Annotated in this window: 100 protein-coding genes and 4 tRNA genes (2 of these 104 cut by a window edge); 46 read left to right on the forward strand and 58 right to left on the reverse strand. The window is 41.4% G+C overall.

Annotated elements, in window-relative coordinates; translation table 11 throughout:
- The 4 genes from RT138_RS11120 to RT138_RS11135 form a co-directional block, all read left to right on the forward strand.
- Positions 1–33, forward strand: the 3' portion of a protein-coding gene (locus RT138_RS11120; RefSeq protein WP_308214526.1) for a TerC family protein. It extends 1,002 nt beyond the left edge of the window; the window shows 33 of its 1,035 coding nt (coding positions 1,003–1,035); its start codon lies off the left edge, out of view; the stop codon is at positions 31–33.
- A 163-nt stretch (positions 34–196) separates the two neighbouring features.
- Entirely contained in the window at positions 197–1,378 is a 1,182-nt protein-coding gene (locus tag RT138_RS11125; protein WP_185211366.1) for an aminopeptidase C, read from the forward strand.
- Positions 1,379–1,479: 101 nt separating this feature from the next.
- Positions 1,480–2,715, forward strand: coding sequence for a thioredoxin fold domain-containing protein (locus RT138_RS11130; RefSeq protein ID WP_313190739.1), 1,236 nt, complete (start codon positions 1,480–1,482; stop codon positions 2,713–2,715).
- A gap of 213 nt (positions 2,716–2,928) precedes the next feature.
- Complete coding sequence (locus RT138_RS11135) at positions 2,929–3,570, forward strand: hypothetical protein (protein WP_313190740.1); 642 nt, start codon at positions 2,929–2,931, stop codon at positions 3,568–3,570.
- Between the two features lie 53 nt (positions 3,571–3,623).
- Here the strand turns inward: RT138_RS11135 and RT138_RS11140 are convergent, their stop codons facing one another.
- Positions 3,624–5,771: a prolyl oligopeptidase family serine peptidase gene (locus tag RT138_RS11140; protein WP_313190741.1), complete on the reverse strand. Its 2,148-nt coding sequence runs from the start codon at positions 5,769–5,771 to the stop codon at positions 3,624–3,626.
- Positions 5,772–6,044: 273 nt separating this feature from the next.
- Between RT138_RS11140 and RT138_RS11145 the strand changes: the two genes are divergently transcribed.
- From RT138_RS11145 to RT138_RS11170, 6 genes are all read left to right on the forward strand, one after another.
- Positions 6,045–6,800 (forward strand): UDP-2,3-diacylglucosamine diphosphatase, encoded by a 756-nt coding sequence (locus tag RT138_RS11145; RefSeq protein WP_313190742.1) that lies wholly within the window; start codon positions 6,045–6,047, stop codon positions 6,798–6,800.
- Complete coding sequence (locus tag RT138_RS11150; protein ID WP_313190743.1) at positions 6,782–7,345, forward strand: Crp/Fnr family transcriptional regulator; 564 nt, start codon at positions 6,782–6,784, stop codon at positions 7,343–7,345. The genes RT138_RS11145 and RT138_RS11150 overlap by 19 nt, the downstream gene beginning before the upstream one ends.
- Positions 7,346–7,414: 69 nt before the next feature.
- Positions 7,415–7,744, forward strand: coding sequence for a DMT family transporter (locus RT138_RS11155; RefSeq protein WP_185211371.1), 330 nt, complete (start codon positions 7,415–7,417; stop codon positions 7,742–7,744).
- A gap of 91 nt (positions 7,745–7,835) precedes the next feature.
- A complete protein-coding gene (prfA, locus tag RT138_RS11160; protein ID WP_093100683.1) occupies positions 7,836–8,909 on the forward strand; it encodes a peptide chain release factor 1 in 1,074 nt (357 codons plus the stop codon).
- 73 nt (positions 8,910–8,982) lie between these two features.
- Positions 8,983–9,056, forward strand: a tRNA-Asp gene (locus RT138_RS11165).
- Positions 9,057–9,114: 58 nt separating this feature from the next.
- Positions 9,115–9,191: transfer RNA gene (locus RT138_RS11170), tRNA-Asp, on the forward strand.
- A gap of 61 nt (positions 9,192–9,252) precedes the next feature.
- On the opposite strand, the gene RT138_RS11175 is transcribed toward RT138_RS11170, so the two are convergent.
- The gene (locus RT138_RS11175) at positions 9,253–9,480 is read right to left on the reverse strand and encodes a (4Fe-4S)-binding protein (RefSeq protein WP_313190744.1); all 228 of its coding nucleotides are present in this window, start codon (positions 9,478–9,480) and stop codon (positions 9,253–9,255) included.
- Between the two features lie 186 nt (positions 9,481–9,666).
- On the opposite strand from RT138_RS11175, the gene RT138_RS11180 reads away from it, so the two are divergent.
- The 3 genes from RT138_RS11180 (at position 9,667) to RT138_RS11190 (ending at position 11,901) form a co-directional block, all read left to right on the forward strand.
- Entirely contained in the window at positions 9,667–10,026 is a 360-nt protein-coding gene (locus RT138_RS11180) for a DUF4870 domain-containing protein (protein ID WP_313190745.1), read from the forward strand.
- Positions 10,027–10,231: 205 nt separating this feature from the next.
- Entirely contained in the window at positions 10,232–10,816 is a 585-nt protein-coding gene (locus RT138_RS11185; RefSeq protein ID WP_185211374.1) for an RNA polymerase sigma factor, read from the forward strand.
- 11 nt (positions 10,817–10,827) lie between these two features.
- On the forward strand, positions 10,828–11,901 hold the full coding sequence (locus tag RT138_RS11190; RefSeq protein WP_313190746.1) for a serine protease: 1,074 nt from the start codon (positions 10,828–10,830) through the stop codon (positions 11,899–11,901).
- Between the two features lie 399 nt (positions 11,902–12,300).
- On the opposite strand, the gene RT138_RS11195 is transcribed toward RT138_RS11190, so the two are convergent.
- A complete protein-coding gene (locus RT138_RS11195; protein ID WP_313190747.1) occupies positions 12,301–12,936 on the reverse strand; it encodes a peroxiredoxin in 636 nt (211 codons plus the stop codon).
- A gap of 260 nt (positions 12,937–13,196) precedes the next feature.
- On the opposite strand from RT138_RS11195, the gene RT138_RS11200 reads away from it, so the two are divergent.
- On the forward strand, positions 13,197–14,333 hold the full coding sequence (locus RT138_RS11200) for an acyl-CoA dehydrogenase (RefSeq protein WP_313190748.1): 1,137 nt from the start codon (positions 13,197–13,199) through the stop codon (positions 14,331–14,333).
- A 96-nt stretch (positions 14,334–14,429) separates the two neighbouring features.
- Here RT138_RS11200 and RT138_RS11205 read toward each other — a convergent pair whose 3' ends face one another.
- From RT138_RS11205 to RT138_RS11250, 10 genes are all read right to left on the reverse strand, one after another.
- Positions 14,430–15,926 (reverse strand): RagB/SusD family nutrient uptake outer membrane protein, encoded by a 1,497-nt coding sequence (locus RT138_RS11205; RefSeq protein ID WP_313190749.1) that lies wholly within the window; start codon positions 15,924–15,926, stop codon positions 14,430–14,432.
- A 4-nt stretch (positions 15,927–15,930) separates the two neighbouring features.
- Entirely contained in the window at positions 15,931–19,173 is a 3,243-nt protein-coding gene (locus RT138_RS11210; protein WP_313190750.1) for a SusC/RagA family TonB-linked outer membrane protein, read from the reverse strand.
- A gap of 347 nt (positions 19,174–19,520) precedes the next feature.
- Entirely contained in the window at positions 19,521–19,904 is a 384-nt protein-coding gene (locus tag RT138_RS11215) for a hypothetical protein (RefSeq protein WP_313190751.1), read from the reverse strand.
- 2 nt (positions 19,905–19,906) lie between these two features.
- Positions 19,907–21,157, reverse strand: coding sequence for a glutamate-5-semialdehyde dehydrogenase (locus tag RT138_RS11220; RefSeq protein ID WP_313190752.1), 1,251 nt, complete (start codon positions 21,155–21,157; stop codon positions 19,907–19,909).
- 11 nt (positions 21,158–21,168) lie between these two features.
- Positions 21,169–22,200, reverse strand: coding sequence for a glutamate 5-kinase (gene proB / locus RT138_RS11225; protein ID WP_313190753.1), 1,032 nt, complete (start codon positions 22,198–22,200; stop codon positions 21,169–21,171).
- A gap of 776 nt (positions 22,201–22,976) precedes the next feature.
- On the reverse strand, positions 22,977–23,741 hold the full coding sequence (locus RT138_RS11230) for an exodeoxyribonuclease III (protein WP_313190754.1): 765 nt from the start codon (positions 23,739–23,741) through the stop codon (positions 22,977–22,979).
- Position 23,742: 1 nt separating this feature from the next.
- On the reverse strand, positions 23,743–24,504 hold the full coding sequence (locus tag RT138_RS11235; RefSeq protein ID WP_313190755.1) for a peptidylprolyl isomerase: 762 nt from the start codon (positions 24,502–24,504) through the stop codon (positions 23,743–23,745).
- Between the two features lie 3 nt (positions 24,505–24,507).
- Positions 24,508–24,855, reverse strand: coding sequence for a hypothetical protein (locus tag RT138_RS11240; RefSeq protein WP_313190756.1), 348 nt, complete (start codon positions 24,853–24,855; stop codon positions 24,508–24,510).
- 4 nt (positions 24,856–24,859) lie between these two features.
- Entirely contained in the window at positions 24,860–25,300 is a 441-nt protein-coding gene (locus tag RT138_RS11245; protein WP_185211387.1) for a low molecular weight protein-tyrosine-phosphatase, read from the reverse strand.
- Between the two features lie 376 nt (positions 25,301–25,676).
- The gene (locus tag RT138_RS11250; RefSeq protein WP_313190757.1) at positions 25,677–27,215 is read right to left on the reverse strand and encodes a Do family serine endopeptidase; all 1,539 of its coding nucleotides are present in this window, start codon (positions 27,213–27,215) and stop codon (positions 25,677–25,679) included.
- Between the two features lie 191 nt (positions 27,216–27,406).
- Here RT138_RS11250 and dapF point away from each other — a divergent pair, with 191 nt between their 5' ends.
- From dapF to RT138_RS11265, 3 genes are all read left to right on the forward strand, one after another.
- Entirely contained in the window at positions 27,407–28,195 is a 789-nt protein-coding gene (gene dapF / locus RT138_RS11255) for a diaminopimelate epimerase (RefSeq protein WP_313190758.1), read from the forward strand.
- Between the two features lie 76 nt (positions 28,196–28,271).
- Entirely contained in the window at positions 28,272–31,151 is a 2,880-nt protein-coding gene (locus RT138_RS11260) for a DEAD/DEAH box helicase (protein ID WP_313190759.1), read from the forward strand.
- Positions 31,152–31,645: 494 nt separating this feature from the next.
- Positions 31,646–32,122 carry a hypothetical protein gene (locus RT138_RS11265; RefSeq protein ID WP_313190760.1) on the forward strand — a complete coding sequence of 159 codons (477 nt, stop codon included), beginning with the start codon at positions 31,646–31,648 and terminating at the stop codon, positions 32,120–32,122.
- Between the two features lie 337 nt (positions 32,123–32,459).
- Here the strand turns inward: RT138_RS11265 and RT138_RS11270 are convergent, their stop codons facing one another.
- Entirely contained in the window at positions 32,460–33,335 is an 876-nt protein-coding gene (locus tag RT138_RS11270) for a sugar phosphate isomerase/epimerase (RefSeq protein ID WP_313190761.1), read from the reverse strand.
- Between the two features lie 23 nt (positions 33,336–33,358).
- On the reverse strand, positions 33,359–34,888 hold the full coding sequence (gene gltX, locus RT138_RS11275) for a glutamate--tRNA ligase (RefSeq protein WP_313190762.1): 1,530 nt from the start codon (positions 34,886–34,888) through the stop codon (positions 33,359–33,361).
- A 78-nt stretch (positions 34,889–34,966) separates the two neighbouring features.
- On the opposite strand from gltX, the gene RT138_RS11280 reads away from it, so the two are divergent.
- From RT138_RS11280 to RT138_RS11300, 5 genes are all read left to right on the forward strand, one after another.
- Complete coding sequence (locus tag RT138_RS11280; RefSeq protein WP_254526590.1) at positions 34,967–36,199, forward strand: sensor histidine kinase; 1,233 nt, start codon at positions 34,967–34,969, stop codon at positions 36,197–36,199.
- A complete protein-coding gene (locus RT138_RS11285; protein WP_185215846.1) occupies positions 36,180–36,716 on the forward strand; it encodes a DinB family protein in 537 nt (178 codons plus the stop codon). The genes RT138_RS11280 and RT138_RS11285 overlap by 20 nt, the downstream gene beginning before the upstream one ends.
- The gene (locus tag RT138_RS11290) at positions 36,706–37,131 is read left to right on the forward strand and encodes a hotdog fold thioesterase (protein WP_313190763.1); all 426 of its coding nucleotides are present in this window, start codon (positions 36,706–36,708) and stop codon (positions 37,129–37,131) included. Before RT138_RS11285 ends, RT138_RS11290 begins: the two co-directional genes overlap by 11 nt.
- 269 nt (positions 37,132–37,400) lie before the next feature.
- On the forward strand, positions 37,401–38,675 hold the full coding sequence (locus tag RT138_RS11295; RefSeq protein WP_313190764.1) for a sugar MFS transporter: 1,275 nt from the start codon (positions 37,401–37,403) through the stop codon (positions 38,673–38,675).
- 86 nt (positions 38,676–38,761) lie between these two features.
- A complete protein-coding gene (locus RT138_RS11300; RefSeq protein ID WP_313190765.1) occupies positions 38,762–39,607 on the forward strand; it encodes a DUF2911 domain-containing protein in 846 nt (281 codons plus the stop codon).
- Between the two features lie 77 nt (positions 39,608–39,684).
- On the opposite strand, the gene RT138_RS11305 is transcribed toward RT138_RS11300, so the two are convergent.
- From RT138_RS11305 to cdaA, 3 genes are all read right to left on the reverse strand, one after another.
- Positions 39,685–42,606, reverse strand: coding sequence for an FAD-linked oxidase C-terminal domain-containing protein (locus RT138_RS11305; RefSeq protein ID WP_313190766.1), 2,922 nt, complete (start codon positions 42,604–42,606; stop codon positions 39,685–39,687).
- 3 nt (positions 42,607–42,609) lie between these two features.
- Positions 42,610–43,518, reverse strand: a complete 909-nt coding sequence (locus RT138_RS11310; protein ID WP_185215843.1) for a DUF1338 domain-containing protein — start codon at positions 43,516–43,518, stop codon at positions 42,610–42,612.
- A 105-nt stretch (positions 43,519–43,623) separates the two neighbouring features.
- Positions 43,624–44,418, reverse strand: a complete 795-nt coding sequence (gene cdaA / locus RT138_RS11315) for a diadenylate cyclase CdaA (RefSeq protein WP_169918969.1) — start codon at positions 44,416–44,418, stop codon at positions 43,624–43,626.
- Positions 44,419–44,526: 108 nt separating this feature from the next.
- On the opposite strand from cdaA, the gene RT138_RS11320 reads away from it, so the two are divergent.
- The gene (locus tag RT138_RS11320; RefSeq protein ID WP_313190767.1) at positions 44,527–45,243 is read left to right on the forward strand and encodes a pyridoxine 5'-phosphate synthase; all 717 of its coding nucleotides are present in this window, start codon (positions 44,527–44,529) and stop codon (positions 45,241–45,243) included.
- Between the two features lie 71 nt (positions 45,244–45,314).
- Here the strand turns inward: RT138_RS11320 and lepB are convergent, their stop codons facing one another.
- Genes lepB through RT138_RS11345 form a run of 5 tightly spaced genes read right to left on the reverse strand, consistent with a single transcriptional unit; the run spans position 45,315 to position 49,985 of the window.
- The gene (gene lepB / locus RT138_RS11325) at positions 45,315–46,757 is read right to left on the reverse strand and encodes a signal peptidase I (protein WP_313190768.1); all 1,443 of its coding nucleotides are present in this window, start codon (positions 46,755–46,757) and stop codon (positions 45,315–45,317) included.
- Between the two features lie 3 nt (positions 46,758–46,760).
- Complete coding sequence (gene dapB / locus RT138_RS11330; protein ID WP_185211405.1) at positions 46,761–47,504, reverse strand: 4-hydroxy-tetrahydrodipicolinate reductase; 744 nt, start codon at positions 47,502–47,504, stop codon at positions 46,761–46,763.
- A gap of 15 nt (positions 47,505–47,519) precedes the next feature.
- On the reverse strand, positions 47,520–48,266 hold the full coding sequence (locus RT138_RS11335) for a DUF5683 domain-containing protein (RefSeq protein WP_185211406.1): 747 nt from the start codon (positions 48,264–48,266) through the stop codon (positions 47,520–47,522).
- The gene (locus tag RT138_RS11340; RefSeq protein ID WP_313190769.1) at positions 48,266–49,186 is read right to left on the reverse strand and encodes a ParB/RepB/Spo0J family partition protein; all 921 of its coding nucleotides are present in this window, start codon (positions 49,184–49,186) and stop codon (positions 48,266–48,268) included. Before RT138_RS11340 ends, RT138_RS11335 begins: the two co-directional genes overlap by 1 nt.
- A gap of 1 nt (position 49,187) precedes the next feature.
- Positions 49,188–49,985, reverse strand: coding sequence for an AAA family ATPase (locus tag RT138_RS11345; RefSeq protein WP_313190770.1), 798 nt, complete (start codon positions 49,983–49,985; stop codon positions 49,188–49,190).
- Between the two features lie 214 nt (positions 49,986–50,199).
- Here RT138_RS11345 and RT138_RS11350 point away from each other — a divergent pair, with 214 nt between their 5' ends.
- The 6 genes from RT138_RS11350 to RT138_RS11375 all read left to right on the forward strand — a co-directional run bounded on the left by RT138_RS11350 (position 50,200) and on the right by RT138_RS11375 (position 53,050).
- Positions 50,200–50,721, forward strand: a complete 522-nt coding sequence (locus RT138_RS11350) for an NAD(P)H-dependent oxidoreductase (protein WP_313190771.1) — start codon at positions 50,200–50,202, stop codon at positions 50,719–50,721.
- A gap of 128 nt (positions 50,722–50,849) precedes the next feature.
- Complete coding sequence (locus tag RT138_RS11355; RefSeq protein ID WP_313190772.1) at positions 50,850–51,566, forward strand: DUF1080 domain-containing protein; 717 nt, start codon at positions 50,850–50,852, stop codon at positions 51,564–51,566.
- A gap of 219 nt (positions 51,567–51,785) precedes the next feature.
- Positions 51,786–52,109: a DUF6686 family protein gene (locus RT138_RS11360; protein ID WP_185215839.1), complete on the forward strand. Its 324-nt coding sequence runs from the start codon at positions 51,786–51,788 to the stop codon at positions 52,107–52,109.
- A 179-nt stretch (positions 52,110–52,288) separates the two neighbouring features.
- Positions 52,289–52,366, forward strand: a tRNA-Val gene (locus tag RT138_RS11365).
- A 62-nt stretch (positions 52,367–52,428) separates the two neighbouring features.
- Positions 52,429–52,503 (forward strand) — tRNA-Val (locus RT138_RS11370).
- Between the two features lie 214 nt (positions 52,504–52,717).
- Positions 52,718–53,050 (forward strand): GIY-YIG nuclease family protein, encoded by a 333-nt coding sequence (locus tag RT138_RS11375; RefSeq protein WP_313190773.1) that lies wholly within the window; start codon positions 52,718–52,720, stop codon positions 53,048–53,050.
- A gap of 718 nt (positions 53,051–53,768) precedes the next feature.
- Here RT138_RS11375 and RT138_RS11380 read toward each other — a convergent pair.
- From RT138_RS11380 to nagA, 12 genes are all read right to left on the reverse strand, one after another.
- The gene (locus RT138_RS11380; protein WP_313190774.1) at positions 53,769–55,751 is read right to left on the reverse strand and encodes a putative porin; all 1,983 of its coding nucleotides are present in this window, start codon (positions 55,749–55,751) and stop codon (positions 53,769–53,771) included.
- 58 nt (positions 55,752–55,809) lie between these two features.
- A complete protein-coding gene (locus tag RT138_RS11385; protein WP_185212984.1) occupies positions 55,810–56,625 on the reverse strand; it encodes a purine-nucleoside phosphorylase in 816 nt (271 codons plus the stop codon).
- A 68-nt stretch (positions 56,626–56,693) separates the two neighbouring features.
- Positions 56,694–58,205, reverse strand: a complete 1,512-nt coding sequence (locus RT138_RS11390) for a sodium:solute symporter (RefSeq protein ID WP_185212983.1) — start codon at positions 58,203–58,205, stop codon at positions 56,694–56,696.
- A gap of 15 nt (positions 58,206–58,220) precedes the next feature.
- Positions 58,221–59,033, reverse strand: coding sequence for an N-acetylmuramic acid 6-phosphate etherase (gene murQ / locus RT138_RS11395; RefSeq protein WP_313190881.1), 813 nt, complete (start codon positions 59,031–59,033; stop codon positions 58,221–58,223).
- 85 nt (positions 59,034–59,118) lie between these two features.
- A complete protein-coding gene (locus tag RT138_RS11400; RefSeq protein ID WP_313190775.1) occupies positions 59,119–59,745 on the reverse strand; it encodes a polysaccharide deacetylase family protein in 627 nt (208 codons plus the stop codon).
- 53 nt (positions 59,746–59,798) lie between these two features.
- Positions 59,799–61,586 carry a glycoside hydrolase family 9 protein gene (locus tag RT138_RS11405; RefSeq protein WP_313190776.1) on the reverse strand — a complete coding sequence of 596 codons (1,788 nt, stop codon included), beginning with the start codon at positions 61,584–61,586 and terminating at the stop codon, positions 59,799–59,801.
- Positions 61,587–61,596: 10 nt separating this feature from the next.
- Positions 61,597–63,426, reverse strand: a complete 1,830-nt coding sequence (locus RT138_RS11410) for a PQQ-binding-like beta-propeller repeat protein (protein WP_313190777.1) — start codon at positions 63,424–63,426, stop codon at positions 61,597–61,599.
- Between the two features lie 55 nt (positions 63,427–63,481).
- Entirely contained in the window at positions 63,482–65,344 is a 1,863-nt protein-coding gene (locus RT138_RS11415; protein WP_313190778.1) for a RagB/SusD family nutrient uptake outer membrane protein, read from the reverse strand.
- An 11-nt stretch (positions 65,345–65,355) separates the two neighbouring features.
- Positions 65,356–68,826 (reverse strand): SusC/RagA family TonB-linked outer membrane protein, encoded by a 3,471-nt coding sequence (locus RT138_RS11420; protein WP_313190779.1) that lies wholly within the window; start codon positions 68,824–68,826, stop codon positions 65,356–65,358.
- A 162-nt stretch (positions 68,827–68,988) separates the two neighbouring features.
- Positions 68,989–70,221, reverse strand: a complete 1,233-nt coding sequence (locus RT138_RS11425; protein ID WP_313190780.1) for a DUF1343 domain-containing protein — start codon at positions 70,219–70,221, stop codon at positions 68,989–68,991.
- A gap of 349 nt (positions 70,222–70,570) precedes the next feature.
- The gene (locus RT138_RS11430; protein WP_313190781.1) at positions 70,571–72,217 is read right to left on the reverse strand and encodes a family 10 glycosylhydrolase; all 1,647 of its coding nucleotides are present in this window, start codon (positions 72,215–72,217) and stop codon (positions 70,571–70,573) included.
- A gap of 72 nt (positions 72,218–72,289) precedes the next feature.
- The gene (gene nagA, locus RT138_RS11435; RefSeq protein WP_313190782.1) at positions 72,290–73,402 is read right to left on the reverse strand and encodes an N-acetylglucosamine-6-phosphate deacetylase; all 1,113 of its coding nucleotides are present in this window, start codon (positions 73,400–73,402) and stop codon (positions 72,290–72,292) included.
- Between the two features lie 133 nt (positions 73,403–73,535).
- Between nagA and RT138_RS11440 the strand changes: the two genes are divergently transcribed.
- The 5 genes from RT138_RS11440 (at position 73,536) to lipB (ending at position 79,122) form a co-directional block, all read left to right on the forward strand.
- Entirely contained in the window at positions 73,536–73,922 is a 387-nt protein-coding gene (locus RT138_RS11440; protein ID WP_313190783.1) for a RidA family protein, read from the forward strand.
- Between the two features lie 237 nt (positions 73,923–74,159).
- The gene (locus tag RT138_RS11445) at positions 74,160–74,909 is read left to right on the forward strand and encodes an SDR family oxidoreductase (protein ID WP_313190784.1); all 750 of its coding nucleotides are present in this window, start codon (positions 74,160–74,162) and stop codon (positions 74,907–74,909) included.
- Positions 74,910–75,021: 112 nt separating this feature from the next.
- Complete coding sequence (gene recG, locus RT138_RS11450) at positions 75,022–77,127, forward strand: ATP-dependent DNA helicase RecG (RefSeq protein ID WP_313190785.1); 2,106 nt, start codon at positions 75,022–75,024, stop codon at positions 77,125–77,127.
- Between the two features lie 96 nt (positions 77,128–77,223).
- A complete protein-coding gene (hflX, locus tag RT138_RS11455) occupies positions 77,224–78,414 on the forward strand; it encodes a GTPase HflX (protein ID WP_313190786.1) in 1,191 nt (396 codons plus the stop codon).
- A gap of 9 nt (positions 78,415–78,423) precedes the next feature.
- A complete protein-coding gene (gene lipB, locus RT138_RS11460) occupies positions 78,424–79,122 on the forward strand; it encodes a lipoyl(octanoyl) transferase LipB (RefSeq protein WP_313190787.1) in 699 nt (232 codons plus the stop codon).
- 72 nt (positions 79,123–79,194) lie between these two features.
- On the opposite strand, the gene RT138_RS11465 is transcribed toward lipB, so the two are convergent.
- The 4 genes from RT138_RS11465 to RT138_RS11480 all read right to left on the reverse strand — a co-directional run bounded on the left by RT138_RS11465 (position 79,195) and on the right by RT138_RS11480 (position 83,965).
- Positions 79,195–80,022: an MBL fold metallo-hydrolase gene (locus RT138_RS11465; protein WP_313190788.1), complete on the reverse strand. Its 828-nt coding sequence runs from the start codon at positions 80,020–80,022 to the stop codon at positions 79,195–79,197.
- 82 nt (positions 80,023–80,104) lie between these two features.
- The gene (locus RT138_RS11470) at positions 80,105–81,532 is read right to left on the reverse strand and encodes an L-serine ammonia-lyase (RefSeq protein ID WP_313190789.1); all 1,428 of its coding nucleotides are present in this window, start codon (positions 81,530–81,532) and stop codon (positions 80,105–80,107) included.
- A gap of 96 nt (positions 81,533–81,628) precedes the next feature.
- Positions 81,629–83,335, reverse strand: coding sequence for a glycoside hydrolase family 3 N-terminal domain-containing protein (locus RT138_RS11475; protein WP_313190790.1), 1,707 nt, complete (start codon positions 83,333–83,335; stop codon positions 81,629–81,631).
- 90 nt (positions 83,336–83,425) lie between these two features.
- A complete protein-coding gene (locus RT138_RS11480; RefSeq protein ID WP_313190791.1) occupies positions 83,426–83,965 on the reverse strand; it encodes a TetR/AcrR family transcriptional regulator in 540 nt (179 codons plus the stop codon).
- 249 nt (positions 83,966–84,214) lie between these two features.
- Between RT138_RS11480 and RT138_RS11485 the strand changes: the two genes are divergently transcribed.
- Positions 84,215–86,947, forward strand: a complete 2,733-nt coding sequence (locus RT138_RS11485) for a TonB-dependent receptor (RefSeq protein ID WP_313190792.1) — start codon at positions 84,215–84,217, stop codon at positions 86,945–86,947.
- Here RT138_RS11485 and RT138_RS11490 read toward each other — a convergent pair.
- From RT138_RS11490 to RT138_RS11520, 7 genes are all read right to left on the reverse strand, one after another.
- Complete coding sequence (locus RT138_RS11490; RefSeq protein WP_313190793.1) at positions 86,944–87,738, reverse strand: M48 family metallopeptidase; 795 nt, start codon at positions 87,736–87,738, stop codon at positions 86,944–86,946. The two genes, RT138_RS11485 and RT138_RS11490, sit on opposite strands and share 4 nt — an antisense overlap.
- On the reverse strand, positions 87,735–88,178 hold the full coding sequence (locus RT138_RS11495; protein WP_313190794.1) for a DUF4870 domain-containing protein: 444 nt from the start codon (positions 88,176–88,178) through the stop codon (positions 87,735–87,737). Before RT138_RS11495 ends, RT138_RS11490 begins: the two co-directional genes overlap by 4 nt.
- The gene (locus tag RT138_RS11500; RefSeq protein WP_313190795.1) at positions 88,154–88,561 is read right to left on the reverse strand and encodes a DUF2752 domain-containing protein; all 408 of its coding nucleotides are present in this window, start codon (positions 88,559–88,561) and stop codon (positions 88,154–88,156) included. The genes RT138_RS11495 and RT138_RS11500 overlap by 25 nt, the downstream gene beginning before the upstream one ends.
- A 4-nt stretch (positions 88,562–88,565) precedes the next feature.
- Positions 88,566–88,877, reverse strand: coding sequence for a TM2 domain-containing protein (locus RT138_RS11505; RefSeq protein WP_236736578.1), 312 nt, complete (start codon positions 88,875–88,877; stop codon positions 88,566–88,568).
- A 115-nt stretch (positions 88,878–88,992) separates the two neighbouring features.
- Positions 88,993–89,964, reverse strand: coding sequence for a rhodanese-related sulfurtransferase (locus RT138_RS11510; RefSeq protein WP_313190796.1), 972 nt, complete (start codon positions 89,962–89,964; stop codon positions 88,993–88,995).
- 89 nt (positions 89,965–90,053) lie between these two features.
- On the reverse strand, positions 90,054–90,290 hold the full coding sequence (locus RT138_RS11515; protein ID WP_313190797.1) for a DUF3820 family protein: 237 nt from the start codon (positions 90,288–90,290) through the stop codon (positions 90,054–90,056).
- A complete protein-coding gene (locus tag RT138_RS11520) occupies positions 90,271–91,023 on the reverse strand; it encodes a glycosyltransferase family 2 protein (protein WP_185212963.1) in 753 nt (250 codons plus the stop codon). Before RT138_RS11520 ends, RT138_RS11515 begins: the two co-directional genes overlap by 20 nt.
- A gap of 511 nt (positions 91,024–91,534) precedes the next feature.
- On the opposite strand from RT138_RS11520, the gene RT138_RS11525 reads away from it, so the two are divergent.
- Positions 91,535–91,759 carry a hypothetical protein gene (locus RT138_RS11525; RefSeq protein ID WP_313190798.1) on the forward strand — a complete coding sequence of 75 codons (225 nt, stop codon included), beginning with the start codon at positions 91,535–91,537 and terminating at the stop codon, positions 91,757–91,759.
- A gap of 1,070 nt (positions 91,760–92,829) precedes the next feature.
- The gene (locus tag RT138_RS11530; protein ID WP_313190799.1) at positions 92,830–93,522 is read left to right on the forward strand and encodes an FkbM family methyltransferase; all 693 of its coding nucleotides are present in this window, start codon (positions 92,830–92,832) and stop codon (positions 93,520–93,522) included.
- Between the two features lie 2 nt (positions 93,523–93,524).
- Here RT138_RS11530 and RT138_RS11535 read toward each other — a convergent pair whose 3' ends face one another.
- Complete coding sequence (locus RT138_RS11535) at positions 93,525–94,442, reverse strand: sugar transferase (protein ID WP_313190800.1); 918 nt, start codon at positions 94,440–94,442, stop codon at positions 93,525–93,527.
- 124 nt (positions 94,443–94,566) lie between these two features.
- Here RT138_RS11535 and RT138_RS11540 point away from each other — a divergent pair, with 124 nt between their 5' ends.
- Genes RT138_RS11540 through RT138_RS11550 form a run of 3 tightly spaced genes read left to right on the forward strand, consistent with a single transcriptional unit; the run spans position 94,567 to position 98,493 of the window.
- Positions 94,567–96,021: a lipopolysaccharide biosynthesis protein gene (locus tag RT138_RS11540; RefSeq protein ID WP_313190801.1), complete on the forward strand. Its 1,455-nt coding sequence runs from the start codon at positions 94,567–94,569 to the stop codon at positions 96,019–96,021.
- Positions 96,021–97,394, forward strand: coding sequence for a hypothetical protein (locus RT138_RS11545; protein ID WP_313190802.1), 1,374 nt, complete (start codon positions 96,021–96,023; stop codon positions 97,392–97,394). The genes RT138_RS11540 and RT138_RS11545 overlap by 1 nt, the downstream gene beginning before the upstream one ends.
- Entirely contained in the window at positions 97,372–98,493 is a 1,122-nt protein-coding gene (locus tag RT138_RS11550) for a CapA family protein (RefSeq protein WP_313190803.1), read from the forward strand. The genes RT138_RS11545 and RT138_RS11550 overlap by 23 nt, the downstream gene beginning before the upstream one ends.
- On the opposite strand, the gene RT138_RS11555 is transcribed toward RT138_RS11550, so the two are convergent.
- The 4 genes from RT138_RS11555 to RT138_RS11570 all read right to left on the reverse strand — a co-directional run bounded on the left by RT138_RS11555 (position 98,490) and on the right by RT138_RS11570 (position 102,345).
- Positions 98,490–99,233: a DeoR/GlpR family DNA-binding transcription regulator gene (locus RT138_RS11555; protein ID WP_185212958.1), complete on the reverse strand. Its 744-nt coding sequence runs from the start codon at positions 99,231–99,233 to the stop codon at positions 98,490–98,492. The two genes, RT138_RS11550 and RT138_RS11555, sit on opposite strands and share 4 nt — an antisense overlap.
- 59 nt (positions 99,234–99,292) lie before the next feature.
- The gene (locus RT138_RS11560; protein ID WP_313190804.1) at positions 99,293–100,546 is read right to left on the reverse strand and encodes a hypothetical protein; all 1,254 of its coding nucleotides are present in this window, start codon (positions 100,544–100,546) and stop codon (positions 99,293–99,295) included.
- A 121-nt stretch (positions 100,547–100,667) separates the two neighbouring features.
- The gene (locus tag RT138_RS11565; protein ID WP_093101186.1) at positions 100,668–101,393 is read right to left on the reverse strand and encodes a YebC/PmpR family DNA-binding transcriptional regulator; all 726 of its coding nucleotides are present in this window, start codon (positions 101,391–101,393) and stop codon (positions 100,668–100,670) included.
- 1 nt (position 101,394) lies between these two features.
- A complete protein-coding gene (locus RT138_RS11570) occupies positions 101,395–102,345 on the reverse strand; it encodes an NAD-dependent epimerase/dehydratase family protein (RefSeq protein ID WP_313190805.1) in 951 nt (316 codons plus the stop codon).
- A gap of 371 nt (positions 102,346–102,716) precedes the next feature.
- Here RT138_RS11570 and RT138_RS11575 point away from each other — a divergent pair, with 371 nt between their 5' ends.
- The gene (locus tag RT138_RS11575; protein ID WP_185212955.1) at positions 102,717–103,706 is read left to right on the forward strand and encodes an aspartate-semialdehyde dehydrogenase; all 990 of its coding nucleotides are present in this window, start codon (positions 102,717–102,719) and stop codon (positions 103,704–103,706) included.
- Between the two features lie 351 nt (positions 103,707–104,057).
- Here RT138_RS11575 and RT138_RS11580 read toward each other — a convergent pair whose 3' ends face one another.
- Both RT138_RS11580 and RT138_RS11585 read right to left on the reverse strand, forming a co-directional pair.
- The gene (locus RT138_RS11580; RefSeq protein WP_313190806.1) at positions 104,058–105,023 is read right to left on the reverse strand and encodes a kelch repeat-containing protein; all 966 of its coding nucleotides are present in this window, start codon (positions 105,021–105,023) and stop codon (positions 104,058–104,060) included.
- Positions 105,024–105,056: 33 nt separating this feature from the next.
- Positions 105,057–106,415, reverse strand: a complete 1,359-nt coding sequence (locus RT138_RS11585; protein ID WP_313190807.1) for a DUF4270 family protein — start codon at positions 106,413–106,415, stop codon at positions 105,057–105,059.
- A gap of 272 nt (positions 106,416–106,687) precedes the next feature.
- Here RT138_RS11585 and RT138_RS11590 point away from each other — a divergent pair, with 272 nt between their 5' ends.
- From RT138_RS11590 to pncA, 3 genes are read left to right on the forward strand one after another with little or no spacing between them, the layout of a single operon-like run.
- Positions 106,688–108,115, forward strand: coding sequence for a HAMP domain-containing sensor histidine kinase (locus RT138_RS11590; RefSeq protein ID WP_313190808.1), 1,428 nt, complete (start codon positions 106,688–106,690; stop codon positions 108,113–108,115).
- Between the two features lie 51 nt (positions 108,116–108,166).
- The gene (locus RT138_RS11595; protein ID WP_185215809.1) at positions 108,167–108,841 is read left to right on the forward strand and encodes a response regulator transcription factor; all 675 of its coding nucleotides are present in this window, start codon (positions 108,167–108,169) and stop codon (positions 108,839–108,841) included.
- Positions 108,842–108,860: 19 nt separating this feature from the next.
- Positions 108,861–109,451 carry a bifunctional nicotinamidase/pyrazinamidase gene (gene pncA / locus RT138_RS11600; protein ID WP_313190809.1) on the forward strand — a complete coding sequence of 197 codons (591 nt, stop codon included), beginning with the start codon at positions 108,861–108,863 and terminating at the stop codon, positions 109,449–109,451.
- Here pncA and RT138_RS11605 read toward each other — a convergent pair whose 3' ends face one another.
- Together RT138_RS11605 and trmB are read right to left on the reverse strand one after the other, a co-directional pair.
- Positions 109,452–110,888, reverse strand: coding sequence for a M28 family peptidase (locus tag RT138_RS11605; protein ID WP_313190810.1), 1,437 nt, complete (start codon positions 110,886–110,888; stop codon positions 109,452–109,454). It lies immediately after the preceding gene.
- 36 nt (positions 110,889–110,924) lie between these two features.
- Positions 110,925–111,578, reverse strand: coding sequence for a tRNA (guanosine(46)-N7)-methyltransferase TrmB (trmB, locus tag RT138_RS11610; RefSeq protein WP_313190811.1), 654 nt, complete (start codon positions 111,576–111,578; stop codon positions 110,925–110,927).
- A gap of 54 nt (positions 111,579–111,632) precedes the next feature.
- On the opposite strand from trmB, the gene RT138_RS11615 reads away from it, so the two are divergent.
- Positions 111,633–112,565: a GDP-L-fucose synthase gene (locus RT138_RS11615; protein WP_313190812.1), complete on the forward strand. Its 933-nt coding sequence runs from the start codon at positions 111,633–111,635 to the stop codon at positions 112,563–112,565.
- Positions 112,566–112,571: 6 nt separating this feature from the next.
- Here the strand turns inward: RT138_RS11615 and RT138_RS11620 are convergent, their stop codons facing one another.
- From RT138_RS11620 to RT138_RS11630, 3 genes are all read right to left on the reverse strand, one after another.
- Positions 112,572–113,132 carry a hypothetical protein gene (locus tag RT138_RS11620; protein WP_313190813.1) on the reverse strand — a complete coding sequence of 187 codons (561 nt, stop codon included), beginning with the start codon at positions 113,130–113,132 and terminating at the stop codon, positions 112,572–112,574.
- 7 nt (positions 113,133–113,139) lie between these two features.
- Positions 113,140–113,586 (reverse strand): hypothetical protein, encoded by a 447-nt coding sequence (locus tag RT138_RS11625; protein ID WP_313190814.1) that lies wholly within the window; start codon positions 113,584–113,586, stop codon positions 113,140–113,142.
- Positions 113,587–113,683: 97 nt separating this feature from the next.
- Positions 113,684–113,953: a YtxH domain-containing protein gene (locus RT138_RS11630; protein ID WP_313190815.1), complete on the reverse strand. Its 270-nt coding sequence runs from the start codon at positions 113,951–113,953 to the stop codon at positions 113,684–113,686.
- A 229-nt stretch (positions 113,954–114,182) separates the two neighbouring features.
- Here RT138_RS11630 and RT138_RS11635 point away from each other — a divergent pair, with 229 nt between their 5' ends.
- Positions 114,183–115,343, forward strand: partial view of a YifB family Mg chelatase-like AAA ATPase gene (locus tag RT138_RS11635; protein WP_313190816.1) — the 5' portion only. Its footprint extends 378 nt past the window's final position; the window shows 1,161 of its 1,539 coding nt (coding positions 1–1,161); the start codon lies at positions 114,183–114,185; the stop codon falls past the right edge of the window.

The raw sequence follows: 115,343 nt of genomic DNA on the forward strand, positions 1-115,343 counted from the left end.
TTTCCGAAGAAGCAAGATTTTGATAAAGCATAAAGATTTTAGAAACGGGCTGATGATAACACCAGCCCGTTTCTTTTTATAGCAGGCTAATCTTAATCGTATTGAAATATTTGTGCTAATATTTTTACAAAATCTACCCTTGTTCGCGGTTAATAATTAATAAATTCGTGCACAATTAAAAAAACACACAAATCATATGAATTGGAGTAAATCTATTCTAATTGCAGCAGCGTTCTTTGCTGCTACACAAGTACAAGCTCAAGACAATCTAATAAATGCCCTAAAAGGAAATGCAAGCGACAATAGCAAGGAAGGGTTTAAATTCACAGAAGTTATCAACTTAGGAAGGACTTCTATTAAAGATCAGGGATCATCAGGCACCTGTTGGTCATACTCAGGAAACTCATTCCTGGAGTCAGAAATGATCCGTATGGGCAAAGATCCTGTTGAAATCTCCCAATTGTATACAGCGCGCAATACTTATGTTGAAAAAGCGAAGAACTTCGTCCGTTTACATGGAGAGCAAGCACAAGGAGATGGTGGACAATTGCATGATGTATTGACGATCTTCAGAAAATATGGTGCTGTACCTTATGATGTATATACAGGATTGCCAGAAGGACAATCAAGAAATAACTTCAGTGAAATGAGTCCGATCTTGCAATCCATCACGGAGACAGTTGCAAAAAGCAAGAAACCTTCAAAAAACTGGATGAGCGCATTTACCGGTGCCATGGACTCTTACTTAGGGGAAGTGCCTGAATCATTCCAATACAAAGGAAAAACATATACGCCAAGAACATTTGCTGACCAAGTAATCGGCATCAATCCTGACGACTATGTAGGGATCTCTTCATTTGAAGAACATGCCTACTATAAACCATTTGTCCTATTGATTCCAGACAACTGGTCATTTGAGAGTTTTTACAATGTTAAGATCAATGATCTAACTGATATCATCGACAAAGCTTTAGAAAAAGGATTCACTGTAGCTTGGGCTACCGATGTTTCTGAGAAAACATTCAGCTGGAAGAACGGTGTAGCTTTCGTACCGGAGAAACCGATTGAGAAGATGAGCAAAGAAGAAGTAGATCAATTGTTCAATGGACCTAAAGCAGAACCAGCTATCACTGCAGACCAAAGACAAGAGGCTTTTGACAACTACGAAACGACTGATGACCACGGTATGCATATCGTAGGAAAAGTGAAGGATCAAAACGGAAAAGAATATTATATCGTGAAGAACTCATGGGGAGTTTCCAATGATTACCAAGGATACCTTTACGCAACAAAAGAATTTGTTCGCTACAAAACAATTTCTTTATTGGTTCATAAGAAAGCATTGGATAAAAACATGCAGAAACAATTAGGTATTTAATCCTAAATAAAATATCAAAAGTCCCGATAAAAATCGGGACTTTTTCATTTAAATAATTAACTTAGTTTTTACAATTCCACAATATGTAATAAACACTGATTATGAAAAAGTTAATATTATTGTTATTCACTCTCCCATTTTTGGCAATCGGCCAAGAGAAAGGGATTTCCTTTGAGCACAATACGACTTGGGCCAAAGTGAAAGAAAAAGCCAAAGCAGAGAACAAGCATATATTTGTTGATGCCTTTACGACATGGTGTGGACCATGTAAATGGATGGCTGCCAATATTTTTCCTCAAGAAAAGGTAGGCACCTTCTTTAATGAGAATTTTGTGAACCTGAAAATCCAAATGGATGAAACTCCAGCGGACAATGAGGATGTTAAATCATGGCGCGAAGAAGCTAAACGCTTTGCAAAGGATTATAAAGTGGCGGCATACCCTACCTTCCTGATCTTCAGTCCGGATGGGGAATTGGTACACCGCATCGTTGGTGGTGGTGAAGCTGACCAATTCATTGCAGCGGCAAAAGAAGGTCTAGATCCAAACACGCAATACGAAACATTGGTTAAGAAATTCAATGAAAAGCCCAATGATAAAGCTACCGCTAAATCAATGGCTGCAGCAGCAGTAAAGGCTTATGACCGAGAATTGACCGCCAAAGCTGTTGAAAGTGTTATCAACAACTCTACTGCAGCGGAATTGATGGAAGATGACGTTTTGAAATTGATCAGCAAAAACGTGGGTAAACCAGGATCTAAAGCATTCAATACCCTTTTGGAAAACAAAGAGAAAGTTGATGCTAAATTAGGCGCTGGAAAAACAGACCAAATCCTTTCGGTTTCCATTATCAATTCAGAGATAGCTCCAGTGGTGATGAAATCTGAAACCGATATCTTTGACAAAACGGTAGAGGAAGTGAGCAAAAAGTATCCAACGATTTCTTTAACGAATTCGATTGCCAGCTTCAAACCTAACTACTATGCCAGAAAGCAAAATTGGCCAGCATTCAGGGATGCTGTTCAAGCCTATATCAACCTTGACCCTTCTAAAGTAAATGCATCACAATTGAATTCATTTGCTTGGGCCATATTTGAGAACTGTGATGATCCTTCCTGTGTAGAATCGGCTTTAGCATGGAGCAAGAAATCCCTTGAAGAAGCAAATGATCCAGCATTAATGGATACTTATGCCAACCTATTGCACAAAGTAGGAAAAACAAAAGAAGCTATCGAATGGCAGGAGAAAGCTATTGCTGCAGTGGATGAAGGCAGCAAGGCTGAATACCAAGCCACTTTGGAGAAAATGAAAAAAGGTGAACCTACTTGGGTGAAATAAATCTGTTAAGAACACAGACCTTATGCCCCCTATCCAACTCATTATGAGGCGGAAGATATTTTAATTTAGGAAAAGAAGCTATCTAAAACAGATAGCTTCTTTTTTTGATATACGCATTTTTTAAGCATCATAACGAAATTCAAATAGCAAATATTTCCCTTTGCTAAATAATCTTTCTACATTTGTTGCATATCCCATTATTACCAAGATGCTATGAAATTTACACTTAACTTTAAGAATTCCCTGCTAATTATTCTCCCGTTATTATTTAGCTATTCCTGTACCAAGGATCCCATTGAACCAGAAGACAAGGAGGATCCCGATAAGCCCATGGTTTATAAGTTTGATCGATTGGAACTAGTGAATGCCAAATTGTATGTCGGTTCCAAGGAAGGGGCTGTAGATAAATCTGAAGGCTTCGATCCAAACACTTATTTTACGACCTCTTTTGGGAAAGAAAGCAAACTTTCCTATTTCAAATATGATTCATTGATGGTACGAAGAGATACATTGACTGAATTTCCAAATGAATATGAGAGTAATGTCTTTGGATTCAAAGTCGGTGAAAAGGACTCCTTGTTCCGATGGAATATTTATGCTGATTTTTGGCAATACTATGGTACTTACCCAAGTACCAAGGAAGAAATCATTTATGAAAGCAATTATAGTCGCTTGATTAAAAAACGAAAAGATTTCTCTTTCAATCTGGATAATCGGAGTGAAGGACTTGTTTCTGACAAGGATTTCTTTTGGGGAAATACCTATCATTTCCCGAGCAAGGATGATATGACCGAATCCTCGGATACCCTTGCCTATGCCAACGTGAAGTACTATTATAAATTGATTAAAAAGTAGGGCATCATCGCCTAATAAAAAGAGGCTCGGAAACAATTCCGAGCCTCTTTCATTTATTTAACTTCTTTATAGCCCTGCTTCATGTTCTGGAACATAAAGGACCATTTATCGGTCTGTTCAGCAATGACCATCGCAGTTGACTTTCCTGCTCCATGGCCAGCTTTTGTATCAATCCTGATCAATACCGGATTGGTTCCTTTGTTATATTCCTGTAGCCTTGCTGCAAACTTGAAGGAATGCGCTGGTACAACACGGTCATCATGATCGGCTGTGGTGACCATCGTTGCTGGATAGTCTGTCCCTGCCTTTAAAGCGTGATATGGAGAATATTTCAACAGGTAATTGAACATTTCAGCATTATCATCAGCCGTTCCATAATCAAATGCCCATCCTGCACCAGCTGTAAATTTATGATAACGCAACATATCCAAGACGCCTACCGCTGGAAATGCCACTTTGTAAAGCTCTGGTCTTTGTGTCATACATGCACCAACCAAAAGACCACCGTTGGAGCCGCCTGAAATTGCCAGTTTCTCCGATGAGGTGTATTTTTCGCTGATCAGGTATTCTGCAGCGGCAATAAAATCATCAAAAACATTCTGCTTTTTGAGCTTCGTCCCTGCAAGGTGCCAATTCTCGCCATATTCGCCACCACCACGAAGGTTAGCAACTGCATAGACGCCGCCTTGTTCCAATAGGATGACATTGCTCACACTGAAGGAAGGTGTCAAGGAGATATTAAAGCCTCCATAACCATATAACATGGTCGGATTAGTCCCATCCAATTTAATTCCCTTTTTATAGGTGATGATCATTGGGACTTTGGTTCCGTCTTTGGACGTGTAGAACACCTGCTTGGATTCGTATTTGGTTGGGTCAAATTGAACCTCAGGTTTCTTGTAAATCTCTGATTTCCCTGATGCAATCTCGTATTTATAGATCGTACCGGGGTTAACATAGTTCGTGAAAGAATAATAAAGATCATTCTCTTCTTTCTTTGCACTAAATCCACCTGCAGAACCTACTCCTGGCAATTCTATATCGTGTTCAAATTTACCTGCTCTATCGTATTGCTTCACCTGGGTCGTCGCATCCTTTAGATAGCTGGCAAATATTTTACCCCCTCCAATTGATGGACTCAAGACTTGATCCGTTTCAGCAATCAGGTCTTTCCAAGCATCTGGGGTTGGAGTAGCGATATCTGTTTGCACAATGCGGCCATTCGGTGCATTTAATTCGGTATAGATCAAGAGACGATCGCCATCATTGTCCAGGACATAGTGGTTTTTCTCCATATTGTTTACTACGGTGACAAATGGAGACTCAGGTTTTGAAAGGTCTTTGATATAAAGTTCGTTTCCTGAAGTTGAGTTGGCAGCCGTAACGACCAGGAAGCGTTCATCTTCCGTCAGCCCAGCACCAATATACCTTCTCGGTGTTTTCGGTCCGCCAAAGACAAGCTCATCCGTATTTTGAGGAGTATTTAATTTATGGAAGAACAATTTATGTTGGTCTGTCATGGCAGATAATGCAGAGCCTTCCTTTGGTTTGTCATAAGAGCTATAGTAGATCCCTTCATTACCTTTCCAGGCCATTCCACTGAACTTTACATTCATCAGGGTATCACCAACAATGGATTTATCTTCCGCATTAAGGATAATGACCTTGGTCCAATCGGAACCTCCTTCAGAGATCTGATAAGAAACCAAGGACCCATCTTTACTAAAGGACAGTCCCGCTAATGAGGTTGTGCCATCTGAGGAAAGTTTATTAGGATCCAAGAAGATTTCTTCCTTACCATCATCACCTTTTTTGCGATATAGCACACTTTGATTTTGCAATCCATCATTTTTGAAAAAATAGATATAGTCACCGGATCTGAAAGGTGCAGATACCTTTTCATAGTCCCATAGATGCTCTAAACGTTTTCTGATCTGTTCACGGAAAGGGATTTGGCTTAAGTAGTCTTCAGTTACTTCATTTTCTTCTTTCACCCAGTTTTTGGTTTCTTGGGAAAGATCATCTTCCAACCAACGGTATGGGTCTTCGACTTCAGTTCCAAAGAAAATGTCTTTTTGTTCTATCTTTTGGGTTTTGGGGTAGGGTTTCACGCTAATGTCTGCTTTTGATTCAATTACTTTTTCTTGTTGGCAAGCTGTCAGTCCAACAGCAAGGATGCCAATACTTAAATATTTCATCATATTGATCGTACAATTAGTTCAGCACAAAACTAATGAAATAATTTGCAAGTCAAATCCCCTGCAACTTGTAAACTATGCGTAACGAGAGTTTCAATGATAAAATGGTTAATAAAATGATTTTGGATAGCAAGGAAATCAGGGCACCTGTTGTTCAAACTTTTTTCATTTCTCTCCCATCCTGCCTATTCCCTTCATAATATTGGTTTTAATTCCATTAAACCAAATATTACCCTGTCTTGATAATCCGTAATTATTATGCTAGTTTTGACCTGAATGAGTCCAGGCAACAAAATATATTTTGCATCAGATTTCCACTTAGGTTCCTATCCGATGGATCAGTCCAAGGTTAGGGAACAGCATATTATTTCATGGCTGGACTTCATCAAGACCGATGCTGCAGAGCTCTATTTAGTTGGGGACATCTTTGACTTTTGGTTCGAATACAGCACGGTTGTACCAAAAGGCTATATCCGTTTCTTGGGCAAACTGGCTGAATTAGCCGATCTAGGCATCAAAATCACGCTATTTAAGGGCAACCACGATATGTGGATGTTCGGATACCTGAAAGATGAACTGAAAGCGGAAATCATATCCAATGAGAAAGTCATCAACCTCAATGGAAAGTCCGTTTATATCCACCACGGCGACGGATTGGGCCCTGGTGACGCGAAATACAAATTCCTCAAGAAAATATTCCGAAGCTCACTCTGCCAATGGCTGTTTGCCAGACTACATCCTAATCTCGGAATCGGGATTGCACAGCGCTGGTCCAAACATAGCCGTATTTCCAATAATGCCGAAGAAAAATTCCTTGGAGAAGAGAATGAGTGGCTGATTGTTTATGCCAAGGAAATCCTCGAGAAACAGCATTATGACTTATTCATCTTTGGACATCGTCATCTACCCTATGATATTCAATTGAAAAACAGCAGCCGAATCATTAACCTAGGCGAATGGATCAACTACCATACCTATGCTGTTTGGGACGGGCAAGAAATTAAACTTGAAAAATGGAATTCAGAGAAATAGCAAACTCGATCTACCCGATGAATGATGAACAGTTTTCCTTATTGGAAAGCATCTGTGAACTGATTGAAGTCCCCAAGAACAGCACCGTAATCTATGCTGATAAAACCAGCCCCTTTCTCTATTTCCAGAAAGAAGGGATCTGTAGGATCTATTATCATAAAATAGAAAAGGAAATCATCCTTGGTTTTACCTTTCCCGGTGAGGTCCTGATGTCCCTGAATAGCTATATCCATCAGCAACCCGGCTATGAGACCATCCAAACATTAGAAAAATCTCAATTATACCGTCTCTCCATTCAAAAGCTACAGGAGCTTTACCAAAACCATACCTCCATCAGCAATTGGGGCCGCCGCTTAGCCGAACTTGAAGCCTTAAAAATTGAAGAAAGGTTGATGCTACGCCTTTTCAGGTCTTCTTATGAGAGTTACGAGGAACTCTTAAAAAAGGCTCCAAACATCACCAACCGGATTAAATTAGGCTATATTGCCTCCTATCTAGGGATCTCCCAAGTTACATTGAGCCGTATACGCGGCATAAAAAGATAAATTTTTAACAATTGTAAAAAGAAATGGTTAAATTAAAATAGACCTTTGCGCCATTAAAAAAACACAGCAATGAATTGGATAATATTAATAATTGGTGGTTTATTTGAAGTCGCCTTCACCTATTGTATCGGCCGCGCCAAAGATGCCACTGGAACCGAAATGTACCTTTGGTACCTGGGCTTTCTGATCAGTGTGACCATCAGTATGGGTTTGTTGATCAAAGCTACCAGTACCCTACCTTTAGGAACTGCCTATGCGGTTTGGTCCGGAATCGGTGCTGTAGGTACCGTTTTAATGGGTATTTTCTTCTTTAAAGAACCTACCGATTTCTGGCGCATCTTCTTTATTATCACTTTAATTGGGTCAATTGTTGGGCTAAAAGCAGTTTCTTCGCATTAGTATCTTTAAAAGCGCATAAAAATCTTTATTTTTGTCGATTAATTACCGTGTATGGTCTTCAAACGCCCTGCGGTAAAGCAAGATGTAATTTATGTTAGAGAAACTACAAGCCATAAAAGAGCGCTGGGAAGAAGTTGAAAGAGAGTTAAGCAATCCCGATACCATCAGCGACATGAAGCGCTTTGCAAAGTTGAACAAGGAATACAAAGACTTGGGCAAAATTGTTGAGCAATACCATATTTACAAAAATATGGTCAGCAATATCGACACCAACAAGGATATCCTAGCCAACGAGAAAGATCAGGAACTGAGAGAGATGGCCAAGGAGGAACTGGATATCTTATATACGGAGAAAGAGGAAAAAGAAGAGGAAATCCGCTTAATGTTGATCCCTAAGGATCCAGAAGATGCTAAAAACGCCATCATCGAGATCCGTGGCGGTACAGGCGGTGATGAGGCAGCATTGTTTGCAGGAGATCTTTACCGTATGTACACTCGTTTCTTTGAAACCAAAGGCTGGAGAAACGAAGTAATGGACGTGACGGAAGGAACTTCAGGCGGTTACAAAGAGGTAATCTTGAAAGTAATCGGTGAGGATGTCTACGGACAATTGAAATATGAATCAGGCGTTCACCGTGTTCAACGTGTTCCAGACACAGAAACACAGGGTCGTGTGCATACTTCTGCAGCTTCGGTAGCCGTTTTACCAGAAGCAGAAGAGGTCGATGTGGAATTGAATCCAGGCGATATCGAGATGCAGACATCAAGATCAGGTGGTGCTGGTGGACAGAACGTGAACAAGGTAGAAACCAAAGTTCAGTTAACCCACAAACCATCGGGTATCGTAGTTGTTTGTCAGGTAGAGCGTTCGCAGTTAGCGAACCGTGAATTAGCCATGGAGATGCTACGAAACAAGCTTTATGAACTAGAAGTACAGAAGAAACACGGAGATATTGCGGCAAAACGTAAAACCATGGTATCCACTGGTGACCGTTCGGCAAAGATCCGTACCTACAACTATCCACAAGGCCGTGTAACGGAACACCGCATCGGATTGACGATGTACAACCTGCCGGCAATTATGGACGGTGATATTCAAGACATTATAGATGCATTGCAGTTTGCCGAGAATGCAGAAAAGATGAAAGAAGGCGCCGTAGAGTAAGATTTTTCAAAAATTTATTAGCAGATATAGAAATAAACACTATATTTGCACACCTTCTGAAAAGAAGGAAAAAGGTCTGGTAGTTCAGCTGGTTAGAATACATGCCTGTCACGCATGGGGTCGCGGGTTCGAGTCCCGTCCAGACCGCAAACAAAAAGAGAAGCGAAGCTTCAAGGAGTTCTTTTTTTAATTTTAAGAGATTTTAGGTCTGGTAGTTCAGCTGGTTAGAATACATGCCTGTCACGCATGGGGTCGCGGGTTCGAGTCCCGTCCAGACCGCCAAAAAAATCAAAAGGTATCATGAAATCCATGATACCTTTTTTGTTTTGTGCCAATTCCTTCCTTAACCTCCATGTAATTCATACTGCAAAGCTCCCGAAGGGCAACGATCAATCTGCTTGATCAACTCCTGCGTACTTGCATGTTCAGGCTTAACCCAAGGACGGTCCCCAGGATCATACACCCTTGGCAAGGCATTGATACATACCGCCGAATGAATACATTTCTTAGGCCGCCATAACACCGTTATCTCTCCATTAGGATGCTTATAGCGAATAATTTTTTCTTCCATGATCTTCTTTCTCCTATTTTAATGAGAAACAAGCTACTCATGCTTTTGTTTATAAAAACCATCCTGGAAGAAGGCCAGAAATTACCTCATTCGATTTCATCGTGCGCAAATTGAACCTTAAAGTATGTGAATAGAAACTTATTGAAATATTTGTTTATTTTTAATCTAAATTATAACCTTAATCTTATGGAAAATCCACAAACTCCGATTGAAAGTGGCGGTAACAACACCATCAATGATGGTAAAAACATTGCCATAATTGCCTATTTAACAATCATTGGTCTTATAATTGCCTTTGTATTGAACAATGAAAAACGGAATGATTTCGCAACATACCATATCCGTCAATCATTGGGCATATTTTTGACATTATTCGTTTCCGGTGTAATGAGCTATATTCCATTTATAGGATGGATCATATCAGCCGTAACGGCGTTATTGATGATTATCTTATGGATTATCGGGATCATCAATGCAGCCAATGGCAACAAGAAACCGGTTCCTTTGTTGGGTGAGTATTACAACAATCTATTTGCGGGGATTTAAGCCCCATGAACCAAATAAATGAAAGACACCCCCGACAGGCAGGTGTCTTTTAGTTTGTCATTCCTTCAAATTTTTAAAAAATGTCAATAGATTATAAATTGGATTGATATTCCATAAAAATTCTCTTACGTTTGGAAACGAAATCACAAATAATAAAATTTTTAACAAATCTTGGGTTACTATTTGAAAATTAGGGTATTAATAAGTGAGTAAAATAAGACAAATATTACCAAAGACCCGTGAGGACAAGGAATTGCTGGAAGGTTTACGAAAAGGAGACAACTCAGTGATTTCAGAAATCTATAAAACCTGCTATCCTTCCGTATCCCACCTTATTACCGGAAACAAAGGAACGGAGGATGAAGCCAAAGATATTTTTCAGGAAGCGGTCATGGTATTGTACGATAAAGTTACTCATGAGAATTTCGAGCTCAGCAGTAAGTTAAGTACGTTCCTATATGCAGTATGTAGGAGATTGTGGTTAAAGCAACTGAACAAAAGGGAAAACAGCATGGGCACTTCTGACTCCGACGGATTAGAAATTGCCGATGTGGAAAGCGACATCCAGAGCCATATCGAGAAAGAAAATGACTTCTCTAAAATGGACAGCGCAATGAGCCAACTGGGTGAACCCTGCCAAACGATCTTAAAAGATTTCTACATCAGGAACAAGTCGATGAACGAAATCTGCGAAAAGTTTGGATACACTAATACTGACAACGCGAAAACTCAGAAATATAAATGTTTACAACGATTGAAGAAGCTTTTCTTTGATCAAAAATCTGATTAGTAAAAGTTGAAATGAGACAGCAAGAATTTTTAGAATTGGCAGACCGCTACCTCAACGGCCAGATGGATCCTAAAGAAAAGGAATCATTTGAACTGTTGTGCGATCAAGACCCAGATTTGAATGCGCTTTTTCTATCGCATGCAGAATTCGTGCAGACCATGAAGCGCCATGAAGCGCGTGCAGAGTTTAAAAGTCAATTGGAAAAAACCATCCAAGAACAGCCTACCGAAACTATTGTGGTTCGTTTGTGGAAGAAATTAAAGATCAATGCCGTGGCAGCTGCTGCTGTCGCCGTTCTTTCTTCTTTAGCTACGCTGTATTCCACTGGATATTTCTCAACGCTCCGTAGAGCCAACTCGGACTACAGCGCCCTTAAAAGAGAGATAAATAGCGTTAAACGAAACGTCAATGCTCACCACAATGCCATCAGGAACATCAACAAGGAAAGCAATGCTCCGCAGGATGCCCTTCAATATGGTGCAACTGGTTTTATGCTGACCAAAGATGGCTACGTAGTAACGAATTTTCACGTCGTGAGTGGAGCTGACTCCATCCACCTACAAAACAATAAAGGCGATTCCTATAAGGCTTCCATTATCTTCGTGGATTCTGAGAAGGACTTAGCTATCCTGCATATTTCAGACTCAAACTTTATCGCTCAATCGGCAAATATCCCATATACGTTCAGAAGACAGAACACCGAACTTGGTGAAGGTATCTACACTATCGGTTATCCAAGGGATGAAGCTGTATATGGCGAGGGCTACTTGAGTTCCTCAACAGGTTACAGCGGTGATACCACAGCTTATCAAATCTCTGTACCCGTAAACCCGGGTAACAGTGGGGGCCCAGTCCTAGATAAGAACGGAAATATCATCGGTATTATCTCCGGTAAACAGAAAGGACTCGATGGAGCAGCTTTTGCGATCAAAACCAAGGCTCTGATCGAAACATTGAACCGTATCCCAGAAGAATCCCTGAAAGGGAACATCGTTCTGAACAATAAAAATAGCCTATCAAATTTACCTCGTACCGAGCAGATCAAAAAGTTGCAAGACTTTATCTACATGGTCAAGGTCTATTAAAAATAAATTGGACTTTTGTATGAAGCAAGGTGTTACAATCATGTAGCACCTTGTCTGTTTTTATACCTACCCACCCCAACAAAAATTATATCCCTTTGATTTTAAATATCTTATTCATTATATTTAATAAAAAAACAAAGTGAATATGCGGACCTTTTGGACCTATTTTTTCATCTTTCTAGCATTGGCAATCTTTGTACAGGTTTTTCAATTCTTGTCATCACACAGCGCTTTTGAGCTCGACTATGGAGCTATCTTAAAGCAACTATGCCTCGTGACCCTTATTGCTCTGATCACTTCGTATATCGTACCTAGAAAAAAGAAAAATCCATTTAAAGAAAAAGCCAACTAACTAGAGTTGGCCTTATACATGATCCTATCCAGATAAACCGGATGGGCTTATTTGTTTGGTTGCGGAGTCGTCCTCAAGTAAGGTTTGATCTCCTTATATCCTTTCGGGAACTTCGCTGGAATATCCTCAGTCTTGATCGCTGGAACAACGATTACATCCTCACCATCTTTCCAATCCGCTGGAGTTGCTACCTGATAGTCAGCAGTAAGCTGCAAGGAATCAATCACGCGCAAGATCTCATCAAAATTCCTTCCTGTTGAAGCTGGGTAAGTCAAGGTAAGTTTCACCTTCTTATCTGGTCCGATCACAAATACCGAACGCACTGTAGCTGTCGCAGAAGCATTTGGATGGATCATATCGTACAGCTCGGCCACATGTCTGTCCTCATCTGCAATGATAGGAAAATTTACCTGTGTATTCTGTGTCTCATTGATATCCTTTACCCAATCATTATGGTCCTCAACGGAGTCAACGCTCAATGCCAACACCTTTACATTACGTTTGTCGAACTCGGATTTCAATTTTGCCGTACGACCTAATTCAGTGGTACATACCGGTGTATAATCTGAAGGGTGTGAATACAGGACAGCCCATTTGCCGTCTATATAATCATAGAAATTTATATCACCCTCTGTTGTTTTGGCTTGAAAGTTTGGTGCATCATCACCTAATCTTAAACTCATATCTATTAATGTTTATAATGAACGAAATTGTTTACTCTATCAATATAGTAGATTTTATTGTAAATCGCAATACAGCTCTCTAATTTCAGACGTTTCTTACAATCATTTTACTTTTATGCTACACAACTAGATAACACTCAAGGCAGAACAAAGGTTTATCAGGAAAAAATATTTTCCATCCTCACTGATAATATTTTGGTTTTTATTATGCTTGCATAATAAAATATAATTATATTTGAGATAACCTTATAAGCAAAGAGATGAATTTCGAACTATCAGAAGAACATAAAATGATCCGCGAAGCTGCCCGAGAATTTGCTCAGGAGCTTAAACCCGGTGTAATTGAAAGGGATGAACTGGCCAAGTTCCCGACCGAGTTTGTCAAAAAAATGGGCGAACTGGGTTTCATGGGCATCATGACGCCAGAACAATATGGCGGTGCAGGAATGGACACGCTCGCTTATGTTTTGGCTCTCGAAGAGATAGCCAAGATAGATGCCTCTGCGGCAGTGATCATGTCGGCCCACAATTCCCTGGTCCTATTCGGACTGAACGAGTTCGGAACCGAGGAACAAAAGCAGAAATACCTCAAGCCCTTGGCTTCCGGAGAAAAACTAGGCGCTTTTGCCCTATCCGAACCAGAGGCAGGCTCTGATGCCTCCTCTCAGCATACCATGGCAGAAGACAAAGGTGACCATTACTTACTGAACGGTACAAAAAACTGGATTACCAATGGTGGTAATGCAGATATCTATATTGTTATTGCCCAAACCCACCCTGAATTAGGACACCGCGGAATCAATGCACTCATTGTCGAAAAAGGCACTCCAGGTTTTACCATTGGCCCAAAAGAAAATAAGTTGGGAATCCGCAGCTCGGATACCCATTCCCTCATGTTCTCCGATGTCAAGGTTCCAAAAGAGAACCGCATCGGTGAGGATGGATTCGGATTCAAGTTTGCCATGAAAACCTTGGATGGAGGACGGATCGGTATTGCTGCACAGGCTTTAGGCATTGCTGCTGGGGCATATGACCTTGCATTGGCCTATTCTAAGGAAAGAAAGACCTTCGGCAAGCCTATTTCAGACCATCAGGCTATTCAGTTCAAATTAGCAGATATGGAAGTGGATATTGAAGCAGCAAGGTTACTGACCTATAAAGCTGCCTGGACCAAGGATCAAGGTCTTCCTTATGGAAAGATCGCCGCCATGGCCAAATTGAACACTTCCGAAGTAGCGATGAAGCATACCGTGGAAGCTGTACAGATCCATGGTGGTTATGGCTATGTGAAAGAGTACCATGTAGAGCGACTGATGCGTGATGCCAAGATTACGCAGATCTATGAAGGAACCTCTGAAATCCAGCGCTTGGTCATTGCAAGAGAAGTATTGAGATAAGAAACGGGTATAATTATTAATAAATCAAAGTGTAACTAAGAAAAGAAAGCCAGGCAAATTGCCTGGCTTCTTTTATGAATAGGAATTCATTTAGCACTACAATGGGTTTTGAACCACTACGCCTAAGGTTCTATCAATTTCACCTTGAGGGATCAAGAACTCCCAACGTTTATCACCTGCAGGAATTGAAAACTCCACGGCAAGGGAAGCAATGTGATTTGCACCATTTCTGTCCAAAGGAAGGTTCAATCTCTTCAAATCGTAGAATCTGAAGCCTTCACCCCATAATTCAACTCTTCTCTGGGTCAAGATCTCTTCGATCAGACTTGCTCCTGTATTGGTAGAAAGAACATAATCAGGGTCCCTGTTTTCAGCAAGTTCCATCAACACATCTTTCGCAGCAGCCTCTGAACCTGATCTTGCCAATGCTTCAGCTTCGATCAAGTACATTTCCGCAGCACGCATAAACATCAAGTCACCATTACTATTACCAGGGTTAGACAAAGTGAATTTTCTGGTCATATATGGCATACGAACACCACTTGCTGCCACTGGGAATGTTTTATCCGCTCCAGTTGGATCCCAAACACGCTTGCGAACGTCAGTATCTGAAATCTTATCATACAACAACGAGTTAATCGCCTTAGGGTTACCACGGGTGTTGGTAGAACTGAAGTTACCTACATAAGCATAGTACGAATAAAAATAGGTTGGTTGGTCTTCTCTATGACGGATACCCCAAATCCACTCTGGATTGGCAGCTGTTGTAAACGAGCCAATATATTGAGCGTTGGTCATCAGGTCATAATCAGCACGTGCTTCTTTGGCAAATTTTGCTGCAGTTACATAATCTTGTTGAGTCAATGCAACACGAGCTTTCAACCCTTTTGCAACATCGATATTCAAATGTGATACATCTGGTCTGCCTGACGCATTTGCAAATAATGCAATCGCATCATCAAGGTCTTTATTGATCTGTGTATAAACTTCCTCAACAGTATTGCGTTCAACAGCCGTAGTAGATTTATCCAAGATAAGGGAAACACCTAAACCTGAGTTATTCCCACCTTTTACATAGCGTTTACCAAATAGTTGAACCATTTGATAATAACCCCATGCCCTGTATGACAAGGCCTGCCCTTTGATGAAGTTTTTATCTTCTTCAGGACCTGTTGCGCCATCAATATTATTGATGATCTGGTTCGCGTTTCCAATCAATGCATAGTAAAAACCATAGTTATACTGGTTGATCGATGAGTTCGCATCTCTATGGCTGATCCATTTGTATTCACTATTGAACCAACCATTGGCCGCGCCGGTCATGACAAAGTCGTCACCAAGCACTTCCATATAGATCATGTTACCGCTCTGTCCACCCGCAGCTTGGTTACTGTACCACTGCGAGTACATTAGACGGTGCATACCGTTGATCGCTGAATACGCATTCTCTGTCGATGCAAATACGACCTCTGTATTGATTTTATCACTAGGGTCTTTTTGCAGAGCCTCCTTTTTACATCCCGAAAGGAAGAGTACAGCAGTCAATACTGTTCCTAGAATAGGGTATTGTAATTTTCTATTAAATATTTTCATTGTCTTAAAGTCCGAAGTTAATACCAAAGTTAAATGTTCTCGCGTGGTTGTATGAGCTATTTCCAGTAGGACCAGTCAGACCACCCACAGGGTTAAATCCTTTTTTCGCAGACCAGAAGTATAGGTTTTCAGCACTCGCATAGATACGCGCTCTCTTGATACCGATTCTGCCTGAGAATGATTCCGGAATTCTATAACCCACATTGATCGCACTGATATTTAAGTAAGATGCTTTAGTTAACCATCTTGATGAAGCAGCACCATGTTGTGAAGTTCTACCAACGTCCATGCGTGGGATATCAGTTACATCACCTGGGTTTTTCCATGCTCCAAATAGATCTGAATGCAAGTTAGCACCATTTGAAGGTCCTGAACTCATCAAACCTGCATAGTATCCATCGTAGAAATATCCACCAACACTATAGGTCAAAACAAATCTGAAGTCAAAATTCTTGTAAGTAAAGTCATTCACAACACTACCATAAACTGGAGGAATTGCTGATTTATCTAACCAAGATTGACGAGCCGAGTTATGGTTTGAAGTAACAGTGTCTACACGGCCGTTATTCTCGATCAATTTATGCTCTGGGTTTGAAGCATCGTATGTTACTCCATCAGCAAGACCTAGGTACAATGCGTTTCCATTTTCAGGATCTACACCGTAATAAGTTCTTGTATAATAATCATACAATGATCTTCCAACAGCGCGCTTGTATGGGCTACTCACCAACTCTGGAGTTTCCTTAGGCATCGCTGTGATCTCATTCTTCACAGTAGTTACGTTAAAAGTTAGGTTCCAGTTGAAGTTTTCCTTTCTGATCAAACCTCCTGTTACACTTGCTTCGATACCCTTGTTGGTCATTGCTCCAACGTTTTGGTTGATGGCATATGATCCAGCAGTTGTACCACCATTATGGTATGGCTGATTCACACTGAACAATAAACCATCTGAATTTCTATAATAATACTCTAGGGAACCCGATATTCTTCCGTTCAAGAAACTGAAATCTACACCCACGTCCAATGGCTTTTGTGTCTCCCAAGTCAAACGATCACTACCTAATGAAGCATAGATAGATCCAGGTGTTGAAGCATTGTTATAACCAATTTCATATCCTGGCTGATAAGGATAATAAGAACTCAAATCAGAGTTACCTAATTGTCCATAAGAGAATCTAAGTTTTAATAGATCTGTGTAATCATTCTTGAAGAAGTCTTCTTGATCCAATCTCCATGCAGCACCTACTGACCAGAAATTCTCCCATCTTAAGTTTGCAGGGAACCTAGAGTTACCATCAGCTCTCAACATCGCACTTAAGTAGTATCTGCTGTTGTAGTTATAGTTTACACGTCCAAAATAACTCTCAATGGAATTTTCACGAAGACCTGATGTCAATGAGCTGATATCAGTAAAGTTCTCCATTACATTTACCCCTTGGAAACCTTGACCGGTTCTCATACCGCTTAAGTCTTCAATCTTGTACGAGTAGAACTCATGTCCCAATACAGTCTCCAAGTTATGAAGTCCAAATGTGTTATTTGCTCTTAATAATTGGTTGAACGTATAAGACAATTGTCTGTACCAACTTTGGTTGTAGCGTCCAGCTGGAGCACCATCACCTACAATTGTATTTTCATATCCTTCTGAACGGTTATTTTCTAAATCCGGACTGAAGTTCATCGTAAATGTCAACCAAGGCAATACATTTACGTCCATATATGCTCTCGCACCAATAAAGTCGCGGTTAGATTTACTTGTGTTGTACATGGTTTCTGCAATCGCGTGACGACCGCTATTGAAAGGTCTAGATAGACCAAACTCTGATACCAAGTTACCATAGTCGTAACGTTTTACACCAAATTCATCATAAACGATTTTTCCAGTTTCTGGATCATGTACATATACAGGATAAATTGGAGCAATTCCTCTAGAGAAATAGAACGGGTTGTTGATACCACCACCATCATAAGCGAAATCAGCTTTTCTAGAAGCAGCGTTCAAGTTCACACCTGTCTTTAACCAATCAGTAACTTTTGTATTTACGTTAACTCTCCCTTGGAATCTTTCATTCATCGAACGTAATCCCCATCCATTATCCTTTAAATAGTTTAATGAGGTATAGATGTCAGTAGAATTAAAACCACCTGAATAGTTCAAGTTATATTCATTACGCTTTCCTGCTCTTGCAGCTTCGTCCTCCCATGAAGTAAATCCTTCATAACGGAACTTCGCATTCGGGTTTAATTTACCATCTACGCCAACTAAAGCTTCCTTAGGTACATCAAAAGCATTGTAGTTACCTAGGTACTGTACAATATCTTGGTATGTTTTACCATTGTAAATCTGTAAATCCTTAGCATTTCTTGGCAATAAACCAGAACCTAATTGTCTCGCAACATCCATTGGGATCTTTGCCGAACCAAAAGCTAGGTTGTTGGTGTAAGCCTGCCACATCAATTCATAGTATTGTCCTGCATCTACAGTTTCATAAGCCGGAACCCCGTTTTTATTGAAACCATATTGTGCTGACACGTTCAATTCAGACTGACCAGATTTACCTTGTTTGGTAGTAACCATGATCACACCGTTTGCACCACGTGAACCGTACATCGCAATGGTTGCAGCATCTTTCAATACCGTTACGGACTCCACATCAGCAGGGTTAATGTTGGTCATTCCCCCATCAAATGGAACCCCATCAACAACAACCAATGCGCCTTGTCCTGCAGAATACGATCCAAAACCACGAATACGGATAGCTGGTGACGAACCCGGAGCACCAGATGGCGCGCTAGATTGGATACCCGGACCAGCTCCCTGTAAGGCAGTCAACACGTTGGAAATCGGTCTCTTGTCGATTTCTTTGGTACCAATCTGTGTCGCAGAACCCGTAAAGTCAGATTTTTTCACCGTTCCATAGGCAACTACAACAACCTCATCCAAAGCATCAGAAGTAGAGATTAAGGAAATATTCAAGGTTGATCGGCCAGATGCAGATTGAGTTAGGGTCTCATATCCAATAAAAGAAAATGTCAATCGACCATTCTCATTCACCATGATCGAGTAATTTCCTTGTTCATCAGTTTGGGTAGCAGTGGATAATCCAACAACTTTTACCGAAACTCCAGACAGGGGCGTTCCTGTTGTAGCATCAGTAACCTTACCACTCACCTGACGACTTTGCGCATTTAGCAATCCAATGGACAGCATAAACAGCACAAAAAAGCTGAGTAATTTTTGTTTCATAATAATTGTTTGAGTTTTGTTAAATAATTGTTTTCATTAGGGACGAAGGTTAGTGCGTCCAGTTAGTTACCATAATTTGGGCAAGTATATAACAAAAAATTAATATGAAACAATAACTTTCATTACTTTTTTAACCAAGCACTGTTATTCATTGATAAAATAATAGGAATCAAAGAAATAAATACTCATTTTTTTAACTGAAAAATTTATTTTGTAACAGAGCATACAATAAACAGGCTAATTCCGCCGTTTATAGGGAAAATTCCGAGCTACACAATCAGCTTTTTAAATTTTTGCAATAAAATTTGCTATTTAAATAAAAATTCCTCTTATAAAAGAGGAATTTTCTATAAAACATTATCAATCTTTGATAAATAATCAAAATCCTCAAAAGAAAAGGACCCTGTTTTCTTCATGTTCCATTCGAAAAGAAATTTGGCTTTCTTCAATAAGGCATGGTCCCGATTCATCAAACCATCATACATCAGCAATTGCGCCAATGGCCTTATTTGCTCCGGCTCCAATGCCGCAATAAACTTCTCTAACCCAGCAGTATCTGCTTCTAAAAAGAAACCCCTGTCTGTCTTAAAAAAGTCCGTGTACCCTTCAGTCAGGTCCATCGGCTCTTCGGTTTCATCAAATGCAGTGTACCGATCAACGACCAACCGCATGTACTTCCCCATCTCATTGATCCAATTTAGGATGGTATCTTTCTCAAATCTTATTCCCATAACTATCTTATTTGTCCTTCACCCGTCACGAACCACTTCTCGGTCACCAATTTTTCTAGAGCAAATGGTCCACGGGCATGCAATTTCTGCGTGGAGATGCCTATTTCGGCTCCCAACCCAAATTCACCCCCATCCGTAAATCGGGTGGACGCATTGGAATATACCGCTGCAGCATCTACCGCATTCATAAAGTTCAGGATATTTTCTGAATCAGCAGAAACAATACACTCAGAATGTTTGGACGAATACCTTGCAATGTGATCTAGGGCTTCCTCTAGCCCAGATACTACCTTCATGGAACAGATCAAGTCCAAGAACTCCCTGCCAAAATCATCTGCCTCCGCCTTACCCAATTCCGTATAGCCCTGTTCTTTCAGGCTTGCATAGCTTTGATCATCTGCCAATACTTTCACTTTAGCTTCCTCAAATAAGGGAACTAAATTCTTCACAAACCCATCTACGATTCCTTCATCCAGCAAAACACAGTCCAAGGCATTACAGACCGATGGTCTGGAAATCTTGGCATTGGCGACAATTTTGGCAGCCAATTCCAGATCTGCGGTCCTATCCACATAGGTATGGCATACCCCAGCACCCGTTTCGATCACGGGAACCTTGGCGTTTTCACGCACAAAGTCGATCAAGCCTTGGGATCCTCTAGGAATGATGATATCTACATATTTGACCGCCGTCAATAGCTCAGCGACAAGCTCCCTATCGGTTGGCAACAGTTGAACAATATTCGGGTCTTGCCCAAAACTTTTCAATACCTTTTGGATCAAACCAACCAAACAGGAATTACTGTACCAGGCATCAGAACCTCCCCTAAGCAGACAAACGTTGCCAGATTGGATACAAAGGACCGCAACATCAATGGTCACATTAGGCCTCGATTCATAGATAACCCCTACGACACCCAAAGCCACCGATCTCTTTTCTACCAAGAGTCCATTATCGAGCGTTTTACTGCTCAATAATTTCCCAGTAGGATCATCCAATTTAGCAACCGCCCGCACGCTATCAGCAAGGTCTTTGATTCGTGCATTGGTCAACTTCAATCGATCATATTTGGAATCCGACGGATCCATTCGTTCCAGGTCCTTTTTGTTTTCTTCTATGATCTGTTCGGAATGTTCCAAAATTTCAGCCGCAATGGCATTCAGTATTTCAGCCTTCTTTTTAATCGACAATTGTGCAATGGCTCTCTTGGCCTTTCTGCTATTTTCAAGTTCGGTTAATATCGTTTTCTTCATTTTAATTTCCTTTATAGCAGCACAATATCATCGGCATGCGCAATTTCAATATTCTTCTTCTCAGACTTAGACCGCAACGAAACCGAGTCTATCTTCGATTTGGCAACAGCATGGATCACATGGTCCTCATCGGCAATCTGGAAGACCTCACCCACCTCAAAATCTTGGATAATTTTGTTTACACCTACTGCCAATAAGCTTTTTCTTTTGTTCAAGGCTGCTAAAGCACCCTTATCCACCTGAACCAAGCCTGTAATCAAACTACCACTCGCCAACCATTTGTTTCGGGAGGAAAGTTTTTTCACCTGAGCTTGGCATATTGTCCCGGTATCTCCAGCTACTGCTTTCAAGATCCCATCCTCGGTTTTCATCGAAAAAATAACCGCTTTGATGCCCATTTGATTTGCCAACCTTGCAAAATTCAATTTTGAGATCATCCCACCTAATCCTACAGCAGATTTTTCCTCCTTTGCCAAAGCCAATGCCGCTTTGTCAATGATCTTCAACTCCGGTATTACCTTTCCATGCTCATCCAAGACCCCCGGCACTGAAGTACTGAACAAGATCTGCTCTGCACCAAAACCCACTGCAATCAAGGTCGCTAATTCATCATTATCAGAGAACTTGAGCTCTTTATTGCTGACTACATCATTTTCATTGGCGATAGGGATTACATTATTCTTCCAGAGCGTTTCGTAGGTACTCTTCAACTGCAGGAACTGACTCCTGTTTGCAAAATGATGTCGCTCACATAGACTTTGCGCCAATGCAATCTTAAAAGGCTTGAAGTAGGTGCCATATGTGCGCACCAACAAGGGGTTTCCAATGGCTGCAGCGGCTTTCTTCTGGGCAAGCGTACCCGTGTATTTAGGGATAAACTTCTTTCCGGCAGCAACAGCACCCGATGAAACAATGACAATATTATATTTCGGCTGTAACTGTGCACATTGACGAGCGATCTCCAAGACAATTCTTTCATCAATTTCTCCATCGGTCGTTATGGCCGCCGAACCAAACTTGATGACCAGTATAGGTTTTTTCATTTTATGATATAGTCAAAAGATTAAGCAGTTTGTTGTTGAAAAATCAACAATAACAAAGAATAAATATAAAAATATGAATTATTAAACGCTTTTCAATCGTTTTCCTTGATATAGAGATTGTAAAAAGCAGATAAGATTAGCCCAGCTTCGTGGGTCGTAAGGCATTATTTAGGAATAATGTGGCTGAAATAAGCAATGAAAAAGGGCTGGAAATATCCTTCCAGGAAAGCTCATTTGTACCAAATGCCAAGTAGAGTTCATAAGTGCAATACAGCAATAGAATGGCGGAAATGGTAAACATAAATATTGCAAACTTCTTGCCCATGAAATAAATATAAGGAAAATCAGATTAAAATCTACTGATTAGGTATAGAAAAGACTAGAATAAATTAAGCTCTCCCTGTTTAATGAATAGTTATGTTTGAATTTACAAAATCATTAACTTTAATTTTAGTTACTAGCCCATCCCTTAGAAGTGTTCCAATAATGCACATGAAAAACAGCCAAATTTAGGGTGAAATAATCCTCCCCAAAACAGGGTTTCATTCGAGACATATTCGAGACATGTTGCGGAACCATTCGGAAAACTCTTCGAATTTCTAAGACAATGCTCCGATGAAAAATCAACAGTAGCTCAGGACATTTTGCGAAAGTTCCGAATGTGTCTCGAATAAGGTCAAAACCGGATTATAGATCACACAGACTTAAGACAAAAAAAAAGATTGGCCAGAGTTTTTCTCTAGCCAATCCAATTTAAATATTTTTATCGTCTCTTGTTAGTCCAGGATCAATTCCACTGGGCAGTGATCGGAATGAACCGCTTGAGAAAGGATTCGAGAAGACTTGATACTGTCCTTCAGATCATTGGAGACCATATTGTAATCGATACGCCAACCTAAGTTTCTCCCTCTTGCTCCAGCACGATAAGACCACCAAGTGTAATGATGCGGATCTGGGTTGAGGTGCCTGAAAGAATCGGTATATCCCGAGTTGATAAAGTTTTCCATCCATTCACGCTCTGCCGGTAAGAATCCGGAACTATTGGCATTGGATTTAGGGTTATGGATATCAATGGCACGGTGACAGATATTAAAGTCGCCACAGACCACCAATTTCGGTTTTTCTTTCAAAAGATCATTGCTGTACAATTGGAAATCATCCAAGAATTTGTATTTGAAATCCTGTCTGACATCCCCTGTCGTTCCCGAAGGAAAATATACACTCATCACGGAGGCTTTATCAAAGTCGGCACGGATTACCCTACCTTCAAAATCATAGTCCTCATGACCACAACCATATTCAATATGGTTCGGGGTGATCCTGGTGAAGATAGCAGTACCACTATAGCCTTTTTTCTGGGCAGGGTACCAATAGTGCTCATAGCCCATCTCCTCTAATAAAACCAGTTCAGGAACCTGATCTGGGCTTGCTTTAATTTCTTGAATACAGATTACGTCTGGGCTTTCAGCCTTGAACCAATCCAGCCAACCTTTTTTCAAAGCGGCACGGATACCGTTCACATTATAGGTAATGATCTTCATCTTAAGGAAGTTTGTAGGTTTTGGATTTCATGGAATCAAACAGCTTGGTAAAGAAACCTTTCTTAGGAGGAAGTCCTTGCAACTTGCGTTCTAGGTCCAATGCCTGTCTCCTATCCAATAATTTCATGGCAAAACGCTCATCATTATAGGGGCGGTCGTTGTCATCGGTTTTAACCGCTGCAATGCTATCTACAACCCCAATGCCTTCGATCAACTCACCAAACACTGTGTACTCACCATCTAGATGCGGAGTTCCACCGATAGTTTTGTAGGTTTCCCTTTGAAGCGGGGTCAATTTCTTGCCTTTCAACCTGAATGTTTCCAAAGAGTCAAGGGCAGCTTCAGAGAACACGCGGCCTTGAACCAGGTAGAACTGAGATGCCGAGGATTCCTTGGCAGGGTTATTATCCCGAGCAGCACCTAATGATCCTTTTTTGTGGATAATATCGGCTTGGATTTCAGCAGGGACCTTGTAATCGGGACCACCATTACCCAATTGCTGTCTGCTGCCTGCATAACGGGAATCAGGGTCACCTCCTTGGATCATGAAGTTATGGATGACACGGTGAAACAATAAGGAGTCGAAATAGCCTTCGCTGACCAATTTGACAAAATTATCACGGTGTTTTCGGGTTTCGTTATAGAGTTTGATAATACCGTTGCCTTTACCGGTTTTTACTTCAACATAATAGTTTTTTGGAGTCTGTGCATATACAAAACTCAAGCCCATCACAAAGGCAAACAACAATACAATTTTTCTCATATATTAAATGAAATTTACATCTTCAAAATAATCAATTATCAACGATTTGATAATCATTTCCTGTTCCATAAGGGTATAATTAGGAATCGGCTTAATGAGCTTCCAATGTGGCCAGCCCTGTTCATCCTGCCCTTCGAGTTCATAAAACCCTAAGCTACTGAAAAGTCTACAGGTCGCGATGTGCATCAACTCTTCTTTTTCTCTTTTTGAAAACTCCTGAGGACCTTTTCCCAATTCCTGAACCCCAATCAGGAAAAGCATGACCTTGATATCAGGAATGTCCATATCGAAGCTCTTGGCGATTGCTCCCTGCAATTCTGCCCACTTCTTATTGATTTCCGCTGCTTGCATGAATTTAATTTTCTGACCAGTCTTGAATGAGTTCTTTACATCGAGATTCAATCAGTTCAAAGACTGGAACGAACATGTTTGAATCATAGTATGGATCTGGAACAATATCATCGATCAGAAACAGGGAAACCTTAGCTCTATCTTCTTCAGATATGGCCATCCCCACTACGTCTGCGTAGTTCTGTTTGTCCATCACCAGAATACGGTCATATTTAGAAAAAAAAGAAGGGTTAAAATGTTGGGCCCTTTGACTGGAGATATCAATACCCCTTTCTTTAGCCACTTGGATAGATCGACGATCAGGCGCCTGGCCAACATGCCAATCTCCCGTACCCGCAGAATCTATCTCCCAAGACAATCCACTCTCCGCAACCATGTGCTCCATGATGCCGTGAGCCAACGGAGACCTGCAAATATTCCCTAAACACACCATTAGTATTTTCATGGTTTCAAATATAACATTATCTAATTAGTATTGAGATGTGAGATATGAGATATGAGACACTAAAAACAGACATATGACACAAGACATAAGAAATTTCTGGCGGGCTAACTGGAAGGTTTGCGGAAAGATACGATCGTGTCATCCTTAACTTTAGATTTGGGAACTGTAACTCAATAAAAAAACATACTGTTTTTGATTTTGAGGTCTTGCATGACACTAAGGATGAACCTAAATATTTTCCAAAAATCATTAAAAAAATGAAATTCCTATCTGCTGTAGGTTCTACGGTCTTGTGTCTTGTGTTTTATGTCGATTAGTCTAAAAAGCAAAAGGGACCACAACTTCTTGTGATCCCTTTTGCTTTTTAATCTCGTTACTAGTATTTCAATGGAACATTGAATTGAACGGTACTACCTCTTTCAGGTACGCCAGTAATACGGACGATGTTTCGGCGAGTGCTACCTAGGGCAGACTCTACATCATCGACACTGTTTACAGGTTTACCATTAACTTCGGTAATCACCAATCCTCTTTCAACGCCGAAGTATTCGAATACACCACCTCTGTGTACTTGAGAAACAACTACACCTGATTTGATGCCTAATTCTTGTTTGCGCGCATTGCTTGCAGGAACAAAACTAGCACCTAATTTATTGAAGATCTCCGTTGCTGATGCACTAGATTCAGCATCTTCTGTTTTAGGTTTGCTTTCTTCACCTTTCAGGGTCAATGAAACGTCTTTCTCTTTACCGTCACGTTTGTAAGTGAGCTTCACTTTATCACCAGGACGTAAGCGAGCAACATATTCCTGTAGGTCAGGAGTACCGTAGATGACGCGACCTTCAACCTTGGTCAAGATATCACCAGATTTAATGCCGGCAGCTTCTGCAGCTCCACCTTTCAATACATCACGTACATATAGTCCGTTTACATCTTCAATACCTTTCTCAGCACGTAACTGATCGTTGATTTCTGTAAAGGTCACACCTACATAACCACGTTTAACACTTCCGAATTCCTTGAAGTCATCGACAATCTTTTTAGCAAGGTTAATTGGGATAGCGAATCCATATCCAGCATAAGTACCGGTTGGAGAAGCGATAGCGGAGTTGATACCGATCAGTTCACCTCTGGCATTAACCAAGGCACCACCACTGTTACCTCTGTTGATCACGGCGTCAGTTTGCAAGAATGATTCTACAGCATTGCTGATCATTTGTTCTTGCTGGCCCATTCCACCATATCCACGGCCTTGAGTTGGTTCGTCCAAGATACCGATACGGCGGCCTTTTGCACTGATGATACCCGCTGTAACGGTAGACTGTAACCCTAGTGGATAACCTACCGCTAACACCCACTCACCAATCTGAACGTTATCTGAGTTACCTAACTTAACCATTGGAAGGCCAGTAGCATTTACTTTAATCAAGGCAAGGTCAAAGTTCGGATCTCTACCGATCACTTTGGCTTCGTACTTGCGTTTATCGGTCAAGACCACTTCGATTTTATCGGCCTCTTCCACTACGTGGTTATTGGTTACGATATATCCATCAGGAGAGATGAGTACCCCAGAACCTGACGCTGTTGCAGGGCGGGCCTGGCCACGTTGTTGTGGAACACCAAAAAACTCTTCGAACATATCGAAAGGTGAACCGCCACCACCACGGTTACCACGGCTTGCCATTGTTACTTGAATATGTACGACCCCCGGAGAGACTGCAGCTGCAGCTTGGGTAAAATCCGGATTTCCGGTAGAAGAAAGAATCTCTTCGCCGGGGTTGTTTGCATAATATACTTTTTGACGCTCTTCAAACGTCATGTTGTCCATCTGTTTGTTTTCGAAGAGTTTAAACCCACCCACGGCTATGGCTCCTCCTATGATGGCTGCTAATAAAGTTGCACCTATCTTTTTCATATCTATAATTAATCTAACTTTTTTAATTTATGTTTCCTAATTCAAATGTAATACCATTCAGAAGGCCTTAAAGACTTTTGTCAGTTAAAAAATGTTAACGGAAGCCTGCTATGTCAAGCATTTAACAAGATTTAACAAAAGTTCGGTTTATTGTAACAAGAATATTAAATTTACAGCAGAAACTCAACAAAATGTCAAAAGAAATCCAATTCTATAAATACCAGGGTGCGGGCAATGATTTTATCTTGATTGATAACAGAAAGGGCTCGTTTGATGCCAATAACCAACAATTGATCCAAGAGCTTTGTGACAGAAGGTTTGGGGTTGGCGGAGACGGATTGATGCTTCTTCAAGATACAAATAATTATGATTTCCAAATGCTTTACTTCAATGCAGATGGCAAAGAAGGGACCATGTGTGGAAATGGAGGACGTTGTTTGGTTGCTTTTGCCAGGGACCTTGGAATCATTTCACGCGACACTGTCTTTTTGGCAGTCGACGGAAGACATGATGCTCAAATCCAGCAAAATACTGTAAACCTTGGCATGATTGACGTGAATGAATATAGCATGGATGGAGAGGCATATGTCCTAAACACGGGTTCTCCCCATTATGTGGAGTTTGTAGAAGATTTGGCACATAAAAATGTTTTCCAAGATGGCCATGCAATCCGGAACAACAGTACCTATGGCGAAAAAGGCATCAATGTAAACTTTATCCAAGCGGAAGAGAACGGGTATTTCGTGCGCACTTTTGAACGTGGAGTAGAGAATGAGACCTATGCCTGTGGAACGGGGGCGGTTGCTTCAGCGATGAGCGTGGCCTTGAAGTCCGGCAGAGATGGTGATTTTCAGATTCCGATCCGGGTTTTGGGTGGACAGCTTCACATTTCTTTCCACAAAGTGGGGCATCAATTCAGCAAAGTTTATCTTTCGGGACCTGCAATCCAAGTATTTCAAGGAAAAATCGATATTTCATAATAATTTAACCTCCTTAATTTTGGAGAAAAAGACCTAATACACGTATATTAGTAGCTTTTTCTACGGAAACTATAGGATGCAGCAGGTCGACACAATAACTTCTTATCGTTTGGTTTACTCATTAGGGAAACACCCCTACTTGGGCTACCTGATTGAACCCCATATTGTACAGCTCAACCAAAATGGATCTTATTCCCTATCCTATAAAAGGGTTTTCAGCAATACCGTAGATGAATTTTCGGATGCCTTAGATGAAGTCGACTATGAACTGATCCGTCTGTGTGATGAAATTGAACAGACGCAGTTGATCAAAAGGTTCCATAAAAAAGCAATCCGTCCCGCTGATTACTTCTCCAAGATCTTTGACCAAAAAATCTACGAGCATATCCGTCCAAAGATCGAAAGCCGTTTATTGCATATCCTGAACAACATTGGCGATAAGCCACTGTTCCTGATGAGCAAGGATGGATATCCTGCAGAGCAGGAACTAAGAATTGCGGATAAACCAACCAGCATCCTTTTTCATTTCAGAAGGAATGAAACGGAAACACGCTATTTTCCGACCCTCAAATATGATGGGCTCCGCATGGAATTTATGTACAAGAATGCGGATGTGATAGTCAACCAACAAGCTTGGCTGCTCTTAGAGAATGTCCTTTATTATTTCGATGAAGAACTGGAGGGCAAGAAATTGACCCCCTTCTTAAATAAACGCTTTATTTCAATCCCCAGGAATACAGAGAAAAAATACTTCGAAACCTTTGTGACCTCGCTGATTGAAAAGCATCATGTATATGCCGAAGGTTTAGAGATCATCAACTATAGGGAACAGGCCATCCCTCAACTTAGGATCGTCTATAGTCCAGAACAAGAGGCACAGCTGCAACTGTATTTTGAATATGGGGAATACAGTTTTCCTGCAGGCGCTCAGCATCCTGTGACAGTCCGTTATGTCTATGACAAAGAAAAGGATTCCCATCAGTTCTATAGAATAAAAAGGTCCCTGCAATGGGAGGAAAAGAAAGCCAAAACCTTAGAAGATTATGGTTTGGAGCGTGCAGACGCCTTATTTGGCTCCTACCTGCCTGTTACCGGGATCAATGGCTACCGAATTTCCAGCATCGAATGGGTCAATGAGCACCTTTCGGAGTTGACCGAGGCTGGCTTCCATATCGTCCAAAACCATAATGACAAGAAATTCCTGATCGGCAAGACCAGCATCAGCATTGAAGTCACCGAGAAGAACGATTGGTTTGACATATCTGCAATCGTACGGTTCGGGGAATATGAAATTCCATTCATCAATCTTCGTCAGCATATATTGAACAGGATCCAAGAATTTGAATTGCCGAATGGTGAAATAGCCATTATTCCTCAGGAATGGTTCTCCCAATATGAGCACCTATTCCAGTTTTCATCACAAAAGGAGGGCATTCGATTAAATCGGACCCATATCGGACTGTTAAATGATGTCACCGAACATACCCAAGTCAGCATGCAACGCAAGTTGAACAAACTTGGGGAATTTGATGAGATCGCAGACATCGATACACCGAAAGAATTTAAAGGCTCTTTACGGCCGTATCAAAAGGCTGGTTATAACTGGTTCCACTTCTTGCAGGAATACCGCTTTGGCGGTCTCCTAGCAGACGACATGGGCCTCGGTAAGACGGTCCAGACCTTGGCACTATTACAGCAGCAGAAAGAAACCTTGGCTGCCGACCAGCCTAAAACTTCTCTGTTGATCGTCCCGACATCCTTGATCTTCAACTGGCAAAAGGAAGCTGAAAAGTTCACGCCTAAATTGCGGGTATTGTTACATACCGGAACTTACCGCAGCAAGAACAACTTTGCCTTCAGCCATTTTGATTTGGTGATCACGACCTATGGTGTGGCGCGAATTGATGAAGAACTGCTTTCAGGCTTTTACTTCAATTATATTATCCTGGACGAGAGCCAGAACATTAAGAACCCAAGATCTAAATCCTTTTCGGCCATCAAGCACATCAAAGGAAAGAACAAGCTGGCCTTGAGTGGTACTCCGATCGAGAATTCGGTAGCTGATATCTGGTCGCAGATGTCTTTTGTCAACCCTGGCCTTTTGGGCAGTTATACTTATTTCCAGAAGGAATTCGTCCTGGCCATCGAAAAGAAGAAGGATGAGGAAAAAGCGAGACGCCTACAGGCCATCATAAAACCTTTTGTATTGCGAAGGACCAAGTCCCAAGTTGCAACGGAATTACCACCGAAATCGGAGCAGATATTCTATTGCAGCATGACCGAGGAGCAGTCTGAGTATTACGAAAAGGTAAAATCGGAATATAGAAATGCACTGCTGGACGGTGCATTCACAGGGAAAGCGACCCAGATTGCCTTGTTACAAGGGCTTACCAAATTGAGGCAATTGGCAAACCATCCGCTGATGATCGATAGCCAATACAAGGATGGTTCTGGAAAATTTGATGCCGCGATAGAGACCATGGATTCCATCCTTAAGGAAGGAAACAAGGTCTTGATATTTTCCCAATTTGTAAGGCATCTTCAGATCTTCAGGGATTATTTTGACAAGAATAAAATCCGCTATGCTTATCTGGACGGTTCTACGACAGATAGGAACAATGCCGTAAAGGAATTTAAGGAAAACGAAGAAACCCAAGTCTTCTTGATTTCCATTAAAGCTGGCGGTGTCGGATTGAACCTGACGGAGGCGGAATATGTATTCATCTTGGACCCTTGGTGGAACCCTGCAGTGGAACAACAGGCCATCGACCGTAGCCACCGAATCGGACAGACCAAAAATGTATTCATCTATAAGTTTATTGCCAAGGATAGTATTGAAGAAAAAATCCTCGCCTTACAAGGGATGAAGAAGTCACTGGCCAGCTCACTGATCAGTACAGAAGAGAGCTTCGTGAAATCACTGAGCAAGGAGGATATCAATGAACTATTCAGTTAATTCTTCCCTGAAAATATTACAATCCAGGCCGCGCAAGTATTTTTATTAAAAATCAGGTATTTCTAACATCCCTGCAACATTTCTATATTCTTACCGAGAAATCCCAATTTTCATTTGGCTCATATTTCAATTTTATCTTGAAAAAGTACTAATATTAACTTTTCAATAATTATTAAGGGAAATATTACTCTAAATTTCCCTCTCTATTTTAAACTTAATCGGGAGAAAATCTACCATAGACCCAATAGGCAAAAGTTACAATAGATTTCGGTAATGGCTGTAAAATTTTTTTCTGACTTATTTACACAAATATTAGCTTGAATTAAATTTTAGCCGACATTCTTTTTCCTAAAAAGACTGTTTTGTTTTCTCAGATTATTGATATTAAGGCATAAAACTTTTTTTGGTTAAACAATTATATATTTTCTCATTATTTAATAAGCGAATTAAATATATTTATAAATTCATACAATTAACACCTAAAAAGCAGTAAAATGTACAAACTCGATTTTTTCACACAGTACTGTCAGTTCTACTTGGTGAACAAGGCAGAGGTCAGTGAAATGGACGATCTGGAGTTTTGGAACGAAAAGGCACTGGAAGAGCGTTTGGCCGTGGAAAAAAACACCTTGGGAGTTACCGTGGAAAACGACTTCTCCATTGTCAAGGGAGAACTGGAAGTTTTAGATGCCCCAAATGAGCGTTTAGATCCTCAAGCTGACCACATCGTAGAGGGAAGCCTGGAGATAAACTCAGGGGCTATGGAAATCCAAGACTGCCCTACTAGCGACACTATTCTGGAGGTGCCATTAGAAAACGGGCCGTATAGGGTCCGGATCTATTCCTATAACCTAGACAATCCCTACCATGAAACGGATGACCGCAACCCAAATGACCACTACCGAATAGAAGTCTGGAAAGAGGAACTTTCAGAAAGAACGGTGCTCAAGCAATGGTTTCCAAACCATTAAGATTGAAAATGATACTTTGACTAACGCCTTACAAAGTATCCTTTAATACTTAATTTCCTCCCTCCTTATAATCCTTTTCCTTCTCGTTATATAACAAAAACCTGTCAGCAAAAAGTTGGTTCTTCTTTAGGTTTAAATAGGTATGGTTCCTTAATTTTCCTTCTATCTTAATATCCTCCGTAAAATCATAGTAATGTGCTTTCTTGGTGCTTCTTTTTGCTCATCATCATAAGGAAGTCAACTTGGTTATTATCTTCATCAGGGCTTGAGGAAGGTAGGCTTAAAACAGAATGGGCAATAAGTTGCCTTATTGCCCATTTGATAATTCATTTTGTTCTTAAAGAGCGGCTCTAAAGTTAACCACGCTTTCAGTAACTTCTGGAAGGCTATTTTCCCAGTTATATTCGTATTCAGCAGAAAGCATTCCTTTGAAATTTTGACGCTTTAATTCTGCCTGTACTTCTTTCATTCCTAATTTACCTGTTCCCCAGATCACATCATGCGCTTTTTTATCACCGAAAGCGTTTAAATCCTTAAAGTGAACATGGTATACTCTGCCTTCAAGTTTTTTAAGGCATTCAATCGGATTTAATCCCGATCTCATCCAGTGACCAACGTCTGCTGCTGCCCCCATTCTTTTGCTTCTTCCCTCAAGGGCCTTAAGCACTACATCAGGATTCCAATAATGTGAAGGATCTGGATGGTTGTGGATAGCAACTTTGATATCGTATTTATCACAAAGTTTTGAGATATAGTCCAATTGATTTTCTGCTGGCTCTGCATTGATTACCTTAATATCAAAGTCCTTAGCAAATTGGAATACTTTTTCCCATTCAGCTTCATCCTTTGCACCTACTACGCCATAAGCATGAACGGTAATCCCTCTGTCCTTTAAAAGTTTTTTCACTAATTGGCGTCCCTCTGGCGAAAGTTCATAAGTCATTTTTTCTGTGCTACCACCACCTACAGTTTGACCCGGGAAAGCCTCTACATAACGAAGGTTTGCCGCAGCGATCTTATCTAATGCTTCTGCAAAAGAAAATAGTCGGAAGGTATAGGCTTGAGAACCTAAATGCCAGCCTAACTTTTCTTCAGGGAATGGGCCTTTAGCCTTTGCGGTTCCCTTTGCAGCAGGGGCATTGCTAGAGCAGGATGAGAAAATGACCAAGGCAAGGGCCAAGCATCCTACAAACAATTTACTAAGTTGTTTCATATAATTTGATTTAAGTTGAGTTCTTAGTCTTGAAATTTTGGAACAGCAATCTTGATTCTTTCGATGACTTCATCCTTGCCCAATACCTCAGCAATCTTGAATACATCAGGTCCGAATTTTCCTCCAACCAACATGATTCGGAATGGCATCATCAATTCTCCCATCTTCATTCCTGAGTCTGCTATCTTCTGTTTAAATAGAGGTTCAAGAGTTGCAGCATCCCAAGAAGATTGTTCTTGAAATAAATCAGCTACTTCATTAAAGAAAGTTGTTTTATCTTGATTCCATTTAGGTTTTACTGCATCGATATCATAGTTTGCGGGCTTTTGAAAGAAAAATGAAGCTTGCTCCCAAAAATCTTCTATGTAAGTTAATCTTTCTTTAACTAAATCAAGAATAGTTTCCACAAAATCATCTCCAAATTCAGCAATTTGAACATCATGTTTTTCCAATACTGCCTTCACTTCAGGTAAAAGTTCGGTATTAGGTGCACGTTTGATCCACTCCTGATTGTACCATTTAGCTTTTTCGAAATCAAATTTAGCTCCTGCCTTGCTGATACGCTCCACGGAGAATTTCTGGATCAGTTCATCCATGTCAAACAGTTCCTGTTCGGTACCATCATTCCAACCTAACAAGGCTAGCATATTGATAAATGCTTCAGGAAGGAAGCCTCTTTCGCGGAACCCAGTGGTAAGATCACCTGATTTAGGGTCTTGCCAATTCATGGCGTAAACCGGGAATCCTAAACGGTCTCCATCGCGTTTACTTAATTTGCCATTTCCATCTGGTTTTAAGATCAATGGAAGGTGCGCCCAATTCGGCATTTCATCCTTCCAGCCTAAATAATCCCATAACAAAATATGGACTGGAGCAGATGGCAACCACTCTTCACCTCTGAAGATGTGAGAAATCTCCATAGCTCTATCATCTACTACTACAGCAAGGTGGTAGGTAGGCATGCCGTCAGCTTTCAACAAAACTTTATCATCAACTAGGCTTGTTTCAAAGCTCACACGACCACGGATCATATCATCAAAAGAAACCACTTCGTTTTCAGGCATTTTGATACGGATGGTATGTGCGGCACCATCTGCCAATAAACGCGCTGTTTCCTCTTGCCCAAGGGAAAGGGAATTCCTTAAGCTCATGCGGTTATCGTGGGCATAACGGAAGTTAGGATGTATTTTACGCTGTTCGTCCAGCTCTTCTGCCGTGTCAAAGGCGTAATAAGCATGGCCTTTTTCCACTAGTTCTTCAGCAAACTTTCTATAAGAAGGCTTACGTTCGCTTTGACGGTAAGGGCCAAAGTTGCCTGGATGGTTGGGACTTTCGTCAGGATTCAAACCACACCATGCTAAACATTCCATAATATATTCTTCAGCACCGGGTACAAAACGGGTCTGATCGGTATCTTCAATGCGTAAGATAAACTCGCCATTATTGTGTTTCGCGAAAAGATAATTGAACAATGCGGTACGAACGCCGCCTAAATGTAATCCGCCTGTAGGACTAGGTGCAAAACGGACCCTTACTTTTTTGTCTGAACTCATAACCACAAAATTAAGCAATTATTACTTTTCTTTCTCGTAGCAATCTTAAAATGATTAATTTGGTTGAATTGAAGAGTTATGAAGCAACATCCCTATCGATACAATAAACAACAATGGAAGTTTTTCCTTTTTTTATTTGCGGCATTGATTGCTGCTGCATCGTTGCTTTATTCCAATTATTTGGTCAAAAGCCTTTCAAAGTCGGAACGGACGAAAGCTGAAGTATGGGCCATGAGTACCCAAAGCATCGTTTCGATGCCCGATGTAGACGATCAGTTCATCAGCTTTATCTATGCCGTTCGAGATAGTCTTTCTCTACCTGCCATTATCACCAAAGAATCGGGAGAGATCATTTTTTGGAGAGACCTGGACAGTACCAAAACAAATATCCACCCTTCAACGCAAGATTCCGCAACTTCCTTAATATATGATCCGCCTTATTTCGAAAAGCAGTTGGCGAAGATGAAAAAAGCCCATCCGCCCATCCACATTTCCCTGGATACCGGCGAGAAATGGCTAGTGTACTACCATGACTCCAAGGCGTTGAGCCAACTCAGGATTTTTCCCTATATACAGTTATCCTTGATTGCCGTGTTCCTTATCGTTGCCTATACTGTATTTAACTCCATTCGGGATTCTGAACAGAACCTAGTTTGGGTCGGTATGGCAAAAGAAGCTGCCCATCAATTGGGAACCCCCATATCATCTATGATGGGTTGGCTTGAACTGGCCAGGATAACCTATCAAGGAAAAGACAATTCCCTGTTGGATGAAATGGAAAGGGATGTGCAGCGACTGGAAATCGTTGCGGACCGTTTCTCGAAAATCGGATCAACTCCCTCATTATCAAACCAGGTCATCTTTAAGATTGTTGAAGATTACGTGAATTATTTCAAGGTAAGGACCAGTAAAAGGATATCGTTTGAGTTGACGGGCGACCAACAGGTGGAAGCAAAACTGAACGTACAGGTATTTGACTGGATCATCGAAAACCTTTTGAAAAATGCGGTCAATGCCATCGAAGGCGAAGGAAAGATCACGGTCAACATTTCGGAAAACATTGCAAAAGAAGAAATTTTTATAGACATTAGTGATACAGGAAAGGGAATCCCGAGATCAAATTGGGAAACCATTTTCCAACCAGGATATACCACCAGGCAGCGAGGCTGGGGCTTAGGCTTGAGCTTGACCAAGAGGATGGTATATTATCACAAAGGACAAATTTTTGTCAAAGAATCTGAATTAGGAAAAGGTACAACATTTAGAATTGTATTAAAAAGTAATTTACGCTATGAACCCACTCAAATCTGACGAATACCCAGCGATTTTCAACGATTATATCGAAACCATTACTGGCGATGTAATGGAAGAATTAAATGAACAAATTGAATCTTTTCCTGAATTTATTGCGAGTATACCGGAAGAATTGGGCACTTTTTCATATGCCGAAGGGAAATGGACCATCAAAGAGGTGCTTTGCCATATCCTTGATGCTGAGCGAATCATGACCTATAGAGCATTAAGGTTCGGCAGGAATGACATGACGGCCTTGGCTTCCTTTGAGCAGGATGAATTTGTTGCCAACGGAAGACATAACGAAAGAAAAATGGCCGATATCGCCGAAGAGTTTATCCATCTGCGCAAAGCAAATATGTTCCTGTTCAACTCTTTTGATGAAACAGAACTCAATAGAAAAGGTATGGCTTCTGACCGCTTGATCAGTGTGAGAGCCTTCTTATACATTATTGCAGGACACCTAAACCACCATGTTACTTTATTGAAATCCCGTTATCTAAAAGATCAAAATTTAAACAACAATGTGGTATAGAGAATATAGTCTAGAAGAAATCAATGGCCTTTTTGCCATCAACATGACCGGCTTCTTGGACATCAAGGCTGTTTCCATCACTCCGGACTGCCTAGTGGCCGAAATGCCTGTTACTGAAAAAGTAAAGCAGCCTTATGGCCTATTGCATGGCGGCGCATCCTGCGTATTAGCCGAATCTGTTGGCAGCATAGCGTCCAATATGGTCATCGATTCCAAAGAATGGGCCGGTGTAGGATTGGAGATCAATGCCAACCATATTCGACCTGTCACGAAAGGTTTGGTCCGCGCAACTTGCAAGGCTTACCACATCGGAAAAACCACCCATGTATGGGATATCCAAATTCACAACGAACGTAATCAGCTGGTATGTATTTCAAGGCTTACCATTGCGGTGATAAAAAAACCGAAGGCCTAAAAAACAATTTGTTCCAACATCTGTTGAGCTTGTATCATATCTATATGGTTTTATGATACGGTTTAGGTTTTTAGAAGAGACATTAGCTTAATGTCTCTTTTTTATTGAATATAAAATCTTGTAGCCTGACTTCCTAGACGCCTGAAGGAGTGGAATAAATGGATTTTTTCTGCTAAATGCAATCGATTGCTTGTTATTTTGCGTTTTAAAATACCGAATTATTTTATTAGCCTTGTAGCTACCTTATTATTAATTTGTAAATCAAATTTATGAGTAATCAAAATAATCAATCGACCGTAGGGCCAATGATCATCATTGGATCCTTGTTTTTTATCTTTGGTTTTGCGACCTGGTTAAACTCTCTATTAATCCCCTATTTAAGAATTGCATGTGAACTGACAGAGGTACAATCCTACTTTGTGACCTTCGCTTTTTACATTGCTTACTTGGTGATGGCACCGGTATCTACCTGGGTATTAAATAAATTTGGTTTCAAAAACGGAATGGCAGTTTCTTTAGGTATCATGGCAGTAGGTGCCTTACTATTTATTCCTGCTGCTTATTCTAGGACATACATTCTTTTCTTATTAGGATTATTCGTTATGGGAGGTGGTTTAGCCATTCTCCAGACAGCATCCAATCCATATATTACGATCCTCGGACCGGTGGAAACTGCAGCAAAGAGGATCAGTATCATGGGGATCTGTAATAAATTTGCCGGAGCATTGGCTCCGATTATTCTCGGATACTTCCTTAAGCTAGATGAGGCTGATAAAGTGAAGAACCAATTGGCCAGCATGAGCCCAGAAGAATCCAGTATAGCTTTAGATAAGATTGCTCTACAAGTAGTTAACCCGTACATAGGCATCGTAGTAGTTTTGGTATTACTTGGATTTTGGATTTCTAAATCTAATTTACCGGAAGTTAAAGGAGATGAGGAAGAAGATGCCGAACACCATAACCTAACCGAATCAAAACAATCAATCTTTGATTTCCCGCACGTATTGTTAGGGTTTATCGCATTGTTTGCATACGTTGGAGTGGAAGTTTTAGCGGGTGATACGATCATTGCTTACGGTACATTCTTAGGCATTCCATTGAATACAGCGAAATTCTTTACGGCATTTACGATGGGATCCATGGTTGTCGGATATATCATCGGTATCATTGCCATCCCTAAGTATCTTTCTCAAGAGACAGCATTGAAATCTTGTGCTATCTTAGGTATCATCCTGACGGTAGGAATTATTTTCACTGACGGAATGGTATCATTAACATTGGTTGGTTTATTAGGTTTAGCGAACTCATTGGTGTGGCCTGCTATTTGGCCATTGGCGCTGAAAGGTGTGGGTAAATTCACTAGTGCAGCCTCAGGCATCTTAGTTATGGGTATCGCCGGTGGTGCCGTTATCCCATTGCTATATGGAGCATTGTCACACTCTGTTGGTGCTCACCAAGCTTATTGGATCGCTTTACCTTGCTATCTATACATCTTGTACTATGCCATTTCAGGGCACAAGGTCAGGAAAAAGACACATGCTTAAATTTAAGCAAGGCAATGGGGTTAGTGTACTAACTCCATTGTTTTTTTGAAGTTTTTCTTATCTTCGAATATTCTATTAAAATGATTATGAAAAAATTAGCATTAAGTATCCTTGTTGCGGCAGGGCTTGTATTTACGTCTTCTCAAGCAGAAGCCCAATTAAAGCTGCCTCAACCAAGTAGTACCCAGTTTATCCTACAGGATTTGGGAACTGAACAGATTAGTGTGGTTTATCAGCGCCCAAGTGCTAAAGGACGTGTTATTTTCGGAGATCTTGTTCCTTATGATCAAATATGGCGTACGGGTGCCAATGATGCAACCAATATCACTTTCCAATCTGAAGTAATGATTGAAGGTAAAAAGCTCGAGGCAGGTACTTATGCCCTATTTACCATCCCAGGGAAAGAAGAATGGACAATCGTTTTCAATACGAATGCAAAACAGTGGGGTGCTTATACCTACAATGCTGAAGATGACGTATTGCGTGTAAAAGTGAAACCTACAACCTTAGAAAACCCTGTTGAAACCTTCACCATTGAATTTGATGATGTTCATGAGCAATCATTAGATCTTTCATTAAGCTGGGAGAAAACAAAAGTTTCTTTCAATATTGCTGTAGATCAAAAAGAAGAGATCATAGCAAACATCGAAGAAGCAATGAAAGGTGATAAAAAACCTTATTTCCAAGCTGCTATGTACTATTTCAGCAATGGTCTTGATATGCAAAAGACCGTGACTTGGATGAAAGAGGCTGACAAAGGAAACACAAAAGCTCCTCATATCAAATATTGGAAATCAATCGTATTGGCGAAAGCTGGCGATAAGGCCGGAGCAATTAAGGCTGCTGAAGAAGGTTTAGCAATTGCAAAAGCAAGCAACAACCAAGAATATGTAAAATTGAACACGCAAGCGTTAGAAGCTGCGAAAAAATAAAATATTCATTTGACAAGAAAGCGGAGGACGAACTATCGACCTCCGCTTTCTTTTTATAAATACATACTGACCCTTACCTATTTAAGGGCATTAAATAATATCTCGACTGGATGCAAAGCTCCAGCACCCGTTCCATCCATGATCTGATGCCTACAGCTTGCTCCTGGTGCAGCAATCAAGGTCTCATCAGCCTTTCCACGCACAGCCGGAAATAACACTAGCTCTCCAATTTTCATCGATAGCGCATAGTGCTCTTTTTCATAACCAAATGAGCCCGCCATACCGCAACACCCGGAAGGAATTTCCTTGACCTTATAATTGGCCGGTATCTCCAAGATCTTAGCAACGATTGGCGACAGTCCCCAAGCTTTTTGCTGGCAGTGCCCATGTAATAGAATATTTTCTTCCTTCGAGACAAATTGGTTAGATGATATATTTCCGACCATATACTCTTCCCAAATAAACTCTTCAATAGTCAATGCAAAAGGGGCAATCCTTTCGGCATCTGCCATCAAATCTTCATCTACAAGGTCCACATATTCGTCCCTGAAGGTCAGAATGGTCGAAGGCTCAACAGAAACCAGTTTAGTGTTCGAATTCAACCTTCCACGGAAGGTCTCCACATTCTTATTGGCCAGTTTCTTGGCTTCACGCAATAGGCCTTTCGATAATAAGGCTCTACCAGAAAAGGCATGTGGCACCATCAACACCTCATAGCCCAACTTCTCTAAGAGAAGAACAGCTTTCTTGCCAATTTCCACATCATTGAAATTGGTAAACTCATCACAGAAAAAGTATACAGATTTAATTGGTTCCTTATGCCCAGAAAAGGGCTTATCCTTTCCTTGGAACCATTTTCTTAAGGTCTTTGAAGCAATTTTAGGGATGTGTCTTTCAGGAGCAAACCCCAATACATTTTTCACTAACCCAGAAGTCAGCTTTGATTCCACTACCCAATTGTACAGACCTGATATGGGCTGCATCAACTGCGTTAAAGTATCCACATGGGCTATCATTCTCGATCGGAACGGAATACCATGGCTATCGTAATAGGCCTGTAAGAACTCCGCCTTCAATTTGGCCATATCCACGCTGGAAGGACATTCAGATTTACAACCTTTACAGCTTATACATAGATCCATGACCTCCTTGATTTCCTCATGGTCAAAAGGATTCGCCTTCTCCGAATTGGTCAACATCTCTCGCAGGATATTCGCTCGAGCCCTTGTTGTATCCTTCTCATCTTTTGTAGCCATATAAGAAGGGCACATCGTACCACCTGATAAATGCGACTTCCTACAGTCTCCAGATCCATTACACTGCTCAGCATGCTGTAAGATGGTCTGTCCTTTATATCGGAATACGGTCTTGATCTCTCTATTGGCATGCCCAGGCGTATAGCGCAAGGAGCTATTCATGGAAGGGGTATCAACGATCTTTTCGGGGTTAAAGATCCCTTCCGGATCCCATGTCTCCTTAATTTCCTTCAGTAATTGGTAATTATGCTCTCCGATCATTAACGGGATGAATTCACCGCGCAATCGTCCATCCCCATGCTCACCGCTCAAAGAACCATTATACTTTTTCACCAAATGAGCAATTTCAAGGGCTATTTCACGAAATAGCTGATTGCCTTCTTCAGTCTTCAAATTGATGATAGGCCTCAAGTGAAGCTCACCAGTTGCGGCATGGGCATAATGAACAGCATAAAGATTGTACTTCGTAAGGATATCATTGAAATCACTGATATAGGCAGGTAGATCCTCCACATCAACGGCAGTATCCTCAATAACCGCGACAGGCTTCTCATCCCCAGGCACATTACTCAGCAATCCCAATCCTGCTTTCCGAAGGTTCCAGACCTTCTTTTTGTCATCCCCTAGGACCACTGGAAAGTGATAACCTAGTCCATGGGCCAAAAGATCTTCCTCAACAGCCTTTACTTTGCTCAGGATAGCCTCTTGATCCAGCCCATCATACTCAGCAATCAGGATTGCTTCCGGTTCGCCCTCCACAAAAAAGCGGTTCTTGGACTGTTCCAGATTATTCTTGGTACATTCCAAAATATATTTATCCATCAGTTCGCTGACCAATGGATGGTGTTTTAATACAATAAGATTTCCCTTTAGTGCATCTTCCAAGGAATCGAAATGAATACAAAGCAATCCGCTCGGGTTCTCCGGCAATGGATTGGCATGCAGTTTAATCTCGGTAATGAAGGCAAGGGTTCCTTCCGAACCACAGATCAGTTTACAGAAGTTGAAAGGCTCTTTCCCAGCTGTAAAAGGATCAGTTTCCAGAAGCATATCAACCGCATAGCCTGTATTTCTACGATGAATAGAAGGCTTTGGAAAGTTCTCACGGATCTGTTCCTGATTATGGTAATTGCCCAGCATACTCCGGATTTCATGATAGATCCGACCTTCCAAATCAGGCTGTTTGCATTTGCGGTCAAACTCCTCAAAGCTCAATGCCTTGAACGTCACTTCAGAACCATCGCTCAACAAGGCCTCCACCTCTAAGGTATGCTCTCTGGTACTTCCATAGATCAACGAATTGGAACCACAGGAATTGTTGCCTACCATTCCGCCGATCATAGCACGATTGGCCGTTGAAGTTTCAGGGCCAAAATATAGTTTATAGGGTTTAAGGAATAGGTTCAGTTCATCGCGGATTACTCCGGGCTGAACCCGCACCCAGGATTCTGCTTGGTTGACTTCCAATATTTCCGTGAAATATTTAGAAACATCAACAACGATCCCTGCGCCAACCACCTGACCAGCCAAGGAGGTCCCAGCAGTCCTAGGAATCAATGAAGTCTTTTGTTCTCGGGCAAATTTAATAAGCAAAAGAAGGTCTTGCTTATCTTTGGGGTAAGCTACTGCAAGTGGCAACTCACGATAAGCAGATGCATCCGTTGCATATAACAGACGCATCTTTTCATCCCAAAATAGTTCACCACTTAGTTGTTCCGAAAGCAGGGTTAACTGCTCATCCATAAGTTATGATCCTTTAATCTGTGATGTATAGGTACTTTCGAATATTTTATCGGCATTGTTCGTTTCGAAGCCGTCACGACGATGCTCTCTCTTAATTTCTTCTTTTGCTAAATGTTTAAACTGTGGCAATACACTGCGTTCTGCAAATTCAACATAGCTACCTGCAATTTCCAAGGTTTTACCGTCTGCAAATTTAGCATCATACAAGGCCGAAACCGTACTGCTCTGTCTTAGAAGATTGTCTCCACTCGTTTTGATCTTGCCACCCGAAGTGTTCAATTTAATGCCAATGCTTTCTAAAAATGCATTGAACTCTTCAAGGGTATTATATCCATCTTTCAATTCATGGATAGAGATGGTATAGTGGTTCAAGTAATAGCGATTATAGATGACCCAAGCCGCATATTCACTTTCAGCAAGCAGGGTTTCATATTCAGAAGAAGTAGGTAGATCCCATAAAGGTTTCTGTAGAAAATCTGCCAATTGCTGCCCATTGTTCAAATCCAAAGCATCCACTGGATCAGAAGTGATTGGAGCAGTATATTTCAGGATAATCTCTTGGGCCGCTTGGCTCAACTCAGATACTCGCAATTGGGAAACAAATATTCGGGGATAATGGTCAGCAGGAGGTGCATACCAATGTGCGTCAAGTTTCTTGCCTTCAAAATAATAGTAATCCATCTTTTTATAGCCGAAAGAAAGGAAAATCTTCTCGAAGGAGGCGATTCCTAGATTAGGAACACCTAAGGTACGGAATGCAATATGGTCATTTACGATGTCAGCTTGCGATTGTACAACCCCACGCTCCAGAAGAGCCTTGGTAATCTTATCCACATCTGAAACGTTCGCTCGGTAATGTTCAAACAAATCGTTCAACACTATATCAATAGGCTTTTTTTCGTCGAAATGCATAACAATGAATTTAGTCTTATAATTTGAATAAAGTTATCTAAAATTTATCAAACAAAAACTATTGTTCAGCAAAAAAGAGATAACTAAAAATATTATTCAGGAAAACTACAATTCTTCCGCTAAAATCTTCTCCAATTCCTCGGCAGTCAGGTTCATATTGATATTTCCATCCTTCGCGAAGGAAATCTCTCCGGTTTCTTCCGATACAATAACGGCCACCGCTTCAGACACCTCGGTCACACCGATGGCTGCGCGGTGTCTCAATCCAAACTGAGGTGGTAGGTCCTCACTGTCCGACAGGGGGAGTACCGAACTCGCGGTCATGATCCTGTTGTCCACAATAATAACGGCACCATCGTGTAAAGGGGAATTTTTGAAAAATATACTCTCTAATAATCTTTTGGATATCGGCGCATCGATCACCGTACCGCTGGTCTGGTAATATTCCTCATCAAAATATCTTGAAAACACCAATAGCGCACCAGTTCTAGACTTTGACATGTTTTGGCAAGCCTCCACGATAGGTTTGATAAATTCAACATTCTCACGATGGGTAGATTTCTTGCCCCCAAAGATAGACCACAAAAACTTCTTCCTCCTCAAAGAGATGTTTTTACCGATATGTAAAAGGAAACGGCGTATTTCCTGCTGGAACACGACAATCAAGGCAATGGATCCTACAGAGATAAAACCACCGAATATCTCGGTCAAAAGGCGCATCTCCATCTGCTTTACGACTAGATATATACCGTAAAACAACCCCACACCAATCAAGATATTTACGGCTATAGTCCCTTTGATCAAGCTATAGACATAGTAGATGATAATTGCTACGAGCAATATATCGATGAAATCCAGTAGCCTGAAGCCACTTAATAGATTGAAGTCCAAACCATCCATACTTCCTGCAATTTAAAAAATATTATCCATTGATGAACCTATTTAAAATCATAAAATGATAGGAATATGGCAGTGCAAAACAGTAAATTTGTAAAAAGGAGCTAAACTATGACTAAACTTTCAGTAAATATCAATAAAATCGCGACCCTGAGAAATGCCCGTGGTGGAAATGTTCCAAACCTTCTTGCCGCTGCCCTAGCTTGTGAGAAATTTGGTGCACAGGGAATTACCGTACATCCAAGACCCGATGAAAGACACATCCGCTATCAGGATGTCTATGACCTAAAGGCCAATATCATTACCGAATTCAATATTGAAGGTAATTGCCGTGAGCAGAAATTTATTGACTTGGTCCTTGCGAATAATCCAGCTCAGGTGACCTTGGTTCCTGATGAAGAAGGACAGATTACTTCCAACCATGGCTGGGACACCATCAAGCACCGTGAATATCTTTCCGAAATGGTGAAGCTTTTCAAAGGTCAGGGCATCCGTGTTTCTATCTTTGTTGACCCAGTAGTGGAATTGGTTGAAGCAGCAGCAGAAACGGGAACCGATCGGATTGAACTGTATACCGAAGCTTATGCAACCGATTTTATCAATGATCCTGAAAAAGCGATCGAACCCTATGTTAAGGCAGCACTTGCGGCTCAAAAGGTTGGATTGGGATTAAATGCCGGTCATGACCTTGACCTAAACAACCTACAATATTTCCATCAGCATATCCCTGGATTATTGGAGGTCAGTATTGGCCACGCCCTGATTTCCGACGCCCTTTACCTAGGTCTGGAAGAAACCATCAAGAGATACCTCGCCTGTCTAAAATAGCATAGGCAGAACACATAAATAGAAAATGGGAGCCAGTTCTGCTGACTCCCATTTTCTATTTGCTATTGACCTTAATGAATAGGTCTAAAGATTCTATTCCATCTAATTTTCGACAGGAAGGATCCGTTCTCATCCCAGCTCAACCATGTGAACAAGGCTTTACCAACGATATGGTCTTCCGGCACAAAACCCCAACCTCTCGAATCCAATGAATTATGGCGGTTATCCCCCATCATCCAAAAGTAATCCATGTTGAAAGTATAGCTGTCGGACTTCTGTCCATTGATATAATAGCCGTCAGATTTCTTTTCAAAGGTATTTCCTTCGTAAACCGAGATCGCTCTTTCGTACAATGGAACTGTCAATGAATCCAACTTAACGGTCCATCCTTTTTTAGGAACCTGGATAGGGCCAAAGTTATCGTAGTTCCAAATGATCCCATTGGTATACATCGGGAAAGCCTGAAAACCTGGATTCGCGTCCCCTGGCTCATAAATAATCTCCCTAAATTCCTTGATGTTGGACCATTTCTTCACCTCTTCAGCCTCAGTTTTTGTCATGTGCATTGCGTACTGACCCATACTTGGATCTGTATACAGCATGTCCATTTCGATACGCATATCCAACAATTTCTGTAGGTTGAGGCCGTTCGGGTCCGTTATGACCAAATAGTTGGTTTGAAAATCCTCATCCGTAAAGGCAGGTTCTCCATTGACAAAAAGCTTTGTGCGTTCCATGGAAATAACATCCCCAGGCATACCCACACAGCGCTTAATGTAATTTTCGCGTTTATCGATAGGTCTATTGAAAGGCGCATCAGCTTCCATTGGGTAGTTGAATACAACCACATCATTTCTCTTGATATCCTGAAATCCAGGTAGTCTTTTATATGGGATCTTTATCGCTTCAGAATAAGCTTTTCCACCAGTGACAGGCATGGTATGGTGAGCAAAAGGAAATGCCAAAGGAGTCATCGGAATCCTTGGACCATAGTTCAGTTTACTTACGAACAAGAAGTCACCAACCAACAAGCTTCTTTCCATCGATCCAGTAGGGATCATATAGGCTTCAATCAAGAAACCGCGAATCAACGTTGCGGCAACGGTAGCAAAAATAATGGCATCAGCCCATTCCCTAGCTACTGACTTTTTATAGGGATATTTCTTTTTGAATTCCTCGGTAGTGGACTGTCCCAAATATTTCACATTCGGGTCCCTGCCCCACATCGGCAATACGATAAATGGGACCAATACCGCTGCAGCATTTTCCCAAAACCTACGTTTCCCAAAAGATTTGATCAAATTCAATAGGAGATCATACCCTATAAAGATATTTACAATCGGAACAAATAGCCACACTATCCACCAGGTTGGCCTTCCAACCAATTGCGCCATGACATATTGTGCATAAACGGGAACAAAAGCTTCCCATCCTTGCTTGCCCGCTTTTCTATACAATAAGTACAGTCCGTAAGCGGAACCAATGATGTATATGGCTAAAATGATATACCACATATATTATTTATTAAAATCAAACATTTCAGTCACCTGATAAAACCCTTTTTTACCAAAAAGCCATTCAGCCGCAATAACCGCACCCAAAGCAAAACCTTCCCTGCTATGCGCAGTGTGCTTGAATTCGATTTGGTCAACTTCCGAGCTGTACAAAACAGTATGGGTACCAGGAACTTCTTCTATTCTTAAACTTTCGATCAGCAATTCATTTGGCTTTGGAATGACTTCCTCACCAGACCCTTCCACCGAATTTACCCAGGATTTCTTTTCATCACTGTTCTCCAAAATCCCTTCAGCAATAGTAATTGCTGTTCCGCTTGGGGCATCTAATTTATGGATATGATGGATTTCCTCCACCTGAACATCGTATTGCTTATAAGGATTGATGGCCTTTGCCAACATCTTGTTGATATGGAAGAAGATATTCACCCCAATACTGAAGTTAGAGCCATATAGCAAGGCTTGATCAGCTTCTAAACAAGTATCTTTTACTTCGTCCAAATGCTCGTACCATCCCGTGGTTCCGACCACTAAGGGCAGATTGGACTCAAAACAAAGACTGATATTTTCTAAGGCTGCATTTGGAGTACTGAAATCAATGGCCATATCAGCTTCTTCCAGATCTTCGGAAGTAATGCTGTCCCTATTTCTTTCATCAACGATCAAAACCACTTCATGCCCTCTTTTCATGGCGAAGCGCTCGATCAGTTGCCCCATTTTTCCATAACCTAATAAAACGATTTTCATATAGTTAATTGGTTTTTATTTAATGGTAAAGGTCATTTTCAAACCCGGAGATACAAATCCGTTTCCAGAAAAAGTACCCATCCCCGGTGTATAAGCATAGTTAGGAAGTAAGGTTGGTGAAACCTTAAAACTCAGATCATTACTGATATTCCAACGGTTTTTCAGGATCGAATCCACGTAGGCCTCAACCACGTTCAATCCATACCAACCTACCGTCAGCAAGATCGTCAGATCACGGTTTCTGCGACCATAATCCTTCTGTTGAACCAGACCCTGAACGGTCCAGCTACTATTGATACCTAAGGACTCATGATTGGACGGTTGCCCAAACTCTTCCCGATATTGCAGCTCACCTAAGAACTCCTTATAGTACCATTGCCAGTAATTAAAGGTCAGACCTGCACCGACAAATCCTCCGTAAATGATCGGAACTTTGATCCACCATAACCCCCCATTGGTATACTGCCCCCAACCCGGTAATATCAAAGATCTTTTCCAGGCAATCCTGGTCAATCTTTCGATTGCCAACCTTGCTGAATCCTTACGGATATCCTTATAATAGAATTTCTCGCGCTCCTTTTCAGCCTTTATCCTGGCTTTCCTTTCCGCGCGAGTCTCTTTCTTGACGGTATCTTGCGCAGCTTTCTTCACAGAATCCTGCACTTGAACCATTTTCGTAGAGTCAGGAATGGTATCTTTCACTTGGCTTTTAAGACAAGTAAAGGAAAAGATCATCCCAAAGAGCAGTAAAAATTTATACATTACCAGTCTAACAACTCTAAAATTCGGCTCAAATCATCCTCAGAGTTAAAAGGAATCTCAATGGCGCCTTTCCCCTTCGTAGATTTCACGTTCAATTTTACACGAGTGGCAAATTTCGAAGCCAGGTCATCCTCAATTTTTTGATATTGAAAATTCAAAGGCGCCTCTTTTTTGCCTTTTTGTTTTTTATCCTTAGCCTGTTGAACCTCACGGACCAATTGCTCAGCCTTACGTACCGACAATCCTTTTTCAACAATCTCCTTGAATATAAACAATTGTTTATCGATCTCTCCGACATTGATCAGGGCTCTGGCATGTCCCATGGATAAATCCCCATCACGGATTGCCGCCTGGATCACAGGAGGAAGTTTTAACAAACGAAGGTAATTGGTTACTGTAGAACGGTTCTTGCTTACGCGATCGCCCAGTTCCTCTTGCTTCAGGCTGCATTCCTCGATCATTCGCTGGAAACTCAATGCAATCTCAATGGCATTCAGGTTTTCGCGTTGAATGTTCTCGATCAGGGCCATTTCTAGCATCTGTTGATCATTTGCAGTCCTTACATAGGCAGGGATTTCGGTAATTCCCGCCAATTTGGATGCCCTCAACCTTCTTTCACCAGAGATCAATTGGTATTCATTCTTACCAATCTGACGCACAGTGATAGGCTGGATCAAACCTTGTACCTCGATAGACTCAGATAATTCCCTTAGGGCTCCTTCATCAAAATCTGTCCTAGGTTGAAAAGGGTTGATCGATATTTGTTCTACTTTAATAAAGTTTATGCTACCGGCAGGAGAGCTCGGTGTCTTGCTCGCAGGAACATCGGCCGTCTTGTCTTTAGGACTGCTGATCACTTCCTGTTGAAGCAATGCGCCTAAACCCTTGCCTAATCCTGTTTTCCGCTGTTGTGCTGCCATACTATACTGTTACAGTTTGCTTATTCTCTTTTAATAATCCATTCTTCTCCAAAATCTCGCGTGCAAGGTTCAAATAATTGATGGCACCTTTACAAGATGCATCATGCATGATTACTGAAATCCCGAAACTTGGTGCTTCACTCAAACGCGTATTTCTCTGAATAATTGTATCAAACACCAAATCGTGGAAATGCGTGCGCACCTCCTCCACTACTTGGTTCGATAACCTCAAACGAACATCGTACATCGTCAATAAGATACCTTCGATCTCCAGTTCGGTGTTCAATCGTGTCTGTACAATCTTAATTGTATTCAACAACTTACCCAATCCTTCCAATGCAAAATACTCACATTGAACCGGAATGATCACTGAATTTGAAGCTGTAAGTGCATTGATGGTAATTAGTCCTAAAGATGGGGAACAGTCAATGATAATAAAATCATAATCATCCTTCACTTCATCCAAAAGACGTTTCATCTTGTATTCGCGCTCCTCCAGGTTGATCATCTCAATCTCCGCACCGACCAAGTCGATATGGGCTGGCAATAGATCTAGATTTGGAGTATCGGTAGCCTGTATGGCTTCTTTTGCTGTCACATCATTCACCAAACATTCATAAATGCTGGTCTTAATGGCGCGAGGATCAAAACCAATTCCAGACGTGGAGTTTGCTTGCGGATCCGCATCCACCAACAAAGTCTTATATTCTAACACAGCTAAACTCGCAGCAAGATTGATGGAGGTGGTTGTTTTACCAACTCCTCCTTTTTGATTGGCTATGGCAATAATCTTTCCCATTGTGATTCCTCAATTTTTGAAAATAATGTCGACCGGCATTATTTCACTTCAATATGCAAATTAACATACCTTGATGATATTAGACACTTAAATGATGTTAAATTTGCTAATTTTGAAGCGAATCTCATTCTACCAAGTCAGGATGCTAAGATACGAAAAATAGATTTAGGTATTGATACCGAACGCGATTGCTTTTTACATGTAACATCAAACAATGAATTTAATTATCTCAGGCACAAATAGAAAACGTTCCAACTCATTAAAAGTTGCAAAATTTTATCAAAAGGAATTGTCAAAAAGGGGCGAAGAGTTTGAGATACTTTCCCTTGAAGATCTTCCCCATGATATCACCAATACGGATCTATATGGAAAACGCAGCGAAGCCTTTGCCGAAATCCAGGAAAAAGTGTCTGCAGCTAAAAAATTCGTGTTTATCATCCCTGAATACAATGGCTCCTACCCGGGAATCTTAAAGGTGTTTATCGATGCCTGCGCATTCCCTGCCTCTTTCTATCACAAAAAGGCCGCTCTGGTCGGGGTATCAACAGGAAAATATGGAAATATACGTGGCGTGGACCACTTCACTGGTGTATGCAACTATATGCGCATGCACGTCTTGCCCTTAAAGATTCACATTCCCCTGATCCAGAACGAATTGAATTCAGAGGAAGAATTTCAAGACCCCATATCCTTGAAGTTTATCATGGAACAGATCGACGAAATCGAACGCTTCTAAGCCCAGCTGCTTTTTAGGCTCCTCTGTCATATTTTCTTTATACAAGCTATTCTCCAGGGCCCTCCCAAAATTTTCTTGATTTTTCTTTTTACATTTAGTCCTTTGTAATATTTTAAAAATCAACAACTATGTCGACCAACCCTATCAAATCCATTGCACTTATCCTATCCTTAGCTTTAGCTTCCTGTAACCAATCCACAACCGTAAAGGAAAGTCCAGAAACTTCAGATTCCAGTGCATTTTTCAATGCAAAGGACTTGACCGGATGGCATGTATACAACCGTGGAAACATGGACTCCAAATGGAAGGTCGACAATGGCGAATTGATCTGTGACCCAAAGGGCAATGGAGAATTCGGCGACCTGATCAGCGACAAAGAATACCAAGACTTTGAACTGGACTTCGAATGGAAGGTCAAAAAAGGTGGAAACAGCGGTGTATTTATCAATGTTCGCGAGGATAGTACCTACGCAGCCACATTTGCAACCGGACTGGAGATGCAACTCCTGGACAATGCCAATGCCGAACCAAGGCATCAGGTAGACTCCACGCATTGGGCCGGTTGTCTCTATTCTGTGGAATGTATCGGCAGCAACTCCAAGCCTAATCCTTACGGCGAATGGAACAAAGGCAAGATCAAACAGCAAGATGGACAGGTAACCTTTTGGCTCAATGACAAGATCACCTTCCAAGATAGCATCAATACCCCTGCATTCAAACAAAAGATTGCCAATAGCAATATGAAAAACTATCCTGCCTTTGCAACATACCCTAAAGGAAAGATCGCATTCCAAAATCATACAGATTCCGTCGGTTTCCGAAATATCGCCATCAGAGAGCTATAGACACAGCTATTACAGGAGAAATTCCAACGTTTTTTTAACTCAGGCGACAATATATAATCCCAATGTCATAAAGGAACTATTATTTATAATCATTCTAAATAATACCTACTTTTACTCCAGCAAAGAAAACAGTTTCAATTATACAGAAGTCCTGTTTACCCGCATGAAGATAGGCATGCGGGTAATGCAGGCACAAATAAAAAACGGGATTGGCTATATATGGACAACTGTCGCCTAAGAATTCTCTCCAAAAATGACCAAGGCTTCATCAGTATGCCAGAGGGTCAGAATATCATACACCTTTGTTTCAATAATATCCTCATCAACTTCAGCAAAGAAGATTTCATCATGTTCCGAAGGATCGTGAAGGACATCTATGCAGAGAGCAGCCCCGTATCATTTCCAGATGGTCGAGAACGGATCTTATTGAACAGCCCCTATTCGGGAATCAATTTCTCCTTCAACCACTTTGAAATGACTGAACTGGTCAGGTCTTTAGATGAAGCCTATTACATGGAAAGAATCTATTCTTTCTTGCAATAAGCAGGCTTTAATGGTCTTTCACTCTACGTTTCTGACTGTTCAGCAATCAAGACGCCACGCTAAAAATCAAATTAATTATTTGGCTTTGAATAATTTGCCAATTCACCCACAAAAAATATCCATAAAATATTTTGTAAATCAGAATTAACCCCTATATTTGCACACCGCAACACGGAAAAGGAGAATTAGCTCAGCTGGTTCAGAGCATCTGCCTTACAAGCAGAGGGTCACTGGTTCGAATCCAGTATTCTCCACCAAAAAAGACCAAGCTCAGTCATTCAGAGCATTCCGAAGTAAAACCGGAAGTGGTCAACAAAAAGGAGGCTTAGCTCAGCTGGTTCAGAGCATCTGCCTTACAAGCAGAGGGTCACTGGTTCGAATCCAGTAGCCTCCACTACCGAAAGAAAAGCATCAAGAAATTGATGCTTTTTGCGTTTAAAGGTACTAATTAGATGTTTTTCAAAGGCGATGGGGCTGGTTCAGAGCATTCCGACCAAGAGTCGGAAGTGGTCACTGGTTCGAATCCAGTAGCCTCCACTACCGAAAGAAAAGCATCAACAAATTGATGCTTTTTTTGCGTTTAAGATTTTATACTACAATTTTCTCTAATGTATACCGTGTACATTATTTACTCTCCTTCTCTAGACCGATATTATATCGGATTTACTCAAGACATTACAGACAGGTTACGGCGTCACAACTCAAAGAGCAAGGGATTTACAAACCGAGCCAATGATTGGATTATAGTCCATGTAGAATCATTCAATCAAAAAAATGAAGCAATGAAAAGAGAAAAAGAAATAAAAGGGTGGAAAAGCAAAAAACTAATCGAAAAACTCATACGCGATGCTGGTTCACAGCATTCCGACCAAAAGTCGGAAGTGGTCACTGGTTCGAATCCAGTAGCCTCCACTACCGAAAGAAAAGCATCAAGAAATTGATGCTTTTTTGATTTACCCCTGTTTTGTTTCAAACCATCCAGCTAAAATGGGGCAATACATCTAAAATAAGTTTATTTTTACAGTGTCACCTTGAGGAACGAAAGGTCTCGGAACCATGCGAACCATGATTGTATCAGCGAACAGTTCCTGTACCTTCGGCACAGAATGACACGTCCCTATAGAGGAGAACCGAACAGATTCTTCACTGATTGTCCAGAATCAGAGAGCGACAAAGAGGGATTCAGAGCAACGCGAAGAATCTATATCTTGTTTTTTTTTAGAAAATTGTAGTCATTCCGAAATCGTAAGATGAGGAAACTATTTCAAATGAAGAGTGGCACGTTCCGAGACCCTTCGGGCAGGCCCTCAGGGTGACACGAAAAGGGTACAAAAAAATATTTCACCCCCGCTAGGGGTTAACCAATAATCCATTCCAATTTCTATAAAGATGTCACCCCTGCTGGGGAGTTACGATTAGACCAAAATCAAAAAATCCTCATAGCTTTAATCCTGACCTCATTCGAGACATATTCGGAATTATCGCAATATGTCCCGAATATGCCTCGAATAAAACCCAAAGCCCATCAACAAAAATTCTCTCAAAAATCTACACCCTTTTACAAGATTTTCCCTGCAATCCACACAAGAATCCCACCCCCTGGCAAGAATTTTCACCAAGTCTAAATACTAAATACTCTCTACTAAATACTACTAACTATTAATCATAGAATTTCCAGGATACCCCAAACCTTAGGTTTGCAGGCGCCATAGGATAACGTCTTACGCTGTAATACCCATTAGGGTACACATGTTGGTTGACGAAATTATAGCTTAGGAAAAGATTGACACGATCGATGTTTCCAGTGAACCAAAGATCGGCGATAGGATAAGTTGAGAACTCGATCCCTACGTTGTCATTATAGAACTGTCCGGAGTTGATGGAATAAGAAGGCGTACGGAATGGCGTATTGAAACGTACATCCATACCCAATCTAAAGTCCATGACATTGTACAGCTTGTTGGCATAGTAGAAACTGTGCCATGTGTAGAGCTCTGGCGTCGCCAGGATGTCCATCGCATCGGACTTTTGGTAAACTACACGGTTATCTAGGTGGAACCTACGGAACTTGAAATTCTGGCCGACGGTCAGTTTCAGGAGATTAAGGTTTCCTTCTTGGGTTGGCAGGATATTCCTCGCGCCCAATATATTGTTGTCAGGATTTGGAACTTCGTGAAAATAAGTGTAGTTATTGATCAGGAAGTATTCTAGCTTTCCGTTGAATCCTAATTTATCATTCGCATATTGAAAGGAAAGGTTTTGGGTCTTGATCTTATTCAGGTTAAGGTCTTCCTCTTTCCAGGAATGGTAAGAAAGGTTGGCATTTTGGAATATCATTTCGGGTGACTTATTCTGGGAATAGGCACCGACCCTTAATTTTCCTAAAGTTTCGTTCAAATGTATGTCGGCATAAGCTTCATATAGGAAATCCCCAAAGTTCCGACCTACCACTATTTGGTTGGCGGTAAAATTGACGTCTACTTTGTCGGAAAACTTATAGCCGATAGCGCCCTTTACCATGGAGTTCTGGTAAAACTTATTCAACACACTGTCCGCATACCAGATCAGGTCATTTTGGAAGCCCAGTTCGACCTTCGCTTCATTCTTGAGGCTTTTCCCTCGGAGATAGAAACTATAGGTAAAATCGTTTGAAATGGTCGTAATTTTCGTTGTGTCCTCTACCCTTACCAGGTTGTTAAAAGGTAGGGCATTATAGAGGTCTGCCTGATTCTTAAAGAAGATAAACTTCTGTTGCCTGATACTGGAGTTATGGGCAATAACATTCGTTGGGTGGATTTCGGCATCTGGACCATTGCCACTGACCGTGTCAATCCTTCCCATAAAATAGGATTGCCTAATAAAGAAGCCTAGATCTTTCCATTTATTGTACGGACGGTTTGACTGTATCCCATCTAATTTCACGGGGTAACGAGATGGCGAAGTGTTACTGGAAGTATCCCTGAATAAGGTATCGTTCCTTACCGAACCGTTCTCGGTAGCATCCAAGGTGTTGAATGTAAAGTTTGAAAGGAGGTTGTACCTTTTGCTAGGTGATTCGTACCAGGCAAATACAGCCCCTTTTCGGTCGCTATATTGTTGGTTATTATAGAACCCATCGGTATTGGTCGCATGGTATTCAGCACCAATATTCAGGTGGGGATTGATATTCTGCGCCAATTTGGCTCGGAATACCTGATCATCAAAGAAGAAACCCACAGCATATAACTCCGAGTAACGAGCTCGGGCACGGTAATATTGGACAGAATCCGGATGCAGGATATATCGTTCCATGGCATGGTAGCCAGATTGAAACCCGATGGTCTTATTCGGGTTGAACAACAGGTCTCGAGTCGCCAAACCATAGGACCCTAGATTGATCGAAGGATCCCAAGGAAGGTTCTGTTTATTGTAATATTGAAAATTGACATGGGAAGTATCGATCTGAAAGGTCTTTGTTCCCCGCTTCATTGTTTTCAGGTTAGTAAACCTTACGTATTTAGCCGTGAAGATGACTGAGTCTTTCTTATTATCCTCTGCATTACGCGCAGAATCCAGTGCAGAACTGAACTCCTCTTCAGTCTGGGCGTATAGTTTAGGAACAAGGCTAAACAACAACAATACAAACAATAACCTTCTTAGCATACTCAAATCAGGAACGGTACAAAATTTATGCCCTCAAAAATAGCGCAAAAAACCAAAATTATTGCAATGCGATCAATTCTTTTAAAATACTTGTCATTTTTGGTTCTGCCTTTGCGGCCACTTCCACTATTTCCTGAAGCGATACCGGTCTTAGATTCGGATGGAAACCTTCATCTGTCACTACGGAAATGGCAAAAACAGGTAAGCCCATATGATTGGCAACAATCACTTCGGGAACCGTACTCATCCCAACGATGTCCCCTCCTATAATGCGCATATAACGGTATTCGGCGCGGGTTTCAAGATTTGGTCCAGGAGCGGAGACATAGACCACTTTATGGGTCCTGAAACCTAGATTATTGGCGATCTCCATGCCTTGTTCGATCATCTGGAAATTATAGGGCTGGCTCATGTCAGGGAAACGGGGGCCTAAGTCCTCATCGTTTGTTCCCCGTAATGGATTATCGGGAAGTAAGTTGATATGGTCTTCAATAATGCCGATATCACCTTTTCGGATATCGGGGTTCAAGGAACCTGAAGCATTGGACACGAATAGTTTTTGGATCCCTAAGCCTTTCATTACGCGAACAGGGAAAGTGATTTCCTGCATGCTGTAACCTTCATAATAATGGAGTCTACCTTGCATGGCTACCACCTTACGCCCATTGAGCGTTCCAAAGATCAATTTTCCGGTATGGAATTCAACGGTAGAGATTGGGAAATTGGGAATATTGGAATACATCATCTGAAATTCCACTTCAATTTCCTCTACAAGTTTTCCAAGGCCTGTGCCTAAGATAATTCCGAATTCTGGGGTGAAATCGCCGATTTTACGACGGATAGATTGGATAGATTCTTCAATCATTTGATACATGTGTGCAAAAAAACTAGTTAATCAAACTTACTGTTATTTTTTTGCACACACAAATCAAAGGAATAGGCTTACTTTACAGCGGTCATGGGTTTTCTAACTTTCCCTGGAGAAGTTAACCATAACAAGATAAAGGTAGTTAAGCCATTATATACGATCAGCTCGAAACCGATTTTATATTCGGTCAGTGGTAATAGATAGGTCGTCAACAAGTACATCAATATCGGTGAAACGACACAGATGTAAGGCACAAGGTTATCTTTGACACGCATCTTGGTCAGGATACCGAAAGAGAACAGGCCTAACAATGGACCATAAGTGTATCCTGCAATCTTAAAGATGGCTGATACGACAGACTCGTCGTTGATGACATGGAACAACAAAATAACCAATAACATAACGATCGAGAACGCAAAGTGCACATAGTTACGCTGTTTGACCAATTTTGGATCATTAGGGTTTTCCTTTTTATTGAAGTTCAAGAAATCCACACAATAAGAAGTGGTCAAAGCTGTCAATGCAGAATCTGTTGTTGCAAATGTCGCTGCTGTCAATCCCATCATAAAGATAATTCCCGGCACAATAGACAGGTGTCTCAATGCGATTTCTGGATACAGGTAATCCGATTTGCCCAGATCAGCAATATTGATTCCGTTAGCATCAGCATAGAAATACAATAAGGCACCCACCGCTAGGAAGAATAGATTGATCACCACGAAGATACCTGTAAAGGTCATCATGTTGGTCTGTGCTTCCTTGATGGTCTTCATGCTCAGGTTTTTCTGCATTAAATCTTGGTCCAGACCTGTCATGGCAATGGTCACAAAGATACCGCCGATCACATGTTTCCAGATATTCCTAGGGTCGCCCAATAGGTTCTCCCAGATAAATACTTTGGAATAGGTGCTTTCCTTAACCTTTTCAAATGCCTCAGTAACGGTCCAACCTAAGCCGTCTGCCATAAAATAAATAGACAGGACAACGGCCAATAACAGGAAAGTGGTCTGTAAAGTATCGGTAATAATAATCGTCTTTAATCCGCCCTTATTGGTGTACAGCCAAATTAAAATAAGACAGACTGCCACAGTTAAGATGAATGGTACATTCCAAGCATCGAAAATATAGCGTTGCAATACGATGGCAACGAGGTACAATCTAAAGGCAGATCCGATGGTCCTAGAGATCAAAAAGATCATAGCTCCGGCCTTATAACTTTTGTGACCCAAACGTTCTTCCAAATAGGTATAGATGGAAGTAAGGTTCATGCGGTAATAAAGCGGCAGCAAGACATAGGCGATGATAATGAAGCCTATGGCATTCCCGAGAACAAACTGAAAATAACTGAAATTATTGGGGTCGCTCAGGCCTGCAGGCGTATTGCCCACATCACCGGGAACCGAAATAAAGGTCACCCCCGACAGGGCGGTACCGATCATACCGAAGGCAACCATATACCATTTGGCATTTCTGTTCGCGACAAAGAACGTGGAGTTATCGGAGGAATTTCTGGATGTAAAATAAGCTACAGCCAAAAGAAGCCCAAAATAAACCACAATAAAAGTTAGCAGGATAATTGGTGACATAGGTAGATCTAAATTTTATTTATTAAGGTTAAAATTATCGATCGCTTTTCGAACATTTCCGAATTCTTCGATCAGTGCAGTTGCAGTCTCTTCGTCAGTTCCGGTTTCAGCCATGACCATACGAACCCCTCTACCAACCAATTTATGGTTAGAGAGCTGCATATCTACCATTTTATTTCCCTTAACTCTGCCCAATTGGATCATGACAGCGGTACTGATCATGTTTAACACCAATTTCTGTGCAGTTCCAGCTTTCATACGAGTAGAACCCGTAACGAATTCAGGGCCTACGATTACTTCAATAGGATATTTGGCACGGGCTGCAATCGGTGAGTTTCCATTACAAACCAAACATCCGGTTGCAATCCCTAACTCATTCGCTTTATCAAGACCGCCAATTACGTAAGGTGTAGTTCCAGAAGCGGCGATACCAAGGACAAAGTCATTTTCATTGATCGCATATTCTTCTAAATCTTTCCAAGCCTGTTCAACATCATCTTCAGCAAACTCCACCGCTTTACGGATAGCCGTATCGCCACCAGCGATCAATCCGATCACCCAGTCAAAGGGCACGCCGTAAGTAGGAGGACATTCCGATGCATCCAAGATACCCAAACGACCCGAAGTCCCTGCACCGATATAGAACAGACGCCCACCTGCTTTCATACGGTCAGTAACGACCTTCACTAGGGCATCAATTTGAGGAATAACCTTTTCAACGGCCAACGGCACTGTTTTATCTTCATTATTAATATTAGTCAGGATCTCAAGAACCGACATCTTATCTAGGTCTTGATAGTTGGAATCTTTCTCCGTTGTGTTGATCATAGCATTCAGCATTTGCAATACATTCAATAACTTTTCGTAAATATGCGACTTTTTGCTAAAAAACGCAAAAACACGCATGTTAATTTTATATCTCGTCGAGTGGGACGAATTTATAATTTTTATTCTTCAATAAATCAATCAATCTTTCTAATTGATTAAATAATTTATCTTCTCTTTTAGGGTCAGTGCCAAGATGGACAATAATTTGGAATCCATTGAGGCCCTTGCTCTGTTCATACTCAGCCAATTGTTTCAGAATCGCTTCAGTGGACAAATACCGCGCTCCCATTTCTGGATACGTATAATCTGCCGCTGTTCTTAAACCTGGAGTAAAATTATACAGCTCCATGCCCAACTCCTTCGTCCAGGCTGCAATTTGCTTATTGTACCATTCATACGGAGCAACAAATTTGTCCATTTTCGTGATACCAATTGCATGGAGCTTATCCAGATTAGCCTGTAAATCGTTGACAAACTCCACTTTAGACAGCAAAAGGCTATCCCTTTTCTCCCAAGGTGCATACAACAGATGTTGGTCAGAATGTGGACCAACATAATGTCCTTGACGATATAATCTTTTCAGCAACTTTGCTGATTTCTGATCTTTCAGAAATCTCCCTGTAACAAAGAAGCTCCCTTTCACTTTTTCTTTATCGAGTGTTTCTGCAACTGTTTGCAGTCCTTCCCTGAATTCATCACCTGTAAAAATCAAGCTAACCTGCCTTTTACTGGTATCGCCCCTAATGAAGGCGCCTTGAGAATCCGTTATTCTTTTTTTTTTGATTCACTCTCTTTTGCCGACAACAGATAGATCAAAGACGCTGTTCCATCCATGGTTGGCTCATTCGTACTATAATCACCAAAATCATCATGGTAAACCACCAAATCACTTTGGAATGGAGCATACACATCCGGCTTGTACAATTGAATGCCGATCAGGTTATTATAGATCGCGGAATATACCGGTCCATCCACCAATCCCCCATCAATTGGGTAGTTGTGTAAATATGTAAACGACGAATGTGGCTCGGTTGGTGTATCACCATGTGCAGGTAATCCATAGACCATACTGGTTCCCCAAGGATTTACACCGAATAACCAATCTATATTAGCTTGTTCCAATTCTTGAAATTGCTCGTCCCCAGAAGCCTCACGATACCATAAGCATTGGATAGCAAATGAGGTGGTCAAATTGTTACTGCACCAAATAAAAGGAACTCCGCGATAGAACATGTTGTCCTTAGCACGAGCATTTACTTCCTGGATACCTTCTTTATAATAGCCTAGGGCTTCTTTCTTCACCTTTCCATTCACTGATTTTGCCAATTCAAAATGGCCGAGGTTAATGAAAGGATAATATTGATAATGGTTTGCCGTATCCCGTACCATCCAAGGAGTTACTTTTTCCTGCCTGGCAAAGTCCATTGCCTTTTGGATATGTTCCTGGTTTTGGTTCAGGTTGAACATGGTGGCTTCGGCCAATTCCATATCGTCCACCCAGTTATCTTCAGCATAAATATAAGGCGATTTAACTGAAACAGTCTGGGTTACCCCTGGCTTGATGTATGCGTATTGATAAGCTGTACCTGCCTTTTCCTTTAAGATGGAGGCATATTCAGCGTTTTGATCTTTAAGTAATTGATGACCCAAGCCAAAAGCACTCACGAATTTTGCAGCAGTGGAACTTGTCCCTGTGGTATTGTTCATGAATTTACCTCTTTGCTGCGGATTGCCATCGATAAAATATACTGGTCTTTCATGTCCTCTTCCATAAACCGAGTCTTGGCCCGGCAAGCGCATGGCGGTATGATCACGGTCATCTGCAATCTGGTTGAACATGATATTGGGCTTGGGATGCATTTTTACCAACCAATCTAATCCCCAGATAGCTTCATCCAATACATCAGCAATTCCGTTTTTACCGTCCAGTCCGTTTGCTTGTTTCTCATCGGTAAATACGGATGGAAAATCGCGATAGGCTGCCAATAAATGATAGGTAGCATTGGCCGAGGTGGTGGCATACTGCAAATAATCGGAAGCATCATGCCATCCGCCCGCCACTTCTACGCGTGTACTATCAGGCATACCAACGGAACTGGCATACATGGTAAATCCATCGTGCGTATGGCAAGAATCTTGAAGGAATGGATTAAATAGCGTCCTTTGCTGACGCATGTACCTCAAGGTAAAATCGGCGGTGCCTTTATAGACATCTGCATTGATCTTAAAACTTGGAGACTTCGTACCATCATCGGCCAGTAGGTAATATTCGCCATTTTTGTTGAACTTACTGAAATCCAACCTGTAGCCTAATTGGAAGGGTCCATATTGGCCAAATTGTTTACCTGTTTTGGCCGTAAAAACGGCTTTATTATTGTTTTTGTCGATTAAACTAAATTTCTTGATCCCTTTATCTCCTTTAGTTACCCATACAGCTACTTTTTTATTGTCAGGAAGATAGCCTAATTGGTTTATCCTGATCCAGGAATTCTCTTGTGAAAAGGCCTGAAAAGCACAAAGAAGGAAAATAAACAAGGAAAGTACGCTATTCATTATTATCGGTTTAGTAGGTTAGCATTACGATTTTTCCGTCCATAGTACTGACAACAATTCTGTCTTTCAGCACGAGTGGCGGATTGATCATACCATTGGAAATCTTATATTGCCAGGCTGTTTTTCCGGTTTTAGGCTCAACAGCAGACAATAATCCTTTGTCGCTAGGTACAAATATATATTTTGAATTGGTATAAATTGCAGTTGGAGCTAATTCATATGGTAATTTTATTTCAGCCTTCCAATTAACATCCATTTTATCGGCATTAACTGGCACACCGATCAATTCGCCATCCATGGTCTTGGCCAGGACCAACTTTCTATCTTTTGAAATACCCATCGACTCCCTTACACGGTATTCATCTTTCTTTTCACGCCAAATGGTTTGGCCAGTCTTTAGATCGATCGCTGTCATAAAGCGGTCCGGAGCGACGATGAAAACACGATTGTTTTCCACTACTGGATAGCAGGCTGCCGCAGAAAACATCCTATTGCTATGGCCGTTGTCCCATTTCCAAACTAATTGTCCGGTCTTTTGATCTAGCGCATAGAAACCGTTTTTCCAACTTCCGAAGATTACTTTATGATCAGCTAAGGTGGGTAAAGTCGAAACATAACCTTGAACATCATTAAAGCTCCAGATTAACTTTCCGGTTTTAACATCGATACAACGGAAGATTCCATCTGATGCGCCGATGTAGGCTTTCCCATTTTTTACCGCTGGCGAACCAAGCACTGCTTTATCAGCCTGAAGTTTCCAAAGTTCCTTTCCAGTTTTGGCATTTATGCCATAAATAAAATGGTCTGATGAACCAACCACTACTACTCCTTTATGTACTGCCGGGGTAGAATATACTTTTCCAGCCGTCTTGAAGGTCCATTGCTTCTTTCCTGTTTTCAGATCCAATGCATAGACTTCACCTACCGTATTGGCAGTGTACATCATATTTTTATCGGCCGTAATACCGGCACCGATATCACCATGGTCTTCATATTCCCAAAGCACTTTCGCTTGGCTGTTTGCATTCAATGCGTAGTTTGGTCTTTTTACACCTTGAGCAGCCTCAGGAGAGACACGTTTAAGGGGCAGTTTTAGCCAATAATCCTCGGTAATCATCAGAGGTCTTCTGACCTGGAAAAATACCGAGTCGGAAGATACAGTGATAATATTATATCCACCGACTGCATCCTTTGCACGCAGATTAGATCTGGCCATAACGCCAGGGATTCCTTCCCAATCATACAATTTATTGATGTGGCCATGTCCACATAGCGCCAGTTGCACGTTTTTGGTCTTGATGCGATTAATATTTTCATACCAATTGTTCAATGAAGAATCCAGAGGGTAATGGTTAATGGCGATCAAGGGTTTTTGTTGATCGGGATGAGCCTTAAAGATCGAATCCATCCATACCAGGTTCTCCCTTGGAATTTGACCCGGACTCATGCGCATATTAGGTCCAGAAGTCGTTCCTATAAACTGAACGCCATTATGTTCGAAAAAGAAAGTTTCAGCACCAAAAACCTTACGGAATGAGTTCGCCCCGCTTTCCGACCAGTTGCTGTCATGGTTTCCCGGAATGACATATAGTGGTAAATTCAGGCTGTCCAAAATCTGTTTTGCCAAGGCCAGTTCCTCATCGGAACCAAACTCGGTGACATCCCCCGACAGGATCACGAAGTCAATGCCTTGCTGCTGATTTAAGTCCAGAACCGTTCTGCGTAAATCATCAGCTCCTGTAGCACCACCAACATGGGTATCGGTTACTTGAGCAAATTTGAAAGTCTGAGAAAATAGGTTTAATGGTAATAGGAACAGCAAAAATAATAGTCTTCTCATAGCTTAAATATAGAGCAAAAGGTCAATTGCTTGACCTTTTGCTTAAAAATTTTCATTAATTCCAACCCGGTGTTTGGGTCAAAGTATAACCTTGGTCTTGATAAGCTTGGATCAACCCGATACTTACTGGAGAAAGGTAGTTTTTAGGTAGGACAGGTAGACGGTTAGTGAAATTTCTAACCACATAGTAACCTTCCATTTCAGTATCATTGCTTCCATCATAAGTGACAATGGTCCCATCTGCTTTTTTAACCTGTAGGCGATCTATGAAAGCCTTTAAGATTTTTCCAGGATTTTTCTTGTCGCCAAAATCTTTTACCCCGATAACCCATGAACCTAATTTATAGGTATCATCATTAAAGTTAAGGTTTTCCAATTTTTTCCAACGGCGGATATCTTGGATACGTGCATATTCGAATACAAATTCCATACGACGCTCGCGACGGATTTCCCACATAAGTGGAGATACATCAGCCTCTTTTTTAGGATCTGCAGGGATGGCTCCAAGCATTAAAGGTTCTGTTTGTTTAACACCTTTAGCTACAGCAACTGCATCCAATGGTCTGCTACGGATTGCATTGATGGATTTATCCAAGTCACCCTGAGTAACCGCAGCTCCACCATAGTTTTCAGCTAAGATCTGTTTTGCCTCTACCCAGTTTAATACTACCTCAGCGTAACGAGCTACAGGTGCATCATTGGTATTGGTATTTGAGCTCCATTTAGCAGGATATGCTTTACCAGAGTTCAAGAAATCTAAAGCCTCTCTACCAGCAAATTTATGGGCATAAACTAAAGTACCAACAGCAGGTGCATTTACCGTATCCATAAAAGTAGCTTCGAAACGAGGGTCACGAGTTTTCACCAATTCCTGTAACCTGAAGTTTTTAGCATTAGCTACTCCAGAGTTTTGGAAAGTCTTGCCATCGTTACAGATGAAAGCTTCGATCAGGTTTAAGTTTGCTGAACGAGGTTGGTTTTCTGTACCGTTGCTATAAGAAGCTACAGCATGTCTGATTGCTAAAGCATCATCATAGGTTCTGAAGAAAATAACCTCAGGGTTTCCAGCTAAGCTTTCCGACGCAAATAAGCTCTTGAAATCGGATCCGAATGTATATTTACCTGATTCCATAACGTATTGTGCCGCATCACGAGCTAGTTCCAAGTATTTCTTAGCCCTAGTTTTATCCAGGTTGTGGTAATGTTGCCAAGAACCTTCAAATAACATCATGTTGGACATCAACGTGGCTGCAACATATCTATTCAGATTGCTTACACCATCATTATCACGCATGTTTGCCAACACATATTTGAAGTCATCATATACATGGTCCATCACCTCAGCGCGAGGCGTACGGTCTTTGTACTGTTCGTCCATATTGGTCGGGTCAACGATATCGCCATAATATGGAACATCACCGAAATTACTAACCAAACGGCTATATTCATAAGCTCTGAAGAAACGAGCAACTGATGACCAGTGCTTGTATTCGTCTTCTGTCAACTTTGGTTTTGCTAAGTTTTCGATACGGTTCAACATCAAGTTAGCTTTTCTGATCCATACGAAGTTCCAGTTTGGACCTGGGTGCTCAGCACGTAAAGATGCTACCGCCGTACTTGATGAACCGCCAGGATCAGTAGGCAAGCTTGACAACAGGGCTAACTGTTGGTTTTCGGAAGTTAAATCATCGGAAAAGTTATATCCAGTTAACGGCGTATAAGCTGTCCCGAAGCTGGAGTTATAGCCAACAAAGAAGCTGGTATAAAAGTCATTTGCAAAAAGACGTAGGTCATTTTCATTTCTCCAGTAGGTAGGCTCTGAGTCCACCATGGCATTTAACTCAGGTCTATCTAGCAGGGTATTACAGCTGCTGAAGAACAGGGCTGAACCTAAAAATAAATATGATAATTTTTTCATTGTCGTAAGGATTAGAAGTTTAACTGTACACCGAATGAAGCAGATTTGAATGTTGGAGTACCAACCCCAGTTCTACCTGTGTTATAGTTACTTTCATTAAACATGGAGAATCCAGAAACTACCTCTGGGTCGATTGGCAAGCCATTCAGTTTATCCCAAGTAAAGAAGTTTTCTAAAGCCACATAAACACGTACATTGCTCAATTTAGCTGGAGCGATAAAACTCTTAGGCAATACATAACCAAATGTGATGTTCTTGATTCTAGTGTAAGATAGATCCAATAAGTATTTAGACTGAACCTGCATGTTGTTGGCGTCATTGCTACCCGCATTGTTGAATGCAGCTGGGTAGAAAGCAGCTGTGTTGTCTGGCGTCCAGTAATCATCTACGATTGCTGCTGGCATGGCACCGTCTGCTGTATTGAAACCAGCGATTGCCAATGCTCCATTACCCCACATAGCACGTTGTCCAGTACCTTGGAAGAAGATAGAGAAATCGAATCCTTTGTAATCAGCGCCTAAACGTAAACCGTAGTTATAACGTGGAGTCGTGTTACCAATGATTCTTCTATCACCTGGGTTATCTACCGTACCATCACCGTTATCGATTTCACCATCACCGTTCAAATCCTTGAATTTCACATCACCAGGACCGAAGTTGAACGTATTGGTATTTTCTAAACGAGGTTGGTAAACCCCATTAGGATCTTTTAATTGGTAAGCTTTACCATCACCATTTGCAAAGTATTTGGTCATGTCCTCCGTTAAATTGATCAACTGAGGTTTTCCATCAGCGCCTAATACGAAGTCATCCATTTGGTAAAGTCTATCGGTTTCATATCCCCAGATATCTCCATATGCAGAACCATCATAGAAAGAACCTGTTGTCCTTTGGCTCGTTACGTTATAGAATCTTGAGATAGCATCGTCAAAGTTTGCACGAACATTGATACCTAGACCACTTTCAAAACGGTGATTATAGTCAACTGCTACTTCGTAACCTTTTGTTTTTAAGGTACCGAAGTTTCCAAGAGGTGCAGCACCACCGGTAGTCCATGTTGTACCTTGGAATCCAACGAACATGTTGTTTGTATTACGAACATAGTAGTCGAAAACCAAACCTAATCTGTTGTTTAAGAAACGGGCATCAACACCAAAGTCAATAGTTTCTAGATCTTCCCAAGAGATATCTCTTAAGCTGAATGTAGGCGTAGGTACACCATAGTATTTATTCTGACCACCGATCCACAAAGTCTCGTAAGGGAACATGTTTGGTGTATACAAACTTGCAGGAACGGCTTGGTTACCGATTATCCCGTATGAACCTCTAAATTTCAAGTGAGATAATGCAGGTTTAGCCCATTGCATGAAGTTTTCTTCTGAAGCCACCCATCCAGCAGAAGCTGATGTAAACCATCTCCAGATCAAATCATCTACGAATTTTGAAGATCCATCATAACGTGCATTCGCTTCCAAAAGGTATTTGTTTTTGAAGGCATAGTTCACACGACCGAAGAAACCTACCTGACTAGTCCAGAAAGTACCACCAGAACCTGTTACTGTACCTGAAGCAAGATCGAATTGCGGATTGCTTAAGTCAAGTAGGTTAGTTTTTTGAGTCCAGTTGTATTTACCATAATCAGACACCAAGTTTGAACCCAGCATAAATTTGAATTCATGGCCGTTGTCAAGGTTTAGATTATAAGTAGAGAAAGCATTGAAAGTATGTTTGTACTCATATGCTGCACGAGCGTATACATGGTCAGGATTTGCTCCTGGCGCTGTATATTCATGTGTATTCAAGTCGTATGCTGCGATAGCTCCAGGAGAACCTGCAGGCACTACAGCACCTGTATTGTCCACATAAACCTGGTTCCCATTGGCATCTAAACGTTGAACCGGAGCAATCCAGCTGTTAGCTGCTGTAAAACGAGTACCTGGTCTAAACCAATCATAGTCTTCATTAGTAAAGTTGTAATCTACATCTAATCTCCAGTTCTTGGTCATATTGACTGTTGCACCAGCATTCAAGTTGATGTAGTTACGTTTCATTGATGCTTCGTTTGCATCTTCGTACTCCGACCATGGGCTACGGATTTTGCTTCCGTTCTCATCTAATCCCATTGGATAAACTGATGACCAACGGTACATGTAGTACCAAGGATCGGCAGTGGTAGAGTTGGTCGCATAAGGATATAGCTTTTGACGTTGGGAGAACATGGCTCCGGCACGCAAAGTCAAATAATCACTTACATCTGTAGATACCCTTACTGCAGCATTTGCTCTTTTGAATTTATCAGAGTCTCCTGCTTTCAACATACCGCTTTGAGAGATGTGTCCAAAAGTGGCGGTATATTTAGTCCTACCTACAGAACCATTGATTGAAGCATTGTTGGTAATGGTTGGAGCCCATTCCCTTACCATGTAATCATAAGGATCATAGGTTCTCAAACCAATTTTACGGGAAGTATTGGTTGGGTCAACAATCCAGTCACGTCCAAAAACAGTAGGATCGTTTGGACCTAATGTAGTTCCATATTTGTCATCCCATTCCTTCGCCATTTCATATCCTTCCGGAGTTACATAGTAGAAAGCACCAGAGATGTTTGAGCCAATACGCTCCATGGCATCTTTGGTATATTTCAAGGCATTGATCCTACCCATTTCATATTGCTTGAAAGGGTTTTGGAACGAGAAGTTATTGGAGTAGGAAATGTCGATTTTTTCACCTTTAGATCCGGTTTTCGTTGTAATCAAGATGACACCGAATGCAGCTTTAGCACCGTAGATCGATGATGAAGCGGCATCTTTCAAAACCGTAATGGATTCGATATCGTCAGGGTTCACATATTGGATACTTGGGATTTCCACGTTGTCCAATAAGATCAGAGGATCTCCTGAAGCCTGCAATGAAGCAACTGCACCACGGATTTTGATACGTGGATCAGAACCTACCTCACCCGATGGAACCGTCACGGTCAAACCAGGGGTTACCCCTTGGATACCACGACCCACATCGGCGATAGGACGACCTTCTAAGTTATCTTTTACACTGATAGTTGAAACGGCACCTGTTAAGTTACCTTTCTTTTGAGTACCATAACCCACGACAACAACCTCATCCAACAGGTCGCTGGAAGATTGAAGCGTTACGTTCATGGTATTACCAGCTACGGTAACCTCTTTGGATTCGTATCCAACATAGGAGAACCTTAAAGTCGAACCTACAGCGGCCGAAATTGAGAATTTACCTGATTCATCCGTAGAGGCTTTCACTGAGGAGCCTACTACCGAAACAGTAACACCAGCTAAGGGACCGTCCGGACCACTTACCGTACCTGTTACGGTATTTTGCAGCACCGATGAAGCATTTGTCCAGCTAGCATGGTTTCCAAGTGCAACAACACCTTTGTTTGCCTCAAAAGACGCATAAGTCGGCATTGTTAAACCCAGAGCGAGAGAAAAGAGTATAAGTCTTCGCATTGCTTTAAGATTAATAATTTATAATTTTTGTTATCATAATTCGGTTTATTCCCATCTAACTGAAACAACCGAGTTTGTTTGCGTGATAAAATGTTTTTCCAGCATCAAATGTCCCATTATGCGAATAGGCTCAATTAAATTGAGCCCTCACATGCTTGTTTTTCATTTGAAGTCTGGGTAGATCAAATATTTTGTCCTCATTTTCTTGTATTCATCCAATTCAGGTTTCCAGCTGGCTCGGATTTCATCTTCTGTCTTTCCAGCAATGATTTGCTTTCTAAGTTCATCCGTTCCGGCTAGCTTGTCGAAGAATTCTGCTCGCACAAAAAACTTAGACTTGTCTGGCATTTTATTATAGAAATCGAGTATATATTTTAAGGTAAATTTCTGTTTGTCGGCATCTAGACCTCTTAAGTCTAGCCCGTAATTGGTCGCTCCTTTTCCTTCTACGTGTTTAGCCATCCCTGCTTTTTCTCCTGGAGTAAAGGTAAAATCTCCATAAACAGGGTCGGTAAAACCAACCACTTGGAAAGGCCAGTCTGTACCGCGGCCTACGGAAATATCAGTTCCTTCAAACAGACATAATGAAGAATAAAGGCGAACTGACAAATGGTTTGGCAAACTTGGCGAAGGGATAACTGGTAGGTCGTACATGCTATCATGCGTATATCCTTGAACCGGAACCACAGTCAACTTGCATTGACGTCCATTTTCCAACCACTTCTCGCCATTGATCATCTTTGCCAATTCTCCAACGGTCAAGCCGTGGACCATGGCAATTTTATGATAAGAAACGTTGGATTTGAATTTGTCGTCCTTACGAACAGGACCATCAACCTGATCACCACATGGATTTGGTCTATCCAATACGATCAGTTCTTTGTTGTGCTTTGCACAAAGCTCCATGACACGGTGCAAGGAAGTGATGTAAGTATAGAATCGAGCACCAACATCTTGCAGATCGAAAATCATGACATCAACCGACTGAACGATTGAATCTTGTTTTTCATTGCCACCATAAAGCGTAAATAAGGGAAGACCCGTTTTAGCATCAACATCATTGCTGACCTTCTCGCCTCTTTCGATATCTCCACGGAATCCATGCTCTGGTGCGAATCCAAATTTAAGATCTACTTTCTCTCTTAACAGCACGTCTACCAAATGTTCCTTTTCCGGACCTACAACAGAGGTCTGGTTACCCATCAAACCAACTTTCTTCCCCTTCAACAAAGGCAAGTAAGCAGTGAGCTGATCGGCAGCAGGCACTATGGTTTCTTGTTTTACAGATTCAACTACAGGCTGTGAGGCATTTGAAGAGCTATTCTTCTTTGTTGAACCACAAGCACTTGTCAATAATAAACCAAGAACGGCAGAATATAAGAGTATGTTTCCCATTAATTAAGATTCGGTAAATTAGTTTCGCAATAAAAACTGGATAAAATTAAGACAAATACCGCACAATAAAGCAAATGAAACAGCAAAATCTGTCATTTTTCGCAAAACAAAACGCAAAACACGCATGAATCAGAAAATAGAGGTGTAAAAATCTGCATGAATAATTGAATGGAATCCTTGAAATTTAGCAGATTAAAGCATTTAGCTCCGCAACCGATTGCATTAGGAAGTGTAAATACTACACATATAAGTAACATTTACGTGACACTATCGTTACAGTAAATATTTTATAAAAAAGCAGGAAAGAACGTTCTTTCCTGCTTTTTTATAAAATATTTTTGTTTAAATACTATTCTATAGCTTCACCAGCATAGTCGCCTTCATTACCTAACCGGTCAATTGGCTTTACAGCAACAGCATTTAATTTATGTCCGTCCTTGCTCTTCGGCAAACTTAATTCGGATTGAGGACCATCCAAGATCTGAATGTCCCAAGTGTCTCCATAGCGCGCATAGGTTACCCATTTAAACACTTGCTCAGGCTGTTTGTGAAGCCATTTCACAAATACACTGCTCGGTTGATTGGTCAACAACAGGGTTGGCTTCAATATCGGATTAGCAGACAACCATGGGGATGCCGGAACCAAAGCCTTCTGTGAATATGGACCATCGTGCAATGCTTTTAACAACATTGGGTTTTTGGTCAATCCTGCAATACTCCAATGTACTGCGCCTACGCTATTCGGAATTACTTCACGAGTAACCGCAATCTGACGCTTGATCTCATCCGCTCTGTTGGCAGCTCTAACTTCTACCGTATTCAGACCAGGCCACAAGTGGCGGTTATGTTTGTTTTCAGATTGCCACCATTTCAACAAGCTGGTAAAGCTTTGTCTTGGTGGATCAATTGGCCAATATAATTGAGGCGTGAAATAGTCAATCCAGCCTTCATTCAACCATAATTTAGCATCAGCATAGAGTTCATCATATTGGGAGGAACCTGTTACACCAGAAGGATAACCAGGCTTCCAGATACCGAAAGGACTCAAACCAAACTTAACGGAAGGTTTTTCTTTCTTGATCTCTGTATAAATACGTTTGATGAATTTATTGACATTGTCTCTTCTCCAATCCGGGCGGCTTAGGTTACCACCGTTCTTTTTATAGGCGAACCAAGTTTTGTCGTCAGGGAAATCTGCACCACCATTATAGGTTGCATAGGGGTAGAAATAGTCATCAAAGTGTACTCCGTCGATGTCATAGCGTTTCACAATATCCATGACCACCGAAGCGGCATGGTTTTGCGTTTCTTGACTAGCTGGATCAAACCAGTACATTCCATTTCTAAGTCTTACCACATTCTCTGGCGATTTTCGCACTAGCGACTCGCTCGTCACCTGGCCTCCATTGCTGTGGTGAGCACGGTAAGGATTTAACCAGACATGCAGTTCCAATCCTCTTTTATGAGCTTCCTCGACCCAAAATTCCAATGGATCGTAATAAGGACTTGGAGCTTTTCCGATAGTTCCGGTCAAGAAATAAGACCAAGGTTCTAAGCTGGATTTATACAGGGCATCAGCAGATGGCCTTACTTGAAAGATAACCGCATTGAAATTGTTGTTTTTCAACATATCCAATAAGTTAATGGCCTCTTGCTTTTGTTGTTCTGTCGAAAGGTTGTTTTTGCTAGGCCAGTTGATATTGGCTACTGTGGCTACCCATGCTGCCCTAAATTCCCGGGGTACATTTGGTAGATTCGCTTTAAATACGGGCTTTTCTACAGGCTTCTTCTCAGCTACTTTTTCGCCTACAGGCTTTGTGGCAACCGGTTTTTCAACGGGTTTTTCATCTGTTTTTGGAGCTTCGGTTGAAGTTTCCTGAGTAACCGTAGCGGTTGGCTGTTGCAATACTTTTCCTTGCCTTCTCTTCGACCCACAGGATAAAACTATCACCATCATCAGCACAAAAAGACAAAGACTTAAGATTTTTCTCATCATAAATTCATTCTTAACCCACAAAATTAAGACTTTTATGGGCTATCCTACTAATTGTAACCTATTCTTTATATGTTAAATAATTCTTTCTCCCTGAAAAACAACCTGTTGAACCTGGAAATCTTGGTCAAAAACTAACACATTCGCTATAGATCCGGAGTTTAAGTTGCCAAGGTTATTTCTTCCGAAAAGTCTTGCAGGGTACAATGTGGCCATGCGAAGGCTTTCTTCTAAACTGATTCCCACCTTTTTGACACAGTTTTCAACGGCCTTCAACATGGTCAAGGCTGATCCTGAAAGGGTGCCATCCGGCATGGTATAATGATCATGATTGAAAACATGTTGATAAATCCCTTTGTCACATTTTGCAACCGCATCGGTGATAAGGAACAAACGGTCTCCCATTAATTCCTTAGAGATTTTGACTGTCTCAAAGTCTGAGTGGATTCCATCCACGATAATCGAAGCGCAGACCTCATCGTGGTTAAATGCTGCTCCCGGCAAACCAACATCACGATGATGGAGTGGGGACATGGCATTCCACAGATGCGTAACTGCAGGAACTCCGTGATCAAAGGCATGCGTTGCTTCCTTATAAGTTGCTGCACTATGGCCCGCCGTTACCAATACTCCCTTGTCGTTCAGGTAGTCGATGCACTCTTGATCGGTCAGTTCAGGAGCAATGGTCATCATTTTGACTATATGCTCTTTACCCTCAATGACAGACCCTAATAACTCTACGCTTGCTTTCTGGATCAGTTCTGCTGGATGAGCGCCTCGCTTTGCTGCATTTAGGAACGGTCCTTCCAAGTGTAGCCCTAAGGCAACTTTCGGTTTTGCCTCCTCAAAAACGGCAATAGCCTGGTTGAATAGTTCCAAGGTATTGGTTGCCAAAGTAAGCACAAAGGAAGTACAGCCTTGTTTCAATAGATTTTGTTCTATCCTATGGACGGAATCTATGGTCAACTCCGCTGAAAACAGGTCTTCCCCTGTTCCATAGATCTGCAAATCAATTAATCCGGGGCTTATATTGGCACCTTTCACGTCCAGTATCTCAAAACCTTCCGGCAGTTCATCTTGGGGAACAATGCCAGCAATTCGGTCTGAATCGATTAAAAGTGCATGTTGTTCAAATATTTGATATTCGGTAAAAACCCTACCGTTGATGAGGGCAAGTTTATGTTTCATCCTGCAAGTTACTTATTGTTGGCTTTTGTTGAAAATCCAAGTGCCTAATCGTATATTAGACCAGCGAAATGAGATTCCAACCCAATATCAGAACCTCATTTTTTAAGAATTATTATCAAAGAACAATAAAATCATGGCACAAAAAGAAATTCTGAATACGGATAAGGCCCCAGCAGCAATTGGCCCATACAACCAAGCGATAAAAGCAGATAAAACCCTTTATGTTTCAGGGCAGATCCCATTGATTCCAGAAAGCATGGAACTGATCACTACCGGAGTAGCCGACGAAGCTCACCAGGTATTGAAAAATGTAGGAGCAATCTTGAAAAATGCTGGCTATGACTATTCAGATGTGGTTAAGACATCGATCTTCCTAAGCAGTATGGACTATTTTGCTACCGTTAATGAGGTCTATGCAGAATATTTCAAAGAAAACCAACCAGCAAGGGAATGTGTTGCGGTAAGGACCTTACCTAAAGAGGTTAATGTGGAAATCTCCGTTATTGCCTGGAAAGGATAATAAACAACCAGAAACTTATTTCTATAGGATGCCAACAATAAATTATTGTTGGCATTTTTTGTTGCTATACCCTCCCTATCACTACAAAATCGCCTTCAAGAAAAACAGTATTGCTTTTCAACTGTTACTCACCCATACCTATAATGCGGAAAAACAACCATTTATTTTAAGAAGGTAACCTAGGTCACTTTTTTAATGAAAGAAGCTTAAGATATTTATTCACATAAAAACACTACTATGAGATTAACAGGTAAAGTAGCCATTATTACGGGAGCAGCATCTGGCATGGGCGAATCCATGACCTATTTGTTTGCAAACGAAGGTGCGAAAGTGGTAGCAACAGATATTCAGATTGATAAATTGAATGCCATTGTCGAGAAACTACAGGCTCAAGGATTTGATGCCGTAGCAGTAAAACATGATGTTTCAAACAGAGAAACTTGGTTCAACGATGTCATTCCAGCTGCATTGAATAATTTTGGGAAAGTAGATATATTGATCAACAACGCAGGGATCTCGGTTCCCACCCCTTTTGAGGAACAAGATGAAGCCCTTTGGAAAAAGACTTACGATATCAACATCAACAGTGTGATGTTGGGCATGCAAGCCGTCCTTCCACATATGAAGGAAAATGGCGGTAGTATCGTGAATATTTCATCGATTGCAGCCTTGACCGGAATGTCAGGACCAGGATCTTACACCGCTTCAAAGGGTGGAGTTTCTGCGATTACCCGAGCAGCGGCCGTAGATTTCGGAAAAATGAAAATACGCGTCAATGCAATTAATCCCGGTTATATCATGACTCCAATGGCTGAAGCTCATCTCAACAACCCACAGTACAGACCCCATTTCATGTCCATTATCCCGATGAAGGATTATGGTACCGCAGAGGATATCGCCTTAGCCGCCTTGTTTTTAGCCTCAGATGATGCCCGTTACATCACTGGAATCAACTTGGCTGTGGATGGTGGAACCACCATAATTTAACCCTAAATCTATCTATATAAAACAGTGAAAAGCTCCTCGATTCTGAGGAGCTTTTGTTGTTATCAGAGCTTGAGTTGAAAGTTTTTATTATTTTAGTGGGATTATCTATCCCATGGCAGATTTATCGTTAATAACTCCCATAGAATATCTCAAAGGTGTAGGACCGCAGAAAGCGGATGTCCTCAAGAAAGAGCTTCAGATCTTTACGATTGGAGACCTTTTGCAGGATTACCCTTTTCGATATATCGACCGCACCAAATTCCATAAGATCCGCGAGCTCCACCCTGACATGGTTGGTGCCCAAGTTCTGGGAAGATTGATGAGCCTGCAGGAAGTTGGCGAAAAACGGGGAAGGCGACTGGTCGGTCAATTCAAGGATGATACAGGAATGATGGAATTGGTATGGTTTCAAAGCATTTCCTGGTTAAGAAAAGGACTAAAGGTCGGTGCTGCCTATATTATCTACGGAAAACCAACAGAATTCAACGGTGCAATTTCCATTACCCATCCAGAGATGGAGCTCTACCAACAACAGGGCAAAAAGGTTGGAAACATGACCATGCAACCGGTCTATTCTTCCACTGAAAAGCTTAAGAAGTTCAACCTGGATTCCAAAGGCATCCAAAAGCTGCAACAAACAGCCTTAGAGACTACCTTAAGAACAGTTTCTGAAACATTGCCAAACTACATTCTTGACAAATACAAACTCTTGCCCCTTCAACAGGCTCTGCTGAGCATTCACTTTCCTCAAAACGAGCAGTTGATGAAAGCGGCAATAAATAGGTTGAAGTTTGAAGAACTCTTCTTTATTCAACTTCGCCTATTGAAAAACAAACAGCTGAACACCCAACGATATAAAGGTCATCAATTCAACAAGGTTGGCGAAAAGTTCAATACATTCTTCAATGAGAGATTGCCCTTTCCACTTACCAATGCCCAAAAAAGGGTAGTGAAGGAAATTCGCATAGATTGTAATACGGGAGCACAGATGAATCGACTGGTGCAAGGGGATGTCGGCTCTGGGAAGACCGTAGTGGCTTTGATGAGCATGCTCTTGGCAATCGACAATGGGTACCAAGCCTGTATGATGGCGCCTACGGAAATCCTTGCCACCCAACACTACAATGGTTTAAGGGAATTATTGGGAGATGATATCTGTACTGTCAAGCTATTGACGGGTTCAACACCTGCAAAGGCAAGAAGGATCATCCATCAGGAATTGGAAAATGGAACGCTCGATATCCTGATCGGTACTCATGCCCTGATTGAAGATAAAGTAAAGTTCAAGAATATTGGCTTTGTGGTAATCGATGAACAGCATCGATTTGGAGTAGAACAGAGAGCTAAACTATGGCGCAAAAACCTGATTCCTCCACACATGTTGGTGATGACCGCAACGCCTATCCCAAGGACCTTGGCCATGACCATGTATGGAGACCTTGATATTTCCATTATCGATGAGTTGCCAGCTGGTAGAAAGCCAATCAAAACCGTGCACTTTTTCGAAAACCAACGCCTACGTGTATTTGGTTTCATGCGCGATGAAATCGCAAAAGGTCGCCAAGTCTATATCGTATATCCATTGATCAAGGAGAGCGAAAAGATGGACCTTCTATACCTAGAGGCCGGACTTGAAGGCTTGATGCGGGAATTTCCATTGCCTGAATTCCGGATCAGTATTGTTCATGGCAAGATGCCGGTAAAGGACAAAGACTTCGAAATGCAGCGTTTTATAAAGGGTGAAACCCAGATCATGGTGGCAACAACGGTAATTGAAGTTGGGGTAAATGTTCCGAATGCCTCTGTGATGGTCATTGAAAACTCGGAACGCTTTGGCCTTTCCCAACTGCATCAGCTCCGTGGTCGGGTAGGTCGTGGTGCGGAGCAATCGTTCTGTATCTTAATGTCCAGCAATAAACTGAGCAAAGAGGGCAGAACCCGATTGGAAACCATGGTGCGGACCAATGATGGCTTTGAAATTGCTGAAGTGGACCTGCAACTCCGTGGTCCTGGAGACCTTTCTGGCACGCAGCAATCTGGTGTTTTGGAAATGAAAATCGCTGATCTTGCTAAAGATCAAGCCATCCTTTCTGAGGCTAGGCAATTGGTCATCCAGATCTTTAAGGAGGACCAAAACCTGCAAGAAGAACGCAATCAACTCTTAGCCCAGTATTTAAGCAAAAGCTCCCCTGCTATTTCATGGGACAAAATCTCGTAAAAACCGTAACTTTGTAAACTTGTTTCTACTTAAACAAGGTTTAAACAGGCAACAACCATTTCATTGGAACGCTTGTTCACTATTTAAAAACATTAAATGGCAAGATTTAAGATATATGACACGGCAGTAAAGCCAGAAACAGCAGTATTGGTGAGTGTAATCACTCCTGATGTTTCGGATGAAACCGCCAAAGAATATTTAGAAGAATTAGAGTTTTTGGTAACCACTGCAGGTGGTGTCACCAAAGGAATTTTCACCCAGAAACTAGCTTTCCCAGATCGTGCAACCTTTGTAGGATCAGGTAAGCTTGATGAAATCAAGGAATTTATCCAAGCTGAAGAAATAGATATCGTCGTATTTGATGATGAACTTTCTCCTTCTCAATTAAGGAACATAGAAAAGTATTTCAACATCAAGGTACTCGATCGCTCCAACTTGATTTTGGACATCTTTGCAAAGCATGCAAAAACGGCGCAGGCAAAGACCCAGGTGGAACTTGCCCAACTGCAATATTTATTGCCCCGATTGACCCGAATGTGGACTCACTTAGAGCGTCAGCGCGGGGGTATTGGTATGCGTGGTCCGGGTGAAAGCCAGATTGAGAGTGATAGACGGATGATCTTGAATAAAATCTCCCTGTTGAAGGATAGATTAAAAGTCATCGACAAACAGAATGAGACCCAACGCAAGAACAGAGGCGAGATGATCCGAGTGGCCTTGGTCGGCTATACCAACGTTGGTAAGTCCACCATCATGAACATGATCTCAAAATCCGATGTATTGATCGAGAACAAACTGTTCGCTACGCTGGATACGACGGTTAGAAAGGTTGTAATTGACAATCTCCCATTCCTTTTGTCAGATACCGTTGGATTTATCCGCAAACTACCTCACCATTTAGTGGAATGTTTCAAATCCACCCTAGATGAGGTCAGAGAGGCCGATGTATTGATCCATGTGGTGGATATTTCCCACCCCTATTTCGAAGACCATATCCGTGCAGTAAATGAAACCCTGAAGGATATCGGTGCTGTTGACAAACCGATCATTACGGTTTTCAACAAGATCGACGCCTATAAACCTCCGGTTGAACTGGATGAAGACGGTGAAGAGATAAAAGTAACCCTGGATGATTTCAGGAACTCTTGGATGGCGAAAAATGCCGATCCTGCAATTTTCATCTCTGCAACCAACAAAACAAACGTCGAGGAATTCAAGGAAAAAGTATATAATATCGTTGTGAAAATGCACAACGCCAGATACCCATATAACAACCTGTTGTATTAGGAAAACAAAATGCAAAACAAAGAAGTAAAGTTTATTGATTGGGGATTACTGGATTATCAAGAAGCTTGGGACAAACAAGAAGCGATTTTTGCAAAGACCCTCGCCATCAAACATGAAAACCGAGTAAATAACACGCAGGATCCAACACCCAACTTTTTGATATTTACCGAACATCCACATGTCTATACCCTTGGCAAAAGTGGACATTTGGAATACCTGTTATTGGATGAAGAAGGGTTAAAGGAGAAAGAAGCAACTTTCTATAAGATCAATAGAGGTGGCGACATCACCTATCATGGCCCCGGCCAGATTGTCGGCTATCCGATCTTAGATCTGGACAACTTTTTCACAGACATCCATCTTTACCTGCGAACATTAGAGGAAGCCATAATCCTGACCCTTGCCGATTACGGCATCGAAGCTGGAAGGTATCCAGGCTATACCGGTGTTTGGCTAGACCCTGATAATGAAAAGGCTAGAAAGATCTGTGCCATGGGCGTTAGAGCTTCACGCTGGGTAACTATGCATGGCTTCGCCTTTAACGTCAATGCAGACCTTGCCTATTTTGGCAACATCGTCCCTTGTGGAATAGATGACAAGGATGTTACTTCCATGGAAAGGGAATTAGGACATAAAGTTGATGTTGAAGAAGTGAAGGCAAAACTCAGGACCCACTTGGCAGCACTATTCAAAATGGAACTGCAATAAGCATATTCAACAAAAATGAAGGAGCTGTTATGATCATAACAGCTCCTTCATTTTTGTATCTTAAATATGGGATTACCCCGTTATGATCTGAATGGATTGATAAGAATATTCTTCCACATATATTTCCGTTTGCACCTGCTTGCTGATCTCAAAAAGCGGAGTTGATTCGGTTCTTTTCGCAACAGACATCTTAAATTCTTGGCAATGGGGTGCAAAGACCCGCTCAACCAACTCTACAGAATTGTTCTCGCCCGAAAGGTGACCCAGTATCAAATGCTTTAAACGCTTAGACTTATTCTCAATAAAGGCTTCCAAGGATATTTTATTGGAAAGGTGACCCCAGCCTCCCTTAATCCTGTTCTTTAAATGATAAGGATATCTTCCTGTCAAGAGCATTTCCTCATCATAATTAGCTTCCAAAAACAGGATATCCGCAATGCGGATTGCTTTCTTCACATTTTCACAGATCCTTCCCAAATCGGTAAGAACCGAAATATTCAGCTCCCCATCAGAGACCAAAAAGCTGCAAGGTTCTTGCGCATCATGGTATTTAGGAATACCATAAACAGCGAGATCTTCTAAATTAACAACTGAATTCGGCTTGATAAAATTGATCAGGTAGCTCGGCAATTGCAATCTGGATGATTCATATGTCCCCACAGTCAGATAAACTGGAATCTGGTACCTCTTCAGGAAAACAGATAAGCCAGAAATATGGTCGGTATGTTCATGGGTGATAAAGATGGCATTGATACTCGCAGGATTTATCCCCAGCGATGCCATCCTTAAATGCAGATGCTTGCTATTGATTCCGGCATCAATTAAAATGGAAGTATTGCCCTTAGCAATATAATAGCTATTTCCATTACTTCCAGAAGCTAATGCCGCATATCGAATCATTTTACAAAGATAGAAAAATCGAAAATAAAAGAGCCGCCCAAACGGACAGCTCTCCAACTATTTGAATATTTCTTTTTTGAAACTAACATTCAGGTAAACTCAACGGAACTTTAATCGCAAGGCCACCATCTGCCGTTTCTTTATATTTCACATTCATGTCCTGAGCAGTATCCCACATTGTGCTCACCACTGCATCCAGACTTACTTTCGCCTTATCAGGGTTAGATTGAAGGGCCAATTGAGCAGCAGTAATGGCCTTGATAGCTCCCATAGTGTTTCTTTCGATACAAGGAATCTGCACTAGCCCTCCGATCGGGTCACAGGTCAGTCCCAGATGATGCTCCATCGCAATCTCTGCAGCCATCAACACTTGCCTCTGCGAACCACCCAAACACTCGGTCAGTGCTCCAGCAGCCATAGCCGATGAAACCCCGATTTCTGCTTGACAGCCGCCCATGGCAGCAGAAATGGTAGCTCCTTTTTTGAAAATAGATCCAATTTCCGAAGCCGTAGCTATAAATTGAATGATCTTATCCTCTTTATAGCAATCATGGAATACGATATAGTATTGCAGTACTGCGGGAATCACTCCAGCAGCACCATTGGTTGGCGCTGTTACCACTCGTCCAAACGAAGCATTCTCCTCATTCACGGCCAGAGCAAAACAACTTACACAGTCAAGGATGTAGCCAAAATCCCTGCCTCCAGCACGGATTGCCTCTACCCAACTGTCAAAGTCCGAATACTCACGCCCTTTCAGCATCTTTTTGTTCAGTTTGGATGCACGCCTTTCCACATGCAGTCCTCCTGGCAAAACTCCGTCCGTATGGCAGCCCTTATAGATACATTCCTTAATGGTTTGGAAGATCTTTAAAACGCCATCCCTAGTTTCCTGTTCGGAACGCCAAGAACATTCATTCTCCAACACCAATTCCGAAATCTTCAGTCCGGTACGCATACAGGCAACCATCAATTCCTGCGCGGTATCAATTGGAAAAGGAAGATCGATCTCAGACAGTACACTTTCGGTATCATTTTCCTGAACCACAAACCCACCACCTATTGAATAATAGGTTTCAGAAATAGCAGTCCCATTGTCCAAAAATGCCTGAAAAGTAACTGCGTTGGGGTGAAATGGAAGACTTTGATCATAAAGGAATAGCAGATCATCGGTATAAGAAAAGTCAATCTCCTTTTTACCTCCCAGGCTCATCTTTTTATTAGCCTTGATGCGATTCACCTTCGGAAGGACATCATTGACATCAAACGTCACAGGATCGTCCCCACTCATGCCCAGTAGCACTGCGATATCAGTACCATGACCAACACCCGTCTTCGCCAAAGAGCCATACAAAAGGATCTTCACCTCCACAACATGATCTAAGGCCTCCCTGTTCTGAAATGCTTCAACGAAACGTTGGGCTGCGCGCCAAGGGCCTAAAGTATGTGAACTGGAAGGTCCAATCCCTATCTTAAACATATCAAATATAGAAATCTGCTCTTTTGCCATAATTCTCAATCTACATAGCAAAATTAGTCTTTCTTTTGAATAAAAAAAGCCAGTAAAACTTACTGGCTACTTTATTTTTATGTTAACAAACTTAGATTACAAACCTGCTCCGTTTTCTAAATCCTCCGAAATGCTAACTGGCAATTTACCTTCTGGTTTAATTTGTTTCAACAACGCCTTTAAAACAGCTTTCTGCATGAAAAAGTCATTTTGATAACCTAAAAGAACAGATGAACTGCGCATCACATCCACCGAGTTCATCGCATATGGATTGGTAAACATCACTGAAATCGTTCTCCTACCGGCAATCTTATCGATAAAATCTTTGGTAGCATCGTTTAAAACCAATTCACTACGCGGTCTACTACGGTTATCATGGATGACCAATACAATCTGACGGTTATCTTTCGCCTCCTTCATCAATTCTTTCAACTGCTCTTCGGTTTCATCTCCTTTGATAAAAAACTGATCAATTTCGTTCAACTGCAAGGCCAGACCTTTCTCAAAATCTTGAGCTTGATCAATTCCTACACTCACGATTGAAGTTGATTTTTTCGGATCAAATCTTTTTAATCCACGGTCTGATTTCAATAAGGTCACCGCAGCATCTGAAATGCGCTGCACCAAACTCTGTGCTGCAGGCGTATTCAAATCTTCATAAAGTCTATTGGTATTTACCGGTTTCACTTGGTTTAAGCCCAACCATAATTTCGCTGCCAAAACTTTTTTCACCCTAGCATCGATATCTGCTTGGGAAAGTCTGCCCGATTTGATTGCTTTTTCAACAAGATCGATTGCACGACCGCTGTTTTCAGAAACTTCCAAAAGATCATGACCCGCTTCAATAGCCATCACATCAGCCTCCCCATTCGGGAAAAACTTCTTCACCCCATTCATGTCCATGGCATCAGTGACTGTAAGACCTTTAAATCCCAATTCCTTACGGATAATATCCGTCACTACTTTTTTGGAAATGGATGAAGGGATATTTGGCGTATTGTCCAACGCTGGTATATTCATGTGTGCCACCATCACAGACGGAGCACCATCTTTGATCAACTGTCTGAATGGATACATTTCAAGGCTATCCAATCTCGCTTTATCAAACTTCAACTGCGGAAGGTCATGGTGTGAGTCCACATCGGTATCACCATGCCCAGGGAAATGCTTCAACGATGCTAAGATGCCACCTTGAACCATTCCATCCATATAGGCTTTAGCCTTTTCAGTAACCTTATACTTATTGTCACCGAAGGAACGGAAGTTAATAACTGGATTATTTGGATTGTTATTGATGTCTACAACAGGAGCAAAATTAAAGTGCATCCCAATGCGTTGGAAATCACGCGCCACCTGTCTACCCATTTCATATAACAGATTATTGTTCTGAATAGCACCCAAAGTCATCTGATAAGGATATGAGATCGTCGAATCTGGCATACGCATGCCCAATCCCCATTCCCCATCGAATGTAATCAACAAAGGCACCTTGCTCACTTTATCATATTGATTGAACATATTGGCATGTCTTACAGGTCCTCCTTGGAACACGACCAGACCACCCAATTGTTCCTTCTCAATCACTTGCTTTACGGAGTCTACATATTTTTGACCCAAGTTGGTATGCGCCCTCACCAAGAAAAGCTGACCTATGCGTTGCTTCGGTGTCAAGGTATTGAACACGGAATCAACCCAAGAATGCTTTTGATTGATAAAATCTACGAAATTGGGGTTGTTCTGCGCGAATGCTGCAGAAATAAGCATCATGGATAGCAATCCAAAACTGAAGAGTTTCTTAATCATCACAATATAGTTTACACGAAATACGGCATTTTTACTTGTTTTTTAAAATATTTTGCGCTTTTAAAAAACAACACGCAGGAACACGCAATACTAAAGGTTATATTTAGCCTCTACCAAAGCAGCTAAATCAGCTGCATTTTCAAGCTCCCCACAAGCCTCTTTCTTCCATAACATATCAATGATCAGCAAGAGGTATTGAGTTTCCAGATCGGGATTGGCATAACCCAGTTCTTCAAACGCTTTATGGACGATGGGTTGAACGGGCTTAATGAAGAGTTCGTGTTGAGATTTGGAGAAACTATGATGTGAAAGTCGTTCTTGCAATTTCCAGAACAAGGGATCATCGGCAACCAATTTACTCGGGAACTGAACCATGTTCCTAAGAAAATCCTTCGCCCCTTTATAGGTCATCATCCCTTTGTGATGAAGCAGCACCTTCCTATAACCTGACTTCACGATATGGGCCAACAAAGCATCCTTGTTTCCGAAATGCTTAAAGATAAGTGCTTCAGAAACTCCAGCTTTGGCAGCAATCTCCTTGGTCGAGGTATCAAGGTATCCCTTTATTGCAAATAACTGTAAGGCAGTTTGCAGAATTTTTTCCTTCCTACTGAGTGTCGTTTCTTTCATTGATTGTAATAAGCAAATATATCCAATTTTTCTGAAATTGCCTTGGCCAAGCAATTTGACCGCTATGTAACATCTCTAATGCGACTCCGCTTTTCAATATTTTCAATTCCGCTGTAACCTCTTGATAATCTAACTTTTTCAATTGCCCAATTATTACGATTGTCATAACAACAATGTATCTTTTTTGTGATTATCAGGCTGTTATCGTCTAAAAACTATATAATTGAAAAAAATCCATCAAACCTTACCATGAAATACCTGCTTACCTTTTGCCTAGTTTTATTAAGCTTTGTCCATGTATTGGCTCAAGTCAATATCGCTGGAAAGGTGCAAGACAAAACCAAGGGTAGCAACTTACAGGATGCCAGCATCCAACTCCTGAACCTTAAGGATTCTACCATCCGCACGGCCAAATCAAACGACAAAGGAGATTTCTCCATCCCTAGGGTGGCCAATGGCAATTATAAACTGACAGGAACCTTACTCGGCTTCAAAAAATTCGAGAAAAACATCGTTGTACAACCTTCCATGGAAACCGTACTGGTGGGCTTAGAACCAGGGGAAATCGTAATCGAAGAGATTACTATCGCTCCAGCGCCAAATGTTGCCGTCAAAGGTGATACCATGGAATTCAATGCCCGTAATTTCGCAACTAGAGAATATGCCGATGCCGATGAAATGGTTGCTCAGGTCCCAGGGGTAACCATCGATGAAGATGGAAAAGTTACTGCACATGGCGAGGAGGTCACCAAGATCATGGTGGATGGCAAGGAGTTCTTCAGCACCGATCCTAAGGTGGCCCTAAAAACCCTCCCTGCAGACATCATTGACAAGCTACAGATCATCGATGAGAAATCCGAACAGACTAAATTCTCCGGATTCGATGATGGCAAAAGGTCCAAAGTCATTAACATCGTCACCAAGCCCGACAAGAAAAAAGGACTCTTTGGAAAGTTCAACGCCGGGAAGGGTGATGCCGACAAATTCTCGATCAACTCTGGTGTCAATGCTTTCCGTGGCGATGAAAAGATCTCCATCAATATCATGGCCAACAACATCAATGAAACGGAGTTTTCCGAACAAGGCCGAGGCGGGTTCAGAAGAGGAAATAATAATACCGACCGCGGTCTATCTGACACCTATGCGGCTGCAGCAAACTATACCAATACTTTCCTCGACAAAAAGATGGAAGTCAATGGAAACTATAGGTTCCGCAATAGCAGCACTTTTACCAATACCCTATCGGACATTGAGTATATCACAGGGAGCCGCGCCAACCAATTCCAGAACCAACATCAAACCGGAAACAACGGCAACATATCCCATAACCTGAGAGGTCGATTGAAATGGGATATCGACAGCATGAACCGCATCGATATCAATCCAAATCTTTCTTATACAAAAAGTGACCTGGCCAATAGCTCAATCAGCAACATGAGCAAGAATAGGACAGAACCCCTGAACAACTCCAACCGAAACTTCAACAACAATAATGAGGCTTTCAATTTTGGTGGCGGATTGACCTATATGCACCGATTCAAAAAAGCGGGCCAGACCATATCCTTGAGCCTAGACGGAAACAAAAGCAGCAATGAGGCTTTGGGAAAGACCTTGGCCTTCAACCAATACTATAAAGATGCAGTCCTAGATCGAATCGACACTGCCAATCGCGAAAGCACGACCTATGGATATGGAAATGGATACAATGGCAGACTTTCCTACACTTACAATGTCTCCAAGATCTCCAGATTGCAGGCCAACTATGGCATGCGCAATACCAGCAACTATTCCGACCGGAAAACCATGGAGTTTCTTGCCGAGACAGGGCAATTTGAAGAGCTGAACGATCGACTATCCAATGAATTCCGAAATGATTTCACCCATCACAGTGCCGGACTTTCCTATTCCTACAATAAACAGGATACCTTTAGGTTCCAGATAGGAATGAACTATGAACATGGCTATCGGGTAAACAACCGGACCGTCCCAATAAATCTGAGGACCACTGCAGACTTTGGCGCCTTTCTTCCAGAACTGACCATGGCCTATTATTTTAGCAAAGAAAGACATCTGGAATTCAACTATAATGGTGCGACAAACACCCCTTCCATCGATCAATTGCAGGACTATATTGATAATTCAAACGAATTGTTTCTCCGAAACGGAAACCCCAACCTCAGCCAGGAATACACCCATCGGTTCCGTCTTCAGTACCGGGATGTAAACCGCAGCAATGGCCGAAGTTTCAACAGTAGCCTCAACTTTGACTACAGCAACAACAAGATCATCAACTCCACCATGACCACCGACAGCACCATCACCCTGTTTGAGGACATTATCCTAGGTGCCGGAGGACAATATGTCGTACCTGAAAACATCAACGGTGTATTTCAACTTCGAGCCAATAACAACTATGGGCTCCCGTTAAAAAAACTGGGCTTCAACCTGAACTTGAACAATTACATGTATTACAACCGTAATTATGCCATCCTCAATAAAGTCCTGATGCCAAACCATAGCTATGGATTTAGCCAGCATGTGGGCATATTTACCAATTTCAGTAAAAAGATCATCATTGGATTCAATTACAATCTGAACATGAACTTTACCAATAACCCAATGAGTGAAATTTCCCATTACCGGATCACCAACCATAGAATCAGCAATTCCCTGAACCTGGAATTCTTTAAGAACATGACCTTGGGTTACAATTATTCTTTTTACCGTAATGGTGGCGTCATGGGTGCAGAGGCCATTTCAACAAACTTGCTGAATGCGTCCATCGGATATAAGATCTTGAAGAAAAGAAATGCTGAAATCTCCTTAAAGGCTTTTGACCTGTTCAACAATGCCCGAAACATCAATCGCCGAGCGTCCGAGATTTCTATTTCAAACATCACCTCAAACACCTTGACCAGGTATTTCCTATTGAGCCTGAACTATAATTTAAGAAGTTTTGGAGGAAGACCGGGTAGAGATTAGTCCTGATTGGCATATTCGGAAATCAAACCTTGCAGGTCCGACCAGCTTTTGGAGCTAATGGGACTCTTATAGGTCTTAGGATCTGTCTTGATCCTGTTGATCTTTTGTTCTAGGTATTTCTTGCGGTCTGCAGGCATAGGGTGGGAAGAAATCCAGCTTACATCCCCCGCCGAACTCAGATACACATCAAATAGCTCCATTACCTTCATCAGGCTACTCGGATCAACATGGGCCTCTTCCAAGTATTCCACGGCTATTTCATCGGCTTCTTTTTCAAGCTTCCTTGAAAAGGCCTGCCCTGTCAAGAAATTGGTCACTTCACCGGTTCCAGATCCTGATAGCAATAGGTCCAAACCAAAATTAGTGATCAAGGAACGCATCACATGGTTTTTCTCACAATGGGCAATCTCATGGGCCAAGATGGCCGACATATAATCTGCACTATCCAAAAAATTAATCAGAGCTGTCGTCACGATGATCTTATCATCCGGAAGCGCAAAGGCATTTACCTCTTCACTTTCGACCAACAGGAGATCATAGTTTTTGCTAGGGATATAGTTCTCTTTTAATAGGGGAACAAATAACGAATCTAACGTACTGTCGATCTGTTCATCCTCGATCACATCATACAGGTCGCGCACCTGTTCCAGCACCAGCTTACCCAATTTTGCCTCCAGGCGATCTTGATTCTGTTGAACTTCAAACAGACTGGTCCAATTCACTTGCAACAACAGTAGATAACACACTGCAATTCCTGCAGCTAATACCAGAAACTTGCCCAGAACCTTCATCGTTTCAATAGATTATCAGTGATATCCGAAAATAGGAACCAACGCACATGAATTCCCTTTCTTGTTTTTATCGAAGTATAGATGGTGGAAATAATTTCAATCCCATTCAACAGTAAAATCAAGATCAGGTAGGCGATATAAGCATTGCTCACTTCCTTCTTGTTAAAAATAATCGCCATGGTCCACCAAAATCCAGCGGTATTGAAAAAGAAAATGGCAAATTGGGAAATAAGTGCTTGTGTACAATGCCATTTTACAAAGCGAGTGGATTTACGATTGCCCAAATAGAAAATCACCGTTGCCAGTAAATTGAATATGGGCAACGGTAAACCAATAAACAAAGCAAACAAAGACATCAAATAACTATTTGATGCATATTCACGTTCATCCTCGGTAATCTCTCTCGGATTAAAATCTATAGTCCCTTCGATATGTTCCATGCCCAATTTAAAATAACTAATATGACCAGAATCGCACTGAATGCCTTATGTTGCTGAAGAAATTTTTCAACCTGATTATATACTTTGTAATAATAATCACGCTTTGTAACCAAATCAAGCAGCATCAATAACAAAACAGCCATAATGATGATGCTCGAAACGATCCCCAAAGGGTTGATCATGAATGCATCCTTAAGCTGCCCATTAAACAATGCTGAAATGGACCTTGTCGTCCCACAGGAAGGACAAGGATAGCCTGTTACCAGTTTCACTGGACATAGCGTGATGTTCGCGGAAGCATAATAATCCAGCAATAGCCAGATAATCCCAATGAAACAAACTATTCCCGTAGTAATATACAGTCTGCTCCTTGGATTCCGCATTGAATTAATAATTCAAGGAAGTGATCAGTTTTTCGAAATTCTTGGTTTTTGTTGCCCCCATGATCAGGAACCAATCAATGATAGTCCATATACCCAAACCCCCACAGGTCAATAATTTGGCGATTCCCAAACCGGTATCTCCAATCATGAAACGGTCAATCCCAAATGATCCCGCCAATATGGAAACGATCAAGACAGTAGTTGGATCTTTATATTGTTGGATCTGAACATTCGTGTATTTACTTTCATCCGACCTCGTCAATAGATCCTTGATCTCCATCAATTGATATGATTCAAAAAACTTGTTGTTTGACATTAAAAACATGTCTACTTTCTGACTATCCATTACTTATTTCCAATTTAGAGTATAAAAAAAAATCCAGTTAGCTATTGAAAGATAAATGGATTTTTCGAAATATTTTAATAAACTTTTAATTTTTAACCAACTTCTTATGCTTACGCTTAGAGATTTTATCAATATTGACAGGCTGCGGAACTTTTACATAATAGCCCGTACCGTCATACTCACGTTTCTTCGGATGTGACTTACAGTCATCGGAACAGCAACCGTCTAATTCCCAGCCACATTCATCACATTGCGTAAAATGCTCATTGCAGATCGGATTGGCGCAGTTGATCATTTTCGAAGTAATTTTTCCGCAGTTTTTACAGGTTGAAACAACCGTCGGGTTAACCGAATTGACCGGAACTGTAACACGGTTATCAAAAACATAACATTCCCCTTCAAAATCCTCCCCGCCAGCTTCCTTACCATATTTAATGATACCACCGTGCAATTGATAAACATCCTCAAAACCCTCTTTCAACAAAAGAGCAGAGGCTTTTTCACACTTGATGCCTCCTGTACAGTAAGTCAAGATTTTCTTGCCCTTTAGGTGTTCCAATTCCTTCACTTTTTCCGGAAACTCACGGAAGTTTTCTATATCCAATGTAACAGCGTTCTTAAAACGGCCTACATTATGCTCATAGTTTGAACGTACATCCAGTACAACCACATCCTCTTGATCTTTCATCGCCAAGAAATCCTTAGGCTCCAGATGCTTACCGGTCTGTTTGTTTGGATCAATCACAGATGGATTGCGCAATCCTGAGTGTACAATCTCCTCTTTGTAACGACAATGCATCTTGATAAATGAAAGTTCTTCTACATCGTCCACCTTGAATTCGGTCTTTGCAAACCTCGGATCCGCGTGCACATGCTCCATATAGGCTTTACAAGCCTCCGGAGTACCCGAAACCGTACCATTAAGACCTTCATCAGCAACGATGATACGTCCCAACAAACCAAGTGATTTACAAAATTCTAGATGATCTTCTGCGAACTTTTCCGCATTCTCGATAGGGCTGTAGCAATAGTACAGCAATGTTTGATATTGTGCCATATATTCATTGATACCGCTGCAAACGGCGTTTAATGTTTAAAATTATGCTGCAAAGATAAAAAAATTGGACGACCAAAAATTGATATTCATCACTTTTTGACCAATGGCTTCAATAAATACTCCAGACCATTGAGTTTTATTTCATAGAGGGTTTCCAACAGGATCCCGATTTTGCCCGGCGGAAAACCCTTCTGTTTGAACCAAGCCAAGTACGGCTCCGGCAAGTTCATCAATAGGTATCCTTGGTATTTCCCAAAGGGCATCCTACTGTTGGCCAGTTCAACCAAAATATTGGGATTTAAAAAATTAGTCTCTTGTTTTGCCATGCTTAAATCGATGTACCAGAAGGCGCATGGCGATTACACCATGGTTGATTAGGTTAGGAACAAAACCATAGTATTTCTTAAAGATCTCGTAGCGTTCCTTCAAGCTCTGCTTATGTCGCTGCTGTGACATCCCGCCTACCAAATATTTGGCAACATAATCTTTCACATTCACGATCTTGTCCGCTTTTTGGGCCGCTCGGATCACCCAATCTATATCTGAACTCAATTTGTACTGCAGATCATAAGGAGCTGTCAAGCTGCGCTTGATATAGATGGCCTGATGACAGACATTCATGCCATATTTAAAGGATTGCCAATCGAAATGAGCCGGCGTTTTATGACGACGGTCCCCAATAATCTCACGGTCCTCATTGATCAACTTGGTCTCTCCATAATAGATATCCGCATGGTCTTCATTGCCAAAGATTTTTTCCAAGGTATTGGGAGCAAAAAGCTCATCCCCCGAATTCAGGAACAGCACATAATCGCCCGTAGCAAGGGCCAAGCCTTTGTTCATCGCGTCGTAAATGCCATTATCCTTTTCAGAAACCAAGATATTGATCGAATCCCTATACGTTGCAATGACATCCAGGGTTCCATCCGTAGACTTGCCATCCACCACAATATATTCGATATTGGGGTAGGTCTGCTGATCTACAGAGGCTAGGGTAAATCCGATATCCCTAACATTATTGTAAACAATGGTAATGATTGAAACCTTAGGATAAGCCATGCTTAAGGGTATTATTAATATTTGTTAACCTTGCAAAAATAGGCATTTGAACGTTAATAACGCAGCGAGCCTGAAATCTTTATCAATATCTTTTGTGTCACCCTGAGGCCCCGCCGAAGGGTCTCGGAACCATGCAAACCTTGATTGTATTGGCGTACTTTCCTGAACCTTCGGTTACCCACCATGCTGTTGTCCTGACGAAGGAAAAAATTTGGATTAAATTTATCGGAAGGTGATGATAGCATGTTGGCAATGAAAATATATTAGCTCTTTTATTTTATAAATATAGAACTCCATCGGGGTTCCATTATTTTAGCTGGCATGGCACGTTAGCCTGTAAGTAGCGAAAAACTGGTGTTCGATTAATCGAACATCAGTTTTTCGCTACTCCTGTTTTGTTCAATACCATTGCTAAAATAATTCTGCCCTGCTAGGGCAGTATATTGCAAAAGGATAATCTTCTGGAAATTAAATATGGGCCTAGATGGCCAGAAACACAGTTCTAACAAACATGTCATCGTACGAAGAAAGATCTCCGAACAATGCAAACCTTCATTGTATTGGCGTACAGTTCCTGTACCTTCGGTGCAGCATGACACGCATAGTAGTAGACAACCGTACAGATTCCTCACTGATCGTTCAGAATAAAAATGCGCTAAAGAGGGATTCAGAGCGCAGCGAAGAATCTATTTTTGTTTTTTTTAGAGGTGTTTGTCATTCCGTAATCGTAAGATGAGGAAACTGTTTTTTTGTTTTAAGCCTATAAAGAGGAATTATTGAAAAACATTTCACCCACGCTGTGGGTTTGCCATATCAAACATCCAGGCTCTACAAAGATTCCACCCACGCTGTGGGTTTGCCATATCAAACATCCAATTCCTATAAATAATCCATCCCCGCTGGGGATGTATGGCGGCTAGATATATCTTCTGCTAAATAAACATGGGCCTGAATGCCTAGAAACACAGTTCTATCAAACTTGTTATTGGTACGAACGAAGGGTCTCGGAATATTTCAGAATTTATCCAAGATAAGAAAGCTAAGAATGGTATTGGCGTACAGTTCCTGCACCTTCGGTGCAGCATGACACGCATAGTAGTAGACAACCGTACAGATTCCTCACTGATCGTTCAGAATAAAAATGCGCTAAAGAGGGATTCAGAGCGCAGCGAAGAATCTATTTTTGTTTTTTTTAGAGGTGTTTGTCATTCCGTAATCGTAAGATGAGGAAACTATTTTTTTGTTTTAAACCCATAAAGAGGAATTATTGAAAAACATTTCACCCACGCTGTGGGTTGGCCATATCAAACATCCAGGCTCTACAAAGATTCCACCCCCTCTGGGGGTTTTCTACAAACATTATCCTTCCGAAGGAAGCGTTTTAGCCTCCGGCTCATTTCCAATGGCGGAAAAATGGAAAGAATGCCGTTGCCCCGTGCGATGGGATTGGCCTTGGAATGCTTTCAAAAGATCATCCCTTTTGATGGGATGATCTTTTGAAAGATATTCCCGACAACAAGGCATTCTTTTCATGTGCGGATGACCGTGCGAAAAGCCATCTTAAATGAGCCGAAGCCTTTTGGTTACTTTTGGGCTCCAAAAGTAACAAAGAGAATTGTTTTCCCTGAGCTCCTTCGTCGGTTTGGTTACTTTTCCGAAAAAGCACAAAGAACCCTTCAAAAGGAATCAACATTCATCCACAAAACTGTTAAATGCTCCTAAATTTTTTACCCGACTACCCTACCTGAAAAAAAATAATTGTACATTGATTCCAAAATATTAACGATTATAAATTGCTTTGGCCCAATGTCTAAAATCAAGAAAGCTATCTTAAACTATTTCCCGATCCATAAATTTTTCCATGCACGTTCATTTTCACAAGAAGGCGAGGACATGGTCCTTAGAGGATTTTATGAAGGACGAAAAAACTACAAAGGATTTTATGTAGACGTAGGTGCCCATCATCCCTATAGATTCTCCAACACCATGTACTTCTACAAGAAAGGCTGGCGTGGAATTAACATTGAGCCCTCACCTGAGGCTATGAAATGGTTCAGATGGTTTAGGACCAAAGATGTCAACCTCAATATTGGCATCAGCGAAAGCCCACAAGAATTGACCTATTATTGTTTCAACGAACCCGCATTGAACGGATTTTCCCAAGAAATATCTGAAAAAAGGGATGGCCTGAATGCTAAATACCACCTGATAAAGACTATTCCCGTACCAACACTACCTCTAAAAGAGGTTTTGCAAAAGCACCTGCCAAAAGGAAAAAAGATCGACTTCCTATCTGTAGATGCCGAAGGATTTGACCTGATTGTCTTGAACAGCAATGATTGGCAACGGTATAGGCCCAGCTTTGTCCTAGTCGAAGAAGAGCTTTCCATTGCCGACCTGGACAAATCTGAAGTCTTTCAATTGATGCTCGACAAAGGATACGCCTTGGTTGCAAAAACCAAAAGGACTTTATTCTTTAAGAATTTAGAAGAGAAATAACCTTACAGCTTACGCATCTTACGCTCCAACATCTTCTTTTCTATGAATTTCGCCAACCTTTCAAAAAAGGTCCCCTTGCGATTTTTATAGAAATGCTTGATGGCTTGGAATGCCAAAGGATCTTCTTCTATGATCACCGGGAATTTGCGGACAGGCTTTTTGGAAAGCTCCACCCGATAGACCTTATCAACATCCGAATGGGTCCCCGAACCGTCCGTTCCCGTGTTTTGGATAAATGAAAACCGGGGATACAGGACCAGTCCGCCTTTGTTGAAAACCGATAGGTACCAACGGATTGCCCAGGAATTAATTTTGCCGGCCTTGAATTGCTTGACCTGCTTCCAGAAATTCTCGGAGTTATCCACGCTAAAAGCTTTCCTTTTTTTACGGGTAAAATCCTTGGTCAGCTCTTCAATATCGGGATTGAAATGTTGCCAAGCCCTATCCCATGTTGCCCAGCCCCAACTATTGGCTACCCGAAAGAAAAATGATTGCGGCAGTTTCTTGGGTTTCTCCACGGGATACATATAGCCCGAAATCTCCATCACCTTTTCCTGATCTTGATAATGGTTGAGCGCATCATTGAAGTACTGAAGGGCAAAACTGGAGGTTTCCAGGTCATCCTCCAGAACGATGATCCTTCCATGTTTCTGCACCACTTGGGTTACCCCCTCGATGATACTGTTGGCAAGTCCCTTGTTTTGGGAGCGTTCGATGATATAGATGTGCTTAAACTTCCAAGGTTCACGGATGATGGAACGCACTTGGTTGACCGCCTCGATATCTTGGGCCGTTTTTGCCCCATCTGAAAAGATGTATATATCGGATTGCTCCGCCAAACTGTTGGCCTCAAGAGCGGATAATGTCTTACGGGTATGTACGGGTCTATTGTAAACAAATAAAGCGATTGGTGCTAGCATGTGAAAAGGAAAATCAATCTATTCTAAATCAAATATATGAGTAAATCTCGTAATGCATTAAGTATAATGCTTTTTTCTTATGCTGTACAAGAATCTTTCCTAAATTTGTTGATTAATCCAATACATGAGCGAAAACACGAAAAACATCACCATCAACGGGCTATTCTGGAATACCTTGGATCGATTCGGCAATCAGGCCATCGTTACCATCGTCGCGATCATTACGGCCAGGATCATAAGCCCCGATGAGTTTGCTGTGATCGCCGCCCTGGCGATATTTTCCATTATTGCGACAACCTTTGTAGATAGTGGATTGGCAACTTCGTTGGTCAGGACCAAGGTAGTGGATGAATTGGACTATTCTTCCATGTTCATCTTCAACCTCTCCGTAAGTGCCATTATCTACCTGATGCTCTATTTTGCATCCCCTTATATCGAAAAATACTACAATATCCCAAACCTTGCCCTTTATGCTAGGGTCTTGTTCCTGCAGATTATTATCCAATCTTTTAGTATTGTACAATACGTTAAGATCCTCAAGAAGTTTCAATTCCATTTAACGACCAGAATCAATGTATTGGCCGTCCTTTTTGCAGGCATTATTGTGGTCATTGTTGCCCTATTGGGTTATGGAGTATGGGCATTGATTTTACAACCTCTTTTGTACACCCTGTTCAGAACGGTAATGCTATGGATGTGGGGCGATTGGAAAGTAAATTTCGCTTTCAGTGGAGCATCCTTAAAAAAGCATCTTTCGTTCTCCCTTTCCTTTATGGTTTCAAACATGTTGGGCAAGGTACTCTCTCCTTTTTATGCTTCCTTTATCGGAAAATTTTACACTCCTGCCCAAGTAGGATACTATTACCAAGGTAATAAATGGGGAGAAACAGCAGGACAGACCATTACCGCTATTTTACAGGGAACGACTCTGTCTACCTTGACCCCTATCCAAGACGACCTCCCAAGGTACTTGAATGCCAGCAGAAAAACACTATCTAGCCTTGCATTCGCTTTGATGCCGATCAGTTTTCTGGCCATTGCCGTGGCCAAACCAGGTTTTGTTTTCTTCCTAACGGACACCTGGGTATCATCGATACTATTGTTCCAGATATTATGTTTCGCCAGTATCTTCACTTCATTGACCGATCTGAATGCGAATTTCCTGAATATCAAAGGGCGCTCTAAGCTTTTCCTGATCTTGGAAATCACCAAGGTTTCCTTGGCTATCATAACCCTGTTTTTCACCTACAGACATGGTCTGGTCATGATTGCCCTTGGCCTCGTTGCCGTTAGGATCATTTGTTATATTATTGCAGCAGTCATGAGCGGTAGGGTTTATGGCTACAACCTGTTCATGCAGGTGAAAGACCTCTTACCGACGACCCTGATTTCCATCATAGCGGCTGGACTGGCTTATTTACCGCTCTATTTTAACCTAATACCGAATTACTTGCTACTCATCATAGTACAAAGCCTTATATTCGTAGTTATTTATGTTGGAGCCAATCATATGATCAAAAATGATATCTGGTTGGAAATCTTGGGCATGTTAAAGAAGAAATTAGCGAAAAAATCTTAATGGAAGTTGCAAAAGGAAATTGGGTAGGTTATCAAACCGTATTCTATAATCTTAAGACCGGAAAACACAGTCAGGACGTCAATGAGGTCATTGATTATGCCAATCTGGAAATTGACCCAGAAGGCTTAGCAGCATATCTAGATTTTGGCTATAGCGTTTTTGGACATACCCCAGTCAAAGACGTAAAATACCTATTGCCCAACCAGGTTTTAATTCTTGAAAACGGAAATCTCTCCATAAAAGAGACTGATGATGATACCTTAAAGCTGCTGGGCAAGAAATCTCATGAGGATGATGTCTTACACAAACTTAGCTCCGCACTCAACAAGTGGGCGGATGGATTTAAGGATGATATCCTGATCCCGACCAGCGGCGGCTTTGATTCTAGGCTGATGAACGTCCTTTTGCAGGACAAGAACAGGATCCATGCCTATACCTATGGCACCTCCTTAAATCAGGATGAGTCGCGCGAGGCCGTTTATGCCGGTCTGCTTTCCAAAAGATTGCACACCCAGTGGAATAGGATTCCCCTAGGCAAGTTCAATGTCTATATGGATCAATGGTATGATCAGTTTGGTCCTGCTGTTGCTGCCTCTGGCACCTACCATATGGAATTCTATGACAAGATCAAACAATTGGAGGCAGGCAATCCAATGCAGCTTCTAAGCGGAATTATCGGTGATGCCTGGGCAGGAGCCGTCAAAGTTCCCATGATAGACAGTGCTGCCTCTTACCGTACACTTGGATATACCCATGGCATGAGCGCCGATTCCAAATTAGCCATGAATATTGACTATAGTGGCATCGTCGAGCCTATTTATGACCGACAGAAAGAACATTTAGATTCCCCTGAATACCGTATCATCACCGCCATGCGGACCAAGATGATGATGTTGCAATATTTAATTTCGGTACCTGCAAAAATGGGCTATCCAGGCTATTCTCCTTTCGTCGATGAGGATATTGCCATTTCCATGCTGAACCTTCCGCAGGAGAGAAGGGAAAACCGTGCTTGGCAAAGGGATTTCTTCAGAAAAAACAACCTCCTGTTCGAAGAGGAAAAACATAGGTACACCTATCAGAATTCACTCAATTATTACGCTCTGCTGAACGAAACCTTGAGCCCTTTAGATGTAAATCTATTGAAGGAATGCCTGAACCCTGAATACTTAGCTTGGATCAACCAAAAGGTCATGCATATCGGAAGAAAGGAAAAAATCTTCCAAACTTTGATGCATACCCCTAAGGTTAAGGGCGTTTTGAAATTATTGGGTGCAAAAAACGATTTATTGGAAGCTTATTTTGCTTATATTACAATCAAACCGATTGAAACTTTATTGAGAAAAAGAAATGCAAGCAACATCCAAGCATAAGTTTGTCTTTGTTGGAGATATTGTCTGTGAAAAAGCACCACAATTTTCTCCTAGCCTGAAGGAATTATTTAAATCTGCAGACCTAAAATCATGCAATTTTGAAGCTCCTATCCAAGGCGTTGGACAGCCGATCCATAAAACAGGTCCCCTCGTCGCCCAAAACAAAAACGCTCCAACTTGGCTGCAGGCACTCGGTTTCAATTGCTTTTCACTAGCCAACAACCATATCTATGATTTCGGCGAAGAAGCCCTGCTCAAAACGATGGATCTATTTCCCCGTCAGGAAATCTTAGGTGTGGGTTCTGAGGAAGAGGCTTATGGCTTAAAAACCTGGACTCTTGATGAGGTAAAGTATGGCTTCTTGGCTTATGGAGAAAATGGGTATGGCGCATTAAATGGCGACCGATTAGTCGGTCATGCTTGGGTCAATGCCAAGCGGGTAAACGCCGATATCCAACATTACCGAAAACAAGTGGATATCCTGATCGTTCAAATTCATGCTGGGGTCGAACTATTGGATGTGCCCATTCCGGAATGGAAGGAACGCTATAAGGAATTGATTGATTTAGGTGTTGATGTCATCATCGCACACCATCCCCATGTCGTTCAGGGCATAGAAGAATATAACGGTAAATTGATCGCCTATAGCCTTGGTAACTTTTATTTTGAATATCCTGCAAATCACCCGCAATGGAACGTAGGCGGCGTACTGGAACTCGAATTCGAAAACAAAAAGCTGAGCAAGCACTTCCTACATATTGTAGAAAAGAAAAAGCATCTGGTGGAATTGAAGGACGAAAAATTGTCCGCAGACTTTGTTAAGCCGCTCTCTGCTAAGTTGGCAAATGAAGAGTATGTGGAATATGTCAATAAAAAGGCTGTTGAAGAATGGAAGAAACACCATGCTTCCTACTATGCCAAACCATTTAACGGTCTGGCGGGATACAGTGTCTTTAAGCTACTGAAACACGCAAAGAGAACCCTATTCAACCGCAGGATAAACTATAACCTGCTCTGGCACAACCTCTTTATCGAAAGCAACAAATGGCTCGTTGAGAGAGCCATTCGTGTAAAGACCTTTGGAAAAAAACCAAATTAAATAATGGTTATCTGTTTACTGAATTCTTCTAGACTTGGATGCTTAGGATTTAAGTCCGTAATGAGATAAGTAATATCTTTTAATGGGCAAACCCTAAGCTTTTGGTTGGAATTCAATTTCTCGACAATACTCAGTACCCCTAATTTCTGCGAACATTTGATCATCGCTTTCTTGATCTGAACAACTTCCCAATCGGAATCGGTCACCCCTTCTTCTACAGAAAGACTGTTCGTCCCCAACAGACATAGATCGACCTTGATATCTGATAACTCATTGATTACCTGCGACCCTGACACAACATTTGTGTTCCTGGAAAGCTTTCCGCCCAAAAGGAAGACCTCTAGGTTTTCCTTCTCCGCCAACTCCAATGCAACTAAAGGACTGATCGTGAAAAAGGTACACTGAACATCTTTTGGAACCAAACGTGCCAATTCAATCATACTGGTTCCCCCACCTACCAAGATGGTCATACCGCTTTGAATCAACGAAATAGCCTTGGAAGCAATCTCTTTTTTAGCTTCTTTGGCATATACATTCCCCTCTTGGAAGGGATATTGAAAAGACTTAGATAATGCACCTCCATATACCTTCAAAACTTTACCACTTTCCGCCAGTTCGTTCAAATCACGACGAATGGTATCTTCCGAAACATTCAGCTGAACGCTCAGATCTGAGGATAAAACTTTATTATGTATGTTGATTTGGTGTATTATATAGGCTTGCCTTTCTTCTTTTAACATAATTTATACGCGCTTTTGAAATTAAAAATATAAAATAAATGGGATTATCCATATTCTTTCTAATCCTCCTTATCTTTTTGATCTGATGATTTCTTGGCCACAAAACGCGGCTTGAAACCTACTGGTTTTGTTGTTGTTGTTTGGGTAGATGGTTCTTCAGTTGGAGCACTTGATTGCTCAGGATGGGGATCCTTGTCCTCCTGGTTAGTTGTCGTTTTGGTAACACCAGCCTTAAACCTTGGTTTAAAGCCAGTAGGCTTAGATGTATTTTCTTCTGCAGGTTTAGCTTCTGTAACATCTGTTGCAGATTGATCTTCCTGTAGCTTGTTTTCAGGTTCAGAATCGGAAGAGGAATCCTCTTTCTCCTCCAGCTTTTTAGGCAGGTTTGCCGCCTTAAATCTTGGCGTAAAGCCTTTTGGTTTCGCAGGAGCAGCAGCCTCCTTGTTCTCCACAGCATTTTCTGCCGATGTTTCCGCTTGGGCTTCTTCCGGCTTTTCTTCCTCTACTTTTTTAGGAAGGTTTGCTGCTTTAAACCTTGGCGTAAAGCCTTTTGGTTTCGCAGGCTCAACAGCCTCCTTGTTCTCTACAGCATTTTCTGCCGATGTTTCCGCTTCGGTATCTTTCGGCTTTTCTTCCCCTACCTTTTTAGGAAGGTTTGCTGCTTTAAACCTTGGCGTAAAGCCTTTCGGTTTCGCAGGCTCAACAGCCTCCTTGTTCTCTACAGCATTTTCTGCCAATGTTTCCGCTTCGGTATCTTTCTGCTTTTCTTCCCCTACCTTTTTCGGTAGGTTCGCTGCTTTAAACCTTGGTGTAAAGCCTTTTGGCTTGGCTACCGTCTCCTCAGCCTCTTTAATCGCTTCAGTTGGCTTATCTCCCTCATTGCTGCCGCTTAGGTCATCCTGCTTTTCGGGAGGAGCAGCGGCCTTAAAACGAGGCTTAAAGCCTGTCGGCGCTTTGGCAGCTGGATTAGACTCTGTTTCTTCCGTTGACTTCTCTTCAACAGGTTTGACAGCAGCTTTAAACTTAGGACGGAATCCTGCTGGTTTGGCAGCGGCTGGCGCAGTGCTGCTAGATGCAGCTGTGGCAGACGGTTCTACTTTGATTTCGGCTTTCTTCGGTTCCGAGATTTCGATCTCTTTCAAGAGGTAATCTTTTCTAAGTCTATTGAACCAGAACTTCTTGCTATGATCAAAACTCTTTTCACCCATCAAAGCATAATCTCTATCAAATTCTTGATAAAGTTCAGGCTTCGCTTTTTGCAAAGCATTGATGTCAATTTTCTTTTTCGTGAAAAACTCGGTGAACGAAAGCATATACAAATGTATACATTTAGACCAAAAAACGCACAGGAACTGAACTTTCTTCAAATCCCCCCGTGTAAAAACACAAAAAGAGGGCAAGCCCTCTTTTTGTGTTTTCATATCCTGATCTGGATTAGTCCATGTTGTGATATACCGCTTGAACGTCATCATCTTCCTCGATCTTATCGATCAATTTTAGGACGTCAGCAGCTTGCTCTTCAGACAGAGTCGTATGCGATAAAGCAATACGTTCTGTCTTAGCGGAAGAAACTTCAATCCCTTTTTCTTCTAAAAGGCGTTGCATGTTTCCAAAGTCCTCAAAGGAAGTTTGTACCACGATAATATCGTTTCCTTCCTCATCAGCCTCCACATATAATTCTTCCAGACCTCCGTCGATTAATTCCAACTCAAGTTCTTCCACATCGAGCTCATCGGTAGCCGGAAAGCGGAATACAGATTTCCTTTGAAAGATAAAATCCAGGGATCCGGTTTTTCCTAGGGATCCACCAGCTTTGGTAAAATAACTTCTAACGTTTGCCACTGTTCTGTTGGTATTATCAGTAGCAGTTTCGATCAATACAGGAACTCCATGAGGACCGTATCCTTCGTATACAAATTCTTCGTAACCTTTTGAATCCTTCTCAGAGGCTCTTTTAATAGCCGCTTCCACACGATCCTTCGGCATGTTCACTGCCTTAGCATTTTGGATTGCGGTACGTAAGCGGGAATTGTTCTCCGGGTGAGGACCGCCTTCTTTTACTGCGATTGCAATTTCTTTTCCAAGACGCGTAAATTGAACGGCCATTTTGGCCCAGCGTTTAAATTTTCTTTCTTTTCTAAATTCGAAAGCTCTACCCATTTTATTTTAGTTTTGTTTTAAGATTCTCCAGCATGTCTTCTGCCATCCCTGCCAGATCAAATGTCGGCTTCCAGCCCCAATCTGCTCTTGCTTGATCATCATTGATGCTCTTTGGCCATGAATCAGCAATTGCTTGACGCGGATCATTGTCTGAATAGGAGATTTCAAAATTAGGGAGAATTTTTTTAATTTCTTCAGCAATTTCTGTCGGAGTAAAACTAACCCCCGCAAGATTGTAGCTGGAACGGATCGTCAAACCCGCTGATGGTGCGTCCATTAACTCAATGGTGCCTCGAACCGCATCATCCATGTACAACATCGGCAACTCGGTTCCTGCATTCAGGAAGGAAGTGTATTTCCCTTGGCGGATTGCCTCAAAAAAGATATGTACTGCATAGTCCGTGGTACCTCCTCCTGGTTCGGTTCGCCAAGAGATAATGCCCGGATAACGAACACTGCGGATATCCAGACCATACTTATTATGATAATATTCACATAAACGCTCGCCAGCCAATTTACTGATCCCATAAATGCTATTAGGATCCATCACACAATATTGAGGAGTGTTCTCTTTAGGTGAATGTGGACCAAATACCGCAATGGAGCTTGGCCAGAAGATCTTCTTGATCCCCAATTCTACCGCTAGGTCCAATACATTCAAGAGACCATTCATGTTCAGGTCCCACGCTTTCTGTGGATATTGCTCCCCAGTTGCGGATAGCATCGCTGCCAATAAATAAATCTGGGTAGGTTTATATTTTAGGATCAAAGCTTTGATCGCTTCTTTGTCCAATACATTCAATGTTTCAAAGATCTCACCGTCGGCAATCTCTTTGGGTTCGCGTATATCTGAGGTGATAACATTTTCGTTTCCGAACTTGATTCGCAATGCTGCAGCTAACTCTGAACCAATCTGACCATTGGCTCCGATCATCAAAATGACTTCTTTCATTATAGAAATGATAGTTTTATAAATTTAGTTATTTCAAGAACTTCTAAAATAATATGGCGAAATTACCAATTAAATGCCTGAATATGATGTTTCCCAGCATTTTGCGCAAACGTATGATTTAATTTTTTACATTCAAAAAGCATTCGGGCGTTTACGGTCTGTAAAACCAATTTTTCAATGAAACATTGTCAACGAAAACCCGATTTACCTGAACGTTTTACATCAAAAGCCAAATCTTGTTGAACTTTATTCCATCATAGTGATAATCAATTATTAAAAGCGAAAATATTCCAAAAATGTTCAGGTTTATTTAGTATGTTTGTTACCTTAAGAAAATCAATAATAATTAAAATTTTAAGCAAATATTATTTATGAAAGTTGCAGTAGTAGGCGCGACTGGTCTAGTCGGGTCAGAAATGTTGACAGTGTTAGCGGAACGTAATTTCCCAGTTACAGAATTGATTCCTGTTGCTTCTGAAAGAAGTAAGGGTAAGGAAATCGAATTCAAGGGAAAGAAGTATAAGGTCGTGACTGCATCTGAAGCTATTGCTCTTAAACCTGATGTAGCTCTTTTCTCTGCTGGCGGCAGCACTTCTACGGAATATGCACCCCTATTCGCGGAAGCTGGAATTACCGTTATCGACAACTCATCCGCTTGGCGTATGGACCCGAGCAAGAAATTGATCGTGCCAGAAGTAAATGGCGATGTATTGACTGCTGAAGACAAAATCATTGCAAACCCGAACTGCTCAACCATTCAAATGGTTGTCGTGATGAAGCCTTTGCATGAAAAATATAAAATCAAACGTGTTGTAGTTTCTACTTACCAATCCGTAACCGGTACGGGCGTAAAAGCTGTTGACCAATTGATGAACGAGCGTAATGGCGTGGAAGGCGAAAAAGCTTATCCTTATCAGATCGACCTGAACGTAATTCCTCATATCGATGTATTCCAAGACAATGGGTACACGAAAGAGGAAATGAAGATGATCCAAGAAACCAACAAGATCATGGGCGACGATTCCATCAAGGTTACGGCTACAACTGTACGTATCCCTGTAATCGGTGGTCACTCTGAATCGGTAAACATCGAGTTTGAAAACGAATTCGACTTGGCAGATGTACGTGCAGCTCTTGAAGCTCAAGAAGGTGTAGTGGTTGTAGATAACCCTGCAAACCTAGAATACCCAATGCCTAAAGATGCACACGGTAAGGACGAAGTATTCGTTGGCCGTATCCGTAGAGATGAGACCCAAGAGAAAACATTGAACCTATGGGTAGTTGCCGACAACCTTCGTAAAGGTGCAGCAACCAATGCGGTTCAAGTTGCAGAACTTTTATCTGCTAAAGGACTTATCTAAAAAATACTAGATCATTCAAGATTTAACAGAAGTGGCAACCCGATAAAGGTTGCCACTTTTCTTTTAGCCATAGCCTAACACATTCGGACATTACTGGAGATTTTGAACCCCATACTATCCTAAAAAAATGGAGCTGTGGCTTCGGGTATTGCTTTGGTCTCATTCGAGACACATTCGGAAAATTCGGAATATGTCTCGAATGAGACTAAACTTTATTCAGTATGTAACTCTCAAAAAAAAGACCCTCTGAAATTAGGTCTTATCTAGTTTAACAATTGGGATTGAAAACCTAAATGCAATAAAAAAGGGATGACCTATAGGACATCCCTTTTCTATCGTTATATAAAAATATTATCTAACTGGAGTGAACACGTAAGTGTCATCGAAGAAAGAACCAGTTCCTGAATTACCAGTACTGATGTATCCTTTTCCTTTGATTGCGAAAGCAATTGATTTTTCACGAGCTGAAGGGATAGATTCGCTACCATCAGACCATGCGTTTTCAGCTGGGTTATATTTCCATACTGTACTCACAACACCAGTTTGAGAGCGTCCAGAAACTACATAACCATTGTTGCCAATAGTAAATGCACTTGCATTGACACGTCTTGCATCTTTGTTATCTTCAGTAAGAGATTTTCTCTTTTCCCATTTAGTACCATCAAATGAATAGAAATCATTCGTTGGAACACCATTGGAAATACCACCACCTACATAAGCTACATTATTGATCACGAATGCATAAGCACCCATTTTCTTGTTGCTGAATGAAGTAGCAATTTCAGTCCATTTGTCTGTAGCAGGATCATATTTATAGAAATCTGAGAAAGTCTCATCAGTAGCATTATTACCACCTAATCCTACGTATGCTGCATTACCTAAAGTAAATGCAACTGCAGAATGACGAGCATCACCTGGGAAATCAGCAATTTTTTTCCATGCATTGGTTGCAGGGTCATACTGATAAAAATCTTTTAGAGGTCCGGAAGTAACCCCGTCATTTCCAAAACCTAATCCTACATATCCTTTTCCAGCAACTGCAAAACCAACTCCACTATGTCTTTTAGGACCAGTGAATTCTGCTTTTTTAGTCCAAGAAGTACCGTCGAATGAATAAGAGTCACTTAATAACTCATTATTTTTCATTTGTCCACCCACTAAATAAGCTACGTCATTGATTGTAAATGTTGCAGCACCATTTCTTGGTTTACCTGTAAGAACGATAGATGTTTCCCATTCAGTTGGACCAGTATCTGTATCTGTTGATTCCTCTTTTTTACATGAGTTAAATGTAGTAATTGCGAAGGCTCCTATCAAAAGTAGTACAAGCCAATTTCTCTTATTCATAGACTATTTAAATTTTGTATATACGATATTTAATTTAACTTTCGGTTCATTGTTTTGTGTCGCCAAAACGCTGGTATAAGGTGTAAAACCTAGACCTGCGGTCGGGAACATGGATAAGAATAAAGATTTATTACCCCATTCTGCATCCGTGGTATTTTTAATATACTCAATCATATTAAAAGTATACCTACCTTTTTTTCCTAAATTATCTGATTTAATGTATTGCGCAAATTGAGGGTCCCTTCCAAATGGCTGATGCACATAAGAAAGTGGAATCCTATTATCAGCAATCATTAATATTGGGTTTGGAATAGCTGGCATATAACCGGTATGCAAGGTTTCTAATTCAATAATCAGTTCTGCTTTATTGACAGCCAGTCCCTGTTGGGCCAAGAATTCCTTTAAAGCAGGAAACTTGATTTCAGTAACAACACCTGTTCCACCTTGTAAATAGGTGATTCCAGCCGTATTCTTGCTCTCAAGGGCTTGGGTTGAACTCAATCCTTCAAATACTGTACCCTGTACATCCTTGTCAAATTGATTGTACTGGAAAGTCTTTTCGGTCATGTTCAACACCTTAGATCCGGTTTTCTTGAAACCATCCGACCCCAGATAAGAATAGTTAACCTTAACCTGTAGGGTGTCAGAGAAACCGATAATCGCTGTATTCGTTTCGGCAGAAACCAAACTCAAGCCTTTAAAGTATTCCTGGAAATTGGAAGCTGAATTGAATGCAATATCAGAAGCTTTGATCTTGTTGAAGAACTCCGTACCCAATGCATCATTCAAGCGCATGGAAACCGTATCTTTCTTAGACTTCTTAGGTAAGAACTTTACAGAACCCAATTCATTTGCTGCATAACTGAACTTTTGATGGCCAAAAATTGCCGGTCCAGTAATATAGAATGGATTTGGCTGCCCATTGAAAGAATTATCTATAGTTTTTGTTTCTAAAGATTGGGTCAATCGGTGTGCAGAAATGGTCTGAAGTTTCGTGGTATCACCATATGCAATCCTCCAATAACTTGGTACCAACACTAAGTTTAAGGAGTCAAATTTGGCATTTGTAGGGATATCACTAGTTATACCTGTAGGGTTTAGTCGGAAATATGAAGTAGACTTCAAACTACCGGTGGTTGGTTGTGAAACTTTACCTACCAAGACCACTCCGCTACCTGAGGTAGGGATATTTGGCATCTGCACGGTTGAAACGGTAGCACTCAGCGTATCATCTGAGGTTACGTTTAGGTTATCAAGATTGTCGTTATCCAACGAGATTGACATATCCTTATCACAACTTATTGTAAAGAGTGCACTTAAACCAAGAGTAGCAAAAAGAATAATTCGTAATTGTTTAATCATAAAATCATTAGTCTAGCAAAAGTATGGATTGCAGAAGTTTATCCCATGTTATTAAATGTTAAAATACACATCCAAAAACATGATTAATGGACTTAATTGACTTCTTCCATGAAAAATCTTTTGTAAGCAGCATAAATCTATTGAGCAAATAACGTATTATTAAGCAGAAATGCGACAATTTAAGTAGCACTTTGTTAATCAGTGTTATAATTTGTTAAAAGCCCACCAATATTTATGCGGAGCAAATCTACTAATTTAAATTTGTTTTAATTATGTTAAAAAAGTATAAAATATTGCTCGCTTCCATTGTCCTCACCATCGCTGGGATTATCGTTGTGCTGGGTTTTTGGTTATTTGGAAGTTATTTCGGCCATAAACAGTTCTTTTTGGGAATGACCGAACATGAGCTATTTGATGTGGTTCAGGACTTTTACAGCGAAAACGAGGAGCAGATCCAGAAGGAAAACCAAAATCAACGTAAGGACAGAATTGATAGGCTATCCATTGCTTTTAAAGAAAAATATCCGCAAATAAATGTAGATACCATAAAAAGCATCTTCGAGAACCAGAACTTCAACCGCAAGAACGATCGACAGAACGGAAGTGACTCCACAGGCAATTCCAAGAGCAAGATGAGCCGGCATTTTATTTCATCCTATGTCGTGCGCACCATCAATTGGAACGAGGCCACCATTGACTCCTTGCAGATTCGCCTGGAAAAATCATTACGGGAAAGGGACATGTACTCGCCTTTTATATTGCAGATATCAAATCTGCCCAATGAAGAGGAGCGCAATAAGGAATTTTACCACCAACGCTATAAGGAAAGTAAATCTAGGCCCATTGTAATCGACCAAAGCGAAAACCTTTATCTCGAAGTAGATTACATCAATCCTACCGTGTACCTCTTAAAGCAGATCGGTTGGCAGCTTTTATTCTCATTAATTTTGATCATTGCATTGATCGGAACATTCTGGACCCTGTTGGTGACCATCCGCAAACAGAACCAATTGGCCAAGATGCGGAAAGCCTTTGTGAACAACATGACCCATGAGCTAAAGACACCTGTCTCAACGGTAATGGCTGCCATAGAGTCTATACAGCGTTATGGTGCAAAGGATGACAAGGAACGGATGAATAGGTACCTATCGATTTCCCGTCAGGAACTGGAGCACCTATCTGACATGATAGAAAGGGTGTTGCAGGTGGATGTCGCTGAAACTAACGGCGTCTTGCTGGAAAAGACTTGGTTTGACCTCGACAATTTGATCGATGAATCGATGGAGAACGCTAAACTGTTTGCCAAAAAGGAAGTAGATATCCAAAAAACGATTACCGGGGACTCCTTCCAAATCTTTGCGGATCAAGCCCATATTAAAAACGTCATCAATAACCTACTCGACAACGCCATCAAGTATGCTGGAGATCAGGTGAAAATAAATATCGCACTTTCTGAAAACGGGGACAGATACAGACTTTCTATACAAGATAATGGCATAGGAATCCCCAAAGCCTATCAAAAAGGGGTGTTCGATCTGTTTTTCCGGGTGCCATCCGGCAATATTCACAATGTGAAAGGCTTCGGGCTAGGCCTTGCCTATGTCAAGCAAATCGTACAGCAACATCAAGGGACTATAGATTTGAGCAGCGAAGAGGCAGTTGGCAGTACTTTTGTTATAGATTTACCAAAGCAGTCCTAATTCCATGTATTGGAATGGGGGCATTTTGGTTAGCCAATTCAAATTAGGGAAATGACAAACATCTTATATGTAGAAGACGAGGAAAGCCTGGCCATGATTGTTTCTGACAGTTTGGAGGAACATGGTTTTGAAGTTCGGCATGTGCTGAATGGACAGCAGGCTATTGTATTCCATAACAAGTATAAACCGGACATTATTGTATTGGATGTGATGATGCCTATCATGGATGGATTCACGACGGCCAAGGAGATCAGGAAGACCGACCTGCTCACGCCCATAATTTTCCTGACTGCGATGACCCAGACGGAAGATGTGGTCAAGGGCTTTAAATTAGGGGCCAACGACTATATCCGGAAACCTTTTAAAATCGAAGAACTGATTGTCCGGATCGAAGCTGCGCTCAAAAAGGTGGGACAAAGCATGTCCCCTAGCAAATTGATTCTCGGAAATTACACCCTCGATAGTGCAAAAAACACCCTCAGCATTGGGGATTCCACCGAAAAGCTCTCCTATAGGGAGTCTGAACTGCTGAAGAGATTGATCGAAAACAAGGATAAGGTTGTCCCGAGGGACGAAATCATCCGTACCTATTGGAGCAATGACACGTATTTCACCGGCCGTAGCTTGGATGTGTTCATCAGCCGCATCCGGAAATACCTCGCTCAGGATGAACGGATCAAGATCAGCAATATCCGTGGGGTTGGCTATATGCTGTCGGTCGATTAATTTTTATTACATTAGAACTATGAAGGCACTGATTATTGTAGATGTTCAATACGATTTTTTACCGGGCGGATCATTGGAAGTAGCTAAAGGCGATGAAATCCTCCCTATTATAAACAGTATCCAAAAAGATTACGATTTAGTGGTTGCAACGCAGGATTGGCACCCCCAAGACCACCTGAGCTTTGCCAGCAAGCACGAAGGCAAATTGCCCTTTGAGGTCATTGATCTGGACGGCCTTGAACAAGTCCTTTGGCCAGACCATTGCGTACAGGAAAGCTATGGTGCACAGATTTCTGAAGAACTAGATAGCAGCAGAATTGAGGCCATCTTCAGAAAGGGCATGGACCCTAGAATTGATAGCTATAGCGGATTCTATGATAATGGCAAAAGGAAAGACACGGGATTGGCCGGTTACTTGAAGGCAAGAAAGATTGACGAAGTTCATGTATGTGGCTTAGCGGCAGACTTCTGTGTATTCTTTACGGCAATGGATGCAATCTCGGAAGGTTTCAAGACCAGCATTATTTCCAAGGCAACAAAAGCGATAGATAAAGGTGCTTTCATGGAAAAGAAAAACACCTTTATCCAGGCAGGGGGTTCATTAATCTAATTATTTCCCCCAACGCCATTCTCCTGAAATCATTAAAGGCTCTTTCAATCCTTTAGATTCCAAGAATTTCACAATTTCATCATCCGAAAATCGTTGTGCTGGAATTGCTTTGGCATTGGCCAAGGCATATAGGTAGGCTGCACCTACTTTTACGGTCTGCTCCAATCCCTTTTTATCAACCAGACTGAAAACGTCATTGTCAGAATGGTAATATAAGCCGGCATTGTTAGGCAACTTGCCTCCTGTTGCAGATCCTGTAGGGATCCCCTGCATCATAAATGGCTGGTGATCGCTGTGCAATCCTGCCCCTGAGGCATTTTTATTCTTAAAATCGGTATCTACTTCGGCATATATTCCACCCAAGGAATCCAATAATGGCATCATTTCATCCCTACTTGTCGAGAATCCTGTAGGCGCATTGGTCATATCAAAGTTCAACATATATTTGATCTGACCCAATGTCCCATTCTTGATAGCTTCGGCTACATAGGCTTTTGAACCCAACAAGCCTTGTTCCTCGCCCATAAAGAGGACGAAATCAATGGAACGCTTTGGTTTTAGGTTCAGCTTTTTGAAAGTTCTCGCCATATCAATAATCGCATAGGATCCCAAACCATTGTCAATAGCTCCGGTCGCTAGGTCCCAACTGTCTAGGTGGCCCCCGATAACAATCTTTTCTTCGGGCAACTCAGAACCTTTAATGGAAACAATAATATTCCTGGCCGTTGCTTCCTCCGCCTTATTGCGCATATTGATCTCGGCCTGTACCTTTTCCTTAGCTAAGGTCTCTTTCCATTTCATACCATCTTCGAATCCGATACAGATCGCTGGGATATCGATCAATTTCCCGGTAATGGAAGCTGTACCAGTAAGTAGCACATTGCCCTTCACACTGTTGATAAATACAATCCCTTTAGCGCCATATTTCTCTGCTAAGGCTGTTTTTTCGGAACGGTGTAGATTTTTTAGGTTCTCTCCGGAATTAGGGAGAATGTGCAGGTAGACCAAGGCAATTTTCCCCTTGACTTTGTCGCCAACCTTTTGATAGTCGGCCTCCAGGCCATTGCCTAGATCGACTAGATCCGCGGTGATATCGACCTTGACAGGAGAATGTGCCAAAGATACGGTAGGAACCTCGCTGTTGTTGAGCTTGAGGTGCAGCGATTCACGAGCCCAGCTCTGCGCGGAAAAAGGTTGGTACTTGACCTCATAACCATAGGACTTCAATAGGTTGAACACATGTTCTTCGGCTTTCTTGCCCTGTTCAGAACCCGTTAAGCGATGCCCTAGGTTTTCGGTACTGTATTTTAAACGTTCATAGGCTTCCGAATTGGTATTGATATCTTCATAAATACGCTGGAAGTCGGTTTTCAGATTATCTTGTGCTGATGCAAACTGATAACTTAATAAAAGGCAGATTAGGCAAATTCTTTTCATAATAAATGAATTTACGAAATCATTCTTAATTCGCTATCATTTTGCGAATTTCCATTGCACGTAATTGATGTTTTTATCTTCAGCCAAATACTTTTTCTCATAGTAGGTCTTGATGGACAACACCTCATCAACTAAATCTGAATGATATAGGTCTTTGGTTTCCTTCAGTTTTGGCAAGCCCTGTAGGTCGATTTGCTCCAAAGTATAAGCGAAGAAGCCATCGTTATCCGTTTTGAGGTGCATGATACCCTCTGGCACCAGGATCTCTTTATATCTTTCCAAAAAGACAGGATTTGTCAAGCGCTTCTTTTCACGGCTATCTTGAGGTTGCGGGTCAGGGAAGGTAATCCAGATCTCAGACACTTCTCCTTTTTCAAAATGTTCCAAGATGGTCTCGATCTGAATCCGCAGAAAACCAACATTATCAATGCCTTCTTCCAAGGCAGTCTTAGCACCACGCCAGATCCTGTTCCCTTTATAGTCAATACCAATAAAATTCTTTTCAGGAAACAATTTCGCAAGGTTTACGGTATATTCACCCTTACCGCACGCCAACTCCAGGATCAAAGGCTTGTCATTCTGGAAGAAATCCTTGGCCCATTTACCCTTATATTCTTTTCCTGCATCCAACTGTACCACATTCTTAAAAGTGGATACTTCAGCGAATTTTCTTAGTTTATCCTTACCCATAGCTGATAATTAAGTCGCAAAATTAACCTTATATTTGTATAAATAATACTTCAGGTGGAAAAACAAGCGAAAATTTACGTAGCAGGGCATAGAGGTATGGTCGGATCGGCTATTTACCGCAAGTTAAAAGAGTTAGGTTTTGAAAATATCATAGTTAGGACTTCCAAGGAACTGGACCTTCGTGACCAACAGGCCGTAAAAGAATTCTTTGAAACTGAAAAACCCGAGTATGTTTTCCTTGCTGCAGCCAAAGTTGGAGGCATCATGGCCAATAACGTCTATAGAGCCGATTTTATCTATGAGAACTTAGCCATCCAAAACAATGTCATCCATTATTCCCATGAAAATGATGTCAAAAAGCTGATGTTCCTTGGCTCAAGCTGCATCTACCCTAAGATGGCCCCTCAACCTTTGAAAGAAGATTATTTATTGACCGGAACGCTTGAACCGACCAATGAACCATATGCGATTGCCAAAATCGCGGGTATCAAGATGGTCGAATCCTATCGAATGCAGTACGATGATAATTACATCTCTGTCATGCCTACAAATCTTTACGGCATCAATGATAACTACCACCCTGAGAACTCCCATGTATTGCCGGCCTTGATCAGAAAGTTTCATGAAGCAAAGGTCAACAACAGTCCTACCGTAAATATCTGGGGGTCAGGAAAGCCTTTGCGTGAGTTTATGTTTGCAGATGACTTGGCAGATGCCTGTGTATTCCTGATGGAAAATTACAATGACCTGCAGTTTGTGAATATAGGCGTAGGTGAGGACATCAGTATCCGCGAGCTTGCAGAGTTGATTAAAGAAGTCGTAGGATTCCAAGGTGAACTGGAATTCGACAGCAGCAAACCTGATGGTACTCCAAGAAAATTAATGGATGTAAGCAAATTGACCAGCTTAGGATGGAAAGCAAGGACCAACCTGAAAGAAGGCATTAAATTAGCTTATGAGGATTTCTTGAAAAAGAATGAAGCTTAAGAGCAATTAATAGGCTTCACTGTCCTTTGGAATACCATATACATTGTCCTGAACACTTTCTTCTGCCGTAATCATTGGAGGATGATTAGGAGGAATAGGGTTCGCAGCAACGGCTTCCACTAACTCTTCTTTTTTCTTTTTCTTCTTCTTGTTTTTCGGTTTGATCAAAGAGGTTAGCTTATCGATAACCGCAGTGACCTTGCTTTGGTTCACTTGGCTTGCCACCGTTTCGGAACCGAACAGCACAAGACCTTTCTTCAACCAGCCTGCATTTTTCAATAAAGTACGGTTTAATACTAAAGGAAGTCCCAATTGCAGGGTCTTGGTCAACCAATCAGCTTTGTTGTTCTTATTGGTCACTTGGCTGATCCCAGAAAACAACCCTTTTACGGTGGAAACACCAGGAACACGGTTGAAGATCATATTCGCAATGCGCGCCGGAGCTTCTACCTTATGTTTCAGTAATTCGTATTGATTCAACAAAAAAGCCTCCTGCTCCTTCTTCTGTACCTTAAGGCGAGCAATCTCTGCTGTCAACTCATCAAAATTCGTAACCTTTGTTCTCATATCCTGATTAAACTCGTTCTTTTTCTTCCTTTAATTCTTCCTCAACTTCATTTACGGCTTCACGCACCTCTTCCTTGATCTCTTCGATCTCATCGTCATGATCATCGGCATCCCACTTAGACATAATGCGCTTAATGGAGATGTTCATGAACTTCTCTTCGAGCTTTGGCTCAAATGCCTTGATCAATAACAGAATAACAAAAAAGATCCCTCCTGTCGCTAAAAACCCTAGAGAATAACTCCCCAGTAATTCCCCCAAGTAGAACCCTAAGGCCAGGGAAACAAAAAACACAATCAGCAATGACAATAAAACCTTACTGCCATCCACAATCAGAGAGCCCACGATCCTAGAGGATCTAGATAGCGCTTTCAGTTTAGCTAATTCAATCTGGGTCTCAATGTATTCTTTAGATTTATCGAATACTTCAGAAAACGAAAATTTTTGTTCTTCCATGCACGTAATTCCATATCATAGATTCCAAGACTATCGGGAGATAGTCCTGGACCTATTATTTAAAAATTTTTAATAATCTAAGGTTTGCTCTGTAGCACTAAGCGTGTTCTTCGATCTCTTCATCGATCGAATCTTCTGCTTTGCCTAGCTTAGATTTTACCGCCGCAACGATTTTATCTTTAAAATCAGTCAACTGATCGAATTGTTCTTCTGCGCGTTCTTTGATTGCATCCGTTAAATCAGCTAATGATTCATTAAATTTCTCTCTAGTCTCACTTCCTTTTTCAGGTGCGAAAATAATACCTAAAACTGCACCTGCGGCTAGTCCAGCCAACAGCGCTGTTACAATTTTACCGTTATCCTTCATTTTATACTGCAATTTAGTTGTTAAACCAATTTCTATTTCATTTAATACTATTATAACAAAAAATAGACCGAATCGTTTTATTTATTAAAAATTTAGCCAATCCCGTCAATTTCAGGCTACATTACACCTATTGTAATTCAGTAAAATTTAAGAAATTGTTAGCATTAACCAAACATCATTTGTTTTATACATAATTTATTTACTTTTAGTGATATTAAATATCGTTAAAATGTTGGTAAAAACCTACTGCAGTGCTGTCTTCGGGATTAATGCAACGAGCATAACCGTGGAAGTTAATGTTACCCCAGGAATAAATTACTATATCGTCGGACTACCTGACAACGCTGTCAAAGAAAGTATACAAAGAGTAGAAAGCGCCATATTGTCAAATGGTTTCTATATGCCCCGGCAAAAGATCATCATCAATTTAGCTCCCGCAAACATCCGCAAAGAAGGTTCTTCCTATGACCTAGCCATTGCAATGGGCGTATTAGCAGCTTCAAGGCAAGTTATCTCTGATCGCCTTAATAAATATGTTATCCTTGGGGAATTATCTTTAGACGGAAAGATACATCCCGTAAAAGGGGTTTTATCAATCGCCCTTCAGGCAAAGCAAGATGGCTTCCATGGCATCATCTTACCCATCGAAAATGCAGAAGAAGCTGCAATTGTTTCCGGTATTGAGGTCTATGGAATAAGGTCCTTTAATGAAGCAGTACAGTTTGTGCAAGGAACCCTAGCTATCATCCCCACCCTCGTAAATATCAACGATCGCTTTGCAAAACTGATGAACAGCTACGATTTGGATTTTGCGGACGTCAAGGGTCAGGAAAACATTAAAAGGGCATTGGAAATCGCTGCTGCCGGAGGTCATAATGTTATATTGATTGGTCCTCCGGGAGCTGGAAAGACGATGCTTGCGAAAAGATTGCCGACAATCCTACCACCATTAACCGTCGATGAATCTCTGGAGACCACCAAGATACATTCCGTTTCAGGTCAATTACCTAGCTCAACCTCTTTGATGACCATCCGTCCCTTCCGATCACCTCATCATACTATTTCCGATGTCGCACTTGTTGGCGGCGGATCGCATCCGCAACCTGGAGAAATCTCCTTGGCGCATAACGGGGTTTTATTCCTGGATGAATTGCCAGAGTTTAAGCGTTCTGTTCTTGAAGTCATGCGTCAGCCTTTGGAATCCAGGTCTATTACCATTTCAAGGTCCAAGTTCAGTGTAGATTACCCTGCCAGCTTTATGCTGATCGCTTCCATGAATCCCTGCCCTTGTGGCTTTTACAACCATCCCAGCAGACGTTGTATCTGTGGGTCATATGCCGTACAGAAATACATCAGTAAAATATCCGGGCCTTTATTGGATAGGATAGAC

The sequence above is a fragment of the Sphingobacterium sp. genome, from assembly GCF_032065005.1.
In the GTDB taxonomy this organism is placed as follows: domain Bacteria; phylum Bacteroidota; class Bacteroidia; order Sphingobacteriales; family Sphingobacteriaceae; genus Sphingobacterium.

Bases quoted from the DNA above. Each gene is read 5' to 3' on its own strand.
- RT138_RS11125 (WP_185211366.1), top strand. From the start codon at position 197: ATGAATTGGAGTAAATCTATTCTAATTGCAGCAGCGTTCTTTGCTGCT.
- RT138_RS11130 (WP_313190739.1), top strand. From the start codon at position 1,480: ATGAAAAAGTTAATATTATTGTTATTCACTCTCCCATTTTTGGCAATC.
- RT138_RS11135 (WP_313190740.1), top strand. From the start codon at position 2,929: ATGAAATTTACACTTAACTTTAAGAATTCCCTGCTAATTATTCTCCCG.
- RT138_RS11140 (WP_313190741.1), bottom strand. From the start codon at position 5,771: ATGATGAAATATTTAAGTATTGGCATCCTTGCTGTTGGACTGACAGCT.
- RT138_RS11145 (WP_313190742.1), top strand. From the start codon at position 6,045: ATGAGTCCAGGCAACAAAATATATTTTGCATCAGATTTCCACTTAGGT.
- RT138_RS11150 (WP_313190743.1), top strand. From the start codon at position 6,782: ATGGAATTCAGAGAAATAGCAAACTCGATCTACCCGATGAATGATGAA.
- RT138_RS11155 (WP_185211371.1), top strand. From the start codon at position 7,415: ATGAATTGGATAATATTAATAATTGGTGGTTTATTTGAAGTCGCCTTC.
- prfA (WP_093100683.1), top strand. From the start codon at position 7,836: ATGTTAGAGAAACTACAAGCCATAAAAGAGCGCTGGGAAGAAGTTGAA.
- RT138_RS11175 (WP_313190744.1), bottom strand. From the start codon at position 9,480: ATGGAAGAAAAAATTATTCGCTATAAGCATCCTAATGGAGAGATAACG.
- RT138_RS11180 (WP_313190745.1), top strand. From the start codon at position 9,667: ATGGAAAATCCACAAACTCCGATTGAAAGTGGCGGTAACAACACCATC.
- RT138_RS11190 (WP_313190746.1), top strand. From the start codon at position 10,828: ATGAGACAGCAAGAATTTTTAGAATTGGCAGACCGCTACCTCAACGGC.
- RT138_RS11195 (WP_313190747.1), bottom strand. From the start codon at position 12,936: ATGAGTTTAAGATTAGGTGATGATGCACCAAACTTTCAAGCCAAAACA.
- RT138_RS11200 (WP_313190748.1), top strand. From the start codon at position 13,197: ATGAATTTCGAACTATCAGAAGAACATAAAATGATCCGCGAAGCTGCC.
- RT138_RS11205 (WP_313190749.1), bottom strand. From the start codon at position 15,926: ATGAAAATATTTAATAGAAAATTACAATACCCTATTCTAGGAACAGTA.
- RT138_RS11210 (WP_313190750.1), bottom strand. From the start codon at position 19,173: ATGAAACAAAAATTACTCAGCTTTTTTGTGCTGTTTATGCTGTCCATT.
- RT138_RS11215 (WP_313190751.1), bottom strand. From the start codon at position 19,904: ATGGGAATAAGATTTGAGAAAGATACCATCCTAAATTGGATCAATGAG.
- RT138_RS11220 (WP_313190752.1), bottom strand. From the start codon at position 21,157: ATGAAGAAAACGATATTAACCGAACTTGAAAATAGCAGAAAGGCCAAG.
- proB (WP_313190753.1), bottom strand. From the start codon at position 22,200: ATGAAAAAACCTATACTGGTCATCAAGTTTGGTTCGGCGGCCATAACG.
- RT138_RS11230 (WP_313190754.1), bottom strand. From the start codon at position 23,741: ATGAAGATCATTACCTATAATGTGAACGGTATCCGTGCCGCTTTGAAA.
- RT138_RS11235 (WP_313190755.1), bottom strand. From the start codon at position 24,504: ATGAGAAAAATTGTATTGTTGTTTGCCTTTGTGATGGGCTTGAGTTTT.
- RT138_RS11240 (WP_313190756.1), bottom strand. From the start codon at position 24,855: ATGCAAGCAGCGGAAATCAATAAGAAGTGGGCAGAATTGCAGGGAGCA.
- RT138_RS11245 (WP_185211387.1), bottom strand. From the start codon at position 25,300: ATGAAAATACTAATGGTGTGTTTAGGGAATATTTGCAGGTCTCCGTTG.
- RT138_RS11250 (WP_313190757.1), bottom strand. From the start codon at position 27,215: ATGAAAAAGATAGGTGCAACTTTATTAGCAGCCATCATAGGAGGAGCC.
- dapF (WP_313190758.1), top strand. From the start codon at position 27,407: ATGTCAAAAGAAATCCAATTCTATAAATACCAGGGTGCGGGCAATGAT.
- RT138_RS11260 (WP_313190759.1), top strand. From the start codon at position 28,272: ATGCAGCAGGTCGACACAATAACTTCTTATCGTTTGGTTTACTCATTA.
- RT138_RS11265 (WP_313190760.1), top strand. From the start codon at position 31,646: ATGTACAAACTCGATTTTTTCACACAGTACTGTCAGTTCTACTTGGTG.
- RT138_RS11270 (WP_313190761.1), bottom strand. From the start codon at position 33,335: ATGAAACAACTTAGTAAATTGTTTGTAGGATGCTTGGCCCTTGCCTTG.
- gltX (WP_313190762.1), bottom strand. From the start codon at position 34,888: ATGAGTTCAGACAAAAAAGTAAGGGTCCGTTTTGCACCTAGTCCTACA.
- RT138_RS11280 (WP_254526590.1), top strand. From the start codon at position 34,967: ATGAAGCAACATCCCTATCGATACAATAAACAACAATGGAAGTTTTTC.
- RT138_RS11285 (WP_185215846.1), top strand. From the start codon at position 36,180: ATGAACCCACTCAAATCTGACGAATACCCAGCGATTTTCAACGATTAT.
- RT138_RS11290 (WP_313190763.1), top strand. From the start codon at position 36,706: ATGTGGTATAGAGAATATAGTCTAGAAGAAATCAATGGCCTTTTTGCC.
- RT138_RS11295 (WP_313190764.1), top strand. From the start codon at position 37,401: ATGAGTAATCAAAATAATCAATCGACCGTAGGGCCAATGATCATCATT.
- RT138_RS11300 (WP_313190765.1), top strand. From the start codon at position 38,762: ATGAAAAAATTAGCATTAAGTATCCTTGTTGCGGCAGGGCTTGTATTT.
- RT138_RS11305 (WP_313190766.1), bottom strand. From the start codon at position 42,606: ATGGATGAGCAGTTAACCCTGCTTTCGGAACAACTAAGTGGTGAACTA.
- RT138_RS11310 (WP_185215843.1), bottom strand. From the start codon at position 43,518: ATGCATTTCGACGAAAAAAAGCCTATTGATATAGTGTTGAACGATTTG.
- cdaA (WP_169918969.1), bottom strand. From the start codon at position 44,418: ATGGATGGTTTGGACTTCAATCTATTAAGTGGCTTCAGGCTACTGGAT.
- RT138_RS11320 (WP_313190767.1), top strand. From the start codon at position 44,527: ATGACTAAACTTTCAGTAAATATCAATAAAATCGCGACCCTGAGAAAT.
- lepB (WP_313190768.1), bottom strand. From the start codon at position 46,757: ATGTGGTATATCATTTTAGCCATATACATCATTGGTTCCGCTTACGGA.
- dapB (WP_185211405.1), bottom strand. From the start codon at position 47,504: ATGAAAATCGTTTTATTAGGTTATGGAAAAATGGGGCAACTGATCGAG.
- RT138_RS11335 (WP_185211406.1), bottom strand. From the start codon at position 48,266: ATGTATAAATTTTTACTGCTCTTTGGGATGATCTTTTCCTTTACTTGT.
- RT138_RS11340 (WP_313190769.1), bottom strand. From the start codon at position 49,186: ATGGCAGCACAACAGCGGAAAACAGGATTAGGCAAGGGTTTAGGCGCA.
- RT138_RS11345 (WP_313190770.1), bottom strand. From the start codon at position 49,985: ATGGGAAAGATTATTGCCATAGCCAATCAAAAAGGAGGAGTTGGTAAA.
- RT138_RS11350 (WP_313190771.1), top strand. From the start codon at position 50,200: ATGAATTTAATTATCTCAGGCACAAATAGAAAACGTTCCAACTCATTA.
- RT138_RS11355 (WP_313190772.1), top strand. From the start codon at position 50,850: ATGTCGACCAACCCTATCAAATCCATTGCACTTATCCTATCCTTAGCT.
- RT138_RS11360 (WP_185215839.1), top strand. From the start codon at position 51,786: ATGGACAACTGTCGCCTAAGAATTCTCTCCAAAAATGACCAAGGCTTC.
- RT138_RS11375 (WP_313190773.1), top strand. From the start codon at position 52,718: ATGTATACCGTGTACATTATTTACTCTCCTTCTCTAGACCGATATTAT.
- RT138_RS11380 (WP_313190774.1), bottom strand. From the start codon at position 55,751: ATGCTAAGAAGGTTATTGTTTGTATTGTTGTTGTTTAGCCTTGTTCCT.
- RT138_RS11385 (WP_185212984.1), bottom strand. From the start codon at position 56,625: ATGTATCAAATGATTGAAGAATCTATCCAATCTATCCGTCGTAAAATC.
- RT138_RS11390 (WP_185212983.1), bottom strand. From the start codon at position 58,205: ATGTCACCAATTATCCTGCTAACTTTTATTGTGGTTTATTTTGGGCTT.
- murQ (WP_313190881.1), bottom strand. From the start codon at position 59,033: ATGATCAACACAACGGAGAAAGATTCCAACTATCAAGACCTAGATAAG.
- RT138_RS11405 (WP_313190776.1), bottom strand. From the start codon at position 61,586: ATGAATAGCGTACTTTCCTTGTTTATTTTCCTTCTTTGTGCTTTTCAG.
- RT138_RS11410 (WP_313190777.1), bottom strand. From the start codon at position 63,426: ATGAGAAGACTATTATTTTTGCTGTTCCTATTACCATTAAACCTATTT.
- RT138_RS11415 (WP_313190778.1), bottom strand. From the start codon at position 65,344: ATGAAAAAATTATCATATTTATTTTTAGGTTCAGCCCTGTTCTTCAGC.
- RT138_RS11420 (WP_313190779.1), bottom strand. From the start codon at position 68,826: ATGCGAAGACTTATACTCTTTTCTCTCGCTCTGGGTTTAACAATGCCG.
- RT138_RS11425 (WP_313190780.1), bottom strand. From the start codon at position 70,221: ATGGGAAACATACTCTTATATTCTGCCGTTCTTGGTTTATTATTGACA.
- RT138_RS11430 (WP_313190781.1), bottom strand. From the start codon at position 72,217: ATGATGAGAAAAATCTTAAGTCTTTGTCTTTTTGTGCTGATGATGGTG.
- nagA (WP_313190782.1), bottom strand. From the start codon at position 73,402: ATGAAACATAAACTTGCCCTCATCAACGGTAGGGTTTTTACCGAATAT.
- RT138_RS11440 (WP_313190783.1), top strand. From the start codon at position 73,536: ATGGCACAAAAAGAAATTCTGAATACGGATAAGGCCCCAGCAGCAATT.
- RT138_RS11445 (WP_313190784.1), top strand. From the start codon at position 74,160: ATGAGATTAACAGGTAAAGTAGCCATTATTACGGGAGCAGCATCTGGC.
- recG (WP_313190785.1), top strand. From the start codon at position 75,022: ATGGCAGATTTATCGTTAATAACTCCCATAGAATATCTCAAAGGTGTA.
- hflX (WP_313190786.1), top strand. From the start codon at position 77,224: ATGGCAAGATTTAAGATATATGACACGGCAGTAAAGCCAGAAACAGCA.
- lipB (WP_313190787.1), top strand. From the start codon at position 78,424: ATGCAAAACAAAGAAGTAAAGTTTATTGATTGGGGATTACTGGATTAT.
- RT138_RS11465 (WP_313190788.1), bottom strand. From the start codon at position 80,022: ATGATTCGATATGCGGCATTAGCTTCTGGAAGTAATGGAAATAGCTAT.
- RT138_RS11470 (WP_313190789.1), bottom strand. From the start codon at position 81,532: ATGGCAAAAGAGCAGATTTCTATATTTGATATGTTTAAGATAGGGATT.
- RT138_RS11475 (WP_313190790.1), bottom strand. From the start codon at position 83,335: ATGATTAAGAAACTCTTCAGTTTTGGATTGCTATCCATGATGCTTATT.
- RT138_RS11480 (WP_313190791.1), bottom strand. From the start codon at position 83,965: ATGAAAGAAACGACACTCAGTAGGAAGGAAAAAATTCTGCAAACTGCC.
- RT138_RS11485 (WP_313190792.1), top strand. From the start codon at position 84,215: ATGAAATACCTGCTTACCTTTTGCCTAGTTTTATTAAGCTTTGTCCAT.
- RT138_RS11490 (WP_313190793.1), bottom strand. From the start codon at position 87,738: ATGAAGGTTCTGGGCAAGTTTCTGGTATTAGCTGCAGGAATTGCAGTG.
- RT138_RS11495 (WP_313190794.1), bottom strand. From the start codon at position 88,178: ATGGAACATATCGAAGGGACTATAGATTTTAATCCGAGAGAGATTACC.
- RT138_RS11500 (WP_313190795.1), bottom strand. From the start codon at position 88,561: ATGCGGAATCCAAGGAGCAGACTGTATATTACTACGGGAATAGTTTGT.
- RT138_RS11505 (WP_236736578.1), bottom strand. From the start codon at position 88,877: ATGTCAAACAACAAGTTTTTTGAATCATATCAATTGATGGAGATCAAG.
- RT138_RS11510 (WP_313190796.1), bottom strand. From the start codon at position 89,964: ATGGCACAATATCAAACATTGCTGTACTATTGCTACAGCCCTATCGAG.
- RT138_RS11515 (WP_313190797.1), bottom strand. From the start codon at position 90,290: ATGGCAAAACAAGAGACTAATTTTTTAAATCCCAATATTTTGGTTGAA.
- RT138_RS11520 (WP_185212963.1), bottom strand. From the start codon at position 91,023: ATGGCTTATCCTAAGGTTTCAATCATTACCATTGTTTACAATAATGTT.
- RT138_RS11525 (WP_313190798.1), top strand. From the start codon at position 91,535: ATGTCATCGTACGAAGAAAGATCTCCGAACAATGCAAACCTTCATTGT.
- RT138_RS11530 (WP_313190799.1), top strand. From the start codon at position 92,830: ATGTCTAAAATCAAGAAAGCTATCTTAAACTATTTCCCGATCCATAAA.
- RT138_RS11535 (WP_313190800.1), bottom strand. From the start codon at position 94,442: ATGCTAGCACCAATCGCTTTATTTGTTTACAATAGACCCGTACATACC.
- RT138_RS11540 (WP_313190801.1), top strand. From the start codon at position 94,567: ATGAGCGAAAACACGAAAAACATCACCATCAACGGGCTATTCTGGAAT.
- RT138_RS11545 (WP_313190802.1), top strand. From the start codon at position 96,021: ATGGAAGTTGCAAAAGGAAATTGGGTAGGTTATCAAACCGTATTCTAT.
- RT138_RS11550 (WP_313190803.1), top strand. From the start codon at position 97,372: ATGCAAGCAACATCCAAGCATAAGTTTGTCTTTGTTGGAGATATTGTC.
- RT138_RS11555 (WP_185212958.1), bottom strand. From the start codon at position 99,233: ATGTTAAAAGAAGAAAGGCAAGCCTATATAATACACCAAATCAACATA.
- RT138_RS11560 (WP_313190804.1), bottom strand. From the start codon at position 100,546: ATGCTTTCGTTCACCGAGTTTTTCACGAAAAAGAAAATTGACATCAAT.
- RT138_RS11565 (WP_093101186.1), bottom strand. From the start codon at position 101,393: ATGGGTAGAGCTTTCGAATTTAGAAAAGAAAGAAAATTTAAACGCTGG.
- RT138_RS11570 (WP_313190805.1), bottom strand. From the start codon at position 102,345: ATGAAAGAAGTCATTTTGATGATCGGAGCCAATGGTCAGATTGGTTCA.
- RT138_RS11575 (WP_185212955.1), top strand. From the start codon at position 102,717: ATGAAAGTTGCAGTAGTAGGCGCGACTGGTCTAGTCGGGTCAGAAATG.
- RT138_RS11585 (WP_313190807.1), bottom strand. From the start codon at position 106,415: ATGATTAAACAATTACGAATTATTCTTTTTGCTACTCTTGGTTTAAGT.
- RT138_RS11590 (WP_313190808.1), top strand. From the start codon at position 106,688: ATGTTAAAAAAGTATAAAATATTGCTCGCTTCCATTGTCCTCACCATC.
- RT138_RS11595 (WP_185215809.1), top strand. From the start codon at position 108,167: ATGACAAACATCTTATATGTAGAAGACGAGGAAAGCCTGGCCATGATT.
- pncA (WP_313190809.1), top strand. From the start codon at position 108,861: ATGAAGGCACTGATTATTGTAGATGTTCAATACGATTTTTTACCGGGC.
- RT138_RS11605 (WP_313190810.1), bottom strand. From the start codon at position 110,888: ATGAAAAGAATTTGCCTAATCTGCCTTTTATTAAGTTATCAGTTTGCA.
- trmB (WP_313190811.1), bottom strand. From the start codon at position 111,578: ATGGGTAAGGATAAACTAAGAAAATTCGCTGAAGTATCCACTTTTAAG.
- RT138_RS11620 (WP_313190813.1), bottom strand. From the start codon at position 113,132: ATGAGAACAAAGGTTACGAATTTTGATGAGTTGACAGCAGAGATTGCT.
- RT138_RS11625 (WP_313190814.1), bottom strand. From the start codon at position 113,586: ATGGAAGAACAAAAATTTTCGTTTTCTGAAGTATTCGATAAATCTAAA.
- RT138_RS11630 (WP_313190815.1), bottom strand. From the start codon at position 113,953: ATGAAGGATAACGGTAAAATTGTAACAGCGCTGTTGGCTGGACTAGCC.